The following is a 96,131-nucleotide window of genomic DNA, read 5'->3' on the forward strand; positions in this document are numbered from 1 at the left end:
GACTGCCCATCCGGCAGGCCGTTCTTCGCGAACTCCGCGTAGCTCTGGAACCGCTGTTTCAGCGTGTCGTCCAGATTGCCCATTGAGAACGCCATGGCCTGACCCTTTTGAACCAGGCTCTGCAGTTGACCGAGGTTTTGCTCAACCTCGCCCCATACCTGCATCGGCAGCGACAACGTGTTCTGCAGCATGTTTTCGTAGATCGAGATCTGGTTTTCGATCATCTGGATCTGGTTGCCGATTTGCTGCACCTGATTGGCGATCTGCTCGGCGTTCTGACCGCCGAGTGCAATGAGCTCGCTGTTGTTGAGGATCTGCGTGAACTCGGTCGCGCCGGTGATACCGCCGCCGCCGGCATGGGCCGGTCCTGCAAGGCCGATCACACAAAGAACGCTGGCGAGCGATTTAGACAAGAAGCTGTTCGGCATTGTCGATTCCTCTTTGCTTGAGCCATTCGGCGGGCCATTTTTCGCCGTAGTGGAGGTGAAGTTCATCGATCCGCTTGAGATCGTCCTTAGCTGATGCGCCGACGAAGGACAGTGTGATCGGGCCGAGCGCCATGTTGAACAGCCGGCGACCGTCTGGGGACGTGACGTAGTATTCTCGCTTCGGGATCGCCGAGGCGATGATTTCGATCTGCTGTTCGTTGAAGCCGAGCTTTTCGTAGAATTCGCGCGTTCCGGACACCCGGGCTTCGCCGTTGGGCAGGCAAACTTTGGTCGGGCAGCTTTCCTTCAGAACGTCGATGATGCCGGAACGATCGGCATCCGAGATCGATTGCGTTGCCAGGACCACCGCGCAATTGGCCTTGCGCAGAACCTTCAGCCATTCCCGGATCTTGTCGCGGAAGACCGGATGGCCAAGCATCAGCCAGGCCTCGTCCAGGATGAGCAGACTTGGGTTCCCAGTCAGGCGTTTTTCGATCCGGCGGAAGAGATAAAGCAGGACCGGGATCAGGTTCCGGTCGCCCATGTTCATCAGCTCTTCGATCTCGAAGGTCTGGAACCTGGAGAGGGACAGGCCGTCCGCTTCGGCATCGAGGAGCGCGCCCATCGGGCCGTCCACAGTGTAATATTGCAGCGCGTCCTTGATTTCCCGGTTCTGGACGCCCGACACGAAGTCGGTCAACGACCGGCGCTGAGACTTCGACATCAAGTCGATCTGCGTGGTGATGGCGTTGCGGTGCTCCGGCAAAACCTTCACGCCCTGCATTTCGATCAGGGTTTCCAGCCACTCGGCAGCAAACGCCTTGTCGGTATCGTCCTCAAGGGATGAGAGCGGTGCAAAGGCCAGCGTCTCCGACTTGCCGACGTCATAGTGATCCGCGCCAACGGCAAGCGTGAGCGGATACATCGACTTGCCCTTGTCGAAGACGAACACCTGCGCATTCAGATAGCGAAAGAATTGAGCTACGATCAGCGCGAGAAGCGTCGATTTACCTGAACCTGTCGGTCCGAAGATCAGCGTATGCCCCAAATCCCCGACATGAAGATTGAAGCGGAAGGGCGATGAGCCGGACGCTACCTGCATGAGCGGCGGGCATCCAATCGGATAAAACGGGCACGGCGCTTCCGGCGATCCGGCCCAGACCGAATTCAGCGGAGCCAGGTCCGCGAGATTGCGCGTGCTCACCAGAGGTTCGCGAACGTTGGCATAGGAAACGCCCGGCAGGCTTCCCAGGAACGCTTCGGTCGTATTCAGGGTTTCGATGCGACTGCCAAACCCTTCGTTCTGGATAAGCCGGCGCACCGCCTCGCATTTCTCCTGAAGCCGCGCCTGGTTCGTGTCGAAGAGCACGATGACAGGCGTGTAATGGCCGAAGGCGACGAGCTGCGAGCTTGCCTCGGCAATCGCGTCTTCGGTTTCCCCGACCATCATCATGGCATCCTGGTCGAGCGATCCGGAGTTTGTCTTGAAGAGCTGGTCCATCAGCGGCCGCACCTTCTGAAGCCACTTCTTGCGCGTCTTTTCCAGAACAGCTCGCGCCTCGATCGGATCCAGGAAGATGAAACGGCTGGACCAACGATAGGTGATCGGCATCAGATCGAGGGCGTTGAGGATCCCCGGCCAGCTTTCAGCCGGAAACCCGTCGATCGCCACCACGCCGACATAACGACCATCGATGATGGGGTTGAGGCCGTGATGGAATTCCGCCGTCACCAGATAGTCGAGATACATCGCAATGTCCGGCAACCTGATCGGATGGTTTTCTCCGATCAGCGCGAAGCGGGCGAACTGCAGCAGATCATCATACCGGCCGCGCCTCTCCCCTTCCCTCCCCACTTCTCTTTCTGGCACTTCATGCGTTTCCATGCGCCGGATCGAGACGACATTGGCCATGTACTGCTCGAACTCGCGGATGGTGGTCTTGAAATACTCAAGCGTCCGGGAGGCAAAAGACGTGTTCCGGCTGGCTTCGTCCGAATAGATGTACTTCACCAGCTTGGACTTGTTTTTCTCCGGCGGTCGGTAGGTCAATATGAGGGCATGCTGGCTTTCGAAATGCCCCTCCCCGGCTTCGAAATGTCGGCGGCGCTCGTCATCGATCAAGGCAGTGATCGGGTCCGGAAAATGCGAGCTTTCCTTGGCCGGATATCCAGTTGAGGGAATGCGAACCGCTTCCATCTGGATCATCCAGCCGTTGCCGAGGCGAGCCAGAACCGAGTTGATCTGCCTGGAGACTTCGTTCCGCTCAAACGCAGTAGAGCTTTCGCTGTCCGGCCCGGCAAAATACCAGCCGGCCATCAGGCCCCCGTCCTTCAGGAGCACAATGCCGTTGTCGACCAGCGCCGCGTAAGGGAGCAGGTCGGAAAAGGACGGTGCGACATGCCGGAATTTTTTGAGGGCTACCATGTTCAGTATTTCCGCCAGGGCGTGGATGTCGGCCGGTAGTAAGCGCGGTATCTGACGTGTCGCAGATAGACAGCGCGCATCCGCGGGTCCGCCTTGGCCATCATCCGCAGCACGCCAACCACCACGATCCAGATCGCTACGCCGAGCACGGCGGCATAGGGTTTCAGGATCACGAAAATCAGAATGACCGAGGCAAGACCGGTCACGAGCACCAGCTCCCGGTCTGCCCCGAACAACAGTGTCGGGCGTGAAAGAGCGCGGTGGATCCGCGCTCTGTTGAGGCCCGGCGCATCAGTCACGAGCCGGGTCCACGGTTGCCGCTTTCCCTTCCGGAGCGATGCCGATGGAAGCGCCGGAAGAGCCGAACAGGCCGACGATCGTGGACGCGCCAAGAAGGATCCCGAGAACCAGAACCACGTAGGCCATGCGGCGGGCGAAGTCGTTGAGCTCGCCGCCGAAGATCAGCATGCCGCCGGCGATCGCGACCGCGATCAGGCCAACGGCGCCAGCGACAGGACCGTTGATGGAGGCCTGGATCTGCTGAAGCGGACCTTCCCAGGGAAGCGAACCGCCACCAGAGGCAAAGGCTGGTTCAATTAGGTACAGTCCTGCACCGGCGAGAAAGAGAAGAAATACAAAATTACGCGACATGAAGGGTCCCTTGTCTGTCGTTGGAATTCTTGTTGAGGAACTGTGATGCAACGGCTGAGCGGACGTCATAAGTGCCGTCCCGAAAGCCGGAGACGGACACAATGTCCCGAACGATGCGTCCCTTCTCCGGGGAGCGCTCGATTGAGACAATCAGGTCAACAGCTTCCGCAATCACTTGGCTCATGGGCTGCTGAGACACTTCCGCGATGAGCTGTTCGAGCCGCGTCAGTGCGGTATAGGCATTATCGGAGTGAACCGTGGCGATGCCGCCCGGGTGACCCGTGTTCCATGCCTTAAGGAGCGTCAGCGCCGCTCCGTCACGCACTTCGCCGACAATGATCCTGTCGGGACGCAAGCGCATCGTCGATTTCAGGAGCCGCTGCATGTCCACGGTGTCGGACGTGTGCAGGATCACGGCGTTCCTGGCGGCACACTGGATTTCCGCCGTGTCCTCCAGAATGACGAGACGGTGATCCGGTGCAACGGAAACCATTTCGCCAATGATCGCGTTCGTCAGGGTCGTTTTGCCCGTGCCGGTGCCGCCCGAGACAAGAATGTTCTTGCGGCCCGCAACTGCATCGCGGATCACGGCGGTCTGGCCGTCCGTCATCACGCCATCCTCGACATACTTGGAAAGCGGGATGAGCAGCGATGCCTTCTTGCGGATCGTGAAGGACGGCTTGGAAACGACCGGTGGCAGAAGACCCTCAAAACGATGACCGCCTATCGGCAGCTCACCGGAAATGATCGGCTTGTCAGAGGTGATCTCGGTACCTAGCGCATGAGCGACCTTGCCCATGATGATCTGGGCGTCATGGGGTGTCATCTCGCCCGAGGGCTCCATGCCCTTGCCGACACGCTCGATGAACAACTGTCCGTCCGGGTTGAGCATGATCTCAACGACGGCCTCGTCCGACAGCGCCGACAGGACCGTAGACCCCAGCGTGTCTTCCAGCCCGGCGATAAGCCTGCGGCGGCTTTCACCACCTTTAACGGCCACCATGACCACCCCTTGATTTGTCTAAACGGGCTGAGTTTTAACCGCTCAGTAACACTCTATAAAGCGATATCAAACGGTATCTATAATCTTTTCCGCGTGTTCGTGCCCTGGCTGCAACAATTCCGTGTCGCGTTGTAATCGCTTTTGACTCTGCTGCAAGCCTTTTAAAGACCCTACAATGAGGAATTGATGCCCATCCTTCTGCATGTGTCTCGAAATGGAGGTTACAAGGATGATAAATCCGCGCTAGTCCCTGATAGTACAATTAAAAATGTGCAGCGAGAGTTTCAAAAGTGTGCAGCGGGAGGTCCAAAAATGTGGAGCGGCACGTTCAAAATTGTGCAGCGGCAGAAACGCTAGATAGACCTTCTTCAAACTTGATTGGAGGCGATTCCAAGACTAGCTTGAGCGAAATTTGATGAATCAATCAACACCGAAAAAAATGGTATCAAAAGGAAGATTGAGCCAAACCTAAAAAGAAAAAAGCTCCCGTAGCCGAAGCGACGGAAGCTCTGTCCTCAAAATCCTCGAGCGCCAACTCGAAGATCAGTTCTGAAATGTGATCTGAGGATAGGGATCTCCGGACAATCAGTCAACGCAAAACGCCACCTCGGCGCACGGGAAAGTCGTGCCTAAAAAAGGATATTCCCTATGCCGAAGCCAAGGCCGTCCGGGCTGCGAAAGATCACGCCTGCCATAAACGATGCCATGTCGCTTGCCGACGAATGGGGCACTCAGACTGCCGTCGATAAAAGACGCGCCGTCACCGCATTCAACCGCGTTACCCATCTCCTGCGGCTCAATTCCCAGGCGATCGAACTCATGAACAAACTCCTCAGTTTCAGCCAGGAACAGGACTGGACAGGGGCAAGCCGGCCAATCGTCTGGCCCGATAATTCCCGCCTTGTCTGCGAGTGTTCTTTCGAGCTGTCCGCTCTCCGCCGCAATTTTCGTAAGCTTGCCGAAGCGGGCCTGATCAGCTTCAAAGACAGTCCCAAAGGGCAGCGCTTCGGAAAGCGCGATCAGAACGGCAAGATCGTGCTGGCGTCGTCCTTCGGTATCGACCTCTCCCCTCTCGGTCTGAAAACGCCCGAACTGGAGGATCTATTCGAGCGGGACAAACAACGGGCCGTTCAGCACCGCGAGCACAGTCGCAAGTTCACGATTTCCCGCAGGCTGATTGCCAGCATCATCGAAACCGCGTCCGACCATCAGATCGCTGGTCCCTGGGAGACATGCGCTCGTAATCTTCAGGCGATCGTTCAACGGCGCCGGCCGAATACTCCGCTCCACGAGCTGGCCGAGCTGTGCGACGCCTTGGAAACTCTGTTGGAGCGCGTCAAAACCGCTTATGCCGCCGCGAGCGAGAAGTTTTCCCATAGGGACTGCGATGTTGATAACGCTGAAGAAAAGTTCCCCAGGGTATCAAAAATGGCACCCATGGGTCCCACTAGCGGCACCTTCATACAGAGTACAGTCCAGAAAACAGATTCTTCATTGTACACGAAACGGCGTTCGGCTCCCGCCGAACAACAGTTCCCTTCTGACATCGGCTCCGCCGATGAAAATGGCTCTGAGAAAGAGCCTTTGCGACGCCCGGGTCCAAAACAACCGGAAAAGCTTGCAGCAAGACCCGTGGATCCAAAAACTTTGCTTTTGCTTTGCCCACAATTTAAGGAATGGGTGGTTTCTGACAAAACTCCGACCTGGGCGGACATAATAAACACGGTCGAAACTGTGATGAGAGGACACCTGTTGATCGCGGATTCCACTTGGAACGCAGCAACCCTTGCGCTCGGCCGAGAACAGGCCGCGGTCGCCGTCGCCCTCATTTTCGAAAAACACGAAGCCGGACTGATCCAGTCTCCAGGCGCATATCTGAACGGCATCATCACGAAGGCGAAGAACGGGCAGCTTGCCCTATCCAAATCGCTCTTCCACTGGAACAAGGCCAAGGACGGCAATCGGCCGGAAGGGCCGGCCGCATGGAATTAAAGTAGATGCGACTTTCAAGCCATTCTGACCTGGCCGTCAGGCTCTTCCTCTACCTCGACGCTCAGGAGGACAAAGAACGCCGGGTTTTGACGCCCGAACTCTGTCAGGTTCTCGACACCAAACGATCGACGGTGAATGAAACAACGTCGAGCTTGGCGAAGGTCGGACTCTTGGATACCCGCAGCGGAAAGTACGGAGGCATCATCCTCTCTCGCCCGATCAGCGACATTCTTGTCTCGGAAGTCATCTCGATTTGCGAGCAGCGAAGTGGCTGGCAGTTCGCGCAGTGCGACAATCCCGCAGGCTGCGATTGTTACATGAAAGGCCATTGCGCGGTGCAGCCCATGTACCAGCAAGCGCTTCACGAATTTATTCGCATTTTTGACAAGTTCTGTTTGGCTGACCTGCAAACTGACGTGAACGTAAAAGTCGCCCGTAGAGCCGCAGAAAAATATATCAGCGGCAACGGTTTGGTTAGCGGTGACCTTGAGCGGTACAGCAAGCGGCGCAAAGAAAATCGGTCGCTTACCGATGCGTCATAGTATTATCGATATTTGCCGACGGGTTCTTGCGCAACCTTACGTGTAGGATAGCGCCTAGATCCGTTCTAAAGCACTCAATTGCTTGACCATCTAGTCAAATCACTACCATCACACAAATTGATCTACTGAAGACTTGTTTGCGAGAGAATGAGCTGTCATATGGCACTCATGTCACGCAAAAAGTGTATTGCCTTCGGTATATTCCTCCTAAACGTGCTGCTGCCCGCCGGTGCACAGGCGGATTCCATCGAAGGAAAAGTCAGCGTTATCGACGGATCCAGTTTCCAGATCGTGGAGAGTGGTCTCACCGTCAAACTTTTTGGCGTGTCTGCGTGTGCCCTCACCCAACGCGCTCACTATCAAGGAATTTCGTGGCCTTGCGGAGCCGTCGCCGCGGGTTGGCTGACGGAAAACACGCTCGGCTACACTATTCGTTGCATCAAGGAAGGATCGGGCGGATACGCAACCGTTCTTGGCCGCTGCTTCCTGCCGGACGGGTCCGATGTCGCAAAAAAAGCGTTGACTGAAGGTATGGCGATCGCCGCCAGGGCCGAAGGTACTCTGATTGTCCCGGAATATGGGTCTTTCGAAAAAATCGCCCGCTCAAAATCCCTCGGAATCTGGTCGTCCACGTTCAAACTCGACGGCCACACATATCGAAAGTCATTTACCCAATGAGTAAGGAGCCGGGGCGGCCGCGTTCGATGGGCCGCGACGGGAGCGGGGCTTGCACGAAGCGTTCGCAGCACGAGCAGGTCAACCGGGGCCGGACGATGCGGTTCACGATAAACCTACCGGGGACGTATTCCAGTTCCTCGGTCACATCCTCACCGATCCGACGCAAGCGCCCGCCGCAATCGGCACAGGCATCTGCGCCCGGCGTCAATTCGACCTCCATCCGGGGGATGTGGTCCGGGATCGGGCGGCGCTTTGGCTTGTCCCTCTCCTCGATGTCCGGCAGCTTCATCCGCGCCGTCATGGCCGCGGCGGCAATCTCGCTGGTCTCGAGCGCGAGCTGAAGCTGCTCGGCCGTCTCGGACGAGGCCCCGAACCGGTGCGCCCGGTGCCCAGCCAGTTGATGGCGCAGCTTCTCGATCAGTACCGCCTGCGCCTTGACCTCGGCCAGCAGCCGCGCGGTGAAGCTGCGCAACTCCTCGGGGTCTTTCGGCAAGGTCAGGGTTTGATCGAGCATGCAAGAAGTTTATCCCACTGTATTCCTCGTGGGAATCCTTCTCTTGCAGGACAGCCAGATTATCCCGCGGCCAAGGGTTGCCACGTCCGCTGTGGCGCTCGCCAGTCGATCCCTTCCAGCAGCATCGACAACTGTGCAGGCGACAGCGCCACCTTGCCCTCCTTGGCCGAGGGCCAGACGAACCGCCCCTTCTCCAGTCGCTTCAGGAACATGCAGGCCCCCTGGCCATCCCACCAGATGACCTTGACCAGATCACCCCGGCGACCTCGGAAGACAAACAGGTGCCCGGTGAAGGGGTCCTGCTTCAGCACCGCCTCGGCCTGCGCTGCCAAAGCCGCGAAGCCCTTGCGCATGTCCGTCACCCCGGCCGCCAGCCAGACTCGCGTAGTGGCCGGAACCGGGATCAAACCGACAGTCCCCGGATCAGGCGGGCCAGAGATTCCGGGTCGTAGCTGCCGCTGATGCGCATCCGGTGACCGCCAGCCAACTCGATCTCGATGCAGTTGTCGGGAACGGGTGCGGCCACAGGCACCTTACCCTCCGCGACGATCTCCACTGGCAGAAAGCGCGCGATATCGGCCGCGTCGGCATCTGCAAACCGCGGATCGCGCAACCAGGCAAAGACCAGGTTGGCATTCACGTCATAGCGCCGGGCAACCTGACTCACCGATACACCGGGCACGCGCGTCTGCCCGCAGATCATCCGCTTCTCGTCGTCAGACCAGACCCGCCGCTTCCTTCGCTTCGTCACAAGCCACCCCGATAGTGTCCATTATCCGATAGTGGACACTATCCTCTACGCACCAACCTCGGCAGAGCGGCCAGCCCGGACGGTTACTGCAGAGGCCCCCATGGCCGGTGCGGATAGTCGTCGTCACGACCCTCACAGCACCAACTCGTAATGCGTGTTGCGCCCGCCGCCTTCGCCCTTCCGGAGCAGACCGAGGTCCAGTAGAGCCGCGATGTCACGGTTCGCCGTATCCTGCGAGCACTTGGCGATCACCGCCCAATTCGACGAGGTCATCTTGCCTTCGAACCCATCGAGCAGGCGGTTCAGTACCTTGATCTGGCGTTCGTTCAGCGGCAGTGCCGCTGCGCGCTCCCAGAACTGCCCCTTGGCGACGACCGCCGCCAAGACGCCATCGGCACCGTGAATCGCGCGGCCGAGGCAGTCGAGGAACCACAGGATCCACAACGTGACGTCCGTGCCGCCTTTCTGGGTGCGCTCGAGCTGGTCGTAGTAGGCGTTCCTATCGGCCCTGATCTGCGCGGACATGCTGTAGAACCGCTGCGAGCTTCCCTCCGACCGGGCAAGCGCCAGGTCAGCAATGGCGCGGGCGATGCGGCCGTTGCCGTCCTCGAAGGGGTGGATCGTCACGAACCACAGATGCGCTAGCGCCGCCTTGATCACCGGGTCGGTGGTCAGGGGTGCGTTGAACCATGTGAGGAAGGCTTCCATCTCCGCCGCGACCCGCGGTGCGGGTGGGGCCGAGTAGTGAACCTTCTCCCGGCCATATGGCCCGGAAACAACCTGCATCGGGCCGGTACTGTCATCGCGCCAGTCCCCGACGATGATCTTCGTCATGCCGCTGCGGCCGGTGGGAAACAAAGCCGCATGCCATCCGAAAAGGCGCTCGGCGGTGAGCGGGGCCTGAAAGTTCCGCGTCGCGTCCAGCATCACCTCGACGATGCCTTCCACATTGCGATCGGTCGGGGGCAGGGCGCCGATGTCGATGCCAAGCCGTCGGGCGAGGGATGACCGCACCTGTGTGGCATCCAGCTGCTCGCCCTCGATCTCGCTTGTCTTGACGACGTCCTGCGTCAGCGTCTGCAGGACCGCCTCTTCGCGCAGCTTGAAGCCCAGCGCCTGCATCCGACCGATCAGTCGCCCCTGGTCGTGACGGACTGTAGCCAGGGGCGCAGCAATGCTGCCATCCTTCCAAGACAGCTTCGGCCAGTCTGGTTGCTCCCAGATGTACATCCCGATCTCCGCATAATGCGCGGTGATTGTGGGTCGTATTCTCCGCAAGCGCAAGAACAAACGCCGCAAGGTATGCGTAGAATAGCGAGCCTATTCTCCGCAACCGTTGACCGGGGCTTGGCGCATGACGCGTCCCTGCACATCGACGCGGCTCATCTGATCTGGCGCACCGAAGCGGTTTCCGGCGATGATGCCGCCAACCGGAGACACCATCATGCATGCCGATTCCATCCTGCCGAACCTTTTGTCGCCGCCAAGGTTTCTATTCTTCACCGGAAAGGGCGGGGTGGGAAAGACGTCGCTCAGCTGCGCCATCGCCCTTCGCTTGGCGGACAGCGGCAAAAGGGTTCTTCTGGTCAGCACAGATCCGGCCTCCAACCTTGACGAGATGCTGGGCGTTCCGCTTGGTCCGCTGCCAACGCCGGTTCCCGGCACGGCGAACCTCAGCGCCCTGAACGTAGATCCGGAACGGGCGGCGGATGACTACCGGCGGCGCGTTCTCGACCAGATGGGCCCTGCCTCGACCGAGACCGAGCGGTCCACCGTCCGAGAACAGCTTTCGGGCGCCTGCACCACCGAGATCGCGGCATTCGACGAGTTCGTGGGTCTGCTGCTGGAGGACGGACAGGGTTTCGATCATGTGATCTTCGATACCGCACCAACCGGGCATACCCTGCGGCTCCTGAGCCTGCCGAAGGCCTGGACGGGTTTTCTGAAGGACAACGACCGTGGCGCTTCCTGCCTTGGCCCGCATTCGGGCCTGAAGATGCAGGAAGACCGGTTCCGCGCGGCGCTCGCAGCCCTCGGGGACGCAGGCCGGACCAGCATCGTGCTTATGACGCGCCCGGATGCAGGCGCGATCCGCGAAGCCGCCCGCACCTCGGCCGAACTGCGGGAGCTGGGGCTTGCCAACCAGCTGCTTGCGATCAACGGCGTCCTGCAAGTGCCCGTGGGCGCCGATCCCGTCGCCGCGCGGCTGGCCGCGGACCAGGCCGATGTCGTGGGCCGCATGCCGCAGGACCTTGCGGCCTTGCCAAGGTTCGAGGTTCCGCTCCGGCCCTATGACATGGTCGGGCTCGACACCCTGCGGGCGCTTCTCGCGCCCGAGAGCGAGCAGCACGCAGCACCGACCGTGCCGGTCGCGCAGGTCCCGCCTCTCGAGGGGCTGAGCGCGCTGGTGGATGGCCTGGCCGCAACAGGGCACGGATTGATCATGGTGATGGGCAAGGGCGGTGTCGGCAAGACCACGATCGCTGCGGCCATTGCCGTGGGGCTGGCCAAACGGGGGCACGCGGTTCACCTGACCACCACGGACCCTGCCGCGCATGTCGCCTTCGTGGTGGATGGCACCATGCCCGGTCTCACCGTCGACCGCATCGACCCCGAGGCCGAGACGAAGCGCTATGTCGACAAGATCATGTCCAGCAAGGGCCGGGATCTGGATGAACAGGGGCGGGCGTTGCTGCTCGAGGATCTGGCCTCACCCTGTACCGAGGAAGTGGCGGTCTTTCATGCCTTTTCCCGCACGGTGGCGGAGGCGCGGAGCGCCTTTGTCGTGATGGACACCGCGCCGACCGGGCATACCCTTCTTCTGCTGGATGCGACGGGCGCCTATCACCGGCAGATGACGCGGCATCTGGCACCAGATGCGCCGGGGAAGGTGACGACACCGCTGATGCGTCTGCAGGATCCGGACTACACGCGGGTCATCCTGGTCACGCTGCCCGAAACCACACCGGTGTCGGAAGCGGCCGCCCTGCAGGAGGACCTGCGCCGCGCGAGGATCGAACCATACGCCTGGGTGATCAACCGCGCCATGGCGGCATCGGGCACGCAGCACCCGCTCCTGCTGCGCCGGATCGCGGGCGAGGCCCGGCAGATTGCCCGGGTGAAAGACGGGTTGGCACGGCGGGTGTATCTGTTGCCTTTCTCGCCTGCGCCCCTTGTCGGGATAGATGCGCTCGGAAAGCTGAGCTGAGGCATAGCTTGCGGCGGTCCAGAGGTCCGATCCGACTGCCGCAGGAGCACGAACAACGCTGGCTGCCGAATGCCTGGCGCCCGTCAGAAATCGGTTTCCAGGTAGACCCCGGCGCAGTCGTAGGCGACGGCCGCGGCCGTCGCGCCGGTGTTGAGAAACAGCCGCGGCGACAGGAACTGCGTCGCGGCGGGCAGGTCGGCGGTGATCTCCTGCTCGAAGACCTCGTCGACCACACGGACCCATACAGAACTGCCACTCGGCGGCGCCGCCATGCACAGGGTCAAGACACCACCCGTTGTGATGCCGAAGCTTGCGTCTATCTCTCGGTCACGGTCGGCGAGCCGGTGCCGAAGCAGTTAACGGCTGCGTGCAGCGCAAGGGACGTGGCCAGAGCTGCTGTCGATCCGTAAAGCCCAAGCCCGGATCGCCAGACAGTGTTCTCAATCTGACGGCAATCTCACGGTCGTTCAGGCTGTTGGGATCTGCATTCATTCGCGCTCACAGAAGCGCCAACGCTGCAAATGATATCCGTGGCGACAATCATGCTTCGTTCTGGTACTGGGCGGGTGTTACGCCCACGATCTTCCGAAAGGTCCGGCAAAGATGACTTTGGTCGGAGAAACCGCAGTCGAGCGCGACCGACTTCAGCGGTATGCGCCCGCGCCGAAGCATCTCCTGTGCCTTGCTGACACGTTTCTGGATTACAAAGGCGTATGGGGCGATCCCGAAGTCGGCCTTGAACTGGCGCGCAAAGTGAAACGGGCTGATGCCGACGGCAGCTGCTAGATCGTCAAGACTGATGTTTTCGCTTAGCTGGTCTTCGATGAGGTCAATGATGCGTTTGCGTTGGGCCGGGCTGAAGGCGGAGCCGGTATCATCGGCAAGCCGGATCCGGGCATAGCGTCGAAGCAGATGCACCGCAATTTGGTTGCGCAGCGCGTCGATCATCAGGCGCTGCCCCATGCCACCGTTGCGCAGTTCGTTTTCAAGCATCTGGAAGCAGTTGAGCAGAACCGGATCGTCGGCCGAAACCTGATCTTCTATCTCGACGGATTGCGGGTCGCGGCCAAACACGGTCTGCGCCGTGGCCTCGAGGCAGTCATGACCGATGTAGATATGCCTGACCTGGATCGATTCTGCCCAGCACCATGTGGATTGCTCTGCCCGTGTCAAAAGCGAGATCCTGCCCCTGCCAACGGGCGCGCTTTGCCATGATCCGCCACTTGTTCGGCGCATGGTGGTCGGATTTCCGTCGTAGGCTACGATCATGTAATCGCGCATCGCGGGGATGGCGGCGTCCTGGCGATCGTAGTGGTAGCCTTTCATCGTGATGCCCTTCCAGTCCCGACCGGAACTGTCCATCGTGATGGTGCCGGGAATCCACTCGGGGATCCGGTCTGGCGTCACGAGTGCTTTCTGCATCTGGCTCCCCCTCTATTGGCGGTCGGGCCGAGTTGGCGGCCCGGCTTTTCGTGTCATGTCTGAACGGTGTCCGTCTGTTCTTCCAGAACGACGCCCGACCGAGTCAGATCGTCGATCTGCCGTTCCGAAAAACCCGCCTCCTTCAGCAGGGCGCGGCTATGCTGCGCGAACCGTGGCGGGGCGGCGCGAACTGCTCCTGGGGTCCGCGACAGACGTGCTGGAACGCCCGTGCCCTTGTAGCTGCCCACTGACACCACCATTCCACGATGCCGTGTGTGCGGGTGGTCGAGCGCCTCGTTCACGTTGCGCACCACGCCTGCCGGGACACCGGCGCGCAAGAGCACGGGTTCAAGCGCCTGGGCGTCGCTTTCCGCAAGGCGCGCGGACAGGATTTTCGTGATCTCGGCGCGGTGGGCCAGCCGGGCCGCGTTGTCGGCAAAGCGGGGGTCGCGCGGCACGTCGGACAGGCCGAGCACCTCGCAGAGCTTGGCGAATTGGCCATTGTTGCCGACCGCGAGATAGAGTTTGCCGGTACGGGTTTCGAACATGTCGTAGGGCACGATGTTGGGATGTCCGTTGCCGGTGGCAACCGGGACCTTGCCCGACATGAGGCTGTTGGCGGCCTGCGGGTGCATCATGCTGATGGCGCAGTCGTAAAGCGGCACTTCGATGGCTTGGCCCAGCCCGGAGCGGTACCGTTCGATGATGGCCGCCAGAACCGCATTGCAGGCGATGAGCCCGGTGCCGATATCCACGATGGGCGTGCCCATCCGCGTCGGGCCGTTCGCCGGGTTGCCGTTGATGCTCATCAGGCCGGTCATCGCCTGCACCACGGCATCATAGCCGGGAAAGCCGCCCAAGGGACCGTCGGCGCCAAAGCCGGTGACGTGGCAGAGGATGAGGCGGGGAAAACGGTCCTTGAGCACCGCATCATAGCCGAGGCCCCATTTTTCCAGGGCACCGGACTTGAAGTTGTGGACCAGAACGTCGGCGCCTTCCAGCAGGCGCAGGATCACGTTGCGCCCTTCGGGCTTGCCGATGTCGATGGCGATGGATCGCTTGTTGCGATTGGCGCCGGAGAAATAGGCTGAAAGCCCGTCCTTGAAAGGCGGACCCCAGCCGCGCGTCTCGTCACCTTGCGGGGGTTCGACCTTGATGATCTCGGCGCCATGGTCGGCCAGCGTCTGGGTGCAATAGGGGCCGCCCAGCACCCGGCTGAGGTCGAGGACGCGGATGCCGTCAAGCGCGCCGGGCATCACAGCACCTCGCGGTAGAGGGCTGCCACGTCGTCGGCGGACATGTCGCGCGGGTTGGTGTCCAGCAGACGGCTGATGCCTGTCACGACCTCGTTTGCCATGCCGGGAATGGCGGCCTCGGTTACACCAACCTCGGACAGGCGGGACTTGAGGCCGCTGGCTTTCAGCATCCGCTCCATCTCGTCGATCAGGGCAAGGGCGGCCGCCGCGTCGGAGTTGAAATGGCGGGTGGGCAGAAGGAGACGCGACAGGCGGGCGTATTCCACCTCGGCGACGGGCAGGTTGAAGCGCAGGACGGGGCCTGCCACCAGCGCGTTGGCATGCCCGTGGGGGACGTGAAAGCCGGTGCCAAGCGGATAGGACAGCGCGTGGATCGCGCCGACGCTGGCGTTGATGAAGGCCATGCCCGCAAGCGTCGCGCCCAGGAGCATCGCCTCTCGCGCCGCAAGGTCGGTGGGGGTATCCAGCACGCGAGGCAGGTTCTGGCCCAGAAGGACCAGCGCCTTGTCGGCCAGCCCATCCGAAATCGGGTTCTTGCGGGTGCGGCTGGTCGCGGCCTCGATGGCATGGACCATCGCATCAAGCGCGGTGGCTGCCGTGATGGAACGCGGCATCCCGAGCGTGAGCTTGGCATCCAGAAGGGCGATGTCGGGCAGAAGCTGCGGAGCATAAACCGCCTTCTTCTCGTGGCTCTCCGAGGTCAACACCGATACCCAGGTAACTTCCGACCCGGTTCCAGCCGTGGTCGGCACCTGGATCAGCGGCAGACGCCTTCCAGTCACGCGGTCAACGCCGATCATGTCGGCAATCGGCTGGCCGCTGGCCACAGCGACGGCTACGACCTTTGCGGTGTCGAGCGAACTGCCGCCACCGAGGCCGATCACTCCATCGGCACCAAACGCGCAGGCAGCCTCGACCGCCGCCTCGACGACGGCGATGGGCGGGTCGGCCTGCACCTTGTCGAAGATCTCGGCGGCGATGCCTGCGGCGTTGAGGGCCGCGACCGCTTCGGCGGCAAAGCCGCAAGCGACGATCCCCGGGTCGGTGATCACGAAGGCACGGGCAACCGACAGACCCTTCGTCAGGGTGCCAATCTGGGCGAGGCCGCCGCTCTGGCAGACGATCCGGGGGGTGCAGAGGAAGTTGAAATTCATCATGGGCTCCGGTTCGGTCAGGCGGCCGCGGCGTCGCGGATCATGTTCCGCGCGATCAGGACTTGCTGGATCTGGGTGGTGCCTTCGTAGATGCGGAACAGGCGCACATCGCGGTAGAAACGTTCGACCGCGTATTCGGCCATGTAGCCCGCACCGCCGTGGATCTGCACCGCCCGGTCTGCCACCCGGCCCACCATTTCCGAGGCATACATCTTGCAGCAGGCGGCATCGGTGGACACGTTCGCGCCCACATCCTTGCGGCGGGCGGTTTCCTCGATCATGCAGCGGGCCGCGAAGGCTTCGGTGCGGCTGTCGGCCAGCATGGCCTGGATCAGCTGCTTTTCAGCAATCGGTTCACCGAACTGCTTGCGTTCCATCGCATAGGCCAGCGCATCGCGGATAAGCCGTTCGGCGGCGCCGACGCAGACCGCCGAGATGTGCAGCCGACCCCGGTCCAGCACCTTCATCGCGGTCTTGAAGCCCTGGTTTTCCCGCGCCGGTCCGCCGATGATGTTGGCGGCGGGAACGCGGACATCTTCCAGGATCACGTCGCAGGTGTGCGAGCCTTTCTGTCCCATCTTCTTGTCGGGCTGGCCCAGCGACAGGCCCGGCGTTCCGGCCTCGACGATGAAGGCGCTGACGCCGGACGAGCCCTTCGTTTCGGAATTGGTGCGGGCGAAAACCGTAAACACATCGGCGCGCGGCGCGTTGGTGATGTAGCGCTTGGTCCCGTTCAGCACGAAATGGTCACCGTCGCGGCGGGCGGTGGTGCGCAAGCTGCCTGCGTCCGATCCCGCATCCGGTTCGGTCAGCGCGAAGGAGGCGATCATCTCGCCCGAGGCCAGCGCAGGCAGGTATTTGGCCTTCTGCTCCGGCGTGCCGTCGATGATGATGCCCTGAGACCCGATGCCGTTGTTGGTGCCGACCAGCGAGCGGAACACCGGCGAGGTCTGGCCCAGCACGAAGGCGGCCTGCACTTCTTCGGACATGGACAGGCCAAGGCCGCCATATTCCTCCGGGATCGACATGCCGAAAAGGCCCATGTCCCGGATCTCCTGCACGAGCGCGGGCGGGATCGCGTCTTCGTCGGCGACCAGCGCCTCGTTCGGGATCAGGCGTTCCTTGACGAAGCGGTCGAGCGCGTCGAGGAACTGGGCGAGGGTGTCGGAATCTAGGGCCATGGTGTTCTCTGGGGTCAGGGGGCTACGGCCGCCACGCGGCGGACAAGGTCGATCAGGCGGGGCGCGACATCGCTTTCGATCAAGTCGCGCGTCAGGGTTTGCGACGGGCCGCCACAGTTGAAGGCGACAATGGGCGAGCCGTCGTGCGGGATGAACGGCACCGCCACCGCGTTCACGTCGCGCTTCCATTCGGTGAAGGAAGTGCAGTAGCCGCGGGTCTGGTAATCCTCGATCGCCTGTTCGATGCCGGGCTGGACGTTCGGCCAGTTCTCGCCCTCATGCTCGCGCACGGCGTCGATGATCCGGGCGCGCTCGTCCTCGGGGTGGGCGGCGATGCAGGCGCGGCCGACGGCGGTCGTACCCAGCTTGATATGCGCGCCGACCTCGATCGCGAGCGTCACCGCATTGGTGCCCTTGCAGCGTTCCAGATAGACCATCGACAGCCGGTCGCGGCTGGCCATGGCCACCGGCATCCCGGTGTAATCGGCCAGTTCCTGCATGTAGGGCTTGGCGAGTTGTCGCAGGGGCATCCCGGCAAGGCAGGAAAAGCCCAGCGACAGCACCGGCGGGGCCAGCTGGTAGCGGGCGGTGTCGGGATTGTAGCTGAGGTAGCCCAGCTTGTGCAGCGTGTAGGTCAGCCGCGACACGGTGGATTTGCTCAGGGCCGTGCGCTCGGCCAGATCGCGGTTGCCCAGCGCCTCGCCCTCACGGCGAAAGGCGCGCAGAAGTTCAAGGCCACGAGCGAGAGCCACCACGAAATCGCGGTCCTGTTCGTCGTCCTCCGGTTTGTCCTTCCTTGGCCTCACGAGTGTCCCTCCCCAGGACAAATGCTGCGACTTGAATCCTGTCTAAGCCAAAGCTATGGTTCGCGTCAATAGTGCGGAAGAGTTTTCCGCATAGCGGAATACAGGTAATGCCCACCTTGTCCCGCTTGCCCCAAGGAAGAAGCGGGTGGCGCCGCCAATCGAGGACGTGAACATCATGAAAGATTTGGATTACCCGCAGATCCGCCACCTCATCGGCAAGGACTGGCTGGCCACCGCAGCCGCCGGCGACCGGGCAGTCATCAACCCCGCCAACGGGGCAGAAATCGGCCGAATCCCACAGGCCACGGCCGAGGATCTGGAGCGTGCAGTGCGCCGCGCCGAATCGGCCTTTGCGTCGTGGAAGGATCGCGCGCCCACCGATCGTGGCGCAATCCTGCGCCGGTTCGCCGATCTTCTGCGGCAGAACGATGCGATGATCGCCCGCTGGATCACGCTGGATGAAGGCAAGCCGCTGGCCGAGGCGCTTGTCGAGGTGCGGTCGTCTGCCGACCACGTTGACTGGCACGCCGAGGAATGCCGCCGCATCTATGGTCGCATCGTGCCATCGCGCAATCCGACGGTCCAGCATCTGGTGGTGCGCGAACCGGTGGGGGTTTGCCTGGCGATCACGCCCTGGAACTTCCCGCTCAGCCAGGCGGTGCGCAAGGTGGCGGCGGCGCTGGCGTCCGGCTGCACGATGATCCTGAAAGGTCCGGCCGAGGCCCCGGCGGGCTGCCTTGCCATCGCGCGCTTCCTGCAAGAGGCGGGTCTGCCCGAGGGCTGCCTGAACCTTGTCTGGGGCAATTCGGCCTTCATCTCGGAAACGCTGATCGCGCACCCTGTCGTGCGCAAGATCACCTTCACAGGGTCGGTCGAGGTGGGCAAGCATCTGGCCGCGCTGGCAGGCCAACACATGAAGCGGGCAACCATGGAACTGGGAGGCCATGCGCCGGTGCTGGTGTTCGATGATGCAGATGCCGGGGCGGCGGCGCGGGCGCTGGCGGGCAACAAGCTGCGCAATGCCGGGCAGGTCTGCATCTCGCCCACGCGGTTCTTCGTGCAGGCGGGCATTCACGAACGGTTCCTGTCGGAACTCGTGACGGCGTTCGAGGCCGTGAAGGTCGGCGACGGCCTGGCCGAGGGCACGCAGATGGGGCCGCTTTGTCATGCGGGCCGCGTCACGGCGATGGAAAAGCTGGTTGCGGATGCGCGCGAACACGGCGCCGAGGTGCTGACCGGTGGCACGCGGATCGGCAACAGCGGCAGCTTCTACGCGCCCACAATTGTCAACACCCCGGACGACAGCATCGACCTGATGCGCGAGGAACCCTTCGGGCCGGTCGCGGTCGTGTCGCCCTTCCGCGAAATCGAGGACGGACTGGCGCGCGCCAATGGCCTGCCCTTCGGCCTTGCCTCCTATATCTTCACCAACGCGCTGGACCGCGCCGATCGTGCGGCGGCGGGCCTTCAGGCGGGGATGGTCAGCATCAACCACTTCGGTCTTGCACTGCCGGAAACGCCGTTCGGAGGTGTGCGTGACAGCGGCTATGGAAGCGAGGGCGGGACCGAGACTTTTGACGGCTACCTGTCGACCAAGTTCATCTCGCGCAATTCTGCGCCGGTCCGGTGAGGTGTGACATGCCTGTTGATCTTGCACTGAGCGGTGGCACCGCCATCCTGACCATAGACAACCCGCCGCTGAACCTGCTGAGTGCCGAAATTCGGGCGGGCCTTCTGCACGGGATGGACGCGGCGGTAGCGCAGGGCGCGAACCGGCTGATCGTGACCGGGGCAGGCACGACCTTTGTCGCCGGGGCGGATGCCAAGGAGTTCGGTCTGCCTCCGACTGCACCGCACCTGAACGACGTGCTCTTGCACCTCTCACGGCTTCCCATCCCGACCATTGCCGCGATCAATGGCGCCGCATTTGGTGGCGGGCTGGAGATTGCGTTGGCCTGTCGCTATCGCATCGCCGCACCCGGCGCGCAGCTGGGATTGCCCGAGGTGGTTCTGGGCATCGTGCCGGGCGCGGGGGGCACGCAACGGCTTCCACGGCTGATCGGGGTCAAGGCTGCGCTGGACATGATCGTGAACGGCAAGCCCATCGCGGCGGGCAAGGCATTGTCGGTGGGGCTGGTCGATCAGCTTGCCGACGACCCGGTGGCGGCGGCACTGGCGCTGGACGGCACCATCCTTGCCACGGCGCAGGGGCCGGACCAGCGGCCCGCGCCGCTGGCCGATGACGCGGCCGTGGCGGCGATGCAGGCGCAGGCGCAGCGGCGGATGCCGGGCCAGATCGCCCCGCCAGTCGCGGTGAGTCTGGTTGCGGCAACGGCCAGTCTGCCCCTCGCCGAAGGGCTGGCGCGAGAACGCGCGGCGTTTCTGGAGTTGCGCGCCTCGCCGCAGGCGCGGGCGCTGCGGCATGTGTTCTTTGCCGAACGGGCGGCGGGCAATAGGGGGCGAGACTATCCCAAGCCCGCGCGGGACATCGCGACTGCCATTGTGGTTGGCGGCGGCAACATGGGGGCCTCCATCGCCTATGCGCTGGCGACCGCGGGCATTTCCGTGACAGTCGTCGAACGCGATGCGGCGGCGGCGGGGCGGGCCGAGGGAAACCTGCGCAAGCTGGTTGACCATGGTATCGGTCGAGGCACGCTTTCCGCCTCCGAGGGCGCGGCGATCCTGGACCGGCTGACCGCCGTTGTCGGTTATGCCAACCTGCCGCCCGCCGATCTGGCCATCGAGGCGGCCTTCGAGGATTTCGCGGTCAAGCGCGCGATCTTTGCCGAACTTGAAGCCGCCCTGCCGCCAGAGACGATCCTGGCCACCAACACCTCCTACCTTGACGTGAACCGGCTGGCCGATGACCTTCTGAACCCGTCGCGCTTTCTCGGCCTGCATTTCTTCAGCCCGGCGCATGTGATGAAGCTGCTGGAGATCGTGAAGGGGGATCGCACCGCGCCCGAAACGCTGGGCGCGGCCTTCGCGCTGGCGCGGCGCTTGGGCAAGATCCCGGTCCTGTCGGGGGTGTGCGACGGGTTTATCGGCAACCGTATCCTGACGCGCTACCGGCGCGAAGCGAACCTGCTACTGGCGGAAGGCGCGCTGCCCGCCCAGGTCGATGCCGCGATGCAGGGCTTCGGCATGGCGATGGGTCCCTTTGCGGCGCAGGACCTGTCCGGTCTTGACATCGCTTACGCCAATCTCAGGCGGCAGGACGCGGCCGCAGACCCGCGCCACGTGCCCCTGGTCGAGCGGCTGGTCGAGGATTACCAGCGGCTTGGCCGCAAGACCGGCGCGGGGTGGTATGACTATGGACCCGATGGCAAGTCCGCCGTGTCAGCCCTTGTAACGGAGGAAATCCGTAAGGTCTCGACCCGACTGGGCAATGCCCGGCGCAACTTCACAGCCGACGAGATCGTCGAACGGATCACCCTTGCGATGATCGCCGAGGCCTGCGCGATCCTCGAGGAAGGCATCGCCGAGCGACCTCAGGACATCGACCTTGTGCTGGTTCATGGCTACGGCTTTCCGCGCTGGCGCGGCGGGCTGATCCATCATGCCGACAGCCTTGGGGTGAGCGCCCTGGTGGCGCGCTATGGGGCGCTGGCCGCAGCCGATCCGCATGGCTGGTCGGTGCCGCCGCTGCTGGCGCGGCTTGCGGCACAGGGTCTGACCCTGGACAGCCTGAACGCCGCCGATGGCCGCGGCTGAGAACTTTGCCCCGCGTGTGACTGCAGAAGGGCGCAAAACAGCAAGAAGATGCAACACGGCAAGCAAGCACGTTCAATACTGACCACGCCACGACGTGTAGCGTCAAAAGATCAGGATCATGCCGCGAACCCCGCGCCGATGGAGGATCGGACGCAGGGGGAACGGACCGGAACGCCACCTTTGGAGGATGAAATGGCAATCAGCAAAGAAGCCGATACACTGCGTGCGCTCTATCAGAGCTGGACCGACCAGATGGTCGCGAACCCCAACCTGACGATCGCAAACCTGCGCAGCATGTTCGATGAATGGGGCCAGCCCGCGCTGGAACCGGAGAACGTCACCTATAAGAGCGACCACGTCGGCGGGGTCGAGGCGATCTGGGCGTTCCCCGTGGGTGCCGACACCAAGCGCGTGATCGTCTACACCCATGGCGGCGGCTTTGCCGTCGGTTCGGCCGACAGCCACCGCAAGATGGCGGGCCATCTTGCCAAGGCGCTGGGCGTGACCGCCTGCATTCTGCACTACCGCCGTGCGCCGGAACATCCCTTCCCCGCCCAGATCGAGGACGCGGTTGCCGCCTACAAGGCGCTGCTGGCCAAGGGATTTGAGGCGAAGAACATCCTGACGGCAGGCGACAGCGCCGGGGGTAACCTCGCCATCGCCTCGGTGCTGAAGTTCCGCGACCTTGGCCTGCCCCTGCCGGGGGCCGTGATTGCCTATTCGCCGTGGCTGGACATGGCGCTGCGCGGCAAGACGCTGGAAACCAATGCGGCGACCGATGCGCTGGTCGGCAAGCCGATCCTTGAGGCGATGGCCGGCATGTTCCTCGGCGGCGCCACTGATCCGCTCAACCCGCTCGCCAATCCGCTGGAAAACGACTTCACTGGCTTCCCGCCGCTCTACATCAACTGCGGTGGCGCCGAGACGCTGCAAAGTGACTCGGAAACCCTCGCTGCCAAGGCGAAGGCTCAGGGCGTGAAGGTGACACTTTCGGTGGTTCCCGGCATGCAGCACGTCTTCCCGGCCCTGGCGGGCCGTGCCCCCGAGGCCGATCAGGAACTGGCGCGCATCGCCGCTTGGTATCGCGCGCTCTGATCCCCCCGCCCCGGCGCCGCCCGACGGCGCGGGGCACCCCCCCACCTTTCATAACAGTCAACCGGCACCTCACCCGCGGTTCGCGGGGCGGCGGTGTCATGCTCTGGGAGGAGTAGCATGACCAAATCTCTGGAAACCACCAAGACCAAGGGCGCCGATTTCGACGCCGTCGTGATAGGCGCGGGCTTTGGCGGCCTGTATTCCGTCTACAAGCTGCGCAACGAGCAGGGCCTGAACGTCAAGGCCTTCGACAGTGCGGGCGATGTGGGCGGCACCTGGTACTGGAACCGCTATCCCGGCGCGCTGTCCGATACCGAAAGCTTCGTCTACCGCTATTCCTTCAGCGGCGAGCTTTTGCAAAAGGGCCGCTGGAAGACCCGCTATCTGACGCAGCCCGAAATCCTCGACTACATGAACGAGGTCGCGGACACCTACGATCTGCGCCGCAGCTACCAGTTCAACACCCGCGTTACAGCGACCCATTTCAACGACGAAACCGGTCTGTGGCATGTCACGACCGACAAGGGCCAGATAGTGACCTGCAAGTATCTGATCACGGGTCTCGGGCTCCTGTCCGCAACGAACACACCGAAGTTCAAGGGCATCGACAGCTTCAAGGGACAGGTGCTGCACACCGGCGCCTGGCCTGAGGGGATTGACCTCAAGGGCAAGCGCGTGGGTGTGATCGGCACCGGCTCCACGGGGGTTCAGGTCATCACCGCGACGGCGCCGATTGCCGGGCATCTGACGGTGTTCCAGCGCTCGCCCCAGTATGTCGTGCCGATCGGCAACACGCCCCAGGACGAGGCGACCATCGCCCAGCAAAAGGCCAACTACGATGACATCTGGAAGCAGGTCAAATCGTCGGTTGTGGCCTTCGGCTTCCAGGAAAGCACCGTGCCGGCGGAAACCGCTTCGCCTGAAGAACGCGAGCGCGTGTTCGAGGCCGCATGGCAGCGCGGCGGCGGTTTCTACTTCATGTTCGGCACGTTCTGCGACATCGCGACCAGTCAGATCGCAAACGATGCGGCGGCCGACTTCATCAAGAAGAAGATCAGGGAAATCGTGAAGGATCCCGCAACCGCAAAGGCGCTGACGCCGCGCGACATCTACGCCAAGCGGCCCTTGTGCGGGGACAACTACTACGAGGTCTACAACCGTCCGAACGTGACCCTCGCCGATGTAAAGGCCGACCCGATTGCCGAGTTCACCCCGACCGGCATCCGGCTGGAAAGCGGCGCGGAACACGAACTGGATGTGGTGATCTTCGCCACCGGATTCGACGCGGTGGACGGCAACTACGTCAAGATGGACATGCGCGGCCGCGGGGGCGTGACCATGCGGGACAAGTGGAAGGACGGCCCGCTCGGTTACCTTGGCATGATGGAGACGGACTTCCCGAACCTCTTCATGATCCTTGGCCCGAACGGCCCCTTCACCAACCTGCCGCCGAGCATCGAAACGCAGGTCGAGTGGATCGCCGACACCATCGAGATGATGGAAGCCAAGGGTCTGTGCTGCATCGAGCCGACCGAGGCCGCCCGCGACGAATGGGTCACGCTCTGCCGGACGATCGCCGACATGACCCTGTTCCCGAAAGCCGAAAGCTGGATCTTCGGTGCGAACATCCCCGGCAAGAAGAACGCGGTGATGTTCTACATGGCGGGCATCGGCAATTACCGCAATGCGATCAATGCGGTGAAGGACAGTGGTTATCAGACCATGATCTTCGACCGCGAGATGGCAAGCGCCTGACGCAGCGGAACACACGGCGGGCCGGGCAGGATTCTGCCCGGCCCATCGCTGTGCGCCAAGAAAACCACACAGCAAAAAAAGGGAGAGAGTCTGTGGGACGTGTATCTGGAAAAGTCGCCCTCGTGACGGGTGCTGCAATGGGGATGGGCAAGTCCCACTCCGAACTTCTGGCGCGCGAAGGCGCGCATGTCTTCGTCACCGACCGCGACGTGGCGGCGGGTGAGGGGGTTGCCAAAGGCATCGTGGCCGCTGGCGGCAAGGCCGACTTCATCAGGCATGACGTGGCAAGCGCAGCCGACTGGGCCAACGCCATTGCCACCGTGCGCGCCAAGGCCGGGCGGCTCGACATTCTTGTCAACAACGCGGGCGTGCTGATCCTGAAGCCCCTGCACGAAACCACGCCCGAGGAATTCGACCTGACGATGAACGTCAACGTGAAGGGCGTCTATCTGGGCATCCGGGCCGCCGTGCCGCTGATGAAGGAAGCGGGCAAGGCGTCGATCGTCAACATCTCGTCGATCTACGGCATCGTCGGTGCGGCGATGGCGGGGGCCTATATCGGCTCCAAGGGTGCTGTGCGGATGCTGACGAAATCCTGCGCCGTCGATCTGGCGGATACCGGGATCCGGGTGAACTCGATCCACCCCGGCGTCATCGACACGCCGATGACCAAGGACCTGCTGCACGCCGATCCGGCCACGCGGCAGGCGATCCTGGGATCGACGCTGCTCAAGCGCCCGAGCAAGCCCGAGGAAGTGTCGAACGCGGTGCTCTTCCTTGCGTCCGACGAAGCCTCGTTCGTCCATGGTGCCGAGATCGTCGTCGACGGCGGCTATACCGCAAACTGACCCCAAAGCCTGCCCTGTCCGCCCGGCTCGACCGGGCGGACAGGGGATTTGAGAAAGGAAGCCCTCCCATGAAGGTATTGGTCCCGGTCAAGCGGGTGATCGACTACAACGTGAAGGTTCGGGTCAAGGCGGACGGGTCGGGGGTTGACCTTGCGAACGTCAAGATGTCGATGAACCCCTTCGACGAGATCGCGGTGGAAGAGGCGATCCGGCTGAAGGAGAAGGGCGTCGCGACGGAGGTCGTCGTCGTCTCGATCGGCGTCAAGCAGGCGCAAGAGACGCTGCGCAATGCGCTTGCGATGGGCGCGGACCGGGCGATCCTGATCGAGGCCGCCGCCGACGTCCACACCGATATCGAGCCGCTGGCCGTGGCCAAGCTGCTGGCTGCGGTCGTCAAGGAAGAGGCGCCGGGCCTCGTCCTCTGCGGCAAGCAGGCGATCGACAACGACATGAACGCCACGGGCCAGATGCTGGCCGCCCTGCTGGGCTGGAGCCAGGCGACCTTCGCCTCCGAGGTCGCCATCGAGGGCGACACGGCCCGCGTGACGCGCGAGGTGGACGGCGGGTTGCAGACGATTTCGGTCAAGCTGCCGACCATCATCACCGTCGATCTGCGCCTGAACGAGCCGCGCTATGCGTCCTTGCCGAACATCATGAAGGCCAAGGCCAAGCCCTTGGCCACCAAGACGCCCGCCGACTATGGCGTGGACGTCTCGCCCCGCCTGACGGTGGTCAAGACCGTTGAACCGGCGGGCCGCAAGGCGGGGGTCAAGGTGGCTTCCGTGGCCGAGCTGATCCAGAAACTGAAAGACGAAGCGGGGGTGATCTGAGATGGCCGTTCTTCTTCTTGCTGATGTGGTCGATGGCAAAATGGCGACCGACCAGGTGGCCAAGGCGCTGACCGCGGTGATGTCGCTGGGTCCGGTGACGGTGCTGGTCGCCGGTCCGGACGCCACTGCCGCAGCGGCCGAGGCCGCAACGCTGGACGGCGTGGCCAAGGTGCTTCTGGCCGAGGATGCGGCCTATGCCCATGGCTTGGCTGAACCCACCGCCGCGCTGATCGTGTCGCTGGCGGGCGACTACGAGCACATCGTCGCCGCCTCGGGCGCGCTGTCGAAGTCGGTGCTGCCGCGCGTGGCCGCGCTGCTCGACGTGATGGTGATCTCGGAAGTTCTCGCCGTGCATGACGGCTCGACCTTCGACCGCCCGATCTATGCCGGGAACGCGATCCAGACGGTCAGGACCTCGGATGCGAAGAAGGTCATGACCATCCGCACCGCGACCTTCGATGCGGTCGGCAAGGGCGGCAACGCCCCGGTCGAGAAGGTCTCGGCCAGCGTGGACGGCAGTCTCTCGGCCTGGGTCGAGGACAAGGTGGCGTCCAGCGACCGTCTGGAGCTGACCTCGGCCGGGATCGTGGTCTCGGGCGGGCGCGGCGTGGGCAGCCAGGCCGACTTCGCGCTGATCGAGAAGCTGGCGGACAAGCTGAATGCCGCTGTCGGGGCGTCCCGGGCGGCGGTGGACAGTGGCTACGCGCCGAACGACTGGCAGGTCGGCCAGACCGGCAAGGTCGTGGCGCCGGACCTTTATGTCGCGGTCGGCATCTCGGGTGCGATCCAGCATCTTGCGGGGATGAAGGACAGCAAGGTCATCGTCGCCATCAACAAGGACGAAGAGGCTCCGATCTTCCGGGTCGCCGACTATGGCTTGGTCGCCGACCTCTTCACGGCCATCCCGGAGTTGATCGAGAAGCTGTAAGCCTGCTACATTTGGAGCATCAATATGACCGACGTCTTCATCTGCGACTACATCCGCACGCCGATCGGCCGGTATGGCGGGGCACTGTCGTCGGTGCGCCCCGACGATCTGGGGGCCATTCCGCTCCGCGCGCTGATGGACCGCAACGCCGGCGTGGATTGGGAAGCGGTGGATGACGTGATCTTCGGCTGCGCTAATCAGGCGGGCGAGGACAACCGTAACGTGGCGCGCATGTCGCTGTTGCTGGCAGGTTTGCCGGTCGGAGTGACGGGGACCACGATCAACCGGCTTTGTGGCTCGGGGATGGACGCGGTGCTGACCTCGGCCCGCCAGATCGCCGCCGGCGAGGCGCAGCTGGTCATCGCGGGCGGTGTCGAAAGCATGAGCCGCGCCCCCTTCGTGATGCCCAAGGCCGACAGCGCCTTTTCCCGCAACGCCGAGATCTGCGACACCACCATCGGCTGGCGGCTGATCAATCCGGCGATGCATGCGGCCTGGGGCACGGATTCGATGCCGCAGACCGGGCAGAACGTGGCGGATGACTACGGCATCAGCCGCGAGGCGCAGGACGCGATGGCGCTGGCCAGCCAGGCCAAGGCGTCGGCCGCGCAAGCCAACGGGCGCCTCGCGCAAGAGATCACCCCGGTGACGATCCCGCAGCGCAAGGGCGAGGCGCTGGTGGTGGACCGCGACGAACACCCCCGCGCCACGACCCTCGACTCGCTGGGCAAGCTGAAGCCCCTGTTCCCGAACGGCTCGGTCACGGCGGGCAATGCCTCGGGCGTCAACGATGGCGCGGCAGCGCTGATCCTCGCCTCGGCGGCAGCTGCGCGCGTGCATGGGCTGACGCCGATCGCCCGCATCCTCGGCGGGGCGACCGCGGGCGTGCCGCCGCGCATCATGGGCATCGGCCCGGCGCCCGCGAGCCAGAAGCTGATGGCGAGGCTCGGTCTGACGCAGGCCGATTTCGACGTGATCGAACTGAACGAGGCCTTCGCCGCGCAAGGCGTGGCCACGCTGCGCCAGCTCGGGATCGCCGACGACGATACTCGGGTGAACCGCAACGGCGGGGCGATTGCGTTGGGTCATCCTTTGGGCATGTCGGGTGCGAGGATCACCGGCACGGCGGCGCTGGAATTGCGCCACACCCACGGCAGGCGCTCACTCTCTACCATGTGCATCGGCGTGGGGCAGGGCATCGCCATCGCGCTGGAACGGGTGTGAGTGTCCCTATATCTGCTCTGTCCTTTCGAATCCTTGACGAGCCGGAGTGCAGAGGCGCAGCCTTGCCGGGTGCTGGTCATGCGATTTTCGCTGATTGGGGAGACTGCACATGGTCGAGATTGTCAGGGGCAAGGAGGTCACTATCCGGTTCGACGCGTCGTTGTGCGTCCACTCGCGCAACTGCGTTCTGAGCCATCCCGAGGTCTTTGTGCCGAATGTGAAGGGTGAGTGGATCTACCCCGATGCCGCGTCCGTCGAGACGGTCATGCTGATCGGCCTCACCTGTCCGTCGGGAGCGATCAGCGTCAGCCGCAATGACGGCGCGCAGACCACGGAACAGTCGCCAGTGGTGAACACGGTTCGGGTGCGGGAAAACGGCCCCCTGGCGATCGAGGCGGACCTGCGGTTGCGCGGAGAACCGCTGGGCCGGGTGCGGGCCACCCTCTGCCGCTGCGGCCAATCGCAGACCAAGCCCTTCTGCGACGGCTCGCATACCGCTGCCGGATTCGCAGCGACGGGCGAACCGGCGGCAAAGGACACCCCAACGCTGGAGGCGCGCGACGGGCCCGTCGATCTGCTGCCGCAACCGAACGGGCCGTTGAAGACCACCGGCAACCTGGAGGTCGTCAGCGGCACGGGCCGGACGGTCAACAAAGTGCGTCAGGCCTTTTTCTGCCGTTGCGGCGCGTCGCAGAACAAGCCGTATTGCGATGGCAGCCACAAGGCGGCTGGCTTCGTGGCGGAGTAGCGGGCGAAGGCGCGGCCGGGCGTCTTGCTTCGCGTTCGGCTTCTGCAGCCAAGGGCAACCACCCGGCAGTCGCCCAGGATTTCAAGGCGGCCGTTGCGGACGTGGACGCGGTTCCTTTCGTTACACCGGAATAGAACCTCTCGATCCCGGGTGGGCTGCGGAACGCCATCGACTGGACGAGCCGCCCCCGAGGACAGAACTCGTTAAACCGTAAGCCATTGGGCATCATCGGAACCTCGCCTGGGGCTATCGGCACTGCCGTTGGACAGCAGTACCTGAAGAGCATCCTTAGCTTCTGCAACTCCCCGATGATGAATGCGATCGAAGCCTATATCCAGTTCACGCCGGACCTGATTTCCGACGATGGCAATGTCAGCGTTGGATCGACCGAGACGTTCCTGCGCAATTATTTGAGCGACTTCAGCAACTTCGTCGAGCGGGTTCCGACTGACTGTCCTCGCACCACGTAGCATTTCGGGGGCGGGAACGCTGCGACGCACAACACTTTCTAACTTTACAAATTGAAGATAAATCGTGAAGTTGAGGCAGATAACTTTTGGGAATATTGATCTTGACCGAGCCCCGTTTCGCCACTCGCCTGAACTCCTTCGCTTCCGCAGCGCACATTGCGTGGCCGGGTATCAAAGGCAAACCCAGCGTCTTGCAGATGGCCGAGCGCGCCGCGCGCGTTCAGGGCCTGACTGACCTTGATCTCAATTTTCCCGATCATCTTGGCGAAGATCCGCGCGAGTTGGCAAAGAAGCTAGGCGATCTCGGGCTTGCGATTAACGGCTTTGCCATGCGCTATTACACCAACCCGGCATTCAAGCTCGGGGCGTTCACCCATCCTGACGCTGCTGTCCGGCGGGAGGCAATCGATCTTACCAAGAAGGGGATCGACGCTGCCCGCGAGGTGGGTTCAAGCCTCATGACGCTGTGGCTCGGCCAAGACGGTTTCGACTACGCGTTCCAGGCGGACTACGCCCGCTTGTGGCAACACGAAATTGATGGAATTCGTGAAGTTTGTGAGCATGATCCCGATTGCATGATCAGCATCGAGTATAAGCCGAACGAGCCGCGATCCTACAGCCTGATGCCTGATGCGGCAACGACGCTGCTGGCGATCCGCGATGTTGGTGCAGACAATCTTGGTGTCACGCTCGACTTTGCCCATGTTCTTTATGCCGACGAGCAACCGGCCTTTGCTGCAGCCCTGATTGCCAGACACAGCAAGCTTCTCGGCGTCCATCTGAACGATGGTTATGCCAAGCGGGACGATGGTCTCATGGTTGGCGCCGTACACACGGTCCAGACAATTGAACTGCTGCGGCAGATCCGTCGTGATGGCTACGACGGTGCCATCTATTTCGACACATTCCCAGACATGACCGGACTTGATCCGGTTCACGAATGCGAGGTGAACATCGCGACCGTCAAGCGGATGCTGAATGTCGTTGATCGCCTCGAGCAGGACAATCGCCTCACTGGTGCGATTGACCGCCAGGATGCCGTGGCGGCCCAGGCCATTTTGCAGGAGCTGATGCTCGGGGCCAACACGTAACGCCATTATCATGAAACTCGGGAGGAACCGATGAATAGACTTTTGACGCTTGCCGTGGCGGCGAGCCTCTGGGCCGGCGCAGCCTTTGCTCAAGATCTTGCCCCGCTCAATTCTGACTCTGAGCCAGATCGGATGGACTGGTCTGAACTGGAAGCAAAGTTCGGCGCATTTCCGGCAATCCCCGCCGGTACCAAAGCCGGTGGCGTTTCCAAGACCCTGACGAACGAATACTGGCGTTCGCTCGGCGAGGGCTACAAGGCCTTTGCCGATAGGGTCGGCGTCGAGAGTGTCTATCAGGCCGCGCAAAGCGAGGGAGACCAGCTGGGCCAGCTGACGATTGCCGAAGGCATGGTCACGCAGGGCTATAACGTTCTTCTCCTGTCGCCGCAGACCGACGCCAACCTGCAGCCGATCATGGAGCAGGCCAAGGCTGCCGGCGTGCCGGTCGTCAATGTAAACGACGCCGTTATCCCGCAAGCCGAGCACTATGTCGGAAACGTTCAGCGCGACAATGGCGTGCGCGTCGCCAAGTGGTTCATCGATAATCGCCCGGAAGGTGGCAAGGTTGCCATTGTTGAAGGACAGGCCGGTGTCTATGCGGCCGTGCAGCGGACCGATGGCTTCAGAAAGACAATTGAAGAATCCGGCAAGTTCCAGGTCGTGGCCAGCGTGCCCGGCAACTGGGATCGCCAGATGTCCTATGATGCGGCAACCAACATCCTGCAGCAGCATCCGGATCTCGTTGGCTTCTATGCTAACAATGATGGCATGGCGCTTGGCATCGTCGAAGCGGTAAAGGCCGCCGGCCTGCTTGAAAAGGTTGCCGTTTTCGGCACAGACGGTATTTCCGATGCCTATGCCTCGATCAAAGCAGGTGAGCTGACTGGCACCGTCGACAGCTTCCCGGTTCTGACCGGTGAAGTTGGTATGGAAGTCGCTCTGCGTCTCGTCGCCGGCCAGGATCTGCCGCGTGTCGTCGCAACACCCCAGGCGCTGATCACCAAGGACAATGTCGCCGAGTTCCAGGGCGAAGGCGTCGATCTTCGTGCCGTGCTGATGAAGGCTGCCGGCAAGTAAGGCCTCCCAAGGCAGGTGGTCGGTCCGCTCTGGACCGGCCGCCGATCCTCACGAAGGGCACAGAGATCATGACCACTGCCAGACTAGCTTTCGAAGGCATGACGAAGGTGTTTCCGAGCGTACGTGCCCTGTCCGATGTCTCCTTTCAGATTGCACCCGGCGAAATCCATGCACTGCTTGGTGAAAACGGGGCAGGTAAGTCGACCCTGCTGCGTATCTTGTCCGGGGTCTTCAAGCCGACAAGCGGGCAGCTTTTGATCGATGGCGTGGCTCAGGCCTTCAGGACACCTGAGAGCGCTCGCCTTGCCGGTGTTGCGATGATTCACCAGGAACTGCAGCAAGTGCCGCACCTGACCGTCGCCCAGAACATGTTCCTAGGGCACCCGATTACCTGGGCAGGTGGGCTCTTGGTAAACCGGCGCGAGCAGGAAAGGCGGGCTGCCGAAGCGCTAGCGATGATCGATGCTTCGATTGATCCCGCAGCGCCGATATCGTCACTGAAAGTGGCGCAGCGGCAGGTGGTCGAAATCGCCCGCGCTTTGCTCGACAAGGCCAAGATTATTGCCATGGACGAGCCAACTTCAAGCCTCACGCCGAGCGAATTTGAGAGCCTTGCGGAGGTCATCAAGCGGTTAGCCGCGAGCGGCGTAACAATCATCTATGTTTCCCACAAGATGGACGAGGTATTCGGAATCTGCGAGCGCGCAAGCGTGATGCGGGACGGCCGGCTGGTTGGTGTCGTTGACCTCAAGCAGACTGAGCCGGCCGACGTCATCTCGATGATGGTCGGCAGGGAACTGCAGGCAGAAGAGCATGTGTCCCACGCGACCCGGGATGTCCGTATCGAAGCGCGCAATCTCTCCTCTGCCAAGGTCCGGGATGTTTCCTTTGACCTACACAAGGGGGAAGTGCTCGGCATTGCCGGTTTGGTTGGTTCTGGCCGCACGGAACTGCTTCGTCTCATCGCGGGTGCCGATAGGGCGACTGGCGGAACCATCCAGATCGACGGGTCGACCCTGACACTTTCCAATCCGCGTGCTGCCATTGCGGCGGGTATTGGCCTTCTGCCTGAGGAACGCAAGCGTGAAGGCATAATTCCCGGCCGTTCGGTTACCAACAATGTCGCGCTGCCATCGATGAAACGTTTCGCGCCCGCTGGCATCATCCGGCATGGGGCCTTGAGGCGTACAGCGGCCGAATTGTTGACCCGCGTCAACCTTCGCCCGTTTCTGCTCGATCGACCAATTCGCCTGTTCAGTGGTGGCAATCAGCAGAAGGCAATCATTGCCCGGTGGCTGGCCGCGGGATCCAAGATTTTGCTGTTCGACGAGCCGACACGTGGCATCGATGTCGGTGCCAAGTCCGAAATCTACAATCTCATCGAGGAACTCGCCTGCGAAGGTCATTCCGTGGTGGTCGTTTCATCTGAACTCCCCGAAGTCATGCGTGTGTCCGACAGGGTCCTCGTCATGCGCGAGGGGACGGTGGTGGCCGAACTGCAGCGCGAAGAACTCACAGAGCAAGCCATTGTTTCTCATGCCGTCGGCAAGGGACTTCGTGCCCCCGCCCGGCAAAGCCAACAGGAATGAATGTCATGTCCGATACAACGCTTCATGCGGCCGCAACACAGTCGAAACTGCTTGGATCATTGTCTCTTCGCGATGCCGGCACTTTGATCGGACTGATTATCATCATCGCTATCTTCGGCCTGCTCGTTCCCGATTTCCTGTCGCAAAGGAACCTCGTCAACATCCTGCAGCAATCGAGCATCAATGCCTGCCTGGCGCTCGGTATGACGCTGGTCATCATCTCCGGAGGCATTGATCTTTCGGTCGGCCCTACGGCTGCCATCGCCGCCGTCATTACGGCAGCCCTTTTGGTCTCTGGTACGCCGATCCCGCTCGCTATTCTAGCCGGCCTTGGCATTGGCGTCATCTGTGGCTTGGTCAACGGTGTTCTCGTTGCCTATATCGGACTTCAGCCCTTCATCGTGACGCTTGGAACGCTCAGCACCTATCGCGCTATTGCCCTGATCTATACCGGAGGCAATCCGGTCTTTGGACTGCCACCGGAGTTCCGCTCCCTGTTTAATGGATCGGTCGCCGGCATTCCCAACTCGGTCCTTATGGTTGCAGTTGTGGCAATCCTTGCCTGGGTTCTTCTCAAGAAGACACCACTTGGCGAGTATCTGCTGGCTGTCGGCGGCAATGAAGAGGCCGCTTATGTGGCTGGCGTGCCGATCGCGATCACCAAGATCACGGCCTATGTGATCTCCGGTGCGTTGGCAGCCCTTGCCTCGATGATCCTGATCGGACGCCTGGGTGCTGCCGAACCTATCCTTGGCAACCTTTGGGAACTGGACGCGATCGCGGCTGCAGCCATCGGCGGCGCCTCCTTGATGGGTGGCAAGGGCAGTGTCGTCGGTACGCTTCTTGGTGCGATCATTCTCGGTAGCATGCGCAATGGTCTCACGTTGATGAACGTTCAGGCCTTCTATCAACTGCTGGCGACCGGCCTTATAATTCTCGTGGCGATGATGATCGATCGCGTAACGAGAGGCCGTGGATGAATTCCCTGAATGACTTGAAGGCGGTAGGCCCGCGCATCCGAATGATGATGCCTCATCTCACGCCCCTGGAGGCGCGGGTCGTTGAAACTGTGTTTGCGCTGCGCAATTTCACAGACGAAACGGCGCTGAAGGACATCGCGGCAGAAGCGGGGGTATCCGAAGCGATGGTGGTCAAGATCACCAAGAAGCTCGGTTTTTCCGGCTACCGAGACTTCAGGTCTGCCGTCACACAGTACAATCAGCTGCCGACTGCTGAAATGCATCAGGAACTGTCGATCGAGGATACCTCTCGCGAGATCATCCAAAAGGTGTTCCGGACCTCGATCAACGCACTCGAAGAGACGCTCGCGATCATAGACATGGACGCCTTCGATCGTGCGGCGGATCTGGTCAATCAGTCTGGGCAGCGTGATTTCTACGGTGTTGGCGGATCAGCCCAGATTGCCCGCGATGTCGCCCACAAGTTCTTGCGCATTGGCATTCGTGCCAACGTACAGGACGATTCGCATATGATGCTGATGTCAGCCGCGCTGCTCGGTCCGCAGGACATCGCTATTGGATTTTCCCATTCCGGCAATACGACGGCCGTCATCGAGGCAATCCAGTTGGCTCGGAAGAACGGCGCGCGAACGATTGCGATTACCAACTACAATTCATCCGCGCTGGCGCAGGTGGCCGATATCGTTCTCTGCTCCACGGCTCAGGGCTCACCGCTGATGGGGGAGAATGCCGCCGCTCGCATTGCTCAGCTCAACATTCTGGACGCCCTCTTCGTTGCCGTCGCGCAAAGGAATTACGGTGTCGCGGAGAAGAACCTGCAAAAGACAATGGCTGCGGTCATGTCGAAACGCAAAGACAAGATTGTGTAAGGAAGCATGTCTCAGGTCATCGTTTTTGGAAGCCTTCATTACGACATTATCGTCCACGGCCCAGGACGTCCACGCAAGGGCGAGACCGTGGCCGGCGAGCGCTGGTTGCCAAAATGCGGTGGCAAGGGTGGCAATCAGGCAATAGCTGCGGCCAAAACCGGTGTTATCACGGCAATGATCGGCGCCGTAGCCGATGACGAATTCGGACGCGTTCTCGTGGCTAACCAGGTAAGTGGACAGGTCGACAGCAGGTTCATTCGCGTCGTCGAAGGTGCCGGAAGCGGCATGAGTGTGGCGATTTTCGACCAGGACGGTGACTACGGCGCGGTGATCGTGTCGGGTAGCAATCTTGATTTGGGACAGGTCGATGTCGATGCTGCTGCTGAACTCTTTGCCCAAGGCGGCGTCCTCGTCCTGCAGAACGAGATCCCAGATGCGGCAAATGTGGCAGCGGCGCGGGCGACGCGATTGGCAGGAGGCCGTGTCATACTCAATGCGGCACCCGCGCGGGAGCTTTCGACGGACCTCATAGGGCTCGTGGACGTTATCGTCGTTAACCAGGTCGAAGCTGAGCAACTTACCCGGGGTCCGGTTGTAGAAACTCTTGAGGGCGCACTGGGTGCGGCCCGCCTTCTGGCCCAAATCTATCCTGTTGCCGTGGTGACAGCCGGCGGCGAAGGTGTGGCCTGCGCTACGGCTGAGGGGCTGGAGTTGGCGGTGCCCGCGCTTAAAGTGGAGCTTGTCAGCACGCATGGTGCCGGTGACGAATTTACGGGTGTGCTAGCCGCCGAACTTGCAAGGGGCATGGAGATCACAGTCGCCATTGATGCCGCCAATCAAGCCGCTGCTTCCCTTGTCAGCGGAGTGAGTCTGAGAGTCGGCTAGTGCAACGAGTACTAAGTTGAAGAATTGGTGTCATACGGCGCTTTCTACGGCTGAAGTTCCATAATTATGCTTATGCGATTTTTACTAACATGTTGATATAAAAGAGAAAATAGACTTTCAGATGGGCGGGTTGAGCCCTTTCTCCACTTAACCTGAAGCCCGTATATGGATGTGGATTAAATTAAATCTGGCCACTCATGAGGCCAGCTCTTGAACCTCTATGGTCCATGCTTCACCCATTGAGATTTGCTCCTCTCACCGCAATTGTGGGCACCAAGCGTTATAGCTGTATGTGCTACAACGCCGTCGGCGTCGATATCAGCAGCAAGGGACAGTGGCATGTGTGGCCGCTTCACCAATACGATGACCTGGGCCGAAATCCACGCCCTTTACAATATCCACGCTGAGGCCCCGCCTCCGTCGAACATGCCGGCGCGCTACAACATCGCGCCGACACAGAACGTCCATTTCGCCCACAAGGACAAAGCCGGTGACCTCGAAATCGACTGCGGGCGCTGGTGGCTCGTGCCCTTCTTCGCCAAGGAATTGCCGAAGGCCGCGATGTTCAATGCGAGGATCGAGACCGTCGACACTTCAGGGGCATTCCGCGGACCCTTCAAGTCGAAGCGCTGCCTCATCCCCGCCGATGGCTATTTCGAATGGACCACAAGCGAAGAGGACGGCAAGAAAGACCCCTGGCTGTTGCAGCTCCCTGACGGAAAGCCTTTCTCCTTCGCCGGACTATGGGCGCATAACGACAAGCTAGGCGTCACCAGCTGCACGATCATCACAGCGCCAGCCGTCGACCACATTGCGCACATTCATACGCGGATGCCCGTCATGCTGGATCCATCGGTCTACAAGACCTGGTTGGATGCCTCTGTTCAGGGTGCTGACGCGAAAGCCTTCCTTCTTGAAAACCAGATGGACAGCCAGCTCGAGTTTTATCGTATCGGCCGTGAGGTTAATTCATCTCGCTATGACGGCAGTGACACGAAAAAGCCAATTCTGAACTCCTTGTAGAGCTTGATAGCAAGGAGAGCCCCAATGAAGTCACTGCCCTATTCCGCGCCATTGATCATCGCCGGCGTAGCTTTGGCCTTATACGCCTGCAGCGCAGACGGAAGCGCCCCCTCCACGGCTTCAGCACCATGCAATGCTGAAGCCGCTGGAGCCCTCGTAGGCAAGCCCAAGCCGACGGACGCAGAGGCCATGCAGCTTTCCGGCGCGAAGACCGTTCGTCAGATCCAGCTAGGCGACATGGTGACCCAGGACTTCCGAGAAGATCGGGTGACGATCGAGACGGATCCCGCATCTGGTCGTGTTGTTGGAGCCACCTGCGGCTGATTAAGCTACGCGGGTCATGGTAACTGCTGCTTAACCACGAGGGCAGTCGCCCCCATAGAATCGGGGGGCTTTTGCGTTAGCTTCGGGGGGCGGTATGGAGCTATCTATGGGACAGAGCTTTTCTGCTTATCTGAAAACTGCGCAGACAGTCAGATCAGTCAGGCAGATACACACAATCACCACCGCAATATGCGAAGATCCCTATGCTTCATCGCATTTGAAACGCACAAGCGCGGCTTTGACGAGGAAGCTGGAACAAGTCATTGACCGGCCCATTGCGAGCGCTGCCTTCCTCGCCTCCATCTGGCGTGATTTTCGCTGCCTCAACACGCTCGTGGAGAGGGAATACTGCAGGCTGAACCTCCTTCTGCCCAAGGGTGAAACCGAGCCTATGGATGATTGGCTGTTCCTTAAAGAAAAAGGGCCAGCGGAAAGCCGCGGCCCTTAAGGTGTGGGGGTCAATAACCTCCAGAGGGGAACAGCCGACGCGCGGACTGGGAGGAGGGGTACGCACGTCAACTACCAAGCTATATGGGTCCCCGTAACACGGCCCGCAAGGCGACTAGTCCGAGTTTCGGTACGGACTTCTTTTTGTTGCTTTCCGTGTGGATCCTGTTCAGCGTGAGAAAGCCGCTGTAACAGGGCGTCGATGCGGCCGTCATTCAGTATCGGTTGATGATTGGCCTGTGCCGCCTTGCGAACCATGTCGCTACAGGCGAGCTGCCTGAATACGTGAGAATTATCTGTCATCGCTGCCCCTCCGCCGCCAGAACGCTGAGCGGAGTCACCGGTTCCGAAAGAAAGGAGCCGACGAATACGGAGAGGTTTATTCTCTCTCAACATCATCCAATTTCACCGACAAGGCAGGGTTTGCGTCAATGATGCGCGGTCCCCCCAATTTCGCCGCTGCGCAACGAAATCGGCTCCCCCCCCGCCCCGCAGGCCCCCTCCGGCGGTCATTGACCCAAACCCTCCCTTGTCGGTCCCGCACCTTTGTTTTCATTCAAAGGAGCTGACGATGACCACTTACGACCACATCAACGAACTGCGCGCCGAGCTTGCAGCGTCCATCGACCAGGCCGAGCGTCAGCAGATCGCAGCCGAGCTGGCGGCGGCCAAAGCGAAGCTTGCCGAAGAAGAGGCCGCATTCGATGCGCTGATCAGCGCCGAGCCGCCCCACTAGGGCGGCTCGTTCCAATGCCCGGCGCGTTGGGTATTATTGCGCTGTTACACGGTACCCTTCATCCAGGGCACCAGCCCCTACTCGATCGCGGTTCGAAGACGGTACGTCTCCCCTACCCTTACGACGTCATAGGCTTCCATAACCCGACCTTCGAAAAGCCTGTGCAGCGGATTGCGACGATCAACGTCAGACCCGACGATCACGCCAGCACAGACGCGGAAAATCTCCCGGGGCTCGATACCGCTGTTGTCTATCAGCAGCGCCTCATCAGCGTATCTGAGGGCGCTAGACAGCATCCGCAGCGATCCTTCATGGCGCCGTCGGATGATGTCTTCCGGAATGTCGTGGCCGCCCTTCTCTACCCGACGCTGAACACGTTCGATGTTGAGCTCAACTGAATCCAGGGCGACGTAGTAGAGGCCGACATAGTACCCAGTCGCCTGGGCTCGGCTCATCAGATTGATTGACTGTTGGCTGCTCAAGGTGGTCTCAAAGACGAACGACTGCCGGGTCTCGATCATCTCACGGATCTTCATGAGTGCCGCCCTCCCCGCTGCCATGGCGGCTGCCCGGCCATCCCTGGATCCTGTGAGCTGTTTGGCAATCTCATCAGCGTTGACCCAAGCACCGTCGAGCTGCAGCTTGGCATACGCCGATGACTTGCCCGATCCGTTGGGACCGCCGAGAACGATACAGGTTGGCTGGGACAAAGAGTGACGACCTCAGGCGGCAGAAATGCGCTTTCTCTGCTCAAATGTTGCCTGATCCTCGGCCTCATTCTGGAGGTCACGAGCGGAGATCGGCAGTCCCAAGCGACGGCTCTCGGCAATCGCTTCGCGGCCGATCTGCTTCAGGGCTTCCTTGTTCTCGTCAAACTTCTTCAAGAGCATTTGCGGTCTCCTAAGGAAAGAATATAGCGCAGAGCGAGCCCGTCGGCAAATCAGGACTTTCCCAGATGAAGGCGTCAGGCGACGCGATCAAAAGCTGCAGATCTGCTCTTTGCGCGTCTAGAAAGAGGATGGTACCCTTCTGAATCCGTTGCAACGGGAAGGATGATCACGCCATGATAGACGAAGTAGTCGACCTTTCGAAAACGCTGGTTTGGACTGTCGGAATGATCACGCAAGCCGGTCCTGATGAACGTAAGAGAGTAGTCAATGCTTATCGCGAAGCGCAGGACCTGGTTGCGCAGATCCCCAAAACCGACGAAGGCGCACGGCCTCGTATTGTCGCTTGCTTCCATCGCTCGGATAAATACCGCGCTTTCGAAGATATCGCCTGCGTTGGCTGGATCCTGACGGCGATCGAGGAACGCGTCAATGAAGGCGACCTTCCCGATTGGCGAAAGCTTCGCAAGGTCGTGAAGAACGCGGTGAAGCTCCTGTCGGACCCTGCCCCGACGCTTCACTGAATGCAGTCAGGTCCGGCACACATCCGATGGTTAGACATTGCTTTTGGCCTGGTGATGCGGAACGGTTTTGGCGGGGGAAGTCGGCCCCGGCTTCCGCTTCGCGGCGCTATGCTAAGCCTCCTGCGGCTTCCCATTATCCGTCAAAACTGTGTCGAGAATTCCCGCTTTCCCGCCCTTTAAAGAGGGGCGGCGCTATGCTGAAAGCTCCGATGTTCTTCATTGTCCTTCTCGGATCTCGGACTGGCGCCGATCGATCCGAGCGGTGCCTTCGCCAGAAGGGGGGAAGGACGCCGCATGAGCGCCGGCTATTCGCCAATGGCGGCCGGCGCGCGGTGGAAACCAGAGCCAACCCATTGAGTGCAAGTTATGGCGCGGCTTTCGCCGCGCCATTCCCTTTCTGCTTCTCGATCGTCCGGGGCTCCATCGCAAGCACAAGATCATGCACCATCTTCAAGGTCGTATCGTCGAGCTTTTTCAGGTGGTCGACCGTTTCCTCCATCAGCTGGTCTCTCAGGGCTTCGCGTGACTCGGCTTTGGAGTGAGAGGGCTGTTCGTTGACGAGAGGATCGAAGAACTCTTCCGGGGTGATATTCAGGACTTCGAAAACGTGGAGCAGGCGTCCGACGGTCATCAAGGATGAGGCGTTTTCGTAGCGGGCGTAGGTTGCCTCCTTCACCCCTAGCAGCATGGCCACTTTGGCTTGCGCAAGTTGTCTGTCGGTTCGCAGGTCACGCAGCCTTTGCGCGACCAGCAGATCCAGTTGGCTGAGATCGATGATATTTCCGTCGAGCGGCTTGCGATAAACCGGATGATCTTTGTCTGGGTCTACAACGCGTTCAAGTCCGAGATAGCTTACCCACTGCTCGAGTCCGAAACCTGCCATTGCCACCAACCACACTGGAATTTCATCGTTGTTCCTCCGGGACAATTAAAGATGGTGCCTCGAAAGTCTACCCTGGATAGCTGCTTTGGCGCATCGCTTTGCGACCCCGCTCTATGCCTTCGGCACGGAGCCAGCAGACACTGTCTCCGCCCATTCGGGTGACGATCGGTTGCGCTGCGGCTTCGCCTCAAATCAGTTTCATCGCAGGCAAAATCCGTTCGGAACATTTACAGCCTCGCCCGATCGACCCATATTGGCTGTTGATCAAGTCAGGTCGTGGCAAGTCTCTAGCCCTTTCTTGTCGCGTGCCTACGGAGGCCGCCCTGCCTCGTATCGGGGCGGCCTTTCCCCTCCCCTACTGCTCTTCACAGTAATCAGCATCAGCGGTTTGCCGGCCTAGGCCAGGATAAAGCAGTGACGCCGGAGGCGTCCTGTCTGTTTCTTTGATGAGGGAAAGAGGAGCGCTGCCCCCTCTCCCTCACAAGGGGAAAAAACGGTCTCCCCGTCCTTCCTTCGCGCAGCCTTGGGGCAGCGCTTTGTGCAGGAGCGCCGCTGACACGACGCCCTTTCGGCTTTGCCTCGGGCGGGCGAACCCCCTCCGTTTTTATCCCCTTGCCACCCTCTCCCCCGCTGCTCCGCGCGAAGGGGCTCCGTGGGCATTTCTGCAATAATACCCGCTAAGGGAAAGCGAAGTTGTTTGGATTGAAACGGTTAGCGCGGATCGGCCTGAAGCGTTCGAGGGGTCGGTCAATTTCGTTCCAGAGATAGTCGCCGGTGAGTGCGATATGAGCCCAGGGAAGTGGTGCGACTTGGGAGAGCAGCTCGGCGGGAATATCGATGCCCTGGGTGCGGACATAATCGACAGCGCGGCTGAGATAGACGGTGTTCCACAGGATAATGGCGTTGACGACGAGGTTGAGACCTGACGCCCGATAGGCCATGGTTTCCGCCACGCGGTTGCGCAGCTCGCCAAGCTGGTGGAGGAAGACCGCCCGGGCAAGGGCGTGACGGCTTTCACCCTTGTTGAGGATGGCATGCGATCTGCGCCGGAGCTTGGTGTCGAGCAACCAGTCGCAGATGAAGATCGAGCGTTCAATCCGGCCCATTTCGCGTAGCGCCTGATTGAGCCGATTTTGCCGAGGCGATGCGGCAAGCTTCTTGAGGATGACGGACGGCGGCACGAGGCCCGCGCCAATCGATGACTTCAGCCGCAAGACCTCATCCCAGTGCTGCTCGATGACATCCATGTTGACGGCTCCCGAGATCAGCGCCCCGAGCGGGTCGTACGCCGCGTCGGGATCGATGACGAAGAGCCTGCGATTGCCGAGATTGCGGATACGAGGAATGAGCCTATAGCCGAAGCCATGGAACATAGCGAATGTCGTTTCGGTCGCGCCGGCGGTATCGGTTGCATGCTCATGGATTTCGACGGAGCTTTCGTTGTGAAGGAGGCCGTCGAGCACGTAGGGCGCTTCGCTCTCGGACGCCTGGATCATCCGGGAGAAGAAGGAGGCGAAACGATTGGACAGGAAGCCATAGACCGAAGCACCTGGTCTTTTGCCGTATTTTGCATTGTATTCGAGGCTGGCTTCACCGCGCCCGCCTGCCGGAAAGAACTGCCCGTCCGAGGAGGAGATATGACCGTCGCCCCAGACCGCGGCGAAGGGATGAGCCTGCTGCGCATCGACCAGCACGGCGGTCGCCGTAGCATAGGTTTCCGAGCGCAGATGCCTATCTACCATCAGCATCATCTGGTGGATCGTGACGCCGCGTGAGCTTTCCGCCATGCGTTCAGCACCGGCGTTGGTGGCGTCGGCAAGGATAGCGGCCATCAGCGCCGGCTCGTCGTTCGCCGTCTCGCCGGTGCGATAGTGTGTGAAGCTGTCAAGGAACCTGGTCCAGCTGTGGACCTCGGCAAGCAGGCTGGTGATCCTGATCCGGGGAACGAGGATGTAAAGACGCCGGCTGAGCGCGACGATCCCGTCACGCTCCTCCTCGCGGATCGGGGAGACCGACAAACCCTTGTCGGAAATAGCCGCATCCGGAATGGCGTTGGCGGCCGCCGCCCTTGCCAGCTCTTTGAGTTTCGCGTCGAGCGTGGCGGTGCGTTCGGCTCGCCATTCGGCAAAGCTGTCAGGGATGGCAAGCCCGAGCCGGCCTTCGGCGCGCATCAGGGCAAAGATCGGTCGAGGCAGAAGATAATCCTCGAAACTGCGCCATGCTCGGCTGCCATCAACCCATATGTCACCGGCCCGCAGGCGCTCCCGAAGGTGAACGAGTACCGCCACTTCCCAAGCCCGAAGGTCGATGGTGACACCGTCCGAGCGCACACGTCGCCGCCACTTGCGCGTCATGAACGCGAACGGCACCTGCGCGGGTAGTTTCCTGCCACTGTAGAGCGCACGCAGATGATCCACTGCCTTCAAAACCGGATCATCGGGACGAAACGACCGGAAAGAGAACGCGCCGAACATGAGCCTGCCCAGCTTTCGCAGCGATTTGTGCCGCTCTATGAGCTCATCGAATTCGTCGCTGCGATCGGGGCGCACGACGGACCTGGCTGCGGCCACGCTGGCGGTCAATCCGTCCCAGCCGAGTGAGACTGCAATTGCGGATGCGAGATCGGTGTTGTTCTCACGGGCGGCCAGAAGCGCCTCGCCAAGCTTGAGATGATCGAGCGCCACCCCATCAAGAATCTCGGCTTCTTTCAGCCGGCGTTCTGTGCGGCTCAGTTCAGCCTTGCGCCGGGTGCTGCCGATCAGTTTGCAGAACATGTCGATCGCAAGGTCGGTGATTGCCGCCTGCCTCTCGATGACGAACGCCGTCAGCGTGGCGTAGCGGCGCTCGGATGTAAGGCGTCGTATCTCACGGGCATGCAGAATGCGGGCGTCCCGGGCGATGATGCCATAGCGGTTGGCATGGATCGTTTTACGTCGCTCATCGGAAATCGCCGCCGAACGCAGAACCTCAAGCCGGGCAATCAGGCCCTTGAGGTTTTTCAGTTTCGTCCCCTCCGGCGCTTCCGCAATCCAGCCGAGATGGCTCCGATCGCCGGACCGATCGATGAGAAGCTGATCAAGCGCCTCGATGGACGGTTGCTCCATGCCCCGGATCAAGCCGCGATAAGCCTGTCGTCGCGCTGCCGCCCGGCCCGCCATCGCCAGACGTATCAGCAGTTCCGGCACAGGAACGAGCAGCTTCCTCTCCTTCAGGGCTTCGATCACGGCCTTGGTGATCGGCTCGCCTTGTTCGGTAGCGGCTGCCTCGCGTGCCGCCGCGGTGATCAGGGATCGATAATCGCTCGCCCGGACGGGCCGGAGATCCAGTGCGACGACAATCTCCCGCGTATGTTCTCGACGGGTTTCCTCCCGCTGGGCATAGAGTGCGAACACCGCAGCGTCGATGCCCAACTGGTCGGCGACAACGGAGACGACTGCCTGAGGCGGAACTTCCCCAGCGCGGAGCGGACGACCGAGATCACGCACCAGGGCGAGTTGGATGGCAAAACCCAGACGATTATGCGATCGGCGATGCGCCCTGGCGAAAGCGATGTCCTCAGCGGACAGCGCATAGCGCGCGAGGGCCTCTTCATAAACATCGGGTGGGTCGAACAGAACGGTGCGCGACTGCGCGTCGAGGAAGGCCATCGGTCACACCCGCTCTCAAACTGGGGGAGCAGGCTCATCTTCTTTGCCCGGTCCGGTCCATCCGGTTCGCCGCAATGTATCGATGAGAGTCGAGCGCGGCACCTTGAATGTCCGACACACCGACGCCTTGCTGGCGCCGGCTTCCAGCGCCGCCAGAATCTGCTCAACCTTTTCGGTGTCGATCGTCGGTGGCCTACCGCCCTTGCGACCGCGCCGGCGTGCCGCCGCCAGTCCAGCGTTGACCCGCTCCGTGATCAGCACTCTCTCGTATTCGGCGAGCGTGCCAAACAGGTTGAACAGGAACGCACCGTGCGAATTCGTCGTGTCGATAGCTTCCGTCAAAGAGCGGAAGGCGACCCCGCGCATCTTCAGATCCTCAACGATTCTGATCAGGTGGGAGAGTGATCGGCCCAGACGGTCGAGCTTCCAAACGACCAGCACGTCACCCTCGCACAATTCCGCAAGGCAAGCCTTCAGCCCCGGCCGATCGTCGCGCGCGCCCGAAGCGCGATCCTGATGCAGGTGACGCTGATCGACCCCGGCCGCGAGCAGGGCGTCGCGCTGCAAGGCAACCGACTGCCGCTCATCACCGCTCGATACCCGCATGTAACCGATCAACATGCACGACAAACCTCAAATTCCGTGTTGCCGCACAGTCTCACATTCCGACAGGGTTTGTCGCGCAAATAATTGCCCAGTCACCCCGTCGATTTCGACCCGCCGAACCGCTACGCGGAAATCATCTGTTTTCCGTCACACCAAAAATCTCTTAGCGGGTAATATTGCAGAGATTCCCACGGAGCCCCTTTCTCTCCATACGTAAAAGTCGATCAAAGCGGTCAGATGAAACGCTCGACAAATGATCGTCCAAAGCTCGTACTTGGGTTTCTGTCTTCTTGGGCTAATGCAGCCCTCATTTGTAAAGGCACGCGCCGGATGCAGCCACGTGCCTGACCAGAGTTTTCGGCTATTGGGTACTCACAAAACGACCACTCTTGTGCCTAAAGGCACGCGTTCATAGAGATCTTCAACATGAGTATTGATCATCCGAACGCAGCCGTTAGAGACGGATCGACCGATAGAGGAAGGTTCGGTGGTTCCATGGATCCGGTACATGGTGTCCCGGCCGTTTCGATAAAGGTAAAGCGCTCTTGATCCAAGAGGGTTATTCGGTCCACCAGGGACACCATTTGCGTATTTCCGATATTTGCCGGGGTTACGACGTATCATGTTTGCGGTGGGACGCCAGCTTGGCCACTCCGCCTTGCGTTTTATTACCGCCTCCCCTTTCAGCGACAATCCCGCTTTGCCGACACCAATTCCATAGCGGCGCGCCCTGCCGAAACTCTGAACGAGGTAGAGGAAATGATTTTTCGTATCGACAACTATCGTCCCAGGAGGATAGGAAAAGTATCGTACGGATTGCGGTTCGAATTTGGGGTCGATCTTGAACTGTTTCTTGTCATGTGCATAAGCAGGCATGACAAAGGCTCCAACTGCTCCGACGGAGCCAATGAGTAAATTACGACGAGTAATCATCGCTTTTCTCCAAAAAATTACTAACGATCGCAGGAAGCTTTGCAGCGATAAAGCTGCCACGTGTCAGTAAATTCTTGGAGGCCTGTCTTCTGGCTTTGGATCTTTGGAAAAAAGGCCAAGCAATACAGTATCTTCCAAAACCAATTCCGCCTTCAAAAATCTCGGTTCCAACGAACCCGCAATTGACACGCAATCGACTCCACACTTGGCTAGTTTTTGAGACTTTGCTTGGTTGCTCGTTCGATTGCAGCACCTGAGGTTATGCGACGTGAGTGTTTCGGACACGATCGAGGCGTTTTGAACTGCTTTTTGGTCTGGAAGCACCGGCTCCCCGGCTGTCTGGGCAGCACCAATTGCGGCGGCGGAATGAAGCCCCGTATAAAACACAATCAGTATGGTTAAGACCCACTTACGCATTCGCAATACGTACAGATAAATTCTCAAGAAATCCATAACTGCGAAAACGGAAAATGAAATTTGAAACGCCAGCACTTTGACAAAGCTGTGAAATTGAAAAAAATCGCCTGCGTCACTTGAAGCTCTAGTTACTAGAGAGGCTATCTTGCAGAGAGAAAGTGCAAGAGGCCGCAAATGACTATACACCCCGACAGTTCAAAACTAATAGTCCGTTTCAGAGTCGAAGGCATGGATTGTGCCTCATGCGCTTCAAAGATCGACACCGCTTTACGCCGCTTGCCGGGGATTGAGGAGGTGGCAGTATCCGTGCCCGGAGCCAGTTTGTCGATCAGCCATGACGGTACGGTTTCCAAAAACCAGGTCATGCAGCGGGTAAGGCACCTCGGTTTTGGCATCGCGCCGGCCGAACCCATGTCGCAAAACCATGCGAGCCATGTTGCGGATCAACCATGGTGGAGGACACGCAAGGCTCTGTTGACGATTTCGTGCGGCATGGCACTCATCAGTGCTTTTTTGATTGGCCAACTAATTCCGGAAGCGGCGTATTGGGCGTTCTTGATTGCTATGCTAGTCGGTCTCGTTCCGGTGGCGCGCCGTGCGTTTGTGGCCGCCACATTGGGCAGCCCGTTTTCAATAGAAACGCTGATGACTGTCGCGGCGGTTGGTGCGGTGCTGATAGGGGCAACCGAAGAAGCTGCTGTTGTAGTCTTTCTCTTTCTGGTTGGTGAAATGTTGGAGGGTGTTGCTGCTGAGCGTGCGCGGGCCAGTATTGCGGGCCTCGCCGATTTGATTCCAAAGACTGCCTATCTGGAACAAGGAAATACCATCTCGGAAGTGCCCGCAGATAGGCTTTCTGTTGGCGACGTCATCGTTGTGAGGCCGGGTGATCGTATTGCCGCAGATGGGGAAATCACTGAAGGTTCGTCCGAGATAAACGAAGCACCTGTGACCGGCGAGAGTGTCCCCAGACGTAAGTCACAGGGGGACACAGTATATGCAGGAACCATTAGTCTAGACGGAGTTTTGCGCATCAGAGTGACTGCTGCCGCCGACGATAATACGATCGCCCGCGTGGTCCGTCTGGTCGAAGAGGCACAATCTAGTAAGGCACCGACCGAGCGGTTCATTGACCGGTTCTCACGCTACTATACGCCAGGGGTTCTTGTGTTGGGAGCTCTTATTGCGACGGTGCCGCCAGTCTTTGCTGGCGCTGACTGGAGCGAATGGATCTACAAGGGACTTGCCATTCTCTTGATTGGCTGCCCTTGCGCCCTGGTTATTTCCACACCGGCGGCAGTTGCCGCCGGTCTGGCGAGCGGGGCTCGGCGCGGCCTCCTAATGAAGGGGGGCGCCGTGCTTGAGGGTTTTTCAGCGATAACGGCGGTGGCTTTCGACAAAACCGGAACTCTCACAGAAGGACGGCCGGTGGTTACCGATATCAGGTCATTTGGGAGCAGCGATCAGCGGTTGCTGAGCCTTGCGGCAGCATTGGAGCAGGGATCGAACCATCCACTTGCTCTCGCAGTTTTGCAAAAGGCTGCCTCGGAGAATGCACCCATTCCGCCTGCATCCGAAGCACGCGCGGTCACCGGGAAAGGCGTCGAAGGGCGGGTTGGCGGTGTGCCGGTTTTTCTTGGATCCGCGACCGCTGCTCGCGACCGGGTCAGCATGACTGAAAATCAGATTGCGGTTGTAGATGCGTTCAATGCCGAGGGCAAAACTGTTTCTGTGCTGCTTGTAGACAACAAGGTTTCCGCTCTTTTCGCCATGCGTGACGAACCAAGGACAGATGCGATAGACGGTCTCGCTTCCTTAAAGACGAAGGGAATCCGCACGCTGATGCTGACGGGCGATAACACCCGAACTGCCACGGCGATTGCAGACACGCTTGGCATCGAGCCGCGTGCGGACCTTCTACCGCAAGACAAGCAACGGGTCGTGAATGAACTACGCGCGGACGGCCTGAAAGTTGCCAAGGTGGGAGACGGCATCAACGACGCGCCGGCTCTGGCCGCCGCGGATATCGGCATCGCCATGGGAGGGGGCACGGATGTGGCACTTGAAACTGCCGACGCTGCCATATTGCATGGGCGGGTGATGGACGTTGCCAAGATGATAAACCTGTCTCATGCGGTGATGAGGAACATTAAACTGAACGTGGGGATGGCTCTGGGCCTGAAAACTTTGTTTTTGGTGACGACCGTTTTGGGTGTAACCGGTCTTTGGCCAGCAATCCTTGCCGACACAGGCGCAACAGTACTCGTCACCGCAAATGCTATGCGGCTCCTGGCATGGAAAGGGGAAACCTGAATTCAAGCGGGTTGGGGCTGGATGCGCAGCGTTTTCAACAAGTGAAACAGCTCTAATCGACATTACCGAGACTAAATGAACGCCTTCCAGGATTTCAGACCAAACAAAACCGCCGAAGAAAACTTTGCGACAAAACTGTATCTTTGGCCACCGTCAGGTGCTTGGTGCACTTTGACGACCCAGTATGGTTAAGCATTCGTAGCCAATATTGATCGGGATATTTCAGCACCATTCGTTCACTTGGAATTTAGAGCCGGTCCGCCAAACTGGGTTTGCAGGTCTTCCCGGTTAGAACAATGATGTACCAATCACGTTTTCTGTGGCCGAAAGAGGTTTAACTGCCCGCGAGATGATTAGTTCAGGCAATGATCACGAAAGTCTATCAAATCAGCGAATTTTGCTGATCGATACCGTTCGCGGTGTTGCTATTTTTGGCGTTGTGCTTTTTCACTTTGTTTGGGATCTCGAGTTTTCAGGTTTAATCGACGGAATCGCGTTCCATCCTGTTTGGCTTGCATTCGGCCGCCTGCTCGCCGGAACTTTCATGTTTCTGGTTGGCGTGAGCCTTGTCCTTGCGCACGGTAAAGGACTCAAACTAAATAGATTTGTAACACGTGTGGCGATGATCGGTGCAGCTGCGATTTCGATTTCATTCGTCACGTGGATCGCATTTCCGCAGACCTACATTTTTTTCGGCATCTTGCACGCGATTGCGGTTTCTTCTCTTTTGGGTGTTCTGTTTCTAAATTTGCCCGCCCTGGTCTCACTAATCTCGGGAGCTGGCTTACTCATCCTGCCGCAGTTCTTAAAATTGGAACTGTTCAACACCCGGTGGCTCGCATGGATTGGCGTGTCTAGTTCCCCCCCACCCAGCAACGATTTCGTTCCAATTCTGCCATGGGCCGGATTGACCTTGATCGGCGTTTTTCTAGCCAAGATTTTTTACAAAAAGAGCGGCGATTCACGCTCATTTCCCGATCTGCACAATACCAAACTGACCAGGATCCTATCCTGGATGGGGCGCAACAGTTTATTGATATACTTGGTTCACCAGCCATTGCTCCTCGTTATCATTCTGCCCGTCGCGCGAATGCTTCGCTAAGGCAGAGGCTCCAATTAAATTTCACAACACCAAAAAAATTCATTGCTGAGACAACAAAGGTTTGTATGGGTCGGACAGCGCTGCTTTTGGTCTGCTAACCGGTACGGCGCTACTCGATGTTTTCCTCGCGAGGAATTCAGCTCCCCTTTCCAAAAGAACATTTCGAAACCTAGAGTGCATTCCACCGTCGGCGTAAGAACTTACGATATTGCCGCCCCCTTCCCGAAGTTGTTCAACTGAGCTTAGGTCAGCAGCAATCTTTTCTGAAACTCTTTGCGGTGGTTGTTCCAACTGCGGGCACTGTCCAAGTGGGCCGTAGTCAGCTCCTGGGTCCTTCGCTGCTCCAAAACGATATCTTCCTTCGCAAAATCGGAATTCTGGCGGACGCCGCAGGACTTCGAACGTGGTGGAAGCTTCTTTGAGGTCCAGCCAGAAACTGAGGTTTGGATTGTCGTAGTGCCTCGCAAGATTTTCAGGTGTCATGCGAAAAGGGAGTGATTGCACCTGCACGGAAGGTTGCCCGGCGCGCAATGCGTCCCGAACTAGAGCATACACTTCGGTGATTTGCTCGTCTGTGATTGCGAAGCACCCGGAAGACGAGCAGGCTCCGTGGACCATGAGCGCAGTTCCAGAGTAACCCTTCGCGCGCTCGAGTTTGTTCGGATACCCCAAATCAAATGAAAGGAAATACTTGGAGTTGGGGTTTAGCCTCCCGAGCGTGACTTCATATATGCCTTCAGGTGCCTGGCGATCACCTTCTGCTCGTTTGGGACCCAGATCGCCGGACCAACGACACATCTCGTATGTTTTTAGGAGGACATAATCGCCGGCGCGTCTTTTTTTCCAAACCTCAAGCTCACTTTCCTGTTTAAAAATTCGGATAAAAACGGGATCCGATCCCTTGACCCCTTTGTTGCGCATCAACGCCGTGACCTTGTATGGAATTGCAATTTCTCCGCGTGATTCCATTTCGAGTGACGAACCTACACATCCCGCGAGCAGAAGCGTGAAAATTGTCATGCTCACACTCAGCACCCTACGGGCGATTTGTGCCTGTTTAAACATCTCCAAATGCATAACTACCTGACACTTCGTTAGGAGACTCACATCTCGGGAGAGCTGTGTTCATTATTCGATTTCCGCGCTGTACGAATTCGTCGAGAGCTTTTGGCTCTCTCGCAACTCAGAAAGAACAGAGCTGTTACATATACAAGCACAGTAGCTGCACATTTAATTATCGGGAAAAGTGGTTATTATTTGTTTTTGACACTAGGGGGTTCGTAATCCCTTTTGCGCACTCGTCAAATTATTGCGATAGACAAGCCACACCAAACTTGCGAATACCCCTAGCGCGACAACGCTAAGCCAGCCCCAGTTACGTTCTACAGTCTCTACTATCGCAACACCAAACACATATCCAAACGCAACTAGCAACATGGTCCACAAGGCAGCGGATCCTGCGTTGAAAACAGTGAAACGCAACCAGGACATATTGCTTAACCCGACCGGAAATGCGCCGATCGTTCGCATACCTTTTGGATATCGGTACAAAAAAATGTATTTGGCTCCGTGCCTCGCAAGCAAGCCTTCAGCTCGTTTGACAATCACACCTAATCTTGGCAGCCGGCTTGTCAAATAGTCACCATATCGCCGCGCAAGATAAAACCGTGCTTCATCACCTAAGTATCCGCCAAGAAAGGATGCCGCAGATACTGCAAATATCGAAAGATCATCAGTGCTGGCAAAGATAGCAGCAAACAGCGGCAGAGCCCCACTTTTCATCGCACAATAAAAAAATAGTATCCCGTATACCAAGTACGAATTTACTCTGATCCATTCTTCAAGTGCGTCCATCGACTATACCCAGCCAACATATCGGTACTGTACATACGACGTTGGAACTGTGTTGGATTGTTTTTCCAAGGTAGCAGTGAGAGGCCCTCTGCGAGGGCCGTCTTTTTCGGCCGTAAGGCCATTCTCAAAAAGGTTGAATTGTCACGAGCGGGATCAGGCCGCCTGTAGTTGTTGGACGTATGCTGTGGAACCTCGTTTGGTCGCGGCGATCCAATCAATGGGTTGCTCTGCCTTCAAAAAACTTGCCGAAATATTCACCTGAATTGCCTTCTGGATTTCTTTTTAAGCTCTCGATTGTCAGGGTGCACGCCAAATCCTCCTTTATTTAATTCAAGGACCATCAACGGAAGAAATGTAAGCATATCAGTTTGTTGCAGGAGAAAGATAAAATTTTAGACAAGTCTAATTAGAATTATAGTAAAATGTAATTCAAATATTAGTTTATATTTCTTTTTATTTGACTCAATACTTACTGAGAAGCTTTTATTAAAATAAAATTCAAGATGACATCGTGAAGCCAGCCTTAAGGGAGGGCTTTGGGATGAAAAGACTACAAAATATACTTCTGCCAACAACTTTTCTGGCATTGTTGGTAACTTCTTCCGCGTCTGCGTCAGCCGATACCGGGCGCTTTATGGACATGAAACAAGACGTCAAAGCACCCATCGGATACGTACAGTTTTGCCGAGACAACATTGGTGCTTGTTCAAATGAACGCTATGAGCCGGTCGTCGTAAAATTGACGGAAGAAAGATGGCAGGAATTGCTCGCGATTAACACGGATGTAAATCGTCGTGTTCGGCCAATGACCGATGACGATCTCTATGGCAAACCAGAGTATTGGACCTACCCAGACGACGGATATGGAGATTGTGAGGAATATGTCCTTGAAAAGCAACGAGAGCTTCTAAATGCGGGATGGCCGCGCAGCACTCTGCTAATCACCGTCGCAAAGGACCTCCAGAATGGTGGTCATGCTGTGCTGACAGTCCGCACGGACTACGGGGACATGATATTGGACAACCAAGCTGAAACAGTTCTGCCTTGGTATTCGACGCCGTACCGATACATTAAACGTCAATCTCCGTATTCCGCCGCGCTTTGGACCGGGATTGACGACGCCCGCGTGACCACTGTTGCCAGCGTACCAAGGAAGTAACGGTTTACTCTAGACGTCCTGGAGCCTTCCTCTGGGACCGCGGTCTTAATTGATGCGCAGAACAGTGAGGAAGGAGCCCGCTGATTAGGCTTCGGAATTAGTTGCGTTTTTAGGGTCGCAGCTTCTTTGGACATCATGATCAGTTCGAAAAGCTGCACATCTAATCAGGAGAAGCGTTTCTGCAAAGCGGTGTTCACGGCTTCTGATAGCAGCACAAGAATGATGATCGCCAGCGTCACCGTCGCTGCCTTGTCGTACTGAAACGAGCGGACGTAGGTCTGAATATATAGACCGATGCCGCCTGCGCCGACGACGCCGAGGATCAGGCTCTCGCGCAAATTCAGTTCGAACCGGAAGACGGTATCGCGCAGAACCAGCGGCGCCATTTGCGGCCAGATCCCCCAGCGCAGTTGCTGTAATCTGTTGGCGCCCGCGCTTTCCAGTGCCTTCACCGGTTCGGGCGAGACGGTATCGATCGCCTCTGCGTAAAATTTCGCCAGCATGCCCGTTGCGTGAAATGTCACTGCCAGGATACCGGGCAACGGTCCAAGGCCGACTGCACCGACCATCAGCATGGCAACCAGGATCAGCGGAATTGCCCGCACGATCGCAAGCAGCGATCGGACGGGCCGCCAGATTGCCGGCGGAACCAGTGTTTCCGCTGCCAAAATGCCAAGAACGACGGAAAACAGGACGGCGAAGAAAGTTCCCAGAATGGCAATGCGCAGGGTCTCCGCCAGACCTTGCAAAACTTCCGGCCAAATGGACATGTCTGGCGGCAGCATCCGGCCGAAAAATTCGCCCAGGCGCGCCTTTGCGCCGGGGAGCTTTTCCAATCCCATATCTGCGCTTCCCAGTGACCACAAGATGGCAGCGGCCAGCACAAGCCAGGTCACGGTGCGCGACATCAACTCACCACACGCAGTTCGGCGCTCGGAGACGCGCCATGATAAAGCTCCGAAATATCGGCAGCGCTTACCTGCCCCGAAGGCCGGTCGAAGAGCAGTTTGCCGTCGCGCAGGCCGATGATGCGATCGGCGAAACGCTGTGACAGCTCCGGCTGATGCGAGCTGAAGACGACGGTGATGCCGCGTTTGCGGGCAGCACCTGTAATCAGGCCGAGAATTTTCTCGGCATTGGCCGGGTCGAGATTGCTGACCGGTTCGTCTGCCAGGATCAGTTTCGGTTCCTGGGCCAGACACCGGGCGATGGCGGTGCGTTGCCGTTGTCCGCCGGAGAGTTTGTCCGCGCGGCGCGCGGCCAGATCGGTCAATCCGGTATCCTCCAGAACACCGGAGACGACAAGGTGATCGCGTTCACCGAAGCGGCTCCAGAGCGATTGCCAGGTCCGCATCCGGCCAAGCCTTCCGTTCATCACGTTCTGGTAAACGCTCAACCGGTCAACCAGCGCGAATTCCTGGAAAATGAAGCCTACCTCCGATCTTGCATCTCTCGGGGGACGTGCTGTCGCCGAGTAAGGTGTCTCCAGAACTTCTGCCGTACCGCGCCAGTTCCGCAACCGCCCGTCGAGAAGTGCCAGCAGGGTTGACTTTCCCGCCCCTGACGGCCCCAGAAACGCAACGGTCTCTCCTTCCTTCAGGGTCAGGGAGATATTCGACAGGGCTGGATGCTCATCGAACTGATGCGTAACATCGCAAAGGGCGGCGGCAACACTCATTTCAGGAAACCATAGCGCCGCGCGGTTTCGCGAACGCCTTCATAGACTTCCGGGTCGGCGGTAACGTAACCGTCCGGGCCGTAGAGATAGGCCAGCAGGTAGCGGTTTTCCGGATCGTTCAGGCTGAGCATCACCTTAACGAACTTTGCCTGCAATCCGGCATCAAGGCCGGGGCGTGCAATGACCGCATGACTCGGGATCTGTTCCGATTCCGCCAGAACCCTGACTTCTGCCTGCTGGTCCGGTGTTAAAAAGAGGTCCGCATATTGGCTCGCTCCGGAGGCATCGACCAATCCGTTTGCCATGGCCTGCATCGCCTGCTGGTATCCACCGGCAAAGAATTTCCTGCCGAAGAAGCTGTCGGCATCCGCCGCATCGGCAATCAGGCCCTCGCGGACAAACAGATCCAGCGGATAGATATAACCGGATTCCGATACAGGGTCTGCGAAGGCAATGTCACGCCCCTTGAGATCGGCAAGGGTTTCAATGCCGCTGTCCTTGCGGACGAAGACTCGTCCGGAGTAGCTGGGCTGACCCCGGTAGACTTCCGACAAAAGCGGTACCGCTCCGAGCTGATCTTCCGCGAGAACAAATGGCAGGGCGCCCATGAAGGAAATGTCAGCATCGCCGTTTCGAAGCGCCTCGACGGCGGCTGCATGGTCAAAAGTGACGAAACCGGTGACGGGGACGCTCATTTGCTCCGAAAGCCAGCCGGTGATGACTTTGATATCTCCCAGAAGCTTTTCCGGGTTCTCCTGCGGTATGAAGGCCAAGGTCAGACCCTCCTCGGCGGCAAAAGCCGGCAGGACGAAGCTGGCGGAGGCAGCGGCCAGGAACGTGCGGCGGTTCAGCATCAAAACATCCTCTCGTCAATTGCGGCCTGCATGGTATTGAACTTTTGCCATTGCTGTTCCGCCTCGCCCCAGTCTCCTTCAGCGCTGGCATCGCCCACGGCCCTCAGGATAGCGCTGAGTTCATAGATTTCGGGTTTTGCCGCCTGATTGGTCATCACGCTGGCGTCGGCTGCAAGATCCGGCGCAACCGTGTCGATGAGCAACGCGATATTCTGGGCATCACGGGCGGGCAGAAGTGTGTCCAGGGTCGACGCGAAGGTGGTCAGCTCTTCCCAGGACAGGCGGAAGACACTGTCACGGCCTTCAAAGCGCTGATAGGGCTCTTCGCCATCGCCGATGGCTTCCAGATACGCCGTCAGGTCTGCTCGTTGCTCTTCGTCCAACCCAAGATTCCTGGTGTCGTTGAACCAATCCACAACGCTGGCCAGCGTCGGCAGCGAACCGTCATGCATATAGGGGGCGGTGAAGTTAATGTTGCGCAGCGTTGGCGTTTCGAAGGCTGTGGCCGTGCCTCCGGGGAAAGGCCGCTCTGAGCTCCCGATATCGTGTGTCAGTCCATCCGTGAAGTTCTGATCCGGCGTGTGGCAGGACGCGCAGGACTTGCCGTTCAGTCCTGGAAAATCAGTATTGAAGATGGCTTCACCCTGCTTTGCCGCGTCGGAGGCCTTGTCGGTCAGCCGGCCTGCCCGGTCGATTTTCGGGTTCGGCAGCCAGTCGAACTCACGGACATAGGCGACTAGCGCATCAAGCTGGAACGGGGTCGGCTCCTTGCCGGCAAATTCGGTAACGATCACGTTGCGGATGAAGCGGCGCAGACTGGGTTCGCGTCCGTCACGGCCATAAGGCGCGGTGAACCGTATACCGCGCATCGACGGCGTATCGAGGTGATCGTCCTTCCGGTCATTGAACATCGGATTGAAGAAAGCACCGTCGACATCCATCCCCCCGGGGCGATAGCTGAGGCCCGGAATGAAGAACTCCCTGTTGATGTCAGATCTGTTATGGCAGGTGGAACAGGCAATCCCAAGTTCCTGCGCCGGACCGCCGAAGATCTCAGGACTGTCAAACAGCATGTCGCCATAAGCGACAAGCGGCAGGTTGGCTTCGTCTTCACCGGCTTCCTCGAATTGAAGAATAAGGCGCGGCAGCTCGCTTTGATCGGCGATGTTTGATCCCGGAGGCAATGTTGCGGGCAGTTTCACTTCCGGTCCAGAAAGGAAAACCGTTTCCGGAACAGGAGCCAGCTTGTCACGAGTTGCAAATTCTGCCGGCAAGTAGTTGGTACGAATGTAATCGGAAACATCTTTGCGGGCGTTTGCGAATTCTGCCTTGTTGCTTTCCTGTCCGCCTTGGCCCAGAACGCCGCCACTGCCCAGGGACGAGTTTAGGATGAGCCATGCCCTGCCAAGCTGGCGAGCGGCAGGCTCATCGGCGGCGCGAATAGCATCTTCAAAGGCGCGGTAAAGCGTTTCGGCCTTGGCCAACTCAGTGGCTGCTTCTGGAGTTCCGAGCCTGGCATCCGCATTTTCCAGGTGACGCAGTATCCCCTGAGCAACGATGACCGTTGCCGCTTCAAACAGCGCCTGCCTGTCCTGCACTTGAAGAGCACTGTTAAGAGCAGCGGCTTCCTCGTCACTTGCTCTGGAAACCGCGGCATACGGCAGTGAGCTGCCTGGAACGGCGCGGTTCCAGCTGGCTTCAATTTTCTCCCAGGGGACTGGGGAAAGGTTTCCCAGAAACAAGGTGTGCCGATAAGCGGCTGCACGTGGAGCCCAGGGGGCTTCTTTGATTGCGGTGGCTTGCGCGGTTAGCGGAACAAGGCAGATCGCTGCGCTGGCAAGGAGAGTTTTCATAGCTGCGCCTATTATATTTAGACTAGGCTAAATTTCTTAGGATGATCTAACGCATTGTCAAGTGACTAATTTCACGGCATACACAATCACCATGAAAACAAAGAGGATGTGTTCCGTTCATGACCGGTCCTTCACCCAAGGTGTCCGATAGAAGTGTCGATGAACAGGCCAGCGGGTTCGAGGCTGTGCGCACCGCGCACCAGAGTGAAATGGTCGAGGACTATGTGGAACTCATCGCGGAACTGATCCACCTGAACGGGTCTGCGCGTCCGGTAGAAATTGCCGAACGGCTTGGCGTTGCGCAGCCGACGGTATCGAAAAATCTTGCTAGGCTGAAGCGAGAAGGTCTTATCCTTAAGGAGCGCTACCGCGATATACGTTTGACTGAGGCGGGCCGCCAACTGGCGGAAGCCTGCCGCAAGAGGCACAGGATTGTCGTCGATTTCCTGGTTACACTAGGAATTTCCGCAGAAGTGGCCGAGCAAGACGCGGAGGGTATCGAGCATCATGTCAGCGAAGAGACGCTGAAAGTGTTTCAAGATTTCGTGAAAAGAAACGCGCCCGGCACCGACTGAGCACGGCTCGAGTTGGTGGTAACATTTCGTCAAATCAATCTTCTAAACCCAGCAAAGAGCATATTGAGTAGAATGGGACCAACCTGTGCACTCAACGCGAAGCCACAAAACTAATTGGAACCCCGCGGTGGGTCGTGCAGCGACTTACCCTTGATCGGCCAGAAACTCTAATCGCAAGTTGTACAGCTGACGACGCAAGATCAGCTCCAACGCAGAAGGCCAGCGCGAGCAATCGACGTTCGAATGAACCGGATTGAGACATCCAACAACAGGTTGACGGTTAACCCAGAAAGTCCGCTTGAACACATCTCCGGTTTGTTGGAGCGGGCGGCATTTTGACACCTGTGAAACACCTCGGACACCTTCTAGATGCATAGGATCAATCCTCGAAGTTCGATCAAAATACCGGCGATGAAGAACAAAGTACCTATTGAAAACAGCCCAAAGCCGATTCTAAAGAAGCTGACCGACTCCTGTGTTTCACATCCGATGATTTCGATCGGGTTGTATGTCTGTGCCGTGTCGCTGTTTTTCTTTATCTTTCCCGGTGCCGATATTTGGTCGAGCGGATTGTTTTATTCAGAAGTTTTCGGTTTCTGGGCGAAGAACATGGCGTTTCTCAGAGACGTAAGGTATCTCGGCATATTTCTAGTTCAGGTGGTTGCGACTACTTGTGTTGCTGTGTTCGTTCTGAAGTTGCTTATCCCCGATCGTCCACCGCTCATGCCACTCCGCCAACCCTTGTTTCTGCTGTCGACTCTGGTTCTTGGCCCCGGCGTGCTCGTAAATTTGATCTTGAAGGACAATTGGGGTCGCCCGAGACCGCAACATGTGGCTGAGTTCGGCGGAGACCTACCCTATCAAACTGTCTGGAAAGTCACTGACTATTGTGACCGAAACTGTTCTTTCGTCTCTGGAGAAGCGTCTTCCGCCATTTGGTTGACTTCAGTCGCCTTTCTAGTTCCCGCTACGTGGCGCAAAGCGACGCTGCTATTCGTGTTGCCGCTTTGCTTCATCCTGTCATTAAACCGAATCGCATTCGGCGGTCACTTCCTTTCTGACACATTAATTTCCTGGGGCGTAACGCTGCTGCTCAGTTTCGCAGTCTTTCATCTGCTCTTTCAAAGAACGCGGCCAATTGTGAGTGATCGTTCGTTGGACGAATGGATGACCGCTCTTGGAAGATTTATGCAACTGAGTTTTCAAAGACTAAGGCGACGGTAAGCAAAATTTTATTGAATTACCTTTCGTTTCCCAGAGTTTGATCTTATGGGCGCTGATTTCGTGCCGGAGGAGATTTGCAGCCAAAGACTTCCGATATCATGCACTGCGGCACACGACGCGTCAGAAATGTATTTTGAGTCTAGCTAACAAGCACTCAGTAAACGTGTTGCAGTACTGTTGGCGTTACCGGCGGCACGGATCCTAATGGTAACGCACACTTGCGGTGGCCTTAGTGCAATTAAAAGGATCGAAAAACCTCTAAGATAGACCTCTTTGTAGTTCAACATCAGATTGCTTGATTGAACGCTTCCTCATTGTAGTCATGTTGCAAAATTCGAGGCCTACGGGCGTCACGTAATAAGTTGTCGATTGCACTGCGTTCGGACTCAAATCTTTCGCGCATTTCTCTATCGAGCACGCGTCCTTCTGGAAGTCTGGCTCGCATTGGATCCAAAGGTTGGCCATTAGCTAGCATCTCGAAGTGAAGGTGAGGTCCTGTTGAAAGTCCAGTCGAGCCAACATAACCTATGATTTGTCCCTGTTTGACGCGAACACCTTCCTTTATGCCTTTGGCAAATCCGGTCTGATGATTGTAGGTGGTCGTGTACCCATTGGTGTGTCGAAGTTCAGTTCGCTTCCCATAGCCGGAACTCCAACCTGCCTTTATCACGGTACCATCTCCAGCAGCCATGATCGGTGTCCCGCGCGGAGCAGACCAGTCCACTCCCTTATGCATTCTTGAATATTTGTAGACGGGATGCCGACGCATGCCGAAGCCGGATCGGAACTTGCCACCATCAATCGGTTTCCTGAGCAGGAACTTTTTTGCGCTTTGGCCGAACGCATCATAAAAGTCAGTAGCTCCATCGTCAGGCGTCCGGAAACGGTAAAATTCCAGCGTTGTCTTGCCATTGCTCAGCGCAGCAAAGTGGATCTTAGATCCGAAGTTACGGTCATCTCTGGAGTATAGCAGCTCTATGGTAGCACCAGGCCTAATGGAGGCCTTGAAATCGATGCTAAAGGACAACATGCGAACAAGTTCATTTACAACGTTTTTTGGTATGTCTTGCTCAAGTGCAGTTTGATAAAGACTATCGTATAGCGCTGGCGTTGGCCCGCTGTGGGAGACACGATCCGCGTCAGCAAAGGCTGCTGCTGGAAAGGTGCTAGGCGGCCGGGCTTTGATGTAATCGCCGCCGTCTGATTGGGCAACGGTCGCTTCGTGTTTCGTATCGCTATACAGACTGATACGCACGGGCAGCTTTCGCTCCGGATCGTCCTGTGAGGGCGCGTACGCTATTCGGAGTCGTTGTCCGTCTTCAAGTTTGGAGATTCCATACAATCGCTGAAACGCAAGTGTGATCGATGCAGCTTCTACTTCTGGAACCTGCTGATTTAGGAGGGTCCCCGTAAGGTTTTGCCCCTGAGCCACTGGCACAATGCTTTCATCCATTCCGGCTAACCGAATATCGTCATCGCGTTTTGACACGAAAGAAACGTTTTCCGGCGTTATCCGAACCGCATAGCGCTCCAAATCTGGCTGAAGCGCCAAATTGAAGTCGAAACGCCCAGGATCAATCACTGCTTCATAATCCATGTTAGTTGCATCCACCGAACGGGTCCGGATAAATTTGCGAACTTTCAATTCAATTTCCGATTCTGACAACGTCTTGTCCAAATCGAAATCCGTGTTCGATGATGGAAATGGTGTAAGGCTTATACTGACATCATTGGCCAATTTCACACCGTACAGCGAGTCGGCAAGAAGAGAAGTTGCAACTCCCTCGGTTGCCCCTGTCGCTTCTTTCTCCGCACTCCTAGAAAATATGTTCAGCGTACTGAAGGCCGGAATTTGAGATGCAAGCGACGGGTCTTTCTTGGTAGCAAGCGTAGCGCTGATGAAAATATGTGGTTGAGCGCGAATGTTGTCTCTGTCGCCCTCACGGGAGACAATATTCACATCTATTAATTGCTTGCTGGAATATTCAGTCGCCGATCGCAGAAACCTGTCTTCTTTGCTGTAACCGTTGTTCGAGATCGACAACTCATTCAATAAAGCACTCGAGGATTTCGCCCTTTCAACTTCGTATTGGCCATCAAAGGCAGCGAATAGCGCGCCGCCCATCAAGAACAGGGATGTGACGCCAGTGAGTGCTGAACCAGCGAACCAGCGCAGTGAAACCCCTCGTCGGTCCGACATGCCATACACCCCTTCGTAACCAAGCAGCGGCGGTTCTTGACCGAGCTCGATTTTTGAGGACTGGGGGTTTTGGGTAGCGTCAAAGTGCATTGCTATCTTTCGGAAGTTAAGCAACCAATTTGTGGATCGAATTCGTTCGTGCAGCGCGGTGTCATTTGATTGCCATCACCATTCGAACATATCCCGTTTGTTGTTGGTTACATCCGCGAAGAGGCTACCTCTTCGTTCACCAAAGCTCGCAGTTCTGCCTCGCCAAACGAACTAAGGTGACGGCCGTTAACGAAAAACGTGGGTGTCTGGGTTACGTCTAAAACTTCGGCATCGGCGCGGTCCTGATTAATACTCGCTGCTATAATGCATTCTGGGATCTGAGTTCGCGTAGCTTTTGGGTCGTTGCCGGCCTCTTTAGCTACATTGGTCGGGGCACAGAACACTAGCCAGTAAGCGCGCGCAGGCCCGTCGCGGTCCAGCAGAATGGGCAAACCTATAGCCGTTACCTGTTGCCAGGAATTCACGAGATTGCGATTGGGCCATAAGAAGTTCCTGAGTCGGGTTTCCAAACTGGTGAGTTGTTTACACCCTCTAGCCACTTTAGGTTCAAGCGATTTCGCAATTGTCGGAATGAAATTGTTAAACACAGTACGATCTAACTCGCATGACGAATAATGTATTGCTTTGTACGTTTTCGCTATGCTGTGCCACCGCTCCTGTCAAAGGTGACCGAATGAACCGTATTATCGTTTGCAGTACATGCAAATGCGACCCTTCGCCAGATCTTGATGCATTGCGTCGATCGTTGAACGAATCAGGAATGGCGATTGAGGTTACACAGATTGAATGCATGGGGGCCTGTGAACAACCGATTGCGGTGGCGTTTCAGGGGGTTGGTAGAGCGGCATACCTTTTTTCAGGCCTCATCTTTCCAGACGACATTGCTGACATCATCTCGACGGCCCGAAATTTTCTGGCAACGGACAAAGGCTGGATCGAAGACGCCCGACCATGTGGACGTCTCCGTTTCTGCCTCAGAGCGCGCATTCCGGCGCTATAAGCCTATTCCACGTTCACAGTCACCGTAGCCTTAAGCGGTTCCGTCTCGACAGCGAGCATGCGGTGATCGTTGGAATTGAGCGTAACCTCAACCGTCGCATCACCTTTTGGAAGAGTCGGCAGGTGGAGCCATGCACTGTAGTGCCGCGCGACCTTCACGCCATTTACATATACGTGGGCATGGCCCTCGCCCAACACATGATCCGAGCCTGCCCGCTCCGGAGCAAAGCTGAAATTTTCCGTCATGATATGAAGATTGTAGCCGCTAACCGGATCCTTCGAGACACTGATTTTCAAGGACGGTGCATCGGGACCGCCAGGTACAGAGGTAGTCCTGTTGTGGTTGTGGCCAGCGGTTTGGCCGGAATGATTAGTTTTGAGCTCCACTGATGCGGTCTGCATCTGGTGATCGCTGGCTGATGAGTGGTCATGACCGTCAAGAGCGACACCATTGCTTGCGGCAACAACAAAGCCGATGCCTCCGCCAAAGACCAGCCCGATGGCGAAGAGTGCGAGAGAGCGTTCCATGGGGTTTCAGGTTTCCTTAAAAAGAAACCGGGCAAAACGAGATGTTTCGCCCGGTCGGTTATGATTTAGATTCCGGATCAGGCCGCCTGCGTTGCGCCGACCCTCGCCCCCTCGCGCTGCCAGAAAAAACCTGCAAAACAACCAAGCAGAAGCCAGGCTGCCATTCCGACGCCAAAGGCACGGCTGGCAAACATTGCCCCGATCTCGGTCGGAACTGGGCCGGTGAAGGTGTCCGGCTCTGGCGCGCCGATCACGTGTGGTGCCAGCAGCAGCATTGCTGCTGCGCCCCAAGCCATCCAATTGCGGCCGAATGCGATCAGCCACAATCCGGCGCCTGCGGTAAGGACGGTCGCCCACCACCAGATCTGCCGGGCAAAAACATCCGCCGCCGCGACGCCGGGCACTTCGGGAGCTAGGCTGAATCCGGGCGCGAAGTGGAACGCGACGAACCCTGCAACACCCCAAAGCAGGCCGTTGCGACCCGTTATAACCGCACCGCGCATTTCGGCAATTGCCATGCCGGCGAGCAGAATGAAGGCATAACCGGTATAGGTGAGCATCGTGAAGATGACGCTCAGGCCATCGCGCAAAGGATCGATCCCGCCCAGCTCTTGTTGAGCGCTGACTGCCTCGGTTCCGAAATGGACCAATTCCCCCGATTCATAAAGCTCCGCATGGAGAAGGACTGGCTGAACAAAAATAAGCTGTAGCAGGGCCGCGATAAGCCCCGCCGCAGCACCAGCGAACAAGCCGCTGACCAAGAGGCGAGTCAGCATTTTAGTGACACGGGAATCCGGTCGCGTGGCGCACATCGTGTGCTGCGTCGTGCAAAGCGCTCGCCTGCACGTGACCCGTGATCGAAATAATCGCGACACCCAGTACCGCAGCAAAAGCAAGCGATACGATTTTCGTCGCGGAAACGGTGGTTTTTGCAGATTGTGTCGTCATTTTATCCTCTTTGCTGTCACACCCGACAGAAGGGTTTTCAGTGAATGTCTGGCAGGTCTCCTGGCTCGCGGGTCGTGGCGCTTTGCCGGGCCTTCCCCACAACATTCGTTGCAAGTGGCATGTCCGGTCAGCACTCTCCGCATACAGTCGCGGGGGCGGCTTCGGCTCCTGACGCCCTGCATGGGTCCGCCATATCCGAATTCCCTGTTCGTTTCCCAGCACTTTGTGCCGAATGGAAAACCAAACAGGTTTTATTATGGCGCATTTTTTTTGATCGCGAAAGCACAAATCCGACACGTAATTGATGCGTTCGCGATGACATTCAATGCCTGGGAACTTGCACACTGTCGGTGCCGAAGCTCGATTTCAAGCCGGTCGACAGGCGACGGGGAATAATGATGGATCAGACTGTTTTCTCTGTCGGGATATCGAAAAATTCCTGCCGTCCCTGGTCCTTGAAAAGCAACCGCCGGGCCATCTTTCACTCCATACTATGACTGCCGATGACCCATGTCTGTGTCCGAAAACGTCCGATTGCGTACAGGGGCAAAACACCCTGTCCACAAATTACCTTGACATCATTCTGGACAGCTAACTAATTTGAACAGCCTTTTCGGACAGGAATGACGCTATGTCACGCACCTTTGCCTATACCCGCGTGTCAACGACCGGACAGACGACGCAAAACCAGTTAGAAGAAATCCGGGCGGCGGGGTTCCAGGTCGACGACCGCCGGATTGTGACCGAGACTATTTCCGGCAGTGTGCCGATAACGCAGCGTCCGGAATTCGCTCGGCTGGTGGACCGTTTAGAGCCGGGCGACATTCTCATCGTGACGAAACTCGATCGCCTCGGCCGGGATGCGATAGACGTCAGTTCAACAGTAAAGGCATTGGCCGACGAAGGAGTACGGGTATACTGTCTTGCACTTGGCGGTGTCGACCTGGCGAGTTCCGCCGGCACGATGTCCATGAACGTGCTCAATGCCGTTGCCCAGTTCGAGCGGGATTTGCTCATCGAGCGAACGCAGTCAGGCCTAAGACGTGCCAAGTCCGAAGGGAAAGTTCTGGGTCGGCGGCCAAGCCTGACAGACAGCCAAAAGCAAGAGGTGCGGGTTGCGCTGAGTTCCGGCAAAAGCATTTCCGCCATAGCCCGTGCATTTGGTACCAGCCGTCAAACAATCATGCGGGTGCGTGACGAATTCCGTTGAGCAAGAAGCAGGATCGGATTTCCATTCTTCGAAACGAGGGCTATCAAGAATGCAAACTTTTGCGGCATATGTCGGCGCAGCCGTTTTTTGAAATAGCAGGATGTTTTGCATTTTGGGCTTGGCTGCGGCTCGACAAATCAATCTGGTGGATCGTTCCGGGTCTCGCCGTGCTGAGTCTATTTGCATATTTGCTCGCTTTGGTAGATAGCGCGGCCGCAGGTCGTGCATATGCGGCCTATGGGGGTATCTACATTGCGAGTTCTCTCATATGGCTCTGGCTGGTCGAGGGCGTCCACCCCGACCGCTGGGACCTCTTAGGGGCAACTATCTGTCTCGTCGGGGCTGCGATCATAGTTGCCGCGCCTCATTCTCGGGCCTAATCTTGTCGCTCTATTGGGATTGCCCCGCGGTTTCAATCCATAAAACAGCGCCGCCTGTAACAATGCCGATGCTGGTTTTGTTATGCGTACACCAAAAAGCATCTCCTGTGCTGACGGAGATGATGGACGACGTGTGCGTGAGACTGGCGGCGACGTCGAACATAGCCGCGTAGGACACAGGCACTTGGAGCGGGGCGGATGAGCTGATCAGCAATCCAAGGCGTCCAAAAGCTTGGTATAGAGTCTGAATTTTGATGCTTGAAATATCAATAATGATGCTTTAGATCGTTTATGTCATATTCGAGACTTACCCCATGATCACTAGCCAGCAAATGCGTGCAGCGCGCGCGCTTCTCGGCATCGACCAGAAAACCCTGGCCGAACTTGCCGATCTTTCTGTTCCGACGATCCAACGTATGGAGGCTAGCGCCGGCAATGTGCGCGGTGTGGTCGACAGCTTGACAAAGGTCATCGAGGCGCTGGAACTCGCCGGTGTCGAACTGATCGGCGAAGGCGCTCCAAGCACGGCAGGCGGGCGCGGTGTTCGCTTGAAATCTCCACTCCCGAAACCCTAACCCCCAGAACTCGCGACGGCGACCGCCGACGACATGCCGACGATCCCGCCGCAACCCATCCAAGGTGCGGCTCCAAATGAAAGAACAGACCAGACCGACCGGCGATACGCCAAGTTTTGCCGAACTCTACACACCAAAACTCGTGACTGTGCTGCGCGAGGGTTACGCGCTGCCACAATTGCGCTCTGACGCCATCGCCGGGTTGACTGTTGCCATCGTGGCTCTGCCACTTTCCATGGCCATCGCCATAGCCTCTGGCGCGACCCCGGCGCAAGGGCTCTACACCGCCATTGTCGGCGGCTTCCTCGTCTCTCTCCTTGGTGGATCACGGTTCCAGATCGGCGGGCCCGCAGGCGCATTTATCGTCCTTGTCGCGGCCACTGTTTCGCAGCACGGGATGGACGGACTGATCCTAGCGACTTTCCTTTCGGGCCTGATGCTGACCGCAGCAGGCTTTCTGCGTCTCGGCACATTCATCAAGTTCATTCCCTTTCCGGTGACAGTGGGCTTCACCGCCGGAATCGCGATCATCATCTTCGCCAGCCAGATCAAGGAACTCTTCGGCCTGTCGCTTGACCATGAGCCGGGTGAATTACTGGAAAAGCTCGTTGCCCTGTGGGAAGCGCGCGACAGCGTTACACCATCTGCGTTCCTCGTCTCGGCGGCGACAGTCGCGATCATCCTCGGGTTTCGCAGGTGGCGGCCGCATTGGCCGGGCATGCTGATCGCGGTCAGCGTCGCTGCCCTGGCGACGGCACTCCTGGACCTGCCAGTGCAGACCATCGGAACCAAGTTCGGCGGCATCCCCTCAATTCTGCCAGCCCCCAGTCTGCCGGAGTTGTCGATCGACAAGATCATGGCGGTTTTGCCCGCAGCAATCTCATTCACGCTTCTGGGCGCGATCGAGTCGCTCTTGTCCGCGGTCGTCGCCGATGGCATGACCGGGCGGCGGCACCGGTCGAACTGCGAGCTTGTGGCGCAAGGGGCTGCCAATATAGGCTCTTCCCTCTTTGGCGGTTTTTGCGTAACCGGCACCATTGCCCGCACCGCGACCAACGTTCGCTCGGGCGCGCATGGGCCGATTTCGGGCATGCTGCACGCGGTGTTCTTGCTGCTCTTCATGTTGATCGCCGCGCCGCTTGCCGCCTACATTCCTCTCGCAGCCCTTGCGGGCGTACTCGCCGTCGTCGCCTGGAATATGATTGAGAAGCCCGCGATTGCTATCCTTGTTCGATCGGGCTGGGGAGAAGCGACGGTGCTCGCCTCGACCTTCTTCCTGACTATTTTCCGTGACTTGACCGAAGCTATCGTCGTTGGCTTCGCGCTGGGTTCGGTCCTGTTCATTCAGAGGATGAGCAAGACCACTGCTGTCGCCACTCATACGCCCTTCGTGAGCCGCGACGAGGCGGATGACGCCCATCCACGTGGAAACTATGATGAAGAGGTTTTGGCCAATCCGGAGGTCGTGGTCTACCGCATCACAGGCGCGCTTTTCTTCGGCGCAACCGCTTCTATCGGCTCGGTTCTTGATCGTATCCAGGACAGCCACAAGGCACTGATTGTCGACTTCTCGTCGGTACCATTCCTTGATTCAACCGGAGCCAATATGATCGAGGGTCTTGCTCACAAGGCACACAATCGCGGCGTTGCGTTCTGGCTCACAGGCGCGAGCCGCGACATCCTGCGAGTTTTCGTCACCCACGGCCTGAAACGCCCTCTGGTACACTATTCCGCCAGCATCGATGACGCTCTCAAGTCCATCGCGGAACGCCCGGAAGAACGGCGGGGTGTCGCGTAATATCGGTTACGGCATTGGAAGGGGATACAGCTTCTACCTGCTGGAAGCTCAAAACTGCCCCCTATCACCCTGCACAGCAACTGAGAGCCGCAACATCCTTTTCGAAAGTCTGCGCAGCAAGCTTCAACCCTTCAACCGTTGTCAGGTATGGGAAGATCATCGCGCCGAGCTCTTCGTAAGTCATTCCCGCCTTGAGCGCCATCGCCGCGGTCTGGATACTGTCGGCACCTTCCGGAGCAAGTATATGTGCCCCGAGCAACCGCTTGGTGTTTCCGTCCGCGACAAGTTTGATGAGCCCGCGCGTGTCCCGGGCAGCGAGTGCCCGGGGTACGTGTTCGAGCGACAAGACTGAAGTGCGAACAGTGTGGCCGGCAGCCTTCGCGGCGGCCTCGGTGAGGCCGACGCTGGCAACTTGGGGATCGGAGAAGACGATTGCCGGCATGATAGAGTTGTCATAGGCAAGGCTATCGCCGTTCATCGCGTTTTTCGCGGCCAGTTTGGCACCGTAGGCTGCCATATAGACAAACTGATCACGTCCGGTTACATCGCCGGCGGCGTAGATGTTTTTCTGGCTGGTACGCATCCGGTCATCGACAAGGATCGCGCCACGCTGGTCGGTGGCGATTCCGGCCAGGTCCAACGCAAGATTTTGCGTGTTGGGCGTACGACCTGTCGCAAGCAGAAGGTCCTCCGCTTCCAGGATTCCGGTTCCATCTTCGGTTTCGACCCTCAGTGCAATGCGGCCGTCACGCATCAGAACTTCTGTGTAGCTCTTGATGGTTTGGACGACAATGCCTTCGTCTTCAAACGCCCGCGTCAGCGCATCACCGATTTCCGGTTCCGCCTCCGGCAGCAATCCTCGGCGGCTCACAATGGTGACGCGCGTACCCGCACGGGCAAAAACTTGCGCCAATTCGACACCGATGTATCCGCCTCCCATGACAATCAAAGATTCCGGGCGCTTCTGAACATCAAGAATTGATGTGCTGTCGTGAGGGCGTACCTGGGCCATTCCGGGAATGTCAGGCACCTGCGGCCGGGATCCCGTGGCAAGGAGGATCTTCTCAGCTTTGATGACCTCTCCTTCCAAGGTCAGCTGCCCGCCGGCAATGAAACGAGCCTCACCTTCCAGATAGGCGATGTTGTTGTGTTGGGGCAGGACGTCGATATATTTTGCAGCTCGCAGGTCATCGACCAGCGCCTGTTTCTGGCGGATTACGGCGGCCCAATCCGTGATCTGCGCCGTCGCCTCTATCCCGTCAAATCTTCGAGCGGCTTTTGGCGCGTGCATGATCTCCATAGCCCGGATCATCGCCTTCGACGGCACGCAACCGACATTGACGCAAGTTCCTCCTATGACGCCGTGACCGATCAGGGCAACCCGTGCACCTTCCTCGGCCGCCGTGATCGCGGCCGAGAACCCGGCTGAGCCCGCGCCGACCACAGCCAGGTGGTAGGATCCGTTCCTCTTCGAACAACAGTCAGACATTCCGGTTTCCTTCGTTGCGTTGGCGTCGTGCATTGCGAACAAGCGCATAGAGTGTGAGAAGTACAAAGGCGAGGAGAGCGGGCAACAGGACGTAGTCAAGAAGGCCAACGAAGGCTGACAGCCCAACGGCACCGAACAATACGACGAGAACCGGTGTGAAGCAGCAAAGCGCAGCGATCACTGTACCTATTACCCCTGTCGCCAGGAGCTTGTTGTTCATTCCATATTTTTCCTATTGTCTTCTCCGTAGCCTTCCCCGGCCGACAGTCGCGACCTTTGGCGCAGGAAATAATCGAGAAAACCTGCGATTGCGGCAGTCAGCACCGACAACACGACACCGGAACCGGACAAGTGGGCAATCTATCCGGTTGCCGCGGAACCGACGAACGCCAGACCGCCACCGCAGCAGACAATCATGACGGGAGCGGCAACCGCCGTCGCCAGCATCATTCCCAGGAGTTTGTCACTCACAGGTCAGCTTCCGGAGTTCGTTCCATCGTCCAGCAATACCGCCGTGTACCCGTATGCAGCAGGTTGTGCGACGATCTCCCCCAAATCCGTCACAGCATCGTCGAACGTGATTGTGTAGACACCGGACCGGCCATCTTCGTGTTCTTGGAAATTCAATATCGCGACGCTCTCGGATTTCTGCAGCGCCTCGCCGACGATGTAGGAACAAGACGGGCACCAAAGGCCAGTGACCTCGATTCGCGCTTTTCGTTCTTCTGCGTGTGTTGCTCCGGTCGCCAGGAACAAAACGGCAAGTGTCATAAACGTCTTTTTCATGGAGGATCCTTTCTCAGTAGCCGAGCAGCGGCGGAGCGAGGTACGGGAAGGCCAAGGAGAGCGCGACAACGAAAGTTGCGCTCCAAAGTGCTCTTTTCATGAACCGCTTTTGCAGGGGACGTTCGCAACTCCCATCATCGCAGGCCTGCGGCGTCGGCCTGTAAACCTTCAAGAACCCGTAACCGAGTGCGCCTCCGGCAAACGCGAAAAAGATCCATTTGTACTGCGTGAGCGCACCAAGCTGACCGATCCAGGCGCCTGTGGCCCCGAGGCTGAAAAGAACCAGAGGCAGAATACAGCAGGACGTCATTGCAAGTGCGCCAAGTATGCCGCCTGCGGTAGCGGCCTTCGCACCAAGGTCTGTTTCTCTTTTGGTCACTGGATGTATGTCCGTCGTCATTCCGACACCCTCATTGATCTGACTAAGGGGAAGGCTTACTGTCTGTAGTCACTACAGATGCAAGGGGTTTCTCTCATGTCAGGGATCACGAACGCGCGAGGTTATCCGATTGGGGCAATGTCCCGCGAAACCGGCGTCAATATCGAGACGATCCGTTACTATGAACGCATCGAGTTGCTGCCCAAACCTGGCCGGACTGCCGGAGGCAACCGGCAATACACCCACGACCACCTTCAACGTTTGTCGTTTATCAAGCGGAGCCGGGAACTCGGTTTCAGTATCGACGAGATTCGCGAGATGCTGAAAATGGTCGACCAGAAAGGCATCAGTTGCGGTGAGGTGCATGCCATGACAATGGATCACCTGAGTTCTGTGAGGGAAAAGATTCAGCACCTGAAGAAGCTGGAAATGGCTCTTATTAATATGGCGTCTGAGTGCGCGAAGGGAGATGTCCCGAACTGTCCGATTATCCAAACGCTCTTTGAAGCGTAGTAACTGTTGGATGGTTGGCTGTGCCGCTAAGTTGCTCGCCCCGGGGGCTGTGCCGGCTGATTGCACCTGACAAACGCGGTGCTCAAATAAGCCTGTGCGAATTTCTTCTTTAATAAAGACTGTCGCTGTAGCAGGTGGTGAAAATCAGACTGGTCAAATCGATTGCTCGATGTTCGTTCCAACTAAGCGCAGGATTTTTGGCAAATCTTATTCTGGCCCCTAATTCAATTGCCTTCCTGTATTCCAGCATAGTCAGCCATACGATCCCGGAAAGATGATGTCCTGATCGACCAGAATATTGAAATTGTATCCCGGCCGGATCTGCACTGTCGGCTGGACATCGAGGTTCTTGTTGATGCTCCGCTCCACGACCCGGCCGAACACTTCCGCGAAGTTACGGCGGACGGCGTCGGATGCCGTGTCCTGGGTGGCAAGCGTGGAACTTTCCGGAACTGCCATGTCGATCCCTGTTCCGATAATCGCGAGGAGTGCCGCGGAACCAAAAGTCCGAAGGTAATGGTTGTTCACCTTGTCCTTGAAACCGCCATAACCTTCACCATCGACGCCCCCCATGGAGCTGATCTGTAAGGTGGCACCGTTTGGGAAAATAATATCTGTCCAGACGACCAGAACCCGGTTCTGACCGAACGACACATCGGAATCGTACCGACCGAACAGCTTGGTTCCCTGAGGGATCAGAAGCAGATGGCCGGTGGCGCTGTCATAGACGTTCTGCCTGACCTGGCCAGTGATCCGGCCAGGGAGGTCTGAATTGATGCCGGTGATGAGCGTTGCCGGGATCACGGATCCACGCTTCAGTTCATAAGGCGATTGCTGCGGGACAACTCGGTTCGCGAGATATCCAGCTTCGGTAATGTCCTGGTTGAAAAAGGCTTGTTTGCCGTATTGTCCGTTGGGATCGGCATTGGCAGTCCCGCCTTGAGCCGCCTGCAGGGCAGCTGACAGGAGATCTGGTGATGTTGGACCTCGTGTAAAGGTGCCGTTGACCGTTTGATTGCCCTGGGTGGTTTGAGCCCCCTCCCCCTGGCCTTGCAGGTCGCCGAGGTTCACGGTGGTGGGGCTGTCATGGGCGGCATCGATTGATTGAAGCCGCTTCATCCGTTGCCGATGCATCTCCTGCAGTTGTTGTTCCTCAAAACGCTGGTCCAGTTGAGCACGCCAATCCGGTTCGGATTGCTGCGGAGCCGAGACCTCGTCGGGTTTGCCTGGTTCCGGTTGAAACGGGTTCCCGAAAGGTCTCTGCTTTTGAACCTTCTCCGGGACCGCGGCTCTCACCGGCTCTGGTTGGACCGCTGCAATAAGCTGGCTGGGAGGATCAATGACGCCGTTGCTGATGCCGGCTTTGAGCTGATCCGCAAAGCCACTCGCCGGCGCGCCGCCTTCGTCTCCGGCGACACTATCCCCTGAGTTGATGCCACGGTTGGCAAGGCCGATGATGATCACGACGCCGAACACGACGACAAGCCCGACGAACAAGAAAATGGGAAGTTTGTTCAGGCGCCGGATCTTGGGGGCTTCGTCATCGGGCCGGATATCGCCACCCGCCAGATGCACGTTCGATTCCGTATTGCTCATGAGTGCACGCCTCTAGACAGTTCTGGTCAAAACGGAAACCGGGCTCGTCGGTGATGCTCCGGTTGGCGTTGCCTGATAGGTCCGTGCCAATTCGACAGTTGGCGTGGTGAGACGAGCGAAGATTTGCCCTGCATCGGAATCGATCGTGTAGGCCAGGGGAATGATGGTATCGCCTAATGGCTGTTGATCCGCTTCGGCGACTGCATACCCCCATCCGCGCAGAGAGCTTTCCAGAGCCAGGGCGAACTCTGAATTGTCAGCCTTGAGGGAAATCGTTCCTGTTCCTGCCCCGACATGCTCGGAGAGTTTCGCAACCATATCGCCGGCGACGATGCTCGCAGCTGAAGGTGACAGGTTGGCGGCATCAATGCTTGTTGTTGGGTTGAACCAACCACTTTCCGACGTCATACAGCCAGCCATCGGCGTTGCCAGAACAGAAATGCCAATGGCCTTTAGAATTGAGCGGCGCGTGTGCGACATGGTCACCCTCCTCTGTTGATACGAATTTTTTGCTGGCTGTAGCCAACACCAGAAACGAGCACCGCTTGGTCGATCATGTAGTCCACGATCATGAGGCTGCCCTTCAGTCGATAATTGACGATCTGGTTCTGTCCACCAGCGGTGACATAGAGAACCGGGGCATCACCGGACGCCATTCCACTCGGAAACTGGATGTAGGTCTTGAGACCGTCCGAATAGACACGTGTCGGCCGCCAGCGGGCTTGACCATGAACACGGAATTTGAAGTCCAGGTTTTCGGCGGGGACGCCTGCACCCGGAATGGTGTTGGCTTCGAGCTGTCGATTAGCCGCCTCGAACTTGGCCTGGATATCTTCCGGGTAATCGAAGCCTACCCGGGCCATGTAACGGTGAATGTCGCTTTGAAGTTTGATCTGATAGGTGCGCCTCGACGTCGTCACCACCATCGATGTGACGAGCCCCGGTTCTGTCGGCTTGATGATCAGGTGAACCGAGTTTCCGGTTGGGCCTCCGGATGTTGCAGGATCCACCTTCCATCGAACCGTATCTCCGACCATGACATTGCGAACAGCTTCCCCGGGCTGCAATTCGATATCGCAGACCTGCAGGGGAGCGCAGACAACGGTTGGCTGGACCTGGCCATAGAGATAGATCACCTTGCCGTCCGGACCTTTGGTGATGACGCCGCGGCCGTTACGCCAGTCGCTCGACAGACCAAGGGCCCGCAGTTCCTTAGCCGTGTAGTCCGCTGCCAAGGTTTGAAGAGGCAGGGCGGTGATGGCAGCTGCGGCCGCGAACAAGCATAAGCCCGCGTGCCGTCTGGTTTTCCGAAACATTCTTCTTACTTTCTGAGCGCGTGGATTGCTTATAGTTGAGCGGTCCAATCGAAGTCCTTGAGATAAAGGCCGATCGGATTGAGCCGGATGATAGATTCGTCCTGTGGAGGCGAGATCGTGACATTTGCTACCCCGCGCCAGCGCTTCGTTTGAAGCTCCTTGCCCTTCCGGTCCCGTTCGATCTCGGTCCAGTCGATCTGATAGGATTGATTGGAGAGTGGCACGATGCTTGTCACCTCGACGGACACGGTGCGAGACTGCGCCCGGTCGAATGGGGAGTTCGTTCGGTAGAAATTGTTGACCTTCTGGGTGGCGACGTCCGTCTGCCGGAGCATCGCATAGACGCGATCGATGTAGCCTTTGGCAACGACTGTATCCGGCGTGACAGAGCGGAAAGTCGCAATCCAGGCTCCGAGCATGGAGCGAACGACGCGTTCGTCGGCATATTCGATCTGAGCCGGGAACCCGCCGATCGCGGGTGTGCCGAGTTTGTCCACCTCGACGATATACGGGACAAGTTTTACCTGGGTGCTCTGGTAGAGCGCAAAGCTGAATCCGATTGTAGCCATCGCCAGGGAAATAAGACCGATGCCCTGCCATGCGCGGGCGGTACGGATGTAGGAGCCGTATCGCTCGTTCCATTCCATCCGTGCGGCAAGATAGGGATTACCAATTGGAGTGTGTTTTGCCATCTAACTGCCTATTGCTCAGGAGGATTTGGGCGAAGATCCGCCAGTTGGCTTGTTCGGTAGGGATTGCCGCAGTTTGTGATTGGCGAGGCCTAGCGCCGAGGCATTTCCTGCATGAGGGGCGCCAGAGAGCTTGTCTGCGGCAGCTGAGGAAAGGGCTGCAAAGGGAGCCATGGCGGCCTGAGCCGCGGCTTGCCCTCTCGAAGATCCATCGTTCCTAGCGGTTTCGTAAGCTACCTTCGCACCGGCGGCCATTTGAGCGCTGCCAATGGCGGTTCCGGCAGCGAAAGTGCTGGTCTGCGTGCCGTGACGAATGACCTCCATGCCGTTGCTGACCGAAGCGCCCTGGACAACTCCTTGCAGGATCTGCGGGACGTACATCGCGACCATGAAAATGACTACTGATATCCCGGCAATTGTAAGTGTGGCGATGAACTCGTCATCCGGTTTTGCGGAATTTGCGAGGCCGATAAGTATTTGAGAGCCAATTCTCGCAATCATCACGAGCCCCAGTAATTTCATTCCAACCGAGAATGCATAAACGAGGTAACGGATTGCGAAGTCTTTGGTGTGGGATAGCCCGCCGAGGCCAAGCATGATTATGCCAGCCAACAGACCAACGTACATTTCCACCATGACGGCCACAAAAATTGCGGCGACAAGCGAAAAACAGATTACTACGACCACCATCGCAATGACCGAAGCTATCGCAAGGCCGTTATCGGCCAACAGTCCGAACTGAACGTTCTTGGACATGATGCTTGCGACATTGATGCCTGAATTAAAAACATTGGCAGGTGAGGCTGAGCCGCCGCCGGCTCCAATCTGGAAAAGACTGTCTACAACAGCCTGTGCGAATTGAGGACCATTCGTCAAAATGAACGCAAACAGGCCGACAAACATAATGCGCCGAACCAATTCGCTAACCCAAGCTTCAAGCGCTGCTGCTTGAACGGCAAGCCAAACCGCGGCGATGCCAAATTCAATGCCCGCAAGGATCCAAAACAGGGACTGGGCGGCGTTCGATATTGTTGTCTCCCAGCTTTTTGCTGCTGATTTTATTTGATCCTCTAAGCTTGTAAGAATTGTGCCGTCTTGCGCGAGTGAAACGCCGGGTACGATCACAAGGAGAAAGATTGCGGTCGTTAGGATAAATGCGCTTTGCTTGGCCATGACATGCCTCAGTTAAAATCGACACTCATCTCCTTGCCGCCAGTTGTGGGCAGCAAGGTTGGAGCTTCACTGGTCGATTTTTCTGAAGCGGGTAGGCTACTGGATAGATTTAGTGAGACATAGATGGCTCCCGAAGCGGAAATGACCAAAATTGCAGCCAAAATTACAAAATACATCGGTTTCATTATCAAAAATCCACTTCCATTTCTTTTCCGCCAGTGACAGGCAAGATTGTCGAATTGAAGAACTTTTCCCTTTTTGACTGAGCGAGGTCGCTCTTCGTCTGCTCGGACTGGTACCAGGTCCCCATCATGGTCATCTGCTGGGAGACAAGACCGCGCAGCTTCTGAATCTGTTCGACTTGCTGCGCTGCGATCTCATGACCCACCTGCAGGGCCTGCTTTTGGCCCGCGGCCGACTGAGAATGCTGCCGGAGCTGGCGCATGGTGTCCTCTTCGGTCGCGAACTGGTCCGAGGTGTATCCGGCCGCTTTCAATGTCGAAGAAATCGTGTCCCGGTTGGTGTCGGACCAGCCTTGGTACATGGTCGAAAACGACTGCCCGTCCGGAAGGCCGTTCTTCGCGAAGTCGGCGTAGCTCTGGAACCGCTGCTTCAGCGTGTCATCCAGGTTGCCCATCGAGAAGGCCATGGCTTGACCCTTTTGGACCAGGCTCTGCAGTTGACCGAGGTTCTGTTCAACCTCGCCCCAAACCTGCATCGGCAGGGAGAGCGTGTTCTGCAGCATGTTCTCGTAGATGGAGATCTGGTTTTCGATCATCTGGATCTGGTTGCCGATCTGCTGCACCTGATTGGCAATCTGCTCGGCGTTCTGACCGCCGAGGGCAATAAGCTCGCTGTTGTTGAGGATCTGGGTGAACTCGGTCGCACCGGTGACCGCGCCACCAGCCTGGACCGGTCCTGCAATTCCGATCACACAAAGAACGCTGGCGAGCGATCTAGCCAAGGAGCTGTTCGGCATTGGCAATTCCTCTTTGTTTGAGCCACTCAGTGGGCCATTTGTCGCCGTAGTGGAGGTGAAGTTCATCGATCCGCTTGAGATCGTCCTTAGCTGATGCGCCGACGAAGGACAGTGTGATCGGGCCGAGCGCCATGTTGAACAGCCGGCGACCGTCTGGGGACGTGACGTAGTATTCTCGCTTCGGGATCGCCGAGGCGATGATTTCGATCTGCTGTTCGTTGAAGCCGAGCTTTTCGTAGAATTCGCGCGTTCCGGACACCCGGGCTTCGCCGTTGGGCAGGCAAACTTTGGTCGGGCAGCTTTCCTTCAGAACGTCGATGATGCCGGAACGATCGGCATCCGAGATCGATTGCGTTGCCAGGACCACCGCGCAATTGGCCTTGCGCAGAACCTTCAGCCATTCCCGGATCTTGTCGCGGAAGACCGGATGGCCAAGCATCAGCCAGGCCTCGTCCAGGATGAGCAGACTTGGGTTCCCAGTCAGGCGTTTTTCGATCCGGCGGAAGAGATAAAGCAGGACCGGGATCAGGTTCCGGTCGCCCATGTTCATCAGCTCTTCGATCTCGAAGGTCTGGAACCTGGAGAGGGACAGGCCGTCCGCTTCGGCATCGAGGAGCGCGCCCATCGGGCCGTCCACAGTGTAATATTGCAGCGCGTCCTTGATTTCCCGGTTCTGGACGCCCGACACGAAGTCGGTCAACGACCGGCGCTGAGACTTCGACATCAAGTCGATCTGCGTGGTGATGGCGTTGCGGTGCTCCGGCAAAACCTTCACGCCCTGCATTTCGATCAGGGTTTCCAGCCACTCGGCAGCGAACGCCTTGTCGGTGTCGTCCTCGAGAGAGGAGAGCGGCGCAAAGGCCAGTGTGTCCGACTTGCCGACATCATAGTGATCCGCGCCGATGGCAAGCGTGAGCGGGTACATCGACTTGCCCTTGTCGAAGACAAACACTTGCGCGTTCTCATAGCGCCGGAACTGAGCTGCGATCAGCGCCAGAAGCGTCGATTTACCCGAACCGGTTGGCCCGAAGATCAGCGTGTGCCCCAGATCCCCGACATGAAGATTGAAGCGGAACGGTGAAGAGCCGGAGGCGACCTGCATAAGCGGCGGAGATCCAACAGGATAGAACGGACAAGGTGCTTCCGGCGATCCGGCCCAGACGGAATTCATAGGAGCGAGGTCCGCGAGATTGCGCGTGCTCACCAGAGGCTCGCGAACGTTGGCATAGGAAACGCCTGGCAGGCTCCCCAGGAACGCCTCGGTGGTATTCAGGGTTTCTATGCGGCCGCCAAACCCTTCGTTCTGCACGAGCCGCCGCACTGCCTCGCATTTCTCCTGAAGCCGCGCCTGGTTCACGTCGAAGAGCACGATGACAGGCGTGTAATGGCCGAAGGCGACGAGCTGCGAGTTCGCCTCGGCAATCGCGTCCTCGGTTTCCTCGACCATCACCATGGCGTCCTGATCGAGCGATCCGGAGTTCGTTTTAAAGAGCTGATCCATCAGCGGCCGCACCTTCTGCAGCCACTTCTTGCGGGTCTTTTCCAGCACAGAGCGCGCCTCGACAGGATCGAGGAAAATGAACCGGCTGGACCAGCGATAGGTGATGGGCATGAGATCGAGGGCATTGAGGATCCCCGGCCAGCTTTCGGCAGGGAACCCGTCGATCGCCACCACGCCGACATACCGGCCGTCCACGATGGGATTGAGCCCATGATGAAATTCAGCCGTCACCAGATAGTCGAGATACATCGGGATATCAGGGAGCCGGATCGGGTGGTTTTTGCCGATCAACCCGAAGCGGGCGAACTGTAAGAGATCATCGTAGCGGCCGCGCCTCTCCCCTTCCCTTTCCGGCACTTCCTGCGTTTCCATGCGCCGGATCGACACGACGTTCGCCATGTACTGTTCGAATTCGCGGATGGTCGTCTTGAAATACTCAAGCGTCCGGGAGGCAAAAGACGTGTTCCGGCTGGCTTCGTCGGAATAAATGTACTTCACCAGCTTGGACTTGTTTTTCTCCGGCGGCCGGTAGGTCAATATGAGGGCGTGCTGGCTTTCGAAATGCCCCTCCCCGGCCTCAAAACGCTGCCGGCGCTCGTCATCGATCAGGGCCGTGATTGGGTCCGGAAAATGCGAGCTTTCCTTGTCCGGATATCCGGTCGAGGGAATGCGAACCGCTTCCATCTGGATCATCCAGCCATTGCCGAGGCGGGAGAGAACCGAATTGATCTGCCTGGAGACTTCGTTCCGCTCGAATGCGGTCGAACTCTCGCTGTCCGGCCCGGCAAAATACCAGCCGGCCATTAAGCCCCCGTCCTTCAGGAGCACGATGCCGTTGTCGACCAGCGCCGCGTACGGGAGCAGGTCGGAAAAGGACGGCGCGACGTGCCGGAATTTTTTGAGGGCAACCATGTTCAGTATTTCCGCCAGGGCGTGGATGTCGGTCGGTAGTAGGTGCAGTATTTGACGTGCCGCAGATAGACAGCGCGCATCAGAGGGTCCACCTTTGCCATCATCCGCAGCACGCCAACGACCACGATCCAGATCGCCACGCCGAGCACAGCGGCATAGGGCTTCAGGATCACGAAAATCAGAATGACCGAGGCAAGACCGGTCACGAGCACCAACTCCCGGTCTGCCCCGAACAACAGTGTCGGGCGTGAAAGAGCGCGGTGGATCCGTGCTCTGTTGAGGCCCGGCGCGTCAGCCATGAGCCGGTTCCACGGTTGCTGCTTCCACTGCGGGAGCGATGCCGATGGAGGCACCGGCAGAACCGAACAGGCCGACGATCGTGGACGCGCCGAGCAGGATCCCGAGGACGAGAACCACGTAGGCCATGCGGCGTGCGAAGTCGTTGAGCTCGCCCCCGAAAATCAGCATAGCGCCTGCAATCGCCACCGCGATCAGGCCAACAGCGCCAGCGACAGGACCGTTGATAGACGCCTGGATCTGCTGAAGCGGGCCTTCCCAGGGAAGCGAGCCGCCGCCGGAGGCGAAGGCTGGTTCGATGAAAAAAAGTCCGGCCCCGGCCAAGCCTAGAAAAATCACAAAATTACGCGACATGAAGAGTCCCTTGTCTGTCGTGGGAATTTTTGTTGAGGAACTGAGATGCGACTGCTGAACGGACGTCATAGGTGCCGTCCCGAAAGCCGGATACAGTCACGATGCCCCGAACGATGCGACCGTGTTCGGCGGAGCGCTCGATCGAAACGATGAGGTCAACCGCTTCTGCGATGACGTGGGGCATCGGCTGCTGAGAGACTTCCGCGATCAACTGCTCAAGGCGCGTCAGTGCGGTGAAGGCGTTGTCGGAGTGAACCGTGGCGATGCCGCCCGGGTGACCCGTGTTCCATGCCTTGAGCAGCGTCAGCGCCGCGCCATCGCGCACTTCGCCGACAATGATCCTGTCGGGGCGCAAGCGCATGGTCGATTTCAGGAGCCGCTGCATGTCCACGGTGTCGGACGTGTGCAGGATCACGGCATTCCTGGCCGCACACTGGATTTCCGCGGTATCTTCCAGAATGACGAGGCGGTGATCCGGAGCGACCGAAACCATTTCGGCAATGATCGCGTTTGTCAGGGTCGTTTTGCCGGTGCCGGTACCGCCCGAAACCAGAATGTTTTTCCGGCCGGCAACCGCATCACGGATCACGGTGGCCTGGCCGTCCGTCATCACGCCATCATTGACATACTTGGAAAGCGGGATGAGCAGCGATGCCTTCTTGCGGATCGTGAAGGACGGCTTGGAAACGATGGGTGGCAACAGGCCCTCAAAACGATGACCGCCTATTGGCAGCTCACCGGAAATAATCGGCTTGTCAGAGGTGATTTCCGTGCCGAGCGCATGTGCGACCTTGCCCATGATGATCTGGGCGTCATGGGGCGTTATTTCGCCGGAGAGCACCATGCCTTTACCGACGCTCTCGATGAACAGCTGTCCGTCCGGGTTGAGCATGATCTCAACGACGGCCTCGTCCGACAACGCCGACAAGATTGTTCGCCCAAGCGAATCCTCTAATCCGGCGATAAGTCGGCGGCGGCTTTCACCGTTCCTCAAGGTCCCCTCCCCTACCGGTGAAAGCTGAGATGTTCAGGGGATGGCGCGGCCTCGCCGAGACAGCATTTATCGGACCGGGCACGGGTGAGTGCCCAGGCTCTCCGGAGGTCATTCGGAGCGTCCTTTTATATTTGAGAACAATAAGATGCGGCTACAGCAATCAGTGGTTGATTGCCTTGCGAGAGGGCGCAACCCAACACAGAACGAAGTGTCATCGCAAGGTTGAGAAAAAGTTTTCCACACCTAAGGAGAGTTGTATGAATTGGCAAATATAACAATCTAATGAGGCTACGTCGCCGACCTTTAATCTAGGTCTTAGCTAAAGAGATATTGGACGTTTCGAAGCTTCGTGATCGCAGATCCTTATGGCTGGGGCCAAACCTGGACCTATCAGCCGTGTCAAAAAATCAGGCGCATCTCTGCGCCTACAGAAAGGTTCAATGCACGTGGCTTGATCGACCACGATGTGTCACCCCCGGAAAAACTCTGCAATTGTGCGAATGGATCTTTTTATTGAACGCGGCTAAAAGGGCAAGGTGACCCAGCGTCACGTGCACACCTTTCCAGGCGCGCCCAAGTGTCTTCCTCCCAAGGCTCAACACGGGCGCGCTATTTTTTTGAAGCAGCTGCTCCTTGGTTGCGCGTGGGAGTTCCACACAAAGGACAAGGCGGTTCGGAAGGTGCCGAGATCTTGCTCCTTTTGTACCCCACAAAAAAATTTCTGTGGGATAGCAAATATGCTATTCTTACCCCACGAGAAAAAGTATGTGGGGTAACGTGTGACCATCGACTATCACAGCGCAATCGGCACAGCCGCCTGGACGGACTTGCGACGGTCCCTACGTGACAGCGAAGTGTCGGAGCTGCGCGGCGCGCCACGGTCGAAGGAGGTCGGCTCCAAGACCTATTGGTACGACCACTTCCGCGTCGGGCGGAAAACCATCGACCGGTATATTGGCGAAGACACGCCGGAACTTCGGAGCCGCCTGGAGCGGCAATCGGAGATCGCCAGGGCGGCGAAACTTGCCGAACGGGATCGGGCAAGACTGATGCGGGTGCTGCGGGCGGAAGGCTATCTGTTCGCCGATGTCGGATCCGGCCAGGTGGTTTCGGCCATGGCCAAAGCCGGCGTCTTTCGGCTCGGTGGAACGATCGTCGGTACGCAGGCCTTCCGCTGTTATGAAGGCGAGCTCGGCATCCGGATCGGCTTCGACCAGTCGGCCACGACGGATGACATCGACATTGCAACTTTCGAGCGGTTGTCACTCGCCCTCGCGGACACAGTCGACCCTCCCCTTGCAGAGGTCTTTTCCGAGCTTCAGTTCGATCCCGTGCCTGCGATCGAAAGTGGCAAGACCTGGCGCTGGCGGCAAACACATCGCCAGACCCTGGTCGAGTTTCTGACACCGTCCTTCGAAGAGGATGAGGCCATCCGCGATCTTGCCGCCCTTGGTGTCAGTGCGCAAAGTCTGCATTTTCTCAATTACCTGATTGCCGATCCGATCAGTGTTCCCTTTCTCTATCGCTCAGGCGTGCTGGTGCAGATCCCGCGCCCGGAGCGCTATGCGGTGCACAAGCTCATCGTCGCCGACCGGAGGCAAGGAGGAGCGGATGCACTCAAGGCGCATAAAGACCGGGCCCAGGCGGCATTTCTGATCGAGGTATTGACGGAGACAAGGCCGGACGACCTTGCCGAAGCCTACCAGACCGCATTGGAAACCGGTCCGGAATGGCGCAAGCGCATTACGGCAAGCCTGAAACGCATGCCGGCGACTTCGGCCTTGCTCGATCAGCTTTCTTGACCGGCGGACTTGCCGGCAGGGAACCGGTCGCTGCAGGCACATGCTTCAGAGTGATCGAATTGTGCCCCGCGCACCGGAGGTTCAGCTCCGGCTGGGTCCTGTCCAGGCGAGACAAAAACTAGCTCTTGCTCGCCGACTTGCTCCTGCGACCCTGTTTCCGACCCAGCCCCATTTTCCTGGCGAGATCCGACCGCGCCGCGGCGTAGTTCGGGGCGACCATCGGGTAGTCCACAGGCAGGTTCCACTTGGCCCGGTAGTCTTCCGGCGTCATGTCGAAATGCGTGCGCAGGTGGCGCTTCAGCGATTTGAATTTTTTGCCGTCCTCGAGACAGATGATGTAGTCGCCCAGGATGGACTTTTTGACCGGTACAGCCGGGACAAGTTCTTCAACGGCTGGTTCCTGTACCGTTTGTGCGGCCGAAACGAGAGCCGAATGAACCGTCGCTATCAAAGTTGCCAGATCACCCGAAGCAATCTTGTTGCTCACATATGCGGAAACGATATCCGCAGTCAGATCAACATATACTGGCTCAATAGTTGTGTTGTATTCGGGGGCCTCAGACATTGGGTTCCTTGCAGGTCGATACTGGGAGCTGGGTGTGCGCTGGTTCTAAACTTGTTCCCCTGTGGAGTAAAATCATCGCTTCGGACAGCCAGTGGTCGCTTTACGTTCACCATTGCTCTTGAGCACACCGCGATCGAGCTTTTCGGCCATCCGAACCTGATGTTCACTTCTTTAGGTTGGAGACCCCTGCCCTCGTAATGAATATATCTTACGGTCGGCATCTTCCGGCCGGTCACTTCCTACCTTAGTGCTCGACGGTTGCCATTTAGCATCAGCTGTCTGGGCGGTTCAAAATCGCCGTAGCAATCATTCGCTAGCGTTTACGGTCCTGTTGTATTTTTTGATGGGATTGCCCAGTGGGACCTCAATACTTCTTTGGTAGGAAAAGGGAGACGATGTTTTCACCGCGGGATTCAATTGTTCTCGTGGCCGCAAATCGGGGGAGGGGAGTTCAAGAATTGTTCGCATTCGATTGGAAGGAATGACGTCTCGGAAAAAAAACATCGAAAAAACAATTGCTTGACCCCGTGTCATCTGACACTCCACTCGGAACTAGGTGTTCAGAAACGTATCAAGTCAACAGGTTTGCGGATTCCATTACATCGCAGACGGAACTTCATCTGCGGTGTTTGAGATGATTGCGTTCTGTGTTGCCGATAATGCAGAGTCTGGTCTCGTAGACGGAACCGAGCTCTTGGTCGCCAAGCTGCGTCCAAATGCCGATTTGGCGTGGGTTGGAAATCAATTTCTGGTCATCCAACATGGGAACTTCAAATCGTTGATCCGGGGCTGGAGGTTGGATGTTGCCTAGCGGAGAGGAGGGGGGCTTGGAAATCCAATTGGTCGAATTGTCTCACAACAATTTGGCACGACGCAGTGCTGGTAAATTCATACGATGAACGATGTCAGTACGAACCTTTTGGAAAGAAGGGTTGTTAAAATCTCGTGGCGCCACCTTCTGGAATTGCTTTGCCCGACCTGTCTTAAAAGAAATGCATTTCGACCTAACACAATTGTTTGACGAATGGGTCTACAGGTAGCCGTGAGCGCGGCTTATGTCTGAATAGAACTTGTCATTCAGAGTTGTCGCCGATGTTGGTCTTCTTCGTTCACGCCGCAATTCGTAGGCAACAAGCTTTAAGATGGAGAGAGCTTTTCTGAGGTCTCCTAGCGCAATAACATTGCGCCGAGAGACCTCACTCGAGAACTTGAGTGTCAGTTCGGCAAGAAGACATTTTAGAATTAGACCCCGAATGCGGCGATCTAATAAAAGACCTCTACTTTTTATGGAGTTTCAAGGTGGACATTTGTCATGAAAACGGTGGTGGATACACTGGGCGTCAATCTGACTGCCGTGCGTGAGTGGGCGAAAGGGAATACGAAACCGAGTCATAGCTATCAAAAAACACAGGACGCAACGCGGTCTCCGCGCATCAAAACTTAGACGCCGAACGCCTGATCTCAGGATACATTCGGGTCTTCGCTGATCTGATTCGAATATTATGAGGCGTACATCCTTGTTTAGCTCGCCCTGCGCTTCTGAACAAATGCACCATGAGCAGAGTCTGCCTGCAAGTACTAGTGTGGTCCATTTTCTCTAGGCACACGATATCGTGTCGACGGTGGAAAAGTTAACGGGCGTTAACTAAAAAGCCATTGACAGGAATCACTAATTCGCCCTTAGTTCGCTCTGACGCTTATTTCCGTGTTTTTCAAATTTTTGCGTCGGAGTGGATAATGACAGAAGAAGCCGCAATTTCTGACAAGGAACTGGACCCCAACTCAACAAGGGGAAAAATTGCGCGTTTTTCGTCACTATTGAGCCAGCAAATCAAAAACAACTGGCAACAGAATTATCCTCCGGAGTCGCGTAAGCACTTGCGATCGTTTTCCTCATCTGAAGTTTCGGACCTGATTGGCATCGCGCCCGCAACCTTGCGGCAAATGTCGCTCGACAATGAAGGTCCGCAACCGGCGCGGTCTGATGGGAACCGGCGCATGTACACACTCGATCAGATCAATGAACTTCGATCGTTCCTGGCCGAAAAGCGTCCCGGACAGTCCCTACAGTTTGATCCGCGTCGTCGTAAAGATGACGGAATGCAAATTGTCGCGATCTCCAATTTCAAAGGTGGCTGCGCGAAAACGACGACTGCTTTGCACTTGGCTCAGTTTCTCGCGTTGCAAGGCCTCCGCGTTCTCGCAATCGACCTTGATACACAAGCAAGTCTGACGGAGATGCTGGGTGTTCAGCCGGTCTTGGAAGTAGGCGACAACGAAACGGTGTTTGGCGTTCTGCGTTACGATGATGAACGTCGGCCACTTCCGGAGGTAATTCGACCGACCTACTTTGCGGGCCTGGATCTTGTTCCAGGCCAGAGCGAGCTGCAGTATTTCGATTACGAAACGCCAGCCGCCATCATCAGCAACAAATACGTGGGAGACGAATACTTTATTCGCCGGTTGGCGACTGCACTGAGAAGCGTGGAGGATCGTTACGATGTAGTCGTAATCGATGCGCCACCGCAATTGTCGTATCTGACATTAAACGCTGTATTTGCCGCTACCGGGCTAATTATCCCTGTACAGTCCGCGATGATCGACGTCGCAAGTATGAACCAGTTTTTGTACATGATGGACGAAATGCTGGAACAAATGGCTCACTTTGGTGCGCCTGTCGATCATGAGTTCATGCGGTTTCTTTTGACCAGACATATTCCCCACGATGTTCCACAGGTGAATATTGCAGCGATGCTTCGGTCTCTCTTTGGAGAAAGCGTCTTGACTGCTGCAGTTGTAGAGACCACTGCGATCACAAATGCCGGTCTGGAAAACAAAACGTTGTACGAACTCGAAAAAGGGTCTGTCGGACGCGACACGTACAATCGCGCCATAGAATCCGTAAATGCTGCCAACACTGAGATCTTCCAAGAGATCCTGAAAGTCTGGGGACGCTCATGAACAAAGCATCCAACCGGGCGAAACGCCTTGCCGGCATGTTTGGTGCCGTAGACCCGAACGAACTTGCCAAACAAGCTGAAGTCGAGAAATCGGACAAGACTACGAGTCGGCCCATGACGACTGCTCCGACGAAAGCACTGCAGGCGAGTTTTGCAAGCATCGAAGAAGAAAACCTGCGGCTGAAAGCCGAGCTTGAAAAATCCCAAACCGTTGAACTCGACCCCGTCACCGTGCGGGCTTCCATCATTCAAGACCGTCTTGAATGGACCGACGATGACCCGGATTTTCAAAGCCTGGTGACTTCCATTAAGGAAGAAGGCCAACGACTCCCCATCCTTGTCCGTCCACATCCGGCAGAAAATGGTCAGTACCAACTGGCGTATGGAGCGCGGCGCAATCGTGCTTGCATGGTTCTTGGGCAAAAGGTGAAAGCTTACGTTCAAGAACTTTCTGACGAAGAGCTTGTCATTGCTCAAGGTCTTGAAAATAATGAACGAAAGAACCTGTCCTTCATTGAGCAGGCGGTATACGCAGTCGCCCTTTTGGAAGCCGGTTTCACGCGTAAGCTTGTAGCCAAGTCTGTTGGAGTTGCCTCTGACACAACGATTTCGAAAATGTCTGCAATCGTCGCTTTGGTGCCAGCTGATATCTTTCGTTTGATTGGACCTGCCCCCAAGATCGGCCGAAATCGTTGGGAGGCTTTTGCGAGTCTCGCTGATCGAGGTGCAAAGAAGTCTTCGATTCTCGAAGCGGTGCGTGCTCTACCCGAAAGCGCAGTGTGGAAAGGGGCTGACTCCAACAAGCGTTTCGAACTGGCTTATCGGACAGCTGAAAAAGCAGACAAGTTCAGGACGACGAAATCCAGAGCTGAAAAGTCTCGATTGGAGAACGAAGGTCGCTCGTTCGGAACGATGGAGCAATCCAGCAACGCTGTCAAAATCTTCCTAGATGCGAAGAAAGAGCCGGCTTTTGCTCAGTTTGTCGCAGACAAGATGACGGCGTTGATTGAAGAGTTCAAAAAAGGCGAAGGGAAACAAGCGAGCAAATAAAAGCATGAAGCAAAGAACCCGCCACGTGGGCGGGTCCTCGTTGAGATAAGCACGAGTGCCTATGATCTCAGTCTAGCAGCTCTGATTCTAGAATCACTCGCAGCGCAACGCAAGTTCTGTCTCGCAGCCGAGCACGATTTCTTGCGTCTTCCAGCTTGTCTCGCATCTGAAAATTCAGTGCTCGGTCGCGTTTATGCGCTTCCGGCAAAGGAGGACTTATGTCTTCGACTCAGCAGATTGCGAGTTTTCGCAAGGTGTCTGCCGGGATTCTTGCGAGCGCGCATCTGGCGTCCCAGGAAGACCGGCCGAAGGTCACCAAAAAGGAAATCTCCCTGGTTCTGAAACGCGTTGCGCCGGCGCTTGGTATCGATGGCACGGCTTATCATGTCCTGGATATTCTCTTGGGTCTTGTGCAGCCCGACGATTTCCAGGCCGGAAAGCGGCCGGTAGTGGCGATCTCAAATCAGCGTCTTGCCGAATACACTCGGCGCACCACGCGCACTGTCACGCGCTGCCTGAAGAAACTCGTCGAAGCCGGAGTGCTTGCCTATCGGGACAGTCCGACCGGGCGACGCTATGTCTATCGCGGTTCAGAAGGGGCTCTGGAGCAGGCCTACGGTCTGGACTTTAGCCCTGCGTGCTTCAATCTGGAGGCCTTCAAGGTTCAGGCGGATGCATTCCAGCGCCGTATCAAGGCCGAGCAGGAAGCCAGGCGGGCTGTTACACGGTTTTCACGGGCGATCGCCGACATGGCCGAACTGGAGCCCGTAGAATTTCACGGGTTTGCTGCCCGAGCCCAGGCGATTGTGATCCGGGACGAATTGAATGTGGCGGAGAAGGCGGCACTTCTGGAATCGCTCTATGCGCAGGTCCTGGCTCTCCATGAAGCACATTCGTTGAAAAATAAGGATAAAATGTCATGCGCGGGTGACATTGATGTCAGCCCCTTATTTATTACAACCCCAACCGACTCTCTTGGAAGTAATTCTCAGCCGACTTGCTCTAACGAGCAATACACTAAATTTCCTTCTGACAACGGCTTCGCCGTTGATATGGCTCTTGAAAAAGAGCCTTGCGGCGGGCGCACGGAAACACAACGGCCGAAATCACAAGTGGGAAGGGGAGGCGGAGGCAAGTTTCCCGAAACCAACCTGGATGGTGTTTCCATAGGGCTCATTCAGTCGGCATGTTCATCGGTACAGGCAGAATTGGGGGTCGGTCTGAGCAGTTGGCCGGCTCTTTGTGGAGCTGCTGAGCAGTTGCGCATGCTGATCGGCCTCAGTCCGTCCGGATATCAGCTCGCTGTCGAGCGGCAAGGCAGATATCTGGCCGCGGCCTGCCTTGCGGTTGTCGCCGAAAAGGCGCTGCGGGATCCGGAGCACATTGCCTCGCCCGGCGGATATTTCCGCGCTATGATCGACAGGGCTGGGGAGGGCAAACTCCACCTCCACAAATCCCTGCATGGGCTGGTGTGAGACCATGGTGAGGTCTGGGCGGGCAATTTGCGCCAGAGTTCCGATTTGGGACTCAAACTGCTTCGAGCAAACCAGTCCGCTTTGCCCGGTCGATGAGGTTCTTGACGGAAGACGGCGACCATTTTGTCCCACCGCGGGGCGTTCGCTCGTGCAGCCGCTCGAGCTGACCGGCAATCTCTCGCAATGTCAGCTCCGGGTTCGACGAGTGGATGCCGGCGACCAGGGTCATCAATCGGTCTTCCGGCGGGCGTGGAGGCGATTTCCTCAGCAATTCCTTGTCCGCCATTCCCTCGGAAACCATCCACTTCACCGCGCGCCGCAGCCGCTCGGGCGTCCAGTCGTGCCCGCGGCTTTTCAGAAACCGTGCGATATCGTCCCAGGTGTGATCCGGACGCATGCGCCGGACAATAGGAAGCCATTGACTGGCAGTCGCCTGAATGCGTGCGCCATAGGCTGCCTTTTGAGCGGCCGTCATCTTGGCCAGCGCTTCAGGCCTGCGCTCTCGAATTCCTGGATTGCCGGGCAACTTCCCCTTGGCCTTTGCAGCCTTGATGCCGGCCTTGGTGCGCTCGGAGATCAAGGCGCGTTCAAGCTGAGCAACAGCACCCAGAACCTGAAGGGAAAACATGCCCTGCGGGGTCGATGTGTCGATCGGGTCGCTGAGTGAGCGGAAATGCGCTCCCTTTGCATTGAGTTCGTCGATAACTTCCAACAGATGGGCCACCGAACGGGCGAGGCGATCAAGTCGGACAACGACCAATGTTTCACCTGTACCTATCTCCCGAACCAGTCTGGCAAGGGCAGGGCGAGCGCGTGAAGCGCCGGAGCCGTATTCCTCCACAATTGTCTCGCAGCCGGCAGATCGCAGTTCCAGCTGCTGTGCTTCTGTCGCCTGCTCGTCCGTGGAGACGCGCGCATAGCCGATAAGCCGTCCCTCAGGCCGACGAGAAGTGCGATTGAGCGCCGATTTGGCCATTTGGGACGCCTGAGAGCCGTGTTGAGAGTGGTTTTCCAAATAAAGAAGATATGGATAACCGATCGTTTGTAAACGTCTCCTGAGTGCCTTTTCCACGACCCGAACCGTCAAAACCCCAGGAAAACCGGACCCTCTCGTCGACCTGAGCGCGGATTGCCGGGCATTTGTTCAATTCAGAAGGCCTCAGACTGCATATCGGCGAACGCGAGTTTACGGGGCAGTCTATGACGGAAGTTAAATTCGTGGTAGCTTCCTCATAAATGCGTAAGACATGAAAAAACAATGCCTTATGAAATTGGAAAGTTGAGCCTCGAGGCTCTCTTGAAGCCGATATCGGCGGCTGAAGATGCACTCGCACGGCTTGATGAGCGTGTTGCCCGATCTGAGGTCGGACAAGGCTTTGCAGAGCGGGCTGATTTCTTCGAGGCCGTCTCCAACATGTGGGTGGCCGGCGAACTTGTCCATCTGGAAGACTTGGTTCTGCACGACGCCAAGATGGACGTTCGCGCACCAAGCCACGAGCTTGTCATTGCGCACCGGATCGTCCGGGCGAGACGACGGGCGATGAGAAACAATCCGGGTTGGGCGATCTCGCGGGCTGGGATCATTGCCTTTGCGGGGATTGCCGAACAGGAGGATGAACTTCCCAGAAAACGTCAGAGGAGAGGGGAGGGGAGGGATCTCGAAACGGACGAGCACGATGCGCTTCCTCCGGAATTGGCAGAGTTCGACGAGGTGCTTGCGGAAACCAGCTGGCTGGTGGAAGCCGTTCCCCCCGGATCTACCAGAACCCGGCAACCAGACCTCATTGTGGGCGAGTTGGTCATCAGGGATCCTGATTGGGACGAATCTGAACGGATCTCTGAATGGCTCGAGTTGGTCAGAAAGGTTGAAGCGCTTCCGGCGACCCTGGCCGCGGCGGTTCTTTGGGACGCATGGGATCAGCTCGAACCGCTTCAGCGGCAGCACTGGCTTGGGCAGGTCCTTGTTTCGGATTTCCTCAGATCACGCGAAAAGGTCCGGTCACACCTTCTGGCCTTTTCAGTGGGTCTGCGAGAGATGCCGCGTGAGCGGCGACGTGCTCGGGACCGGACAACCAGGCTGATCGCCTTTCTCGATGCAATGAGAGCGGCTGCTGTCGCTGGGATGAAGGATATTGATCGGCTGACGCTCGCGAAGCGTCAACTTGAGCGGCGCGTTGTTGGCAGGAGATCAAACAGCAGCCTGCCGGCTGCGATCGAGCTCATACTTTCACGGCCGATCGTATCGGCGCACATGATCGCGAAAGCTGCGAAAGTCACGCCGCGCGGAGCATTGAACCTTGTCGGAGAGCTCGGTGTGCGCGAGATGACGGGGAGGGGGCGGTATCGTGCATGGGGTATCTTCTAGCCGCTAGTCTCGGGGCTGTCCCCGGGAACGTTGTCGCTCATGCCGCAGAAGGTGAACGTACACGATCAGTTCGGACATTCTTCGGGACACCCGATAGTCGAGTGTCTTGTCCTTTAGGCGGGCCTTCAAGGCCGACAATGAGGAAGTTCTCGCCTCGCGTTGGGAAGCCCAAAGCAGCACGTCAGTTGCTTGAAGTCCGGCGTTGTCTTTTGAAGACGGCATTTCGAATTGGGCCAGATCGTAGTCGGCAAGCGAAATCTCCGGGAAGCTGCCGTCAAGCGAATCCTGCCAGATGATATTTCCGAAGTGCCGGTATGTCTCTGCGAGCGCCGTTCGAAATTCGTCTTGCTGGTCATGGATAAGCCTCTCGGGCAGGCTATTGTGCTTGGCTGCGAATTCATGGATTGCCTAAAACAACTGGGTGAAGGCAACGACATTTGGAGAACTGGCCTGATATCCCTTCTTCTTTTGAGTGTGTGACAGCGTGAACTCAGCCGGTTTCTGCCTGGCAAATCCAAACGCTTCCCTAATTACGTGCCGGATGGCCGTTGCGCACTCGGCCATCCGAAGCCCTTTGTCGATATAGTCAAGACAGCGAGTTATGCCATCGAAGTCGTCGCTCAAGTAGGAAGACCAGAACAGTTCCGCCGCGTCTCTGGACATTGCATCGTCAATTGTCAGGCAAAGCACATGACGATTCAGTTCGTCCCAATACCATTCGCCCGGAACGGCCTTGTTTTCACCCGCATCGAAGATGACGTCCACGAACTTGGTCGGAGCCATATACGGCTTGTGTATTTCGGTGAGGTTGAACGTCCACGGTCCGGACTGATCAAGGGCGTCTATAATTGCCTGTCCTACCATGGCCACTTCGGTTTCGGGCCATTCATGCGCATGAATCCGATCAACACTCTTTTCCTCGAGAATAGGGGCCAGGACCATTGCTATCGATGGCGCTATGTCGCCCACCGACAAGACGGCACCGAGGCGAAAATACTCGTTTCTATCAAAAATGTTTCGGCCGGAATTTCCGGTCTCATCGGCATACGCAAACACAGCTTTTCCAGTTCAGTCGATTGCCGGCACAAGAAGGGTACCGGTGAACAGAATTATCATAGGCGATCAAACCCGGCCTGCGGTAACGGCGAAAAATCGTGATTGAGGAAACGCCCGTTGACCCAAAGGCCTAGAGCAGCCGGGCTATGACAGCGCGATCAATAGTGGCTTGGCCCTCTTGCTGAAGAAGCGTTTGATCTCAGCGTTGTGATACTTGGCGAGCCATTCGTATTTCAGACGTACGCTGGGAGTGGTGGCATTTGCGCGTGCTTTGGCAATAACCCGACCGTGGTTCAAAGCCCACTCGTGGCACGCCGACTGCCAAGCTTCGGTCCGCATGCGATCCCGATCTTCTCCAACGATGGCGGGTTCAACCGATTCAAGGCAGATACGTAGATAATTAATGAACCAGTGAGTCTGCCCGTTTGGTAGCTTGCGATGCTGCTTGAGCGTCTTCGCAAAGGGCTCAATATCGTCGCTGTAATAGGTGCGATCAGGGTGCTGGGCGAGGTATTTTCGCAGTGCGGGTGTGATCGCGATCATGGGAACACATGCATCGTGCTCAAGTCTGTATGCGTTCACCATCGCTGGGCTGATCAGGGTGTCTTTGCGATGAAACCAGTACCCGAGATCGACTCCCCCACGAAGGAAAATGCCGCGCTGAACGCAATCGCCTTGCGCGATAGCAAAGCTTGTCAGCTCGCTCATCAAGACGTCAAACGTGCCCTGCAATTTGGTCAGATCGGAGCGCAGCGGTACAGATATGGCGACACAATCCGAAAATGCTAGAACCCGCTTGCCCACGATTTTTTGAGACTCGCGGACAAAGTAGTCCGAAGATTTGTGCTCAAATTCGCCCTGAACGAAAACGACATCGTCGTCGAGTTTCCGCAGATCCTCTTCTGTTTCAATCCGCTGCACTCGATCAGAGAATCCGAGAAGGTCGATGAAGGCGAAAAGCCCATTCTTCAGATTCCTGCGGGTGATCTTCCTTCCCATGTGGTTCCACCAGTTTCCGACTTCCCAAACCCTGCCACTTCGACCAAATCGGTACGCGACTAACGACGCAGAGCGATCCTTAGCCGGCGCGCACGATCCTGAAATGCGCGTTCTCCACCCTCGAGAATCTCACAAGCCATCCGTCTGATCTCAGCCTCCTCGAGGCCGCCCGCCTGGTACGCGATCGAAGGTAAGCCGGTGCCATCATGGGTTCCGACCTCGGCGATGATGATCTGGTCCGCGTCGGTGTTGATGACCAGGTTAGCGTTGTGGGTGACCATGATTACCTGGCGCCTGCGTTTTGCAGCCACAAACAAGGGCACGAGCTCATCATAGATGGATTTCGGGTCTAGGTTCTCTTCGGGCTGATCTATAACCAATGGGCAATCTTCGGAGTCATCGAGCGCAAGATACAGGAGCACCAGAACGATCCCCCGCGTGCCCGGTGAGAGCTTCCTCAGGTCAATCCCGTCATACCGAATGCCGTATTCGATAGAGATATGATCCGTGCTGTACAGCCATTGGGCGAACCGCTTCGACCATGGTCGGTAGTTGGCCTGATCCGACTTCTCGACTGGCGCGTTCGCAAGAAGCGTTTCCTGAAACTTGTCGCGAAAGGCCTGCATCGCTTCTGATACCGCGGCCGAGTCACCTCTCGCCCAGGCCGTTCCAAGCATTTCGTTTGCTTAACGTTCAAGAGAGCCAATGCCTTTGAATGGACCCCCACGCAGGTCAAAAAGGTCCTTTTCTCCCCGCTTGGCCCAGGCCGCGACGTTAACGACACGGCTGACCGAGAATGAAAGTTTGGCGAGCGTGCCGCCTGCCTTCTGCAGTTTCACCATCAACGGAGCGTAGAGCTCGTTGAGGACGCGTTCTTCGGCAACCACGGCGTCGAAAACGCGGATATATCCTGCCTCACGTTCCGCCACCAATGAGATCGCCCTGTCTCGCGCACCAATGAAGTCCTTGAGCTTTTCCTCGAGGCTCTGGAGAACGGTGTTTTCGTCTGCGATCCGCTTGCTCACAGCGGCGAGCTTTTTTGCGGTTTCTTTATCTGCAGCGACGATCTTTTCGATCCGCGCAATTTCGGCTTCGAGTGTAGCCAACGGCATCTTCTCGGGATCATCACTTGGACGGAGAAAAGACCCAGACTCGTCGACCGCCACACTCGGGGTCGTGCCGCGCCACCCTTCCATGCTCTTTGCGGCCTGTTTCGCCTTATCCGTCACGACCCCATCAACGTCCCCGGTGTAAGTCAGAAGGAACCGTTTCCAATCAGCGTCCTCTAACTTGGCGCGCTGGTGTTGTTCGCGCATTGAGCGCAGCGTATCTGGGGCCTTGTTCTGCCGCAGATCCTGAACTTCCGCCTTGATGCTGGTGATCGCCGATTGCTGGTTTGCGTAATACCGGATGTGTCCGCGCACCTTGTCCGCGGCATTGATCAGGTCCTGAAGCCTCTCGGCGATTTTGCTCGGGCCCTTCGGCAGTAGATTCTTGCGATCTGTCTGATAGCGGGCGATCAGCTTCTTCTTCTCATCGACCTGCGTTCTGATTGTCGCGACCTGGCGCGACTTATTGAGCTCGACGCCGATCTGCTCTGACAAGTTCGCCAGGGCCTCTTCTTCCCGAGTGCGCGCGTCGCGAAACTCGCATGCGTGCAGCTCTAGCAGTTCCTGAAAGTTTACTGCCCCGTCTCGTTCCAGAGTTGGATGGGCTTCGAAGATCACCCGCTCGATTTCGGCAATCAGCGATGGCATGCCTTCGTTGGAACACAGATGCTCAACGAACTGCTGCGAAAGGTAGCGCGCCCGCGGATATGCGTCTGAGGACCAATTGACCGGAGAATCGAGGCTCCGTGTCATCGGATCGCGGTTTCCCCAGGTAAGAGTGACTTCCGCTCCGCCGAGGTGTTCAGCTGCACGGTCAAGAAATGACGGGCGTTCGGAATTGTGCTCGTAGGAGTCACAACCTGCCGCGATGATGTCGGCTAATGCGGTCTTTCCCGACCCTCGGGCTCCGATGATGGCAACCAAACCGGGATTGAGACCGACGTGCGGAGTTTTCGCCCATGGTGCGTTCGAGATGACGACCTCGTCGATGATCTGTGAGGGCGTGGCCCAAGATGGCGGGTCTGGCGCGACATACGCTCGTTCGGGGTCCAAGTAGGCCTGCCGCAGTGCGTCGAAACTCGGCTCGCCCTTGATCCAACACAATCGGTCTTCCGCCGGTCGAGCCACATGGTCCAAATCATGTGCGTCCGAACCCCAGATGCAGGGTTTGCAGCCACCATATCGATTACGTAGTTCTTCTTCGGTGGCCTTTCCGTGTCCAAGCCAAAAGTCCCTCTGTTTTAGACTACTGGCAAAGATCGCGTGGGCAGCCTTTTCGATCTCTTCGCGGAGAACGGCGTCGGCCGCCTCCCTAACACCGGACGTCCCATCTGCATTTCCCGACACGGCGATGACGATATTCTCGCTCGCCCAGTCCATCCGGTGCGCTTCCATCAGATTATCGAGGGACACCTTGAACTGAGTGCATCCGTGTTGGAGGGCGTCCTCGTCGTCTGTCTTGTTTAGGTCTGCGCGCCGACCCAGCCGGATGAGATCGGTCGGCGTACAAGCGAATTGGTCTCCAAACGCAGAGAATGTGAGCCGGCCCAGGAATCGATTCAGCTCGTCGATATGGTTCGGGTCGTCGGGGCAGACCAGAAGATGGATATTGACGAAATGACCCTTCACCGTGCCGGTATTGAGACGGAGTTCGATGTTGGGAAAAAGGAGGTCGCAGTCTGGGAGTCGACCGCTCTTCTTGTGTTCGAGAACCCGCTCATATGACCGGGTCACGCAGTAGTCGGTAATTCCGATCGCGCGCAAGCATGGCGAGGCGGCCTCGAGTGCCGAGAGATAGTCGTCCCAGCCATTCGCGGGGTACTGATCGTTCAGGACTGTTCCCGGAGCATGAATATGCGGCTCCCATCGATGCCACTCTGATCCTCTCGACACCACGTCCAATGAACGTCCCTCCCATGCATAGTCTGCTTGA

90 protein-coding genes, 3 pseudogenes and 1 riboswitch (1 of these 94 cut by a window edge) are annotated in these 96,131 nt (G+C 58.1%); of the genes and pseudogenes, 41 read left to right on the forward strand and 52 right to left on the reverse strand.

Going from position 1 to position 96,131, the window contains the following annotated elements; translation table 11 throughout:
• The 5 genes in view from trbJ (FIU93_RS30475) to trbB (FIU93_RS30495) are tightly spaced (at most 2 nt apart) and all read right to left on the reverse strand, a layout consistent with a single transcriptional unit that may run on beyond the window.
• On the reverse strand, window positions 1–428 hold the 5' portion of the coding sequence (trbJ, locus tag FIU93_RS30475) for a P-type conjugative transfer protein TrbJ (RefSeq protein WP_152508026.1). It extends 367 nt beyond the left edge of the window; 428 of the gene's 795 nt are visible here — the first part of the coding sequence; the start codon lies at window positions 426–428; its stop codon lies beyond the left edge, outside the window.
• On the reverse strand, window positions 406–2,853 hold the full coding sequence (locus FIU93_RS30480; RefSeq protein ID WP_152508027.1) for a conjugal transfer protein TrbE: 2,448 nt from the start codon (window positions 2,851–2,853) through the stop codon (window positions 406–408). The genes trbJ (FIU93_RS30475) and FIU93_RS30480 overlap by 23 nt, the downstream gene beginning before the upstream one ends.
• Window positions 2,854–2,855: 2 nt before the next feature.
• Window positions 2,856–3,152, reverse strand: a complete 297-nt coding sequence (locus FIU93_RS30485) for a conjugal transfer protein TrbD (RefSeq protein ID WP_077294672.1) — start codon at window positions 3,150–3,152, stop codon at window positions 2,856–2,858.
• Window positions 3,145–3,504 (reverse strand): TrbC/VirB2 family protein, encoded by a 360-nt coding sequence (locus FIU93_RS30490; RefSeq protein WP_152508028.1) that lies wholly within the window; start codon window positions 3,502–3,504, stop codon window positions 3,145–3,147. Before FIU93_RS30490 ends, FIU93_RS30485 begins: the two co-directional genes overlap by 8 nt.
• Window positions 3,494–4,507, reverse strand: a complete 1,014-nt coding sequence (trbB, locus tag FIU93_RS30495) for a P-type conjugative transfer ATPase TrbB (RefSeq protein WP_152508029.1) — start codon at window positions 4,505–4,507, stop codon at window positions 3,494–3,496. The genes FIU93_RS30490 and trbB (FIU93_RS30495) overlap by 11 nt, the downstream gene beginning before the upstream one ends.
• Before the next feature lie 648 nt (window positions 4,508–5,155).
• Between trbB (FIU93_RS30495) and repC (FIU93_RS30500) the strand changes: the two genes are divergently transcribed.
• From repC (FIU93_RS30500) to FIU93_RS30510, 3 genes are all read left to right on the forward strand, one after another.
• Window positions 5,156–6,499 carry a plasmid replication protein RepC gene (repC, locus tag FIU93_RS30500; protein ID WP_152508030.1) on the forward strand — a complete coding sequence of 448 codons (1,344 nt, stop codon included), beginning with the start codon at window positions 5,156–5,158 and terminating at the stop codon, window positions 6,497–6,499.
• A 5-nt stretch (window positions 6,500–6,504) separates the two neighbouring features.
• The gene (locus FIU93_RS30505; protein WP_077294835.1) at window positions 6,505–7,041 is read left to right on the forward strand and encodes an Rrf2 family transcriptional regulator; all 537 of its coding nucleotides are present in this window, start codon (window positions 6,505–6,507) and stop codon (window positions 7,039–7,041) included.
• Window positions 7,042–7,200: 159 nt separating this feature from the next.
• Window positions 7,201–7,719 (forward strand): thermonuclease family protein, encoded by a 519-nt coding sequence (locus FIU93_RS30510; protein ID WP_077294832.1) that lies wholly within the window; start codon window positions 7,201–7,203, stop codon window positions 7,717–7,719.
• Here the strand turns inward: FIU93_RS30510 and FIU93_RS30515 are convergent.
• The 5 genes from FIU93_RS30515 to FIU93_RS31825 form a co-directional block, all read right to left on the reverse strand.
• Window positions 7,709–8,233 carry an IS66 family transposase zinc-finger binding domain-containing protein gene (locus tag FIU93_RS30515; RefSeq protein WP_152508032.1) on the reverse strand — a complete coding sequence of 175 codons (525 nt, stop codon included), beginning with the start codon at window positions 8,231–8,233 and terminating at the stop codon, window positions 7,709–7,711. The genes FIU93_RS30510 and FIU93_RS30515 overlap by 11 nt on opposite strands.
• Window positions 8,234–8,292: 59 nt before the next feature.
• Window positions 8,293–8,640, reverse strand: coding sequence for an IS66 family insertion sequence element accessory protein TnpB (gene tnpB / locus FIU93_RS30520; RefSeq protein ID WP_152508033.1), 348 nt, complete (start codon window positions 8,638–8,640; stop codon window positions 8,293–8,295).
• On the reverse strand, window positions 8,637–8,984 hold the full coding sequence (locus FIU93_RS30525; protein ID WP_074556315.1) for a transposase: 348 nt from the start codon (window positions 8,982–8,984) through the stop codon (window positions 8,637–8,639). The genes tnpB and FIU93_RS30525 overlap by 4 nt, the downstream gene beginning before the upstream one ends.
• Window positions 8,985–9,116: 132 nt before the next feature.
• Entirely contained in the window at window positions 9,117–10,214 is a 1,098-nt protein-coding gene (locus FIU93_RS30530; protein WP_152508034.1) for a Fic family protein, read from the reverse strand.
• A 90-nt stretch (window positions 10,215–10,304) separates the two neighbouring features.
• The gene (locus tag FIU93_RS31825; protein WP_267479141.1) at window positions 10,305–10,430 is read right to left on the reverse strand and encodes a hypothetical protein; all 126 of its coding nucleotides are present in this window, start codon (window positions 10,428–10,430) and stop codon (window positions 10,305–10,307) included.
• On the opposite strand from FIU93_RS31825, the gene arsA reads away from it, so the two are divergent.
• Window positions 10,429–12,192: an arsenical pump-driving ATPase gene (gene arsA, locus FIU93_RS30535; RefSeq protein ID WP_152508035.1), complete on the forward strand. Its 1,764-nt coding sequence runs from the start codon at window positions 10,429–10,431 to the stop codon at window positions 12,190–12,192. The two genes, FIU93_RS31825 and arsA, sit on opposite strands and share 2 nt — an antisense overlap.
• 83 nt (window positions 12,193–12,275) lie before the next feature.
• Here arsA and FIU93_RS31830 read toward each other — a convergent pair whose 3' ends face one another.
• The 6 genes from FIU93_RS31830 to FIU93_RS30565 form a co-directional block, all read right to left on the reverse strand.
• On the reverse strand, window positions 12,276–12,425 hold the full coding sequence (locus FIU93_RS31830; protein WP_208982774.1) for a hypothetical protein: 150 nt from the start codon (window positions 12,423–12,425) through the stop codon (window positions 12,276–12,278).
• 307 nt (window positions 12,426–12,732) lie between these two features.
• Window positions 12,733–13,614 carry an AraC family transcriptional regulator gene (locus tag FIU93_RS30545; RefSeq protein WP_209171763.1) on the reverse strand — a complete coding sequence of 294 codons (882 nt, stop codon included), beginning with the start codon at window positions 13,612–13,614 and terminating at the stop codon, window positions 12,733–12,735.
• Between the two features lie 53 nt (window positions 13,615–13,667).
• Window positions 13,668–14,870, reverse strand: a complete 1,203-nt coding sequence (locus FIU93_RS30550; protein WP_152508036.1) for a CoA transferase — start codon at window positions 14,868–14,870, stop codon at window positions 13,668–13,670.
• The gene (locus FIU93_RS30555) at window positions 14,870–16,024 is read right to left on the reverse strand and encodes an iron-containing alcohol dehydrogenase (RefSeq protein ID WP_152508055.1); all 1,155 of its coding nucleotides are present in this window, start codon (window positions 16,022–16,024) and stop codon (window positions 14,870–14,872) included. The genes FIU93_RS30550 and FIU93_RS30555 overlap by 1 nt, the downstream gene beginning before the upstream one ends.
• 17 nt (window positions 16,025–16,041) lie before the next feature.
• A complete protein-coding gene (locus FIU93_RS30560) occupies window positions 16,042–17,205 on the reverse strand; it encodes an acyl-CoA dehydrogenase family protein (RefSeq protein ID WP_050474492.1) in 1,164 nt (387 codons plus the stop codon).
• A 14-nt stretch (window positions 17,206–17,219) separates the two neighbouring features.
• Window positions 17,220–18,011, reverse strand: coding sequence for an IclR family transcriptional regulator (locus FIU93_RS30565; protein ID WP_050474493.1), 792 nt, complete (start codon window positions 18,009–18,011; stop codon window positions 17,220–17,222).
• 145 nt (window positions 18,012–18,156) lie between these two features.
• On the opposite strand from FIU93_RS30565, the gene FIU93_RS30570 reads away from it, so the two are divergent.
• The 20 genes and pseudogenes from FIU93_RS30570 to FIU93_RS31545 all read left to right on the forward strand — a co-directional run bounded on the left by FIU93_RS30570 (window position 18,157) and on the right by FIU93_RS31545 (window position 38,644).
• Window positions 18,157–19,641 carry an NAD-dependent succinate-semialdehyde dehydrogenase gene (locus FIU93_RS30570; protein WP_228866873.1) on the forward strand — a complete coding sequence of 495 codons (1,485 nt, stop codon included), beginning with the start codon at window positions 18,157–18,159 and terminating at the stop codon, window positions 19,639–19,641.
• Between the two features lie 8 nt (window positions 19,642–19,649).
• Window positions 19,650–21,725, forward strand: a complete 2,076-nt coding sequence (locus FIU93_RS30575) for an FAD-dependent oxidoreductase (RefSeq protein WP_050474494.1) — start codon at window positions 19,650–19,652, stop codon at window positions 21,723–21,725.
• Window positions 21,726–21,917: 192 nt separating this feature from the next.
• Window positions 21,918–22,820, forward strand: a complete 903-nt coding sequence (locus FIU93_RS30580) for an alpha/beta hydrolase (RefSeq protein ID WP_050474495.1) — start codon at window positions 21,918–21,920, stop codon at window positions 22,818–22,820.
• 117 nt (window positions 22,821–22,937) lie between these two features.
• A complete protein-coding gene (locus FIU93_RS30585; protein ID WP_050474496.1) occupies window positions 22,938–24,575 on the forward strand; it encodes an NAD(P)/FAD-dependent oxidoreductase in 1,638 nt (545 codons plus the stop codon).
• A 92-nt stretch (window positions 24,576–24,667) separates the two neighbouring features.
• On the forward strand, window positions 24,668–25,423 hold the full coding sequence (locus tag FIU93_RS30590; protein WP_050474497.1) for a glucose 1-dehydrogenase: 756 nt from the start codon (window positions 24,668–24,670) through the stop codon (window positions 25,421–25,423).
• Between the two features lie 68 nt (window positions 25,424–25,491).
• Window positions 25,492–26,253, forward strand: a complete 762-nt coding sequence (locus FIU93_RS30595) for an electron transfer flavoprotein subunit beta/FixA family protein (protein ID WP_050474498.1) — start codon at window positions 25,492–25,494, stop codon at window positions 26,251–26,253.
• A 1-nt stretch (window position 26,254) separates the two neighbouring features.
• Window positions 26,255–27,181, forward strand: coding sequence for an FAD-binding protein (locus FIU93_RS30600; protein ID WP_152508037.1), 927 nt, complete (start codon window positions 26,255–26,257; stop codon window positions 27,179–27,181).
• Window positions 27,182–27,205: 24 nt separating this feature from the next.
• A complete protein-coding gene (gene pcaF, locus FIU93_RS30605; protein WP_050474500.1) occupies window positions 27,206–28,405 on the forward strand; it encodes a 3-oxoadipyl-CoA thiolase in 1,200 nt (399 codons plus the stop codon).
• A gap of 109 nt (window positions 28,406–28,514) precedes the next feature.
• On the forward strand, window positions 28,515–29,153 hold the full coding sequence (locus FIU93_RS30610; RefSeq protein WP_050474501.1) for a CDGSH iron-sulfur domain-containing protein: 639 nt from the start codon (window positions 28,515–28,517) through the stop codon (window positions 29,151–29,153).
• A pseudogene (locus FIU93_RS30615) lies at window positions 29,111–29,623 on the forward strand (NADPH-dependent FMN reductase). Before FIU93_RS30610 ends, FIU93_RS30615 begins: the two are co-directional and overlap by 43 nt.
• Before the next feature lie 101 nt (window positions 29,624–29,724).
• Window positions 29,725–30,714 (forward strand): TIM barrel protein, encoded by a 990-nt coding sequence (locus FIU93_RS30620; protein WP_152508038.1) that lies wholly within the window; start codon window positions 29,725–29,727, stop codon window positions 30,712–30,714.
• Between the two features lie 30 nt (window positions 30,715–30,744).
• Window positions 30,745–31,791: a substrate-binding domain-containing protein gene (locus tag FIU93_RS30625; protein WP_152508039.1), complete on the forward strand. Its 1,047-nt coding sequence runs from the start codon at window positions 30,745–30,747 to the stop codon at window positions 31,789–31,791.
• 68 nt (window positions 31,792–31,859) lie between these two features.
• The gene (locus tag FIU93_RS30630) at window positions 31,860–33,380 is read left to right on the forward strand and encodes a sugar ABC transporter ATP-binding protein (RefSeq protein ID WP_152508040.1); all 1,521 of its coding nucleotides are present in this window, start codon (window positions 31,860–31,862) and stop codon (window positions 33,378–33,380) included.
• A 5-nt stretch (window positions 33,381–33,385) separates the two neighbouring features.
• Window positions 33,386–34,360 carry an ABC transporter permease gene (locus FIU93_RS30635; RefSeq protein WP_152508041.1) on the forward strand — a complete coding sequence of 325 codons (975 nt, stop codon included), beginning with the start codon at window positions 33,386–33,388 and terminating at the stop codon, window positions 34,358–34,360.
• Complete coding sequence (locus FIU93_RS30640; protein WP_152508042.1) at window positions 34,357–35,229, forward strand: MurR/RpiR family transcriptional regulator; 873 nt, start codon at window positions 34,357–34,359, stop codon at window positions 35,227–35,229. The genes FIU93_RS30635 and FIU93_RS30640 overlap by 4 nt, the downstream gene beginning before the upstream one ends.
• A 6-nt stretch (window positions 35,230–35,235) precedes the next feature.
• Window positions 35,236–36,114, forward strand: coding sequence for a ribokinase (locus FIU93_RS30645; RefSeq protein ID WP_152508043.1), 879 nt, complete (start codon window positions 35,236–35,238; stop codon window positions 36,112–36,114).
• Between the two features lie 339 nt (window positions 36,115–36,453).
• Window positions 36,454–37,137 (forward strand): SOS response-associated peptidase, encoded by a 684-nt coding sequence (locus FIU93_RS30650; protein ID WP_152508044.1) that lies wholly within the window; start codon window positions 36,454–36,456, stop codon window positions 37,135–37,137.
• A 24-nt stretch (window positions 37,138–37,161) separates the two neighbouring features.
• On the forward strand, window positions 37,162–37,461 hold the full coding sequence (locus FIU93_RS30655) for an I78 family peptidase inhibitor (protein ID WP_152508045.1): 300 nt from the start codon (window positions 37,162–37,164) through the stop codon (window positions 37,459–37,461).
• Between the two features lie 106 nt (window positions 37,462–37,567).
• Window positions 37,568–37,909: a hypothetical protein gene (locus FIU93_RS30660; protein ID WP_152508046.1), complete on the forward strand. Its 342-nt coding sequence runs from the start codon at window positions 37,568–37,570 to the stop codon at window positions 37,907–37,909.
• Window positions 37,910–38,479: 570 nt separating this feature from the next.
• On the forward strand, window positions 38,480–38,644 hold the full coding sequence (locus FIU93_RS31545) for a hypothetical protein (RefSeq protein WP_173014038.1): 165 nt from the start codon (window positions 38,480–38,482) through the stop codon (window positions 38,642–38,644).
• 77 nt (window positions 38,645–38,721) lie between these two features.
• Here FIU93_RS31545 and FIU93_RS30665 read toward each other — a convergent pair whose 3' ends face one another.
• Both FIU93_RS30665 and FIU93_RS31550 read right to left on the reverse strand, forming a co-directional pair.
• On the reverse strand, window positions 38,722–39,354 hold the full coding sequence (locus tag FIU93_RS30665; protein WP_152508047.1) for a zeta toxin family protein: 633 nt from the start codon (window positions 39,352–39,354) through the stop codon (window positions 38,722–38,724).
• Between the two features lie 12 nt (window positions 39,355–39,366).
• Window positions 39,367–39,534, reverse strand: a complete 168-nt coding sequence (locus FIU93_RS31550; protein ID WP_165222187.1) for a hypothetical protein — start codon at window positions 39,532–39,534, stop codon at window positions 39,367–39,369.
• 173 nt (window positions 39,535–39,707) lie between these two features.
• On the opposite strand from FIU93_RS31550, the gene FIU93_RS30670 reads away from it, so the two are divergent.
• Window positions 39,708–40,055, forward strand: a complete 348-nt coding sequence (locus FIU93_RS30670; RefSeq protein ID WP_152508048.1) for a hypothetical protein — start codon at window positions 39,708–39,710, stop codon at window positions 40,053–40,055.
• A gap of 364 nt (window positions 40,056–40,419) precedes the next feature.
• Here FIU93_RS30670 and FIU93_RS30675 read toward each other — a convergent pair whose 3' ends face one another.
• The 4 genes from FIU93_RS30675 to FIU93_RS30690 all read right to left on the reverse strand — a co-directional run bounded on the left by FIU93_RS30675 (window position 40,420) and on the right by FIU93_RS30690 (window position 46,067).
• Entirely contained in the window at window positions 40,420–40,938 is a 519-nt protein-coding gene (locus tag FIU93_RS30675) for a helix-turn-helix transcriptional regulator (RefSeq protein ID WP_152508049.1), read from the reverse strand.
• A gap of 677 nt (window positions 40,939–41,615) precedes the next feature.
• Window positions 41,616–44,585 (reverse strand): Tn3 family transposase, encoded by a 2,970-nt coding sequence (locus FIU93_RS30680; protein WP_072495413.1) that lies wholly within the window; start codon window positions 44,583–44,585, stop codon window positions 41,616–41,618.
• A gap of 15 nt (window positions 44,586–44,600) precedes the next feature.
• Entirely contained in the window at window positions 44,601–45,206 is a 606-nt protein-coding gene (locus tag FIU93_RS30685; protein WP_055971942.1) for a recombinase family protein, read from the reverse strand.
• Window positions 45,207–45,563: 357 nt separating this feature from the next.
• Window positions 45,564–46,067 (reverse strand): L,D-transpeptidase, encoded by a 504-nt coding sequence (locus tag FIU93_RS30690; RefSeq protein WP_077294877.1) that lies wholly within the window; start codon window positions 46,065–46,067, stop codon window positions 45,564–45,566.
• Window positions 46,068–46,715: 648 nt separating this feature from the next.
• Here FIU93_RS30690 and FIU93_RS30695 point away from each other — a divergent pair.
• Together FIU93_RS30695 and FIU93_RS30700 are read left to right on the forward strand one after the other, a co-directional pair.
• Entirely contained in the window at window positions 46,716–48,851 is a 2,136-nt protein-coding gene (locus tag FIU93_RS30695) for a heavy metal translocating P-type ATPase (RefSeq protein WP_081450442.1), read from the forward strand.
• Between the two features lie 319 nt (window positions 48,852–49,170).
• Window positions 49,171–49,953: a heparan-alpha-glucosaminide N-acetyltransferase gene (locus tag FIU93_RS30700; protein WP_286202352.1), complete on the forward strand. Its 783-nt coding sequence runs from the start codon at window positions 49,171–49,173 to the stop codon at window positions 49,951–49,953.
• A gap of 39 nt (window positions 49,954–49,992) precedes the next feature.
• On the opposite strand, the gene FIU93_RS30705 is transcribed toward FIU93_RS30700, so the two are convergent.
• Window positions 49,993–50,973 (reverse strand): murein L,D-transpeptidase family protein, encoded by a 981-nt coding sequence (locus tag FIU93_RS30705; RefSeq protein ID WP_040450304.1) that lies wholly within the window; start codon window positions 50,971–50,973, stop codon window positions 49,993–49,995.
• 249 nt (window positions 50,974–51,222) lie between these two features.
• On the reverse strand, window positions 51,223–51,807 hold the full coding sequence (locus FIU93_RS30710) for a DedA family protein (RefSeq protein WP_152508050.1): 585 nt from the start codon (window positions 51,805–51,807) through the stop codon (window positions 51,223–51,225).
• Window positions 51,808–52,348: 541 nt separating this feature from the next.
• Here FIU93_RS30710 and FIU93_RS30715 point away from each other — a divergent pair.
• Complete coding sequence (locus FIU93_RS30715) at window positions 52,349–52,966, forward strand: transglutaminase-like cysteine peptidase (protein ID WP_152508051.1); 618 nt, start codon at window positions 52,349–52,351, stop codon at window positions 52,964–52,966.
• A gap of 164 nt (window positions 52,967–53,130) precedes the next feature.
• On the opposite strand, the gene phnE is transcribed toward FIU93_RS30715, so the two are convergent.
• From phnE to FIU93_RS30735, 4 genes are read right to left on the reverse strand one after another with little or no spacing between them, the layout of a single operon-like run.
• Window positions 53,131–53,874 carry a phosphonate ABC transporter, permease protein PhnE gene (phnE, locus tag FIU93_RS30720; RefSeq protein WP_062492091.1) on the reverse strand — a complete coding sequence of 248 codons (744 nt, stop codon included), beginning with the start codon at window positions 53,872–53,874 and terminating at the stop codon, window positions 53,131–53,133.
• Window positions 53,874–54,644 (reverse strand): ATP-binding cassette domain-containing protein, encoded by a 771-nt coding sequence (locus FIU93_RS30725; RefSeq protein ID WP_077294817.1) that lies wholly within the window; start codon window positions 54,642–54,644, stop codon window positions 53,874–53,876. Before FIU93_RS30725 ends, phnE begins: the two co-directional genes overlap by 1 nt.
• Complete coding sequence (locus FIU93_RS30730; protein WP_062492093.1) at window positions 54,641–55,498, reverse strand: phosphate/phosphite/phosphonate ABC transporter substrate-binding protein; 858 nt, start codon at window positions 55,496–55,498, stop codon at window positions 54,641–54,643. The genes FIU93_RS30725 and FIU93_RS30730 overlap by 4 nt, the downstream gene beginning before the upstream one ends.
• Window positions 55,498–57,351, reverse strand: coding sequence for a cytochrome c peroxidase (locus tag FIU93_RS30735; RefSeq protein ID WP_008188231.1), 1,854 nt, complete (start codon window positions 57,349–57,351; stop codon window positions 55,498–55,500). The genes FIU93_RS30730 and FIU93_RS30735 overlap by 1 nt, the downstream gene beginning before the upstream one ends.
• 119 nt (window positions 57,352–57,470) lie before the next feature.
• Between FIU93_RS30735 and mntR the strand changes: the two genes are divergently transcribed.
• Together mntR and FIU93_RS30745 are read left to right on the forward strand one after the other, a co-directional pair.
• Window positions 57,471–57,926 carry a manganese-binding transcriptional regulator MntR gene (mntR, locus tag FIU93_RS30740; protein WP_040450248.1) on the forward strand — a complete coding sequence of 152 codons (456 nt, stop codon included), beginning with the start codon at window positions 57,471–57,473 and terminating at the stop codon, window positions 57,924–57,926.
• A 369-nt stretch (window positions 57,927–58,295) separates the two neighbouring features.
• Entirely contained in the window at window positions 58,296–59,150 is an 855-nt protein-coding gene (locus FIU93_RS30745; RefSeq protein WP_286202353.1) for a phosphatase PAP2 family protein, read from the forward strand.
• Between the two features lie 286 nt (window positions 59,151–59,436).
• Here the strand turns inward: FIU93_RS30745 and FIU93_RS30750 are convergent, their stop codons facing one another.
• Window positions 59,437–61,440: a M23 family metallopeptidase gene (locus FIU93_RS30750; protein WP_008188367.1), complete on the reverse strand. Its 2,004-nt coding sequence runs from the start codon at window positions 61,438–61,440 to the stop codon at window positions 59,437–59,439.
• Window positions 61,441–62,074: 634 nt separating this feature from the next.
• Between FIU93_RS30750 and FIU93_RS30755 the strand changes: the two genes are divergently transcribed.
• Entirely contained in the window at window positions 62,075–62,401 is a 327-nt protein-coding gene (locus tag FIU93_RS30755; protein WP_040450295.1) for a DUF1636 family protein, read from the forward strand.
• Between the two features lie 2 nt (window positions 62,402–62,403).
• On the opposite strand, the gene FIU93_RS30760 is transcribed toward FIU93_RS30755, so the two are convergent.
• The 3 genes from FIU93_RS30760 to FIU93_RS30770 all read right to left on the reverse strand — a co-directional run bounded on the left by FIU93_RS30760 (window position 62,404) and on the right by FIU93_RS30770 (window position 63,876).
• On the reverse strand, window positions 62,404–62,928 hold the full coding sequence (locus tag FIU93_RS30760) for a hypothetical protein (protein ID WP_008188223.1): 525 nt from the start codon (window positions 62,926–62,928) through the stop codon (window positions 62,404–62,406).
• Between the two features lie 77 nt (window positions 62,929–63,005).
• Window positions 63,006–63,704, reverse strand: coding sequence for a CbtA family protein (locus FIU93_RS30765; RefSeq protein WP_008188305.1), 699 nt, complete (start codon window positions 63,702–63,704; stop codon window positions 63,006–63,008).
• 1 nt (window position 63,705) lies between these two features.
• Entirely contained in the window at window positions 63,706–63,876 is a 171-nt protein-coding gene (locus FIU93_RS30770; RefSeq protein WP_008188341.1) for a CbtB domain-containing protein, read from the reverse strand.
• Window positions 63,877–63,908: 32 nt separating this feature from the next.
• Window positions 63,909–64,136, reverse strand: a riboswitch (cobalamin riboswitch).
• A 371-nt stretch (window positions 64,137–64,507) separates the two neighbouring features.
• Here FIU93_RS30770 and FIU93_RS30775 point away from each other — a divergent pair.
• From FIU93_RS30775 to FIU93_RS30790, 4 genes and pseudogenes are all read left to right on the forward strand, one after another.
• Window positions 64,508–65,086, forward strand: coding sequence for a recombinase family protein (locus FIU93_RS30775; protein WP_008188365.1), 579 nt, complete (start codon window positions 64,508–64,510; stop codon window positions 65,084–65,086).
• A gap of 49 nt (window positions 65,087–65,135) precedes the next feature.
• Window positions 65,136–65,466: pseudogene (locus FIU93_RS30780) on the forward strand (YnfA family protein).
• Between the two features lie 314 nt (window positions 65,467–65,780).
• Window positions 65,781–66,041, forward strand: coding sequence for a helix-turn-helix domain-containing protein (locus tag FIU93_RS30785; protein ID WP_008188226.1), 261 nt, complete (start codon window positions 65,781–65,783; stop codon window positions 66,039–66,041).
• A gap of 76 nt (window positions 66,042–66,117) precedes the next feature.
• Window positions 66,118–67,839, forward strand: coding sequence for a SulP family inorganic anion transporter (locus FIU93_RS30790; protein WP_008188224.1), 1,722 nt, complete (start codon window positions 66,118–66,120; stop codon window positions 67,837–67,839).
• A gap of 64 nt (window positions 67,840–67,903) precedes the next feature.
• Here the strand turns inward: FIU93_RS30790 and merA are convergent, their stop codons facing one another.
• From merA to FIU93_RS30810, 4 genes are all read right to left on the reverse strand, one after another.
• The gene (gene merA, locus FIU93_RS30795; protein WP_040450293.1) at window positions 67,904–69,328 is read right to left on the reverse strand and encodes a mercury(II) reductase; all 1,425 of its coding nucleotides are present in this window, start codon (window positions 69,326–69,328) and stop codon (window positions 67,904–67,906) included.
• A complete protein-coding gene (merF, locus tag FIU93_RS30800; protein ID WP_077294696.1) occupies window positions 69,321–69,548 on the reverse strand; it encodes a mercury resistance system transport protein MerF in 228 nt (75 codons plus the stop codon). The genes merA and merF overlap by 8 nt, the downstream gene beginning before the upstream one ends.
• 254 nt (window positions 69,549–69,802) lie before the next feature.
• Window positions 69,803–70,114 (reverse strand): hypothetical protein, encoded by a 312-nt coding sequence (locus FIU93_RS30805; RefSeq protein WP_040450241.1) that lies wholly within the window; start codon window positions 70,112–70,114, stop codon window positions 69,803–69,805.
• 13 nt (window positions 70,115–70,127) lie between these two features.
• A complete protein-coding gene (locus FIU93_RS30810) occupies window positions 70,128–70,493 on the reverse strand; it encodes a mercuric transporter MerT family protein (RefSeq protein ID WP_040450291.1) in 366 nt (121 codons plus the stop codon).
• A 96-nt stretch (window positions 70,494–70,589) separates the two neighbouring features.
• On the opposite strand from FIU93_RS30810, the gene FIU93_RS30815 reads away from it, so the two are divergent.
• Window positions 70,590–71,006 carry a helix-turn-helix domain-containing protein gene (locus FIU93_RS30815; RefSeq protein WP_040450239.1) on the forward strand — a complete coding sequence of 139 codons (417 nt, stop codon included), beginning with the start codon at window positions 70,590–70,592 and terminating at the stop codon, window positions 71,004–71,006.
• 252 nt (window positions 71,007–71,258) lie between these two features.
• Here FIU93_RS30815 and trbI read toward each other — a convergent pair whose 3' ends face one another.
• From trbI to trbB (FIU93_RS30865), 11 genes are all read right to left on the reverse strand, one after another.
• Window positions 71,259–72,602 (reverse strand): IncP-type conjugal transfer protein TrbI, encoded by a 1,344-nt coding sequence (gene trbI / locus FIU93_RS30820; RefSeq protein ID WP_008188296.1) that lies wholly within the window; start codon window positions 72,600–72,602, stop codon window positions 71,259–71,261.
• Window positions 72,603–72,614: 12 nt separating this feature from the next.
• The gene (trbH, locus tag FIU93_RS30825) at window positions 72,615–73,082 is read right to left on the reverse strand and encodes a conjugal transfer protein TrbH (protein ID WP_040450237.1); all 468 of its coding nucleotides are present in this window, start codon (window positions 73,080–73,082) and stop codon (window positions 72,615–72,617) included.
• Window positions 73,083–73,084: 2 nt separating this feature from the next.
• Entirely contained in the window at window positions 73,085–73,882 is a 798-nt protein-coding gene (gene trbG, locus FIU93_RS30830) for a P-type conjugative transfer protein TrbG (RefSeq protein ID WP_008188355.1), read from the reverse strand.
• Window positions 73,883–73,947: 65 nt separating this feature from the next.
• Window positions 73,948–74,610 (reverse strand): conjugal transfer protein TrbF, encoded by a 663-nt coding sequence (gene trbF, locus FIU93_RS30835; RefSeq protein WP_008188241.1) that lies wholly within the window; start codon window positions 74,608–74,610, stop codon window positions 73,948–73,950.
• A gap of 15 nt (window positions 74,611–74,625) precedes the next feature.
• Window positions 74,626–75,780 (reverse strand): P-type conjugative transfer protein TrbL, encoded by a 1,155-nt coding sequence (gene trbL, locus FIU93_RS30840; RefSeq protein ID WP_008188309.1) that lies wholly within the window; start codon window positions 75,778–75,780, stop codon window positions 74,626–74,628.
• Window positions 75,781–75,788: 8 nt separating this feature from the next.
• Window positions 75,789–75,965, reverse strand: coding sequence for a hypothetical protein (locus FIU93_RS31555; protein ID WP_008188350.1), 177 nt, complete (start codon window positions 75,963–75,965; stop codon window positions 75,789–75,791).
• A gap of 2 nt (window positions 75,966–75,967) precedes the next feature.
• A complete protein-coding gene (gene trbJ / locus FIU93_RS30845) occupies window positions 75,968–76,759 on the reverse strand; it encodes a P-type conjugative transfer protein TrbJ (RefSeq protein ID WP_040450235.1) in 792 nt (263 codons plus the stop codon).
• On the reverse strand, window positions 76,737–79,172 hold the full coding sequence (locus tag FIU93_RS30850; protein ID WP_152508052.1) for a conjugal transfer protein TrbE: 2,436 nt from the start codon (window positions 79,170–79,172) through the stop codon (window positions 76,737–76,739). Before FIU93_RS30850 ends, trbJ (FIU93_RS30845) begins: the two co-directional genes overlap by 23 nt.
• Before the next feature lie 2 nt (window positions 79,173–79,174).
• Window positions 79,175–79,471, reverse strand: a complete 297-nt coding sequence (locus tag FIU93_RS30855) for a conjugal transfer protein TrbD (protein ID WP_040450232.1) — start codon at window positions 79,469–79,471, stop codon at window positions 79,175–79,177.
• Complete coding sequence (locus FIU93_RS30860; RefSeq protein ID WP_040450230.1) at window positions 79,464–79,823, reverse strand: TrbC/VirB2 family protein; 360 nt, start codon at window positions 79,821–79,823, stop codon at window positions 79,464–79,466. The genes FIU93_RS30855 and FIU93_RS30860 overlap by 8 nt, the downstream gene beginning before the upstream one ends.
• Complete coding sequence (gene trbB, locus FIU93_RS30865) at window positions 79,813–80,817, reverse strand: P-type conjugative transfer ATPase TrbB (RefSeq protein WP_050775926.1); 1,005 nt, start codon at window positions 80,815–80,817, stop codon at window positions 79,813–79,815. The genes FIU93_RS30860 and trbB (FIU93_RS30865) overlap by 11 nt, the downstream gene beginning before the upstream one ends.
• Window positions 80,818–81,596: 779 nt before the next feature.
• Here trbB (FIU93_RS30865) and FIU93_RS30870 point away from each other — a divergent pair.
• Entirely contained in the window at window positions 81,597–82,619 is a 1,023-nt protein-coding gene (locus FIU93_RS30870) for a GSU2403 family nucleotidyltransferase fold protein (RefSeq protein ID WP_008188378.1), read from the forward strand.
• A gap of 118 nt (window positions 82,620–82,737) precedes the next feature.
• On the opposite strand, the gene FIU93_RS30875 is transcribed toward FIU93_RS30870, so the two are convergent.
• Entirely contained in the window at window positions 82,738–83,184 is a 447-nt protein-coding gene (locus FIU93_RS30875) for a MucR family transcriptional regulator (protein WP_008188254.1), read from the reverse strand.
• A gap of 1,737 nt (window positions 83,185–84,921) precedes the next feature.
• Here FIU93_RS30875 and repA point away from each other — a divergent pair.
• The 3 genes from repA to repC (FIU93_RS30890) all read left to right on the forward strand — a co-directional run bounded on the left by repA (window position 84,922) and on the right by repC (FIU93_RS30890) (window position 88,669).
• Window positions 84,922–86,145, forward strand: coding sequence for a plasmid partitioning protein RepA (gene repA, locus FIU93_RS30880; protein ID WP_008188225.1), 1,224 nt, complete (start codon window positions 84,922–84,924; stop codon window positions 86,143–86,145).
• Window positions 86,142–87,194: a plasmid partitioning protein RepB gene (gene repB, locus FIU93_RS30885; RefSeq protein WP_008188252.1), complete on the forward strand. Its 1,053-nt coding sequence runs from the start codon at window positions 86,142–86,144 to the stop codon at window positions 87,192–87,194. The genes repA and repB overlap by 4 nt, the downstream gene beginning before the upstream one ends.
• Window positions 87,195–87,412: 218 nt before the next feature.
• Window positions 87,413–88,669 carry a plasmid replication protein RepC gene (gene repC, locus FIU93_RS30890; RefSeq protein ID WP_040450228.1) on the forward strand — a complete coding sequence of 419 codons (1,257 nt, stop codon included), beginning with the start codon at window positions 87,413–87,415 and terminating at the stop codon, window positions 88,667–88,669.
• A 52-nt stretch (window positions 88,670–88,721) separates the two neighbouring features.
• Here the strand turns inward: repC (FIU93_RS30890) and FIU93_RS30895 are convergent, their stop codons facing one another.
• Window positions 88,722–89,645, reverse strand: a complete 924-nt coding sequence (locus FIU93_RS30895; protein WP_040450227.1) for a recombinase family protein — start codon at window positions 89,643–89,645, stop codon at window positions 88,722–88,724.
• A gap of 282 nt (window positions 89,646–89,927) precedes the next feature.
• On the opposite strand from FIU93_RS30895, the gene FIU93_RS30900 reads away from it, so the two are divergent.
• Window positions 89,928–91,034: an RHE_PE00001 family protein gene (locus tag FIU93_RS30900; RefSeq protein ID WP_008188260.1), complete on the forward strand. Its 1,107-nt coding sequence runs from the start codon at window positions 89,928–89,930 to the stop codon at window positions 91,032–91,034.
• 408 nt (window positions 91,035–91,442) lie between these two features.
• Here the strand turns inward: FIU93_RS30900 and FIU93_RS30905 are convergent, their stop codons facing one another.
• The 3 genes and pseudogenes from FIU93_RS30905 to FIU93_RS30915 form a co-directional block, all read right to left on the reverse strand.
• Window positions 91,443–92,090: a hypothetical protein gene (locus FIU93_RS30905; protein ID WP_040450225.1), complete on the reverse strand. Its 648-nt coding sequence runs from the start codon at window positions 92,088–92,090 to the stop codon at window positions 91,443–91,445.
• A 144-nt stretch (window positions 92,091–92,234) separates the two neighbouring features.
• Window positions 92,235–93,089: a hypothetical protein gene (locus FIU93_RS30910; protein ID WP_040450223.1), complete on the reverse strand. Its 855-nt coding sequence runs from the start codon at window positions 93,087–93,089 to the stop codon at window positions 92,235–92,237.
• 59 nt (window positions 93,090–93,148) lie between these two features.
• A pseudogene (locus tag FIU93_RS30915) lies at window positions 93,149–96,094 on the reverse strand (TrlF family AAA-like ATPase).
• Window positions 96,095–96,131: the final 37 nt, after the last annotated feature.

Source organism: Labrenzia sp. THAF35, assembly GCF_009363595.1.
Taxonomy (GTDB): Bacteria; Pseudomonadota; Alphaproteobacteria; order Rhizobiales; family Stappiaceae; genus Roseibium; species Roseibium algicola.

Excerpts from the sequence above, each read along its gene's own strand:
- FIU93_RS30480 (WP_152508027.1), bottom strand. The coding sequence starts at position 2,853 with ATGGTAGCCCTCAAAAAATTCCGGCATGTCGCACCGTCCTTTTCCGAC.
- FIU93_RS30490 (WP_152508028.1), bottom strand. The coding sequence starts at position 3,504 with ATGTCGCGTAATTTTGTATTTCTTCTCTTTCTCGCCGGTGCAGGACTG.
- trbB (WP_152508029.1), bottom strand. The coding sequence starts at position 4,507 with ATGGTGGCCGTTAAAGGTGGTGAAAGCCGCCGCAGGCTTATCGCCGGG.
- repC (WP_152508030.1), top strand. The coding sequence starts at position 5,156 with ATGCCGAAGCCAAGGCCGTCCGGGCTGCGAAAGATCACGCCTGCCATA.
- FIU93_RS30505 (WP_077294835.1), top strand. The coding sequence starts at position 6,505 with ATGCGACTTTCAAGCCATTCTGACCTGGCCGTCAGGCTCTTCCTCTAC.
- FIU93_RS30510 (WP_077294832.1), top strand. The coding sequence starts at position 7,201 with ATGGCACTCATGTCACGCAAAAAGTGTATTGCCTTCGGTATATTCCTC.
- FIU93_RS30515 (WP_152508032.1), bottom strand. The coding sequence starts at position 8,233 with ATGCTCGATCAAACCCTGACCTTGCCGAAAGACCCCGAGGAGTTGCGC.
- FIU93_RS30530 (WP_152508034.1), bottom strand. The coding sequence starts at position 10,214 with ATGTACATCTGGGAGCAACCAGACTGGCCGAAGCTGTCTTGGAAGGAT.
- arsA (WP_152508035.1), top strand. The coding sequence starts at position 10,429 with ATGCATGCCGATTCCATCCTGCCGAACCTTTTGTCGCCGCCAAGGTTT.
- FIU93_RS31825 (WP_267479141.1), bottom strand. The coding sequence starts at position 10,430 with ATGATGGTGTCTCCGGTTGGCGGCATCATCGCCGGAAACCGCTTCGGT.
- FIU93_RS30545 (WP_209171763.1), bottom strand. The coding sequence starts at position 13,614 with ATGCAGAAAGCACTCGTGACGCCAGACCGGATCCCCGAGTGGATTCCC.
- FIU93_RS30550 (WP_152508036.1), bottom strand. The coding sequence starts at position 14,870 with ATGCCCGGCGCGCTTGACGGCATCCGCGTCCTCGACCTCAGCCGGGTG.
- FIU93_RS30555 (WP_152508055.1), bottom strand. The coding sequence starts at position 16,024 with ATGAATTTCAACTTCCTCTGCACCCCCCGGATCGTCTGCCAGAGCGGC.
- FIU93_RS30560 (WP_050474492.1), bottom strand. The coding sequence starts at position 17,205 with ATGGCCCTAGATTCCGACACCCTCGCCCAGTTCCTCGACGCGCTCGAC.
- FIU93_RS30575 (WP_050474494.1), top strand. The coding sequence starts at position 19,650 with ATGCCTGTTGATCTTGCACTGAGCGGTGGCACCGCCATCCTGACCATA.
- FIU93_RS30580 (WP_050474495.1), top strand. The coding sequence starts at position 21,918 with ATGGCAATCAGCAAAGAAGCCGATACACTGCGTGCGCTCTATCAGAGC.
- FIU93_RS30585 (WP_050474496.1), top strand. The coding sequence starts at position 22,938 with ATGACCAAATCTCTGGAAACCACCAAGACCAAGGGCGCCGATTTCGAC.
- FIU93_RS30595 (WP_050474498.1), top strand. The coding sequence starts at position 25,492 with ATGAAGGTATTGGTCCCGGTCAAGCGGGTGATCGACTACAACGTGAAG.
- FIU93_RS30600 (WP_152508037.1), top strand. The coding sequence starts at position 26,255 with ATGGCCGTTCTTCTTCTTGCTGATGTGGTCGATGGCAAAATGGCGACC.
- pcaF (WP_050474500.1), top strand. The coding sequence starts at position 27,206 with ATGACCGACGTCTTCATCTGCGACTACATCCGCACGCCGATCGGCCGG.
- FIU93_RS30610 (WP_050474501.1), top strand. The coding sequence starts at position 28,515 with ATGGTCGAGATTGTCAGGGGCAAGGAGGTCACTATCCGGTTCGACGCG.
- FIU93_RS30625 (WP_152508039.1), top strand. The coding sequence starts at position 30,745 with ATGAATAGACTTTTGACGCTTGCCGTGGCGGCGAGCCTCTGGGCCGGC.
- FIU93_RS30630 (WP_152508040.1), top strand. The coding sequence starts at position 31,860 with ATGACCACTGCCAGACTAGCTTTCGAAGGCATGACGAAGGTGTTTCCG.
- FIU93_RS30635 (WP_152508041.1), top strand. The coding sequence starts at position 33,386 with ATGTCCGATACAACGCTTCATGCGGCCGCAACACAGTCGAAACTGCTT.
- FIU93_RS30640 (WP_152508042.1), top strand. The coding sequence starts at position 34,357 with ATGAATTCCCTGAATGACTTGAAGGCGGTAGGCCCGCGCATCCGAATG.
- FIU93_RS30645 (WP_152508043.1), top strand. The coding sequence starts at position 35,236 with ATGTCTCAGGTCATCGTTTTTGGAAGCCTTCATTACGACATTATCGTC.
- FIU93_RS30650 (WP_152508044.1), top strand. The coding sequence starts at position 36,454 with ATGTGTGGCCGCTTCACCAATACGATGACCTGGGCCGAAATCCACGCC.
- FIU93_RS30655 (WP_152508045.1), top strand. The coding sequence starts at position 37,162 with ATGAAGTCACTGCCCTATTCCGCGCCATTGATCATCGCCGGCGTAGCT.
- FIU93_RS30660 (WP_152508046.1), top strand. The coding sequence starts at position 37,568 with ATGGGACAGAGCTTTTCTGCTTATCTGAAAACTGCGCAGACAGTCAGA.
- FIU93_RS31545 (WP_173014038.1), top strand. The coding sequence starts at position 38,480 with ATGACCACTTACGACCACATCAACGAACTGCGCGCCGAGCTTGCAGCG.
- FIU93_RS31550 (WP_165222187.1), bottom strand. The coding sequence starts at position 39,534 with ATGCTCTTGAAGAAGTTTGACGAGAACAAGGAAGCCCTGAAGCAGATC.
- FIU93_RS30670 (WP_152508048.1), top strand. The coding sequence starts at position 39,708 with ATGATAGACGAAGTAGTCGACCTTTCGAAAACGCTGGTTTGGACTGTC.
- FIU93_RS30675 (WP_152508049.1), bottom strand. The coding sequence starts at position 40,938 with ATGGCAGGTTTCGGACTCGAGCAGTGGGTAAGCTATCTCGGACTTGAA.
- FIU93_RS30680 (WP_072495413.1), bottom strand. The coding sequence starts at position 44,585 with ATGGCCTTCCTCGACGCGCAGTCGCGCACCGTTCTGTTCGACCCACCC.
- FIU93_RS30685 (WP_055971942.1), bottom strand. The coding sequence starts at position 45,206 with ATGTTGATCGGTTACATGCGGGTATCGAGCGGTGATGAGCGGCAGTCG.
- FIU93_RS30690 (WP_077294877.1), bottom strand. The coding sequence starts at position 46,067 with ATGCCTGCTTATGCACATGACAAGAAACAGTTCAAGATCGACCCCAAA.
- FIU93_RS30695 (WP_081450442.1), top strand. The coding sequence starts at position 46,716 with ATGACTATACACCCCGACAGTTCAAAACTAATAGTCCGTTTCAGAGTC.
- FIU93_RS30705 (WP_040450304.1), bottom strand. The coding sequence starts at position 50,973 with ATGACAATTTTCACGCTTCTGCTCGCGGGATGTGTAGGTTCGTCACTC.
- FIU93_RS30710 (WP_152508050.1), bottom strand. The coding sequence starts at position 51,807 with ATGGACGCACTTGAAGAATGGATCAGAGTAAATTCGTACTTGGTATAC.
- FIU93_RS30715 (WP_152508051.1), top strand. The coding sequence starts at position 52,349 with ATGAAAAGACTACAAAATATACTTCTGCCAACAACTTTTCTGGCATTG.
- phnE (WP_062492091.1), bottom strand. The coding sequence starts at position 53,874 with ATGTCGCGCACCGTGACCTGGCTTGTGCTGGCCGCTGCCATCTTGTGG.
- FIU93_RS30725 (WP_077294817.1), bottom strand. The coding sequence starts at position 54,644 with ATGAGTGTTGCCGCCGCCCTTTGCGATGTTACGCATCAGTTCGATGAG.
- FIU93_RS30730 (WP_062492093.1), bottom strand. The coding sequence starts at position 55,498 with ATGCTGAACCGCCGCACGTTCCTGGCCGCTGCCTCCGCCAGCTTCGTC.
- FIU93_RS30735 (WP_008188231.1), bottom strand. The coding sequence starts at position 57,351 with ATGAAAACTCTCCTTGCCAGCGCAGCGATCTGCCTTGTTCCGCTAACC.
- mntR (WP_040450248.1), top strand. The coding sequence starts at position 57,471 with ATGACCGGTCCTTCACCCAAGGTGTCCGATAGAAGTGTCGATGAACAG.
- FIU93_RS30745 (WP_286202353.1), top strand. The coding sequence starts at position 58,296 with ATGCATAGGATCAATCCTCGAAGTTCGATCAAAATACCGGCGATGAAG.
- FIU93_RS30750 (WP_008188367.1), bottom strand. The coding sequence starts at position 61,440 with ATGCACTTTGACGCTACCCAAAACCCCCAGTCCTCAAAAATCGAGCTC.
- FIU93_RS30755 (WP_040450295.1), top strand. The coding sequence starts at position 62,075 with ATGAACCGTATTATCGTTTGCAGTACATGCAAATGCGACCCTTCGCCA.
- FIU93_RS30760 (WP_008188223.1), bottom strand. The coding sequence starts at position 62,928 with ATGGAACGCTCTCTCGCACTCTTCGCCATCGGGCTGGTCTTTGGCGGA.
- FIU93_RS30765 (WP_008188305.1), bottom strand. The coding sequence starts at position 63,704 with ATGCTGACTCGCCTCTTGGTCAGCGGCTTGTTCGCTGGTGCTGCGGCG.
- FIU93_RS30770 (WP_008188341.1), bottom strand. The coding sequence starts at position 63,876 with ATGACGACACAATCTGCAAAAACCACCGTTTCCGCGACGAAAATCGTA.
- FIU93_RS30775 (WP_008188365.1), top strand. The coding sequence starts at position 64,508 with ATGTCACGCACCTTTGCCTATACCCGCGTGTCAACGACCGGACAGACG.
- FIU93_RS30785 (WP_008188226.1), top strand. The coding sequence starts at position 65,781 with ATGATCACTAGCCAGCAAATGCGTGCAGCGCGCGCGCTTCTCGGCATC.
- FIU93_RS30790 (WP_008188224.1), top strand. The coding sequence starts at position 66,118 with ATGAAAGAACAGACCAGACCGACCGGCGATACGCCAAGTTTTGCCGAA.
- merA (WP_040450293.1), bottom strand. The coding sequence starts at position 69,328 with ATGTCTGACTGTTGTTCGAAGAGGAACGGATCCTACCACCTGGCTGTG.
- merF (WP_077294696.1), bottom strand. The coding sequence starts at position 69,548 with ATGAACAACAAGCTCCTGGCGACAGGGGTAATAGGTACAGTGATCGCT.
- FIU93_RS30805 (WP_040450241.1), bottom strand. The coding sequence starts at position 70,114 with ATGAAAAAGACGTTTATGACACTTGCCGTTTTGTTCCTGGCGACCGGA.
- FIU93_RS30815 (WP_040450239.1), top strand. The coding sequence starts at position 70,590 with ATGTCAGGGATCACGAACGCGCGAGGTTATCCGATTGGGGCAATGTCC.
- trbI (WP_008188296.1), bottom strand. The coding sequence starts at position 72,602 with ATGAGCAATACGGAATCGAACGTGCATCTGGCGGGTGGCGATATCCGG.
- trbH (WP_040450237.1), bottom strand. The coding sequence starts at position 73,082 with ATGTCGCACACGCGCCGCTCAATTCTAAAGGCCATTGGCATTTCTGTT.
- trbF (WP_008188241.1), bottom strand. The coding sequence starts at position 74,610 with ATGGCAAAACACACTCCAATTGGTAATCCCTATCTTGCCGCACGGATG.
- trbL (WP_008188309.1), bottom strand. The coding sequence starts at position 75,780 with ATGGCCAAGCAAAGCGCATTTATCCTAACGACCGCAATCTTTCTCCTT.
- FIU93_RS31555 (WP_008188350.1), bottom strand. The coding sequence starts at position 75,965 with ATGAAACCGATGTATTTTGTAATTTTGGCTGCAATTTTGGTCATTTCC.
- trbJ (WP_040450235.1), bottom strand. The coding sequence starts at position 76,759 with ATGCCGAACAGCTCCTTGGCTAGATCGCTCGCCAGCGTTCTTTGTGTG.
- FIU93_RS30850 (WP_152508052.1), bottom strand. The coding sequence starts at position 79,172 with ATGGTTGCCCTCAAAAAATTCCGGCACGTCGCGCCGTCCTTTTCCGAC.
- FIU93_RS30855 (WP_040450232.1), bottom strand. The coding sequence starts at position 79,471 with ATGGCTGACGCGCCGGGCCTCAACAGAGCACGGATCCACCGCGCTCTT.
- FIU93_RS30860 (WP_040450230.1), bottom strand. The coding sequence starts at position 79,823 with ATGTCGCGTAATTTTGTGATTTTTCTAGGCTTGGCCGGGGCCGGACTT.
- FIU93_RS30875 (WP_008188254.1), bottom strand. The coding sequence starts at position 83,184 with ATGTCTGAGGCCCCCGAATACAACACAACTATTGAGCCAGTATATGTT.
- repA (WP_008188225.1), top strand. The coding sequence starts at position 84,922 with ATGACAGAAGAAGCCGCAATTTCTGACAAGGAACTGGACCCCAACTCA.
- repB (WP_008188252.1), top strand. The coding sequence starts at position 86,142 with ATGAACAAAGCATCCAACCGGGCGAAACGCCTTGCCGGCATGTTTGGT.
- repC (WP_040450228.1), top strand. The coding sequence starts at position 87,413 with ATGTCTTCGACTCAGCAGATTGCGAGTTTTCGCAAGGTGTCTGCCGGG.
- FIU93_RS30895 (WP_040450227.1), bottom strand. The coding sequence starts at position 89,645 with ATGGCCAAATCGGCGCTCAATCGCACTTCTCGTCGGCCTGAGGGACGG.
- FIU93_RS30900 (WP_008188260.1), top strand. The coding sequence starts at position 89,928 with ATGCCTTATGAAATTGGAAAGTTGAGCCTCGAGGCTCTCTTGAAGCCG.
- FIU93_RS30910 (WP_040450223.1), bottom strand. The coding sequence starts at position 93,089 with ATGGGAAGGAAGATCACCCGCAGGAATCTGAAGAATGGGCTTTTCGCC.